Source organism: Pseudomonas putida (assembly GCF_002906855.1).
Taxonomy (GTDB): Bacteria; Pseudomonadota; Gammaproteobacteria; order Pseudomonadales; family Pseudomonadaceae; genus Aquipseudomonas; species Aquipseudomonas putida_N.
In genome coordinates, this window is sequence record NZ_MINI01000028.1 from 1178288 (window position 1) to 1292376 (window position 114089).

Consider the following 114089-nt stretch of genomic DNA (forward strand, 5'->3'; position numbering starts at 1 on the left):
CCCGCTCCTACAGAAATTGCGCAATGTCAGGAATTGCGCGGTTTCTGTAGGAGCGGGCTTGTCCCGCGAAAGGGCCGGCACAGGAGAAATCACTTGGACAGGTAACGCATCCCTTCTTCCAGCCCTTGCAAGGTCAGCGGATACATCTTGTCCTCGATCAGATCCCGCACCAAATGGGTCGAAGCCGTGTAGTCCCAGGCCTGCTTGGGATACGGGTTGATCCAGATGATCTTCCTGAATTTCTCCTTGAAACGCTGCATCCACACATACCCGGCCTCTTCGTTCCAGTGCTCGACGCTACCCCCCGGCTGGGTGATCTCGTACGGCGCCATGGCTGCATCGCCGACGAACACCACCTTGTAGTCGTCGCCGTACTTATGCAGCAGGTCGAAGGTGGAGAAGCGCTCCGAGGTGCGGCGCAGGTTGTTCTTCCACACCGATTCGTACACGAAGTTGTGGAAGTAGTAGTACTCCAGGTGCTTGAACTCGGTCTTGCAGGCCGAGAACAGCTCTTCGCAGACCTTGACGTGGGCGTCCATCGAACCGCCGATGTCGAACAGCAACAGCAGTTTCACCGTGTTGCGCCGTTCCGGGCGCATCTGGATGTTCAGCAGGCCGGCGTCACGCGCGGTGTGGTCGATGGTGCCGTCGATGTCGAGTTCTTCGGCAGCGCCTTCGCGGGCGAACTTGCGCAGCCGGCGCAGAGCCAGCTTGATGTTGCGCGTGCCCAGTTCGACCTGGTCGTCGAGGTTCTTGTATTCGCGCTGGTCCCAGACTTTTACCGCCTTGCCCTGGCGCTTGCCGGCCTCGCCGACGCGGATGCCTTCAGGGTTGAAGCCGCCCGAGCCGAACGGGCTGGTGCCGCCGGTGCCGATCCACTTGTTGCCACCGGCGTGGCGTTCCTTCTGCTCTTCGAGGCGCTTCTTGAATTCCTCGATGAGTTTGTCCAGGCCGCCCAGCGACTGGATCTGCGCGCGTTCCTCGTCGGTGAGCGAACGTTCGAATTCCTTGCGCAGCCATTCATCGGGGATCAGCGCCTCGATGTGCCGGTCGAGGTTTTCCAGGCCCTTGAAGTAGGCGGCGAAGGCGCGGTCGAACTTGTCGAAGTGGCGCTCGTCCTTCACCAGGATGGCGCGGGCGAGGTAGTAGAAGGCGTCCATGTCGGCGAACACCACGCCTTTTTGCAGGGCGTGGTGCAGGTCGAGCAGCTCGCGCACCGAAACCGGCACCTTGGCCGCGCGCATTTCATTGAACAGGTTGAGCAGCATGGCCCGGCTCCTGTCAGCGGTTGCCGCGCCGGCTCATGAAGGCCAGGCGCTCGAGCAGTTGCACGTCCTGCTCGTTCTTCACCAGGGCACCTGCCAGCGGCGGGATGGCTTTGGTCGGGTCGCGTTCGCGCAGCACGGCTTCGCCGATGTTGTCGGCCATCAGCAGCTTGAGCCAGTCGACCAGCTCGGAGGTGGATGGCTTTTTCTTCAGGCCCGGTACCTTGCGCACGTCGAAGAACACGTCCAGCGCCTCGCTGACCAGCGACTGGCTGATGTTCGGGTAGTGCACGTCGACGATCTGCTGCAGGGTGCCGCGGTCGGGGAAGGCGATGTAGTGGAAGAAGCAGCGGCGCAGGAAGGCGTCGGGCAGCTCTTTTTCGTTGTTGGAGGTGATGATGATGATCGGGCGCTGCTTGGCCTTGATGGTCTCGTCGATTTCGTAGACGTAGAACTCCATCTTGTCGAGTTCCTGCAGCAGGTCGTTGGGGAACTCGATGTCGGCCTTGTCGATTTCATCGATCAGCAGAATCACCCGCTCATTGGCTTCGAAGGCTTCCCACAGCTTGCCTTTCTTCAGGTAATTGCGCACGTCGTGGACCTTGTCCACGCCCAGCTGCGAGTCGCGCAGGCGGCTGACCGCGTCGTACTCGTAGAGGCCCTGGTGGGCCTTGGTCGTGGACTTGATGTGCCAGGTGATCAGGCGTGCGCCGAACGAGGCCGCGAGCTGCTCGGCGAGCATGGTCTTGCCGGTGCCGGGCTCGCCCTTGACCAGCAGCGGGCGTTCGAGGGTGATGGCCGCGTTGACCGCCAGTTTCAGGTCGTCTGTGGCGACGTAGTCGCGGGTGCCTTCGAACTTCATGAGTCTGTCCTCTGCGGGGTGCCTATAGTTTGCCAACGACTATAACGCGGGCCCAGGCAGCTGGAAACGCAGACCGGGTATTCAGTCCCTGAATGGCTCGTCACAAAGATTCAGTCAGGCTTGGGTGGAGGCTGTTCATAGCGTGCATTGAACGCCTGGATGAAGCCGTTGCGCAGGATCTGCAGAAACGCCTCTAAGGCACTGATGTCCTGCTTGTGCACGCTGCCACTGAGCTCGACGCGGGTGGCGAACTGGTTTTTCGGCTGGTTCTTCAGGACTGTCTCGCTGGCTCCCACCAGCGCCTCCCAGACCGAGCGGAAGATGTTCTTGTTCTTGTTCTCCACGTCCTGCTGCCAGTCGAACACATCGACGTCGCGCAATAACGGCTTGATGTAACCGTGCAGCCGGCCGTCTTCGGCCTGGGCCTCGATCACCAGGTCGCCGTGCCCGGCATTGAAATCGAACTTGCCGTAGGCGCTGGAGAAATCATTGAGCTTGCGCAGCTCGATGCCGGTGGCACGCAGGCGGAATTCGAAATCGTCAAAATCGCTGAACGGGTCGAAGGTGGCTCGGCTCTCGACCTTGGCATCGCCCAGCAGTAGGGCGTTGGCGTCGAAGCTGGCATCGCGCCGGCCTTTTTCGTCGCGCACATTGGTCAGGTTGCGGATGTTGGCATCGAGTTGCGTGGCCTTGAGGTCGACCGGTGGCTTGGAGTTGAAGTTGCGAAAGGTCAGCGTGCCATTTTCGATCTGCACTTCGTTGAGGGTGATCGGCAACAGTTTTTCCAGCTGCTGGCGCCAGTCGGTCCCCCGGCCTGTCTGCGAGGCCTGCTTGCTGCCGCCATCGACGAAGTTGAGTTCGGGGCGCCTGAAGGTCACCTTGGCAACCACAGCCTTGTCGTAGATCAGCGAATGCCAGCTCACCGACAGGTCGATCAGCGGCGCATTCAGTAACGGCACCGGTACCTTGCCGCTGGTCTTGACGATCTTCAGCCCGTTGATCTGGTAGGCGCCGCGCCACCAGGCCAGGTCGACGTCGGCCACCTGGCCGCGGTACTCGCCCATATGGGCAAGCTTGTCGTTCAGGTAGTCGCGCACCAGGTAGGGCAGGGCCACCTGCAGGGCTACCAGCAGCACGATCAGGCTGGCCAGGCCAATCAGCGGCCAGCGGTAGCGAGCTTTCATCGCAAGGCTCTCCGCAGCGGGTTGCACGGTTGACCGCAGGCAAAGCCTGGGAGTTCGAACAGGCTTTACTGGCCACCGGGGCGGGCTTACCCTTTAAGTCTCTCCTGCTGTTTCTCATGTTCAAGGACCCTGCCATGAGCCGTATCTTTGCAGACAACGCCCACTCCATCGGCAACACGCCGCTGGTGCAGATCAACCGCATCGCCCCGCGCGGGGTGACCATCCTGGCCAAGATCGAAGGGCGCAACCCGGGCTACTCGGTCAAGTGCCGGATTGGCGCGAACATGGTCTGGGACGCCGAGAGCAGCGGCAAACTCAAGCCGGGCATGACCATCGTCGAGCCGACCTCGGGCAACACCGGTATCGGTCTGGCGTTCGTTGCCGCCGCCCGTGGCTACAAGCTGATCCTGACCATGCCGGCGTCCATGAGCCTGGAGCGCCGCAAGGTGCTCAAGGCGCTGGGCGCAGAGCTGGTGCTGACCGAGCCGGCCAAGGGCATGAAGGGCGCCATCGAGAAAGCCAACGAAATCGTTGCCTCCGACCCGGCCCAGTACTTCCTGCCGGGCCAGTTCGAGAACCCGGCCAACCCGGCGATCCATGAGAAGACCACCGGGCCTGAAATCTGGAACGACACCGACGGCGCAGTCGACGTGCTGGTTGCAGGTGTTGGCACCGGCGGCACCATTACCGGCGTGTCGCGCTACATCAAGCACACCCAGGGCAAATCGATCCTGTCGGTGGCGGTCGAACCGGTGGCTTCGCCGCTGATCAGCCAGACCCTGGCCGGCGAAGAACTCAAGCCCAGTCCGCACAAGATCCAGGGCATCGGCGCCGGTTTCGTTCCGAAAAACCTCGACCTGTCGATCGTCGACAAGGTCGAGACCGTGACCGATGAAGAGTCCAAGGCCATGGCCATTCGCCTGATGCAGGAAGAAGGCATACTCTGCGGTATTTCCTGTGGTGCAGCCATGGCCGCAGCCGTGCGCCTGGCCGAGAAACCGGAGATGCAGGGTAAGACCATCGTCGTAATTCTGCCCGACTCGGGCGAGCGTTATCTGTCCAGCATGCTGTTCAGCGACCTGTTCAGCGAGCAGGAAAACCAGCAGTAATCAGCCCGGTCGCTGATCCGGCGCAACATTCGGCGGCCTGGTTTATTGCAAAATCTTCATGAGTGAGATCCCGCCCTGGTTGTTTTTACCGGGGCGGGATGGGTTTATGATGGCCGGATGATTTTTCTGGAAGCAGGCAGCGCTGGCCTGCTTCCACTCCAAGGAGTGATGCATGACCTTTTCCTTCCTCGCCAAGGCAGGTGTGCTGCTGGTGTTCTTCGGCAGCGTGCTGTACGTGCACCTGCGCGGCAAGGCACGCCTGCCGGTACTGCGCCAGTTCGTTAACCATTCGGCGCTGTTTGCACCTTATAACAGCCTGATGTACCTGTTTTCCGGTGTGCCGTCCAAGCCCTACCTGGACCGCCAGCGTTTCCCCGAACTGGACGTGCTCAAGGACAACTGGCAGGTAATCCGCGAGGAGGCCATGCGCCTGTTCGACGAGGGTTACATCCGTGCTGCCGAGAAGGACAACGACGCTGGCTTCGGTTCGTTCTTCAAGAAAGGCTGGAAGCGCTTTTACCTGAAGTGGTACGACAAGCCGCTGCCGTCTGCAGAAGCCCTGTGCCCGAAAACCGTCGAGCTGGTCAGCAGCATTCCCAACGTGAAAGGGGCTATGTTCGCCCTGCTGCCCGGTGGCAGCCACCTGAACCCGCATCGCGACCCGTTTGCCGGCTCCCTGCGCTACCACCTGGGCTTGTCGACCCCCAACTCCGACGCCTGCCGCATCTACGTCGATGGCGAGGAATACGCCTGGCGTGACGGCGAGGACGTGATGTTCGACGAGACTTACGTGCACTGGGTCAAGAACGAAACCGACGTGACCCGGGTGATTCTGTTCTGCGACATCGAGCGCCCGCTGAGCAGCCCGCTGATGACCCGCGTCAACCGCAAGGTCAGCGCCTTCCTCGGCCGCGCCACCGCGCCGCAGAACACCGATGACGAACGTGTGGGCGGGATCAACCAGGCGTACGCCTGGAGCAAGCGCTTCAGCAACAAGATCAGCACCCGCATGAAGCAGTTCAAGCGTGCCAACCCCAAGGCCTACCGCATTCTGCGGCCGGTGCTGGCGGTGGTGGTGGCTTACTTGCTGTACCGCTGGTTGTTCTGATTGCAGGGCCGGCCTCTTCGCGGGACAAGCCCGCGCCTACACAGACTACGCTATCCCTGTAGGAGCGGGCTTGTCCCGCGAAGAGGCCGGAACAGGCTATTGCCCAACCCCGAATTCACCGCTATATTCCGAAACACTTCTCTTCCCTGAAGACCCGATCATGCCAGCCATCCCTTCCACCGCAAGCTTTGCCATCGCGCCAGTCGCGGGCATGGTCGTGTGTGGCAGCCAGCAGCCGGTCATGATCAGTCACTACCCACCACCACCTGTCAGTGGCGTCGTAGGCGGCGTAGCTCCGCCTCCTTGCGTGGTCGTGCTGGGCTGATCGGCTTTTGGCCGCATCCCTTCGCACCCGCAACCTACTGAACACGGTCGGCACCTTCCCTCGCTGAAGTTCACGCCCGCCGTCTGGCTTATTCGCCTTATATCAGGTGGCAATACATGTCTGTCTTCAACAAAGCATCCGTGGCCTCGGCGGCCACCACCAGCCTGTTCGTCCTGCTCTGGAGCAGTGGCGCGATCGTTTCCAAGCTTGGCCTGGCCCATGCCAGCCCCTTCGCCTTCCTGCTGCTGCGCTCGGCGCTGGCCCTGTCCGGCCTGCTGCTGATCGGCCCGTTGCTGGGCCTGCGCTGGCCGCGTACACGCGGGGCGATCCTGCGTGCCCTGGGCACCGGCTGCGTGCTGCTTGGCGCCTATCAGATCTTCTACCTGCTGGCGCTCAACACCCACGTTACCCCTGGCGTGATGGCCACGGTGATGGGGGTGCAACCGATCCTTACCGTGGTGCTGATGGAGCGCCAGCGTTCCTGGAGCCGCTTGTTCGGCCTGGGCCTGGGGCTTGGCGGGCTGGTGATGGTGGTCTATCAGGGCATCAACCTCGGCGGGGTTTCGTTGCTTGGCATGCTGTTCGCCCTGCTGGCGCTGGCCAGCATGACCTTCGGCTCGATCCTGCAGAAGCGCATTACCGACAACCCGATGGGCACACTGCCGTTGCAGTACATCGCCGGCTTTGCCATGTGCGCCGTGTTCGCGCCGCTGCAACCGCTGCACGTGGAATGGACCGGCGGCTTCGTCGGCGCGCTGCTGTGGATGGGGCTGGTGGTGTCACTGCTGGCTACCCTGCTGCTGTACCGGCTGATCGCCAAGGGTAACCTGGTCAATGTCACCAGCCTGTTCTACCTGGTGCCGGCCGTAACCGCGGTGATGGACTTGCTGATCTTCGGCAACCGCCTGGCGCCGTTGAGCCTGCTGGGCATGGGGCTGATCGTGGTCGGCCTGCTGTTCGTGTTCCGCAAGCCGGCGGCGCGGCTGGCTGAGGCGTAAGGCCTAGCGAAACTCTTCGGGGATGGCGTGGCGCAATACGCCTTCCTCGAAGTCCAGGGTGCCGGCTTCGCGCTGGGTCAGCAGGTAGTAGAGCAGGGTGTCGGCCGATTGCCTGGCCGGCACTTCGACTGCCAGCATCCTGACTGCTTTTTCCACCTCGCAGGCGCAGCCGAATTCGGCCAGGGCTGCGTGCACCTGCTCCAGGGTTTCCGGTGGCCTGACGACAACCCGGAACACCGACCCTCCGGCGCTCTGCTGCAAGGCGTCGAACCAGGCCTGGTCACCCTCGTGGCGAATGCTGATGATGTCGCCGGGGGCGATACCGTAGACGTGGAAGGGGATGCTATCGACCCGATAGCCTCCAGCGACCGCCTGTGTCCACAAGCCTTCCACCGAGGCTGGCGGGTAGCCGCTCGCGTCCTGTTCCAGGCGGAACAGCACCTTCTTGAATGTGTCGCTCATGGTCCGCATCGCCTCACGTGCGCGCCGGGCGCAGTACCAGCCACAGCGCCAGGGCAATCAGCACACCGCCATACATATGGGCCATCGACAAGGGCTCGTCGAGCAGCCACGCTCCCCACAATACACCGAACACCGGGATCAGGAAGGTTACGGTGCTGGCCTTGACCGGGCCGATCTCGGCCAGCAGGCGGAAGTACAGGATGTAGGCGAAGGCGGTGCACAGCAGGCCCAGGCCCAGCAGCGACAGCCATACCTGCCAGCCGCCCCAGCTTGCCGGTGGCTGGGTCAGGGCGCTCCAGGCGAACAGCGGGCTCAGCATCAAGGTGGCGCCGAGCATGCTGCCCAGGGCCGACAGGCGGCTGTCCAGGCCGCTGATCCAGCGCCGTGCGAGGAAGCCGGCGAAGCCGTAGCAGGTGGTGGCCGCCAGGCAGGCCAGAGCACCTTGCACCAGGGCCATGTCCAAAGCTACCGGGCCGGCGCCGCTGAGGATGCCGACACCGAACAGGCCGAGGAAAATGCCGCCGAGCTTGGGCAGGGTCATTGCCTCGCGGAAGAACAGCGCGCCGATCAACACGCCCATCAGTGGCGTGGTGGCGTTGAAAATGGCCGAATAGCCGGCGGGTAGTACTTGTGCGGCCACGGAGTAGAAGGTGGCCGGGATGCCCGAGTTGATCATGCCCAGCACCAGGCAGGCGCCGAGCTTGCCGTCGAAATCCCAGCGCACCCGGGTGGCGGCGAGGATGGCGATCAGGCCCAGGCAGGCGATGGATACACGGAAGAACGCCGTAGGAACGGTACCCAGCTCGGGGGCGATGATGCGCATGAACAGGAAACTCGCCCCCCAGACAGCGGCAAGGGTCAGCAGGCGGGCTAGGGCGATGGGGCTCACAACGGTCTCCGGGTACAGGGCAGGGCGCGAGTGTACGTGACTCGCCTGGGCGATTCTTGTGCTTTCTTGCGCTGTAAACCTGTACCGGCCTCTTCGCGGGCTAAGCTCATAGCTCACCCAGCCCCGAGGTGTTGCGCATGACCCAGCATTGGCCCGCCGGCGAGATCGCGCGGATGATCCTCGACGGCTTCGACGACTACCGAGAGCACTTTCGCCGTATCACCCTCGGCGCCCGTGAGCGCTTCGAGCAGGCGCGCTGGCAGGACATCCAGCGGGCGTCGGCAGTGCGGATCAACCTGTACGAACAGAAAGTCGGCGAGGTCAACGCATGGCTGCGCGATGGTTTCGACGAAGAGGTGCTGCTGGATGTGGAACAGTGGCCGCTGGTGAAAAACGCCTACATCCGCCTGATCGATCCACGGCTGGACGACGAGCTGGCGGAGACCTGGTACAACTCGCTGTTCTGCAGCTTGTTCAGCCATGATCAGATCAGCGACGGCTGCATGTTCATCCACACCACCCGGCCTTCGATCCGCACCCATGAGCGCGCTGCGCAGACCCGTACCTACACGCCCGGCGGTAGCCTCAAGGGGTTGTTGCGGGCCATTTTCGCTGACTATGCCTTCGCCTATGGCGATCTCGAAGGCGATGTGGCACGCCTTGAAGAACAACTGAAGGACTGCCTGCCAGACTGGGTGTGCAAGGACCCGGCCCTGGCCGTGGAGCTGTTCGTGCCGGTGTTGTACCGCAACAAGGGTGCCTACCTGGTCGGCCGCTTGTACAACGTTGACGAGCAGTGGCCGCTGGCAATCGCACTGCTGCACCGGGAAGGCCATGGCATCGAGGCCGATGCGCTGATCACCGACGAGGCCGAGGTGTCGATCATCTTCTCGTTCACCCGCTCGTACTTCATGGCCGACGTGCCGGTACCGGCGGAGTTCGTCAACTTCTTGAAACGCATCCTGCCGGGCAAGCACATCGCCGAGTTGTACACCTCGATCGGTTTCTACAAGCAAGGCAAGTCGGAGTTCTATCGCGCCCTGATCAACCACCTGGCCAGCAGTGACGACCGCTTCGTCATGGCCCCCGGGGTGCGCGGCATGGTCATGAGCGTGTTTACCCTGCCGGGCTTCAATACCGTGTTCAAAATCATCAAGGATCGCTTCTCGCCGTCCAAGACCGTCGACCGCGCCACGGTGATCGACAAGTACCGTCTGGTGAAAAGTGTCGATCGGGTGGGGCGCATGGCCGATACCCAGGAGTTCGCCGATTTCCGCTTCCCGCGTGGCAAGTTCGAGCCCGAATGCCTGGCCGAGCTACTGGAAGTGGCGCCCTCGACCGTGGCGCTGGAAGGCGACACAGTGCTGGTCCGCCACTGCTGGACCGAGCGGCGCATGACCCCGCTCAACCTGTACCTGGAGCACGCCAGCGAAGGGCAGGTCCTCGAAGCGCTGGACGACTACGGGCTGGCCATCAAGCAACTGGCGGCGGCGAACATCTTCCCGGGTGACATGCTGCTGAAGAACTTCGGCGTTACCCGGCACGGGCGGGTGGTGTTCTACGACTATGACGAGATCAGCTTCCTGACCGAGGTGAACTTCCGGCACATCCCGCCGCCGCGCTACCCGGAGGATGAGATGTCCGGCGAGCCGTGGTATTCGATCGGGCCGCACGATGTGTTCCCCGAAGAGTTCCCGCCGTTCCTGTTTGCCGATATTGGCCAGCGCCGGTTGTTCAGCAGCTTGCATGGCGAGTTGTATGACGCGGACTACTGGAAGGGACTGCAGGCGGCGATCCGTGAAGGCAAGGTGATCGATGTGTTTCCCTATCGGCGCAAGGGGCGGTGATCGCGGGTTTCCAGGCCCGGCCTGCTACCAACATTCAGCTTTTCAAACACTTCATCTCACTGAAGTCCGTCCTCACCTTGGCCAGCCGCTCCTGAAGGAACTGCCGCTGCGCCGGTGTGCTCAAGTGCACCAGGTCCACAATCAAACTGCGCGCCTGCTGCTCGGTATTCTGATAGGCCGCCCGGTACTCGGGCGTCCACAGGCTTTCCTTGCGTTGCAGCAAGGTCGCCAGGCGCGGCTCGAAGCTGGCGTCGTTGCGCTGGTTCATGGCCAGCATCAGCTGTTGCTGCCAGTGCTGGCGGTTGGCGATCCACTGGCGGTTCTGGTCACCCAGCGCCTGCGACCAGGCCTGCACACGCTGGCGCTGGGCAGGATTGAGCTCGTCGAACCAGTTGATCAGGCGCTTTTCCATGCGCTCGGTGCGGCGTGCAATCTGTTTGGCCACGGGGGTGTCGACATATTCCTTTTGCCGCTGGTTGATATCGTCGCGGAAGGCATCACGCATTTCCGCGACTTGCGCATCGCTCATGCCGCGCAGCAGTTCGGTGGCGGAGGGGGTGATTTCTTCCGCTACCCGGCCAATCGCCTGGCGCGCTTCGACCGTGCGCTGCTGCAGGGCCTGGTCGGTCACCTGGTCCTCGGCGACCATGTCGCGCACCCGGTCGAGCCAGTCGAGGTAGCCTGGCAGCTGGGTCTTGCAGTGCCAGGCCAGGTGCTCCTTGAGCCGTTCGTCGAGCATTGCCTTCTGTTCGCGGTTCATCGCCAGGTACTCGCCCAGCGACCAGGGCACCAGGCGGTCGAGGTTGCGGTACGCGAGGTCGATGCGGCTACAGGCCGCCAAGGCAACGGCGCAGGCGGTGGCGATGAGCAGGGCTTTGGACAGGCGTACAGGCATGTGCAGGTCCTGGCTGTGGCTGGCTGATCGGTAGACGCAAGGGGGGGCGGCGCGGTTCCGCCGCATCAGCGATCAGGCAGCGCAGTGGCTTCAGGTGTAGAATAGCCGCCTTGTCTTGAGGAACATCGGAAATGGCTCTGCTTGGGCGTTACAACAGTTTGCAAATCGTGAAACACGTGGAATTCGGCCTGTACCTGGATGGCGGCTCCGACGGTGAGATCCTGCTGCCAGGGCGTTACATCCCGAAGAACGCCGAAACCGAGATAGACGACTGGCTGAACGTGTTCCTCTATCTGGATAGCGATGACAAGCTCATTGCCACCACCGAGAAGCCCAAGGTGCAGGTTGGCGAGTTCGCCAGCCTCAAGGTCAAGGACATCAACGGGGCCGGTATCTTCCTCGATTGGGGGCTGCCCAAGGACTTGCTGATGCCGTATTCCGAAGAAGCCCGGCAACTGAAAATCGGCGATTACTGCGTCGTGCATGTCTACCTGGACAAACGCACCCGCCGCATCACCGCCACTTCACGTCTGGACCGCTACCTGGACGTTACCCCGGCTCAATACCAGATTGGCCAGCCGGTCGAATTGTTGGTGGCCGGCGAAACGCCGATGGGCTTCAAGGCCATCATCAACAACCGCCACTGGGGCCTGATCCACAAGAACGAGGTGTTCAAATTCCTGCGTTCGGGCATGCACGTGGAAGGTTTCATCAAGGAAGTGCGCCATGACGGCAAGATCGCCCTGAGCCTGCAGCCGGTCGGCAAGGCGCTTGGCGACGACCTGCAGGAGCGCATCATGGCGCGCCTGGAGGCCGAAGGCGGGGTGCTGGCGGTGAGCGACAAGAGCGCCCCGGAAGTGATCAGCCAGATGTTCAACGTCAGCAAGGGCAACTTCAAGAAGGCCATTGGCGGGTTGTTCAAGCAGGGCCGCATCGTCATCCATGACGAGCGCATCGAAAAGGCCTGATCAGGCCTGCACGAAGGTCCGGAAGTCCAGCTGCTCGCCACCCGGACGGGTGTCGCGCAGCAGTGAGTCACGGTCGGCGCTCAGGGCCAGGCTGATGGTCGAGCGGCGCTTGCCGGGGTTGCGCACTTCCATCTGCTCCTGGTGAGCACGGAGGAAGTTGACCGGCACCTTAAGGTGCTGCAGCTCGTCGCTTTCCGGCGTGTGCAGCAACAGGTTGACCCAGTCGGGCTGGCCCTTGCGCAGCAATGCCACCGGCACCTCGAACCACCACAGGTTGCGCTTGCGGTCGAGGATGGCGAACAAGGTGTTGGCGCTGGTCAGCACCGGGTTGGCCAAGGCCTGGTTGCGGCGGGCGATGGCGGCTGGTTTGTCGAGTTTCATGCAGGTTCCTGCGGGTTGACGCTTGATTAGGGCTGCATTGTGAGGGGTGGCAGAGGGCGCGGCAAGGTTTGACGGCCCTTTCGCGGGACAAGCCCGCTCCTACAGGTACAGCGCATGCCTCGGGCTATACGCAATCCCTGTAGGCGCGGGCTTGTCCCGCGAAAGGGCCAGTTGCCTCAACGACTGAGCGGCCTGCTCAACTCTGAAGTAGCCCCATCCGCAGTGGTCACCGTCGCCGTAAAGCTCTTCAGCCCGCCGATATTCTCCAGCACCTGGGCAAACCGCGCCTGCCCTTTGTCATCACTGTTCACCAGTACATCCCCCAGATATTGTTCTGCCTCGGTCCCATCTGCCTGGGCATTGCCAAACACCTCGATGCGCAACAGGCTCGACACCGGCCCCTGCACCTCGCCCCGCAGCACATTGCCGTCCAGCGCGATCAGCCGTGGCGGCTGCTGGTTGTGGTTGGGCAGTGGCTGGCATGGCTTGGGTTCACCCGTGGCATCACAGATGATCGCCTGGTCCTTCTGCGGCAAATCCGCGCCGACGCCACGCGAGCCTACATACAAGGCATGGGCCTGGGCCGGCACGCCGAACACGATGGCGCCGGTCCGCTGGTTCGGCACGCACGAACCACCGGCCTCGCAGCGGCGGATGTCCTGGTTGTTGCCCCAGATGCGGTTGCCGCTCAGGCGCGTGGCGGTGACGTCCGGCTCCGGGCGCAGGGCCACGCCGATGCGGTTGCCGTGGATCAGGTTGCTGTCGAGGATGTTGCCTTCGCCGGTGATGCTGACGCCGATCGAGTTGCCGCTGAAGGTGTTGGCGGCGAGGTAGTTACGCTTGCCCCAGTTGATCTGCAGGCCGTCGGAATAGTTCTCGAAGCGGTTGCGCACCACGCTGTTGTCATTGCCCAGCAGGATCTCGATGCCCTGGGACGGCTCGGGGTTGGCCGGGGTGGAGCGGAACAGGTTGTCGGCCACCAGGTTGAAGGCCGCGCCACGGGTCAGTTCCAGGCCATCGCCGTTGTCGATCAGCTGGTTGCGCAGCACCTTGTTGTTGACCGTGGTGGTGGCGGTCGGATTGCCGGCACCGTCGTCGCCCGTGAGCATGATGCCGGCGCCGCCTTTGTTGGCGACAATGCGGTTGTCTTCGATGACGTTGCCACTGGCGCGGTTGACCAGGATGCCGATGCAGAAGTTACGTACCTCCAGGCCACTCAGGTGCACGCCCTGGGTGTCGCGCAGCACCAGCCCCGGGTGGGTGGTGGTGCGCACGTTGGTGCCGAACTGGCCGGGCAGGGCACCGGGGCAGGTGCGCACGCCTTGGTCCTTGATGTATCCCGCACCGTCGATGGCGATGTACTGGCCGTCACGGGTGAAGGGCAGGCCGGTGATCTGCACCGGGCCCTTGATTTCCGGCAGGGCGCGGGCCGGGCGAATCACATAGGGCGGCTTGCCTACGGCAGCGATCTCGATGCGGTAGTGGCCAGGGTTCTGGTTGCTGGTTTCGATGGCCCAGCGCAGGGTGCCGGGTTGGCCATCGTCGGCATAACGCTCGACTTTCAGGGTTTCGCTGGCCGGTGCGGCGGCCAGGGCAGGTAAGGGCAACAGCGGCAGCAGGGCCGCGAACAGAGGCATCAGACGCATGGTACAAATATCCGGAAACTGTTGTTTTTATACGCAGGTTGGCAGCGATTCTAGGCGAGCCGCCGGGCATTGAGCAGTGCAGTTGGCCCTATTCGGTGCGGTATTCGCCCGCAGATTCGCCGTTCGGCTTGGGCCAGGCAAATTGTTGAAACTCTTTCGCAAGGTCCCCAGTCCACCGACTGTCGACACGGTTCACGTGTCTCCATTTGCAGGAGATTTGCCATGAGCGGCACCAAGGACAAAGCGAAAGGCCTGGCCAACGAAGCGGTCGGTAACGTCAAACAAGGCGTCGGCAAGGTGACCGACAACGACAAGCTGCGGGCCGAGGGCAAGGCCCAGGAACTGAAAGGCGAAGCGCAGCAAATCAAGGGCAATGTGAAGGATGCAGTGAAGAAGCCTTGATCTGAGATGGCCTGTTTCTGCCTCTGTGAGAGGCAGAAACAGGTGTAGGCATTTTCTTCTGGCATGGCTGGGAGCAGTACATCATCGGCGTGGTCTATTAGACTCACCCGTTGTACTCAAGAATCAAGCGGCGAAAGGAGACGCTATGATTTTCCCCGACCTGCGCGGCCTGCCCCTGCACCGCGTGCTGGTACGCACCGTCAAGGAATTCCTCGATGACGAGATGTCGACCTACGCGTCCGCGATGGCCTACCAGATGCTGTTTTCGCTGTTCCCGTTCCTGCTGTTCCTGATCGCCCTGATCGGCTTCCTGCACCTGCCGGACTTTTTTTCCTGGTTGCGCCTGCAATCGGAACTGGTGTTGCCGCCCCAGGCGCTGGAGCAGGTGAACCCGGTCATCGACCAGTTGCAGCAGTCCAAGGGCGGGCTGCTGTCGGTGGGTATCGTCATCGCCCTGTGGACTGCCTCGGCCGGCGTGCGCTTGATGATGAGCGCCATGAACGCTGCCTATGACGTGCCCGAGGGCCGCCCGGTGTGGAAGCGCATTCCGCTGTCGATCGTCTACACCGTCGGCATTGCCGGCATGCTGCTGGCGGCAGCCGCGCTGATGGTGCTGGGGCCGCAGGTGATGGAGTGGATTGCCTCACAGGTCGGCCTGCAGGAAGTGATCGTCACGGTATGGACCGTGCTGCGCTGGCCCGCAATCATCATCCTGATGATGGTCGCGGTGGCATTGATCTATTACGTGATGCCGGACGTGAAGCAGAAGTTTCGCTTCATCACCCCCGGTTCGGTGCTGGCAGTAGTAGTATGGATTATCGCCTCCCTGGGCTTTGCCTACTACGTCAAGACCTTTGCCGACTACAACGCCATGTATGGCAGCATCGGTGCGATCATCGTGCTGTTGCTGTACTTCTACATCTCTGCCGCCGTGCTGTTGCTGGGGGCGGAAATGAATGCGGTGATCGAGCACATGTCGAGCGAGGGCAAGAACCCGGGCGAGAAGGATTTCGAGGGCGCCAAACCTCAGGAAACCATCACCGTGCTCGGCCATGAACACCCGGTCGAGCATCAACCGACCGAGCCGAACCCGCGATGATCCGTGACATTCTCAAGATGGGCGACGAGCGCCTGCTGCGCATCGCGCCCCCGGTGCCTGAGCATCTGATCGGCAGCAGCGAACTGCAGCAGTTGATCGACGACATGTTCGAAACCATGCAGCACGTGGGTGGCGTTGGCCTGGCCGCGCCGCAGATCGGCATCGACCTGCAGCTGGTGATCTTTGGCTTCGAGCGCAGCGAGCGTTACCCGGATGCCGAACCAGTGCCGCAGACCATCCTGCTCAACCCGGTGATCACCCCACTGACCACAGAAGTCGAGGACGGTTGGGAGGGCTGCCTGTCGGTGCCCGGCCTGCGTGGTGTGGTGCCGCGCTTCAAGCACATCAGCTACGAAGGCATCGACCCGCAGGGTAACCCGATCAACCGTTTTGCCGATGGCTTTCATGCGCGGGTGGTGCAGCACGAGTGCGACCACCTGATCGGCCGCTTGTACCCCTCGCGTATTCAGGACTTTGCCAAGTTCGGCTATACCGATGTGCTGTTCCCCGGGCTGGATGACAGCGACGACTGAGCCCGCACCATGGCCAGCAGGGTTTTGCTGCGCTGGTAGCGTTGCAGGCGCGAGGCCAGGGCTTCGGGCAGGTGTGCGGTGATGTTGAAACCCAGGCGCTGGTAGTAAGCCACGAGGTCGGGGTGGCAGAACAGCCAGGTCGGGCCACTGTGCCCGGCCAGGGCCGCCTCGACCAACTGCGTTGCCACGCCACGCTTGCGCTGCTGCGGGGCAACGAACAGCCCGGTGAGCCAGTGGCCGTCGGCGACGGCACTGAGGCAAAGGCCGGCAACGATCCCGTCGCCGCGCGCTACCCACGATTCACCATCATTGGCTGCGCGCATGCGTGAACCATGCTGTTTGTAGAAATGTTCGAGCAATCGACGCTCGGGCCCGATGAGCAGGGCGCAGTGCAGGGCAGTCATGGGGTATACCTGAAACGGTTGGCTCTAGCCCGGTGATTTCAGGCCATCGAGCCGTTGCGCTTTGTCGCAGATTGTTGCAAATCCTGCAAGGGTGAATGTCCGAGTTCAGGGTTCAACTATTCCCGGCCAGGAGTAGAATTTCAACTATTCCCCCTGGCAGTAGACGAAGCGGGAACGGTACTTCGTGTCATCTTCGCAGTCGATGACAACTTCTCCGCGCCATGACGGCATCAGAAGTCACGCGATCAGCTGGATTGCTTTAAAGGCCAAACCCCATGAAACCATTACTGATTCTTGCACTGGTCGGTATGTCCTCGTTCGCCCTCGCCGATGAGGCCAAGCCGGTCTCCAGCGAGCCTGTGGCTCAGCAGTACGACTATTCCATGAACCTTGACATCAAACGGGTGATCAACCTGTCGACCATCCCCAATGTCTGCGAAGTGGTACCTGCGACCATGACCTATGAAGACCATCATGGCCAGGTGCATACCATTCAGTACCGGGCGATGGGCGAAGGTTGCCAGCAGGGTTGATCGTCCTACCGCGGCGGCCTCTTCGCGTTGAGCCGTAGCGAAGAAGCTGCTTGCGTGCCCCGGTTCATCGGCCCGACAGTACCTTGTGTACCACCTCCAGGCCTTGTTTCAGTTCAGCTCGGCTACTTGCCGCCGACAAACTGATGCGCACTGCCTGCACTTCGATCGCGCCAATGGCAAACACACTGGCCGGGACGATTTCCACGGCGTGCTCGCGACATTGCCTGACCACCGTCTCGGCGCCCTGCGGCGTGGCCAGCCACGCGTGGGGCGAAGGTTGCCCGGTATTGTGCAGTCCATCACCCAGCAGTCTGCGTGCCAGGCGCCATCGTTCGGTAATTTCCGTTTTCTGCCAGGCTAGCCGCTGCGCAGCGGTGCCGTCTTCGATCCATTGGCAAGCGATAACCAGGCTCAATGGCGACACCGACCAGTGGCTGGCCTGGGCATGCGGGTCAACCTGTGCCAGCAGCTTCGGGCTGGCCGCAATCCATCCCAATCGCAGGCCAGCGGCCACCGTCTTGGACAGGCTGTTGATGTAGATCCCTTGATCGCCCAGTAGTGGATAGAGCGGCGCTTGGTCACTGAATGCGCCATACACATCATCCTCGATCAGCAACAGCCCCAGGCGTTTGACTACCTCGGCAATTGCCGCTCGGCGAGTATCCGTCATGCAGGCGCCCGTGGGGTTGTGCAGGGTCGGTGTGGTCACCAGCACGCGGGCACCGCTGGCGCGCGCCACACGGTCCAGGTCATCGGGCCGCAGGCCCTGGTCGTCCAGTGCCACACCATGCACGGGCAGGCGCAGTTGCCGACAGGCCGCCTTGATGCCCGGTGCGGTCAGGGCCTCGAGCATGACCGGCTCGCCAGCCTGGCAGAACGACTGCAGCACCAGTGTCAGCGCTTGCTGGGCTGCGCCACACAGCAACATCTCGTCCGCTGAAAGGGCCAGGCCGCGGTTTGCCATCCACTGGGCGCCGCGAATGCGCCCTAGCAGCAATTGCTCGGGGCCCAGGTAATGATCGAGCAAGTTGCTGTCGGGGCGTTTCAGCAGGCTGCGCAAGCAGTCTTGCAAGTCTTGGTTGTGCGGATCGGCTACCGGAACGTTGGTCGACAGGTCGATCAGCGGGCGTTGCCCGTCGTGATGCTTGATGCGGAACAAGGTCGCTTCCTTGCTGCCTGCCAGCACGTAGGTACCGCGGCCCACTTCGCCAGCCACCAGATGGCGCGCGGCAGCTTCGCGGTAGGCCTGCTGGGTGGTACTCGGGTTGAGGCCCAGTTTCCAGGCCAGCCGGCGTTGCGGGGGCAGGCGGTCACCTACCTTGAGGGTGCCGCTTTCGATGGCGTGGGCAATGGCATCGACCAAGGCGAGATATCGGGGTTGGTCATCGTCGACCAGCTGCGGAATCCACACGAAATTGCTACCCATGCAATATAAGGTTGTACCCATACAATGCCCGGCGCTTAGGATCGGATCAACCACCTATCGAAGAGGGATGATCGCCATGTTCGACCTTGTTGCCCTGCGCGAAGCCGCCGATTTCGTACACCAGCACGTTCCGCCGACACCTCAGCGCGCCTGGCCGCTGCTGGCCGAGCGGGTGGGTTGCAAACTGTGGGTCAAGCACGAAAACCACGCCCCCACCGGCGCCTTCAAGGTACGCGGCGGGTTGGTGTATGTGCGGTCGCTGCTGGCCGCCGGCAAGCCACCGCGGGGCCTGGTCACCGCCACCCGCGGCAACCACGGCCAGAGCATGGCGCTGGCCGCGAGCCAGGCCGGCGTGCCGCTGGTGATCGTGGTGCCCGAGGGTAACTCGAAAGAGAAGAACGCCGCCATGCGCGCGCTGGGCGCCGAGCTGGTGGAGCACGGTGTCGACTTCGACGTGGCCCGAGAAGAGGCGGCCCGCCTGGCGGACGAGTTGGGCTACGACATGGTGCCGTCATTCCACCCTGAGCTGGTGCGCGGTGTGGCCACCTATGCTCTGGAGCTTTTCGAAGCCGTGGCCGACCTGGATTGCGTGTACGTGCCGATCGGCATGGGCTCGGGCATCTGCGGGCTGATCCAAGCGCGCAACCTGCTGGGGCTGAAGACCGAAATCGTCGGCGTTGTGTCCAGTGCTGCCGATGCTTATGCGCAGAGTTTCGAGCAGGGCCGCATCGTCACCACAGCCACGGCCGATACCTTTGCCGATGGCATGGCCTGCCGGGTACCACACCCGGATGCGTTTGCTCTGGTTCGCGAGCATGCTGCACGTATCGTGCGGGTCACCGACAGCGAAGTGGCAGCGGCCATGCGCATCTATCACGAAACCACCCACAACACCGCTGAAGGTGCCGGTGCTGCGGCGCTGGCCGCGTTGCTGCAGGAGCGCGAACGCCAGGCCGGCAAGCGCGTGGCCGTGGTGCTGAGCGGGGCCAACGTGGATCGCGAGCGCTATGCGCAGGTGCTGGCAAACAGCAACTGACTTGAGGCGTTGCCCTTCCAATCCCTGGATTACTCGTGGCAGGCTCTACGGCGCCAGTTAGCCTGCCATGAGTAGCCCATGCCATTTTCCAACGGTTTCCTCCTCAGCCTGTCGTTGTGCCTCGATATCGGCGTGGCCAACATCGCCATGATCACCCTGGCCATGCAGCGTGGTTTCTTCCAGGGGTTCTGGCTGGGCCTGGGGACCTGCGTGGGCGACTTGATCTACGCCATTGCGGCGCTTGCCGGCATGACCGTGCTGCTGCAGTTCGACAGCGTGCGCTGGACCTTGTGGATTGGCGGTTCGGCGTTGCTGGTGTGGTTCGCCATCAAGATGCTGCTGGCTGCCTGGCGTGGCGGGCATATGGAGGCCAGCGCGACGGTGGTGGTGGAGTCGGGCTGGCGCGAGTTCCTGCGGGGCATCTTCCTGGCCATGTCGTCGCCCAGCGCCATCCTTTGGTTCGCAGCGGTCGGCGGCGTGCTGATCGCCCGCTCCGGCGCTGGCAGCCTGCTGGACGCAGGGCTGTTTCTTGGGGGCTTCTTCGCTGCCGGAATGGTCTGGTGCATGGGCATTTGTGGCATCGCCAGCCATGGCGGGCGTTTGCTGGGGGACCGCCTGCTGACCTGGTCGTACCTGCTGTCGGCGGCGATTTTCTGCTATTTCGCGGTGTATGTGATTGTTTCCGGTTATCGGGAATTCATAAGCGTTAGCCTCTAGGGCGGCGCTCGATCTCATAGGCGCCCACAGCACTCAAGGGATGCACCTCTGAGGCAAAATTTTCCTGAGCCCTGTCGATTTCTCCGGCTACCGTTCGACCAAAAGCTGAAGACACAGGTACCCCTGTGTCGAACGCTCATGAACGATTGGAGGAACACCCGATGAACACGGCAGCCGAAAATGAAATCCGTCAGCTTATCGAACGCTGGATGCAGGCCGTGCGTGACCGTGACATCCCCGCCATCACCGCGCCCTACGCCGATGACATCGTCGCCTTCGATGCCATCCAGTCACTGCAGTTCAAGGGCAAGGCCGCCTACCAGGCCCATTGGGAAATGTGCATGAGCATGTGTCCTGGGCCCATGGTATTCGAGCTTGCTCAACTCTCCGTGCACGCTGACGGTGACCTGGGTTTGGCTCACTGGCTGAATCGCTGCGGCCCAGGGGATGACGAGAGTCAGTGCGGCTTCATGCGTGCCACCGTCGGTTACCGCAAGGTTGGCGGCCAGTGGCAGGTGATCCACGAACACTGGTCGGCACCCTTCGACATGCAGACCCAGAAAGCACTGTTCGATCTCAAGCCTTGATCGGCTATCGCCAAATGCACGTTGCCAACGCCTGGAGACGACCATGAAATACCTGTGCCTGGTCTATTGTGACGAAGGGCTGCTGCATAGCCTGCCCGACAGCCCGGAAGATGCCGAGTGCATGGCCTACGCCGAATCGCTGCAGAGCTCCGGGCGCATCATCGCGGCCGAGGCGCTGAAAACCGTGCAGGCCGCCACCACCGTGCGCATGCGCGCCGGGCGAATGAGCATCACCGATGGCCCGTTCGCCGAAACCAAAGAGCAGCTCGCCGGCTTTTACCTGGTCGATGCCCGTGACCTCAACGAGGCGCTGAACATCGCCAAGGGCATACCAGCGGCGCGAGTCGGCAGCGTCGAAGTGCGGCCGGTGCGCGAACTGCAACCCTGACAGCGAAGGAGAACAACAACAATGATCCTTGCCCAACCTGCGCCCGCGCAGCACGAGCTGTCCATCAGCCGCTTGATCGATGCCCCGCCTGCCAAGGTGTTCCGCGCCTGGACCGAGCCCGAGTGGCTGATGCAGTGGTGGGGGCCACACGGCATGACCACCCCGGAATGCGAGATGCAGCTGTGGGTCGGCGGCCTTTTGCGCACCCTCATGCGTGCCCCAGATGGCTCCGAGTACCCGACCCAGGGCGTGTTCCTGGAAATTGCCGCCCCACGCCGGCTGGTGTTCACCGATGCCTTCGGGCCAGGTTGGGTGCCGTCGGACAAGGCCTTCATGACGGCGGTGATCAGCTTTGACGAAGAGCAGGGCAAGACCCGCTACACCGCCCGTGCCTGGCACTGGAATGCAGCCGACAGCCGCGCCCATGAAGAAATGGGTTTCCATCAGGGCTGGGGAGAGAGCCTGGACCGCCTGGTGGAGGTCGTGACCCAGCGGATGCCTGACTGATGGCCGAGCTGGCCCAGGTCCGGGCCGAGGTCGAAGCGGTGTACCGGCGGGATTCGCGGCGCATCCTGGCGACGCTGATCCGCCTGCTGGGGGATTTCGACCTGGCAGAGGAGGCCCTGCACGATGCTTTCTTCATCGCTGTCGAGCGCTGGCAGCGTGATGGCATCCCGGACAATCCGCGGGCCTGGCTGGTGTCGACCGGGCGTTTCAAGGCCATCGACGCATTGCGCCGGCGTGCTCGCTTCGACCGCTCCCAGGCCGACCTGATCATGCTGATCGAAGGCCAGGGGCAAGACCCCAGCGATGATGAGCTGCTGGCCGATGACCGGCTGCGGCTGATCTTCACTTGCTGCCACCCGGCCCTGGCGGCCGATGCCCAGGTGCCACTGACCCTGCGCGAAGTCTGCGACCTGACCACCGAGCAGATCGCCCGGGCCTTCCTGCAAAGCCCCGCGACCATCGCCCAGCGCATCGTCCGCGCCAAGGCCAAGATTCGTGATGCCGGCATTCCTTATCAGGTCCCGGAGCTGAATGAGCTACCCGAGCGCCTCGAGAGCGTGCTGCGGGTGATCTACCTGGTGTTCAACGAAGGCTATTCGGCGTCCTCGGGCGAGGCGTTGCTGCAGCAGGAACTCAGTGACGAGGCGATCCGCCTCGGGCGCCTGCTGGTGCAACTGCTGCCAGACGCCGAAGCGGTGGGTTTGCTGGCGCTGATGCTGCTGCAGGCATCGCGGCAACGCGCGCGCAGCGATGCCGAGGGCAACCTGGTGCTGCTGGACCAGCAGGACCGCAGCCTGTGGGACCGTGAGCTGATTGCCGAAGGTTGCCAGCTGGTGCGCCTGGCCTTGGCCACCCGGGCCTTTGGTGCCTACACCGTGCAGGCGGCGATCGCGGCCGTACATGCCGAGGCGGTGACGGCTGAAGAGACTGATTGGGCGGAAATTGTCGGGCTGTACGATGTACTGCAACGGCACTGGCCGTCAGCCGTGGTGGCGCTCAATCGGGCAGTGGCACTGGCCAAGCGCGACGGTGCGCAGGCGGGTCTGGACGCGGTGGAGGCGATTCTGGCAGCGGGGGAGTTGCGCGACTATCACCTGGCTCATGCGGCGCGGGCTGAGCTGCACCAGCAATTGGGGAATGTCGAAGAGGCGCGGGCAGCTTGGCAGCAGGCGCTGGAGTTGACCAGGCAGGAGCCGGAGCGGCGGCATATCGAGCGGCGTTTAGGCGAACTGATGTGAGTGCCTTTCTGGCCTCTTCGCGGGACAAGTCGGATCGCCGCACCGCCGCTCCTACAGGTAAAGCATCCGCGCGGTCGATGTAGGAGCGGGCTTGCCCCGCGAAAAATCCATCACCGATGTCAGCTGGCGACGAAGTTCGGCGGCGACACCAGCTCGACGGTCTGTTGCTTGCGCGGTGCCAGGATCTCGGCCACGCCTTCGACCACCAGTTCATCGTTCTGGTTGTACACGTTGGTGGCGATACGCACTTTGAACTTCGGCAGTTTCTCAAGGATTTCCAGGCGCACGGTCAGGGTGTCGCCGATCTTCACCGGCTTCTGGAAGCTCATCTGCTGGCCCAGGTAGATGGTGCCAGGGCCAGGCAGGGTGCAGGCCACTGCGGCGCTTATCAGGGCACCGCTGAACATGCCGTGGGCGATGCGCTCCTTGAACATGCTCTTGGCGGCGAACTCGGCATCCAGGTGCACCGGGTTGTGGTCACCGGACATGGCGGCAAACAGCTGGATGTCACGTTCTTCGACGGACTTCTCATAGGTGGCCTTCTGGCCGACTTCAAGGGCTTCGTAAGGCGTGTTGGTGACCTGGGTCATTGGGTTTCCTTAAAGGGCGGGCGAGGGCGCCTATCATTCACTGCGGGCAGGGCGGCCAAGGGCCAGCGCTTGCGCTAACCAAGCGAGGATATCAGCGGTGACCTCGTCGCGGTTGAGTTCGTTGAGTACTTCGTGCCGCGCCTCAGGATAGAGGAGCAGCTGTATATGTCGATTGCCGGTCGCGCGCAGGGCGTCGGCCAGATGGGTGAGACGCTTGCCGGCACTCACCGGATCACATTCACCGCCAATCACCAGCATGGGCAGGTTCGGGTCGATCTGCGCGAGGTTGCGCGCCTGGCTGATCTGCGCCAGCCCATGCAGCAGGTCGAGCCACAGCTGGTTGCTGCAGCGAAAGCCGCACAGCGGATCGTTGACGTACTTGTCCACTTCCGCCGGGTCACGGCTGAGCCAGTCGAACGCCGTGCGGGTGGGCTTGAAGGCGTTGTTGAACGAGCCGAACGACAGCCATTCGATCAGTGCGCTCTTGCCCAGTGGCCCCTGGCGCCAGGCTTCCAGCCGCGCAATCAGGCGCGCCGCCCGATACAGTGCAGCGGGCTGGAAGTTGGAGCCGCTGAGGATTGCCCCTTGCAGGCTGCCGCTGTGGTGGGTGAGGTAGGCCTGGACAATATAGCTGCCCATGCTGTGGCCGAACAGGAACAGCGGTGTGCAAGGGAACTGCTGGCCAATATGCTGGGCCAGCAGGCCAAGGTCGTTGACCACGGCATTCCAGCCATGTTGCCGGGCGAACAGGCCGAGGCTGCCCTGCTCGGCGGTGCGCCCGTGGCCGCGCAGGTCCGGTGCCAGCAGGGCGTAGCCGGCATCGCAGAGGGCCTGGCCCAGGCGCTGGTAGCGCCCGCCATGCTCGGCCATGCCATGCGCCAGCAGCACCACAGCCTTGACCGGTGTGGCCGGCAGCCATTGGTGCACGTACAGCTTGCAATGCTCGCTGGCAGGCAGCCAGAAGGCGTCATGGGGCATGGCGAATCCTTTGCGCGATGGTGACCCGGACAGTGTATGCACAACCGGCCGAATTGCAGGAAGGGCACAAATAAGATTCACAATGTTAATGGCGGCACTTGGCGTATATGCCACCTCGGGCATACCTGCTAACGTCGGTTCAACGCCTTTTTGCCATCAGGCAAACGGGGCAAGGAATCCGTACGGGCTCAGGCAGAGGAACAATAATAAATGCAAGCCGACTTCTGGAATGACAAACGCCCCGAGGGCGTGCCTTCCACCATCGACCTTCACGCGTACGCTTCGGTCGTTGAGGTGTTCGAACGCTCCTGCAAGCGCTTTGCCGAGCGCCCGGCGTTCAGCAACCTGGGCTTGACCCTGAGTTACGCCGAGCTCGAACGCCATTCGGCAGCGTTCGCCGCCTGGCTGCAGCAGCACACCGACCTCAAGCCGGGTGACCGCATCGCGGTGCAGATGCCCAACGTCCTGCAGTACCCCATCGCCGTGTTCGGCGCCCTGCGCGCGGGGCTGATCGTGGTCAACACCAACCCGCTGTACACCGAGCGCGAAATGCGTCACCAGTTCAAGGATGCCGGGGCCCGGGCGCTGGTGTACCTGAACATGTTCGGCAAGCGCGTGCAGGAGGTGCTGCCCGATACCGGCATCGAGTACCTGATCGAGGCGAAGATGGGCGACCTGCTGCCCGCAGCCAAGGGCTGGCTGGTCAATACCGTGGTCGACAAGGTGAAGAAGATGGTCCCGGCCTATCATCTGCCCCAGGCCATCCCGTTCAAGCAGGTACTGCGCGAAGGCCGCAGCCTGGTGCACAAGCCGGTGCCGCTGTCGCTCGATGACATCGCCGTGCTGCAGTACACCGGCGGTACCACGGGCCTGGCCAAGGGGGCCATGCTCACGCACGGCAACCTGGTGGCCAACATGCTGCAGGTGCTGGCCTGTTTCTCCCAGCATGGCCCGGACGGGCAGCGGCTGATCAAGGAAGGCCAGGAGGTGATGATTGCACCGCTGCCGCTGTACCACATCTATGCCTTCACCGCGAACTGCATGTGCATGATGGTCACCGGTAACCACAACGTGCTGATCACCAACCCGCGTGATATCCCCGGTTTCATCAAGGAACTGGGCAAGTGGCGTTTTTCGGCGCTCCTGGGGTTGAACACCTTGTTTGTTGCGCTGATGGACCATCCAGGCTTCCGCCAGCTGGACTTTTCGGCACTGAAAGTCACCAACTCCGGTGGCACGGCACTGGTCAAGGCCACTGCCGAGCGTTGGGAAACACTCACCGGCTGCCGTATCGTCGAGGGCTACGGCCTGACCGAAACTTCGCCGGTGGCAAGTACCAACCCATACGGCCAGCTGGCGCGGCTGGGCACGGTGGGCATGCCGGTACCGGGCACGGTGTTCAAGGTCATCGATGATGACGGCAACGAACAGCCACTGGGTGAGCGCGGCGAACTGTGCATCAAGGGCCCGCAAGTGATGAAGGGCTACTGGCAGCAGCCGGAGGCCACGGCGCAGGCGCTGGATGCCGAGGGCTGGTTCAAGACCGGCGATATCGCGGTGATCGACCCGGACGGCTTCACCCGCATCGTCGACCGCAAGAAGGACATGATCATCGTCTCCGGCTTCAATGTTTACCCCAACGAGATCGAGGATGTGGTGATGGGCCATCCGCAGGTGGCCAACTGCGCGGCCATCGGCGTGCCGGACGCGCGTACCGGGGAGGCGGTGAAGCTGTTCGTGGTGGCGCGTGAGGGTGGGGTGAGCGTCGAAGACCTGAAGGCTTACTGCAAGGCCAACTTCACCGGCTACAAGGTGCCCAAGCACATCGTGGTGCGCGAGTCGCTGCCGATGACCCCGGTGGGCAAGATCTTGCGCAGGGAGTTGCGCGACATCGCTTGATACCGGCGTTTGTAAGGTGCTCTGGCATGTACCTTACAGCCCGATTTGCGACATTTTGGTCAATTACTCTAAAAATGACTTGTATCGTTCATTTAGTCACTTTTGTGACTGCGGGGCCGATCTTGGCCCCTAGGCGACCCCAATCAAAGCTGTTACTCTCGGCGCGCTTTCAGATGATTCGGTTTGCAACGAACCGCCATCGCATATCAATAATAAGCGCATCGACGCGCGAATCGAACTTCGCTGTTGCTGAAGGAGTGGGCTTCCATGATCGAAAATTTTTGGAAGGATAAATACCCAGCCGGGATTACGGCGGAAATCAATCCTGACGAATTCCCCAATATCCAGGCGGTACTCAAGCAATCCTGCCAACGCTTTGCCAATAAACCGGCCTTTAGCAACCTGGGCAAGACCATCACCTACGGCGAGCTCTACGCGCTGTCAGGCGCTTTTGCGGCCTGGCTGCAGCAGCACACCGACCTCAAGCCGGGTGACCGCATTGCCGTCCAGCTGCCCAATGTCCTGCAATACCCGGTAGCGGTATTCGGTGCCATGCGCGCCGGCCTGATCGTGGTCAACACCAACCCGCTGTACACAGTGCGGGAAATGGAGCACCAGTTCAACGACTCCGGTGCCAAGGCCCTGGTGTGCCTGGCCAACATGGCGCACCTGGCCGAGAAGGTGGTGCCCAAGACCCAGGTCAAGCACGTCATCGTCACCGAAGTGGCCGACCTGCTGCCTCCGCTCAAGCGCCTGCTGATCAACAGCGTGATCAAGTACGTGAAGAAGATGGTGCCGGCCTACAACCTGCCGGGTGCCGTGCGCTTCAACGATACCCTGGCGCTGGGCAAGGGCCAGCCGGTCACCGAAGCCAACCCGCAAGCCAACGACGTGGCGGTGCTGCAGTATACCGGTGGTACCACTGGCGTGGCCAAGGGCGCGATGCTGACCCACCGCAACCTGGTGGCCAACATGTTGCAGTGCCGGGCGCTGATGGGCTCCAACCTGCAGGAAGGCTGCGAGATCCTCATCACCCCGCTGCCGCTGTACCACATCTATGCCTTTACCTTCCATTGCATGGCGATGATGCTGATCGGCAACCACAACGTGCTGATCAGCAACCCGCGCGACCTGCCGGCAATGGTCAAAGAGCTGGGCAAGTGGAAGTTCAGCGGTTTTGTCGGCCTCAACACGCTGTTCGTGGCGCTGTGCAACAACGAGGCATTCCGCGCCCTGGACTTCTCGGCGCTGAAGATCACCTTGTCCGGGGGCATGGCCCTGCAGCTGAGCGTGGCCGAGCGCTGGAAGAGCGTCACCGGTTGCGCCATCTGCGAAGGCTACGGCATGACCGAGACCAGCCCGGTGGCGGCGGTGAACCCGGCCGAGGCCAACCAGGTGGGCACCATCGGCATCCCGGTGCCATCGACCCTGTGCAAGGTTATCGACGACGCCGGCAACGAACTGCCACTGGGCGAAACCGGCGAGCTGTGCGTCAAGGGCCCGCAGGTCATGAAGGGCTACTGGCAGCGTGAAGACGCCACCACCGAGATCCTCGACAGCGAAGGCTGGCTGAAGACTGGCGACATCGCGCTGATCCAGCCGGATGGCTACATGCGCATCGTCGACCGCAAGAAGGACATGATCCTGGTCTCGGGCTTCAACGTGTACCCCAACGAGCTGGAAGACGTGCTCGCCGCCTTGCCGGGCGTGCTGCAGTGCGCGGCCATCGGTGTGCCGGACGAGAAGTCGGGTGAAGTGATCAAGGTGTTCATCGTGGTCAAGCCGGGCATGACCGTGACCAAGGAGCAGGTGATGGAGCACATGCGCGCCAATGTCACTGGCTACAAGGTGCCGCGCTACATCGAGTTCCGCGATGCGCTGCCGACCACCAACGTCGGCAAGATTCTGCGTCGTGAACTGCGTGATGAAGAACTGAAGAAGCAGGGCTTGAAGAAGATTGCCTGATCTATTTCATTGGCCTCTTCACGGGCTTGTCCCGCGAAGAGGCCGGTGAATTCAGCGCATTTTCTCAAGCATCTGGTAGTACCACATCCCCGCCGCCAGCAGCGGATTGCCCAGCAAGTCCCCCATCGGCACTCGCACGTGCTTGCACTGCGCGAAGGTGTCGAACTTCTCCAGCGTTCCGGTCAGTGCCTCGGCCATGATCTCGCCCATGATGTGGCTGGTGGCGATGCCGTGCCCGGAATAGCCCTGGCAGTACCACACGTTGTCCGACAGCTTGCCCAGTTGTGGGATGCGGTTGACCACGATGCCCATTGCACAGCTCCACTGAAACTCGATCGGCACGCCCTTGAGCGCCGGGAAGGTGCGCTCGATGCACGGGCGCAGCTCGCCTTCGATGTTACGCGAGTCTTTGCCCGAGTAGTTGGCGCCGCCGCCGAACAGCAGACGCTTGTCAGCCGTGAGGCGGTAGTAGTCGAGGACGAAGCGGCAGTCGTACACCGCCAAGTCCTGTGGGTTGATCTGCTCCGCCAGTTCACCCAGCGGAGCGGTGGTGACGATGCCGCCCATGGCCGGGAAGATCTTGCCCTTGAGCTGGCGCTTTTCCAGCTTGTGGTAGACGTCACCGGCGAGCATCACCTGGCGTGCTTCGACCCGACCGTGGGCGGTGACGACCGCCGGGCGCGGGCCATGGACGATGTCCAGTACTTCGGAGTTCTCGAAGATCAACGCGCCCAGGCTGTGGGCGGCGCGGGCTTCGCCCAGGCACAGGTTGAGCGGGTGCAGGTGCAGGTTGCGCAGGTTTTTCAGCGCGCCCAGGTATAGCGGGCTCTGCAGGTGCTCGGCGACACCCTTGCGGTCGAGCAACTGTACCTGGTCGCTCATGCCACGGCGTTCGGCTTCGGCCTGGAAGCTGCGCAACTCCTCCATGTGCGAAGGCTTCATCGCCGCGTGCAGGTGGCCGCGCTTGAGGTCGCAGTCGATGCCGTAACGCTCGACCCGTTGCTCGATCACCTGATGCCCACGCCAGCGCAGGTGCCAGATGAAATCATCGACCTCGGCGCCCAGGTGTTTGCGCATCTGCGTGCGCATGGCCTCGTCACCCGACAGGCTGCCGGTGACCTGGCCGCCATTGCGTCCGCTGGCACCCCAGCCGATCCGGTTGGTCTCGATAATCGCCACCTTCAGGCCGCGCTCGGCCAGCTCCACCGCAGTGGCCACGCCGGTGAAACCACCGCCGATGATCGCCACGTCGACCTGCACCGTGCCCTTGAGCTGCGGGTACTCGGTGTGGTCGTTCAGCGAGGCGCTGTAATAGGACGGCGCGCGCTGGGCCGGGCCGTTGTTCAATGCTGCGTTCATGGGTGTTCCTTGTTCTGAATAGGGTAAGGCTCAGGCCTGGTGCAGGTACCAGCGCCAGTCCTGTTCACTGACTTCTGCCATGAACTGGCGGTACTCGGCGCGCTTGACCTTCAGGTAGACGCCGAGGAACGCCTCGCCAAACGCTTCCCGCGCCCAGTGCGAGCGCTCCAGTGCGTCGAGTGCAGTCAGCCAGTCGGTGGGCAGGTGCTCGGTGGCCTGGGCATAGCCGTTGCCTTCCACCGGCGCACCGGGGTCCAGCTGCTCGCGGATGCCACGATGGCTCGCGGCCAGAATGGCGGCGGCCGCCAGGTACGGGTTGGCATCGGCGCCACAGATGCGGTGCTCGACATGCCGGCTATTGGCCGGGCCGCCGGGCACGCGCAGGCTGACGGTACGGTTGTCGACGCCCCAGGTCGGCGCCAGCGGGGCATAGCTGTTGGCCTGGAAGCGGCGGAACGAGTTGGCGTTGGGGCAGAACAGCAACAGCGAGTCACGCAGGTGGCGGAGCATGCCGGCCACCGCCTGGCGCAGCAGCGGGGTGCCGGCTTTGTCTTCGCTGGCGAACAGGTTGTTGCCGGCGCTGTCGGCCAGGCTCAGGTGCATGTGCATACCGGTGCCGGCCAGTTGCGCGAACGGCTTGGCCATGAAACAAGCCTGCATGCCGTGGGCATGGGCCACGCCCTTGACCAGGCGTTTGTAGCGCACGGCCTGGTCCATTGCTTCCAGGGCATCGCCATGCTCCAGGGTGATTTCCACCTGGCCCGGAGCATATTCCGAGATCGCCGTACGCGCCGGAATGCCTTGGGCCTTGCATGCGGCATACAGGTCGGCGAGGAAAGGTTCGATCTGTTCCAGTTCGCGCAGGCCGTAGACCTGGGTCGTGCGCGGCCGGCCACCGTCGTTGTCCAGTGCCGGTTGTGGGCGGCCCTGGGCATCGCGCTGCTGGTCGAGCAGGTAGAACTCCAGCTCGCAGGCCATTACCGGGTGATAACCGTCAGCCTTGAGCGCTTCGATGGTGCGCAGCAATACATGGCGCGGGTCGGCGACACTGGCTGGCAGGCCTTCGCTCGGGTGCATGCTGACCTGCACGGCGGCAGTCGGCACACGGCGCCAGGGCAGGCGCACCAGGCTGCCTTCCAGCGGGTAGGCGCGGCAGTCGATATCGCCGACATCCCAGACCAGGCCGGAGTTTTCCACGTCATCGCCATTGAGCGTCAGGCCGAGGATGGTGCTGGGCAGTGGCCGGCCGCTCTGATACACCGCCAGCAGTTCCTCGCGGTGCAGCAGCTTGCCGCGTGGTACACCGTTGGCGTCCAGGATGAACAGCTCGAACAGTTCGATATCAGGGTTTTCGGCCAGGAAACGGCTGGCGTGCTCTACAGGTGCAAAGTGCATGATCGATTCGCTCACAGGCGCACGGGACCTGCGCGCAGGCGCGGTCCACTTGAGTCAAACGGCCGGGCTGCGGCCGAGTTGGGTCACAAAGGCGTGAGCGAAGCATCCGGTGGGCGTGCATGGCGGCAATGCCACAGGGCCCAGAAGGCGAGAATGATGTGGACCAGCGGATTTTCACCGGCGCGGGACCGGGCCTTCGCTAGCGAAGGGCGGGACGACGGTGGGGCGATGGTCTGGACGGGAGTCATGCCTTTGATACTCACATGCGGGGTAAGGTTGATTAAAGCAGTGAATGGCAACGTTCACATCGGTACTGGCTAAACATTCGTCCAGCCAGCAGAGCGCCGGCAAATCTGCGACAATCGCGCATCCTTCGAATGCCGATCATGAAAAAGCAGGCCCACCTGCATCACTAAAAAGCCCCATGACTGACCAAGCCATCGACAAACTGCTGCAAAACCTCGACCACGCCATGATCGCCGAGCGCCACCGCCTGCGCCGGCAACTGCATGAGCTGCGCAAGCGCCCCGACGAGGCCAAGCTGGCGCAGTGGGTAGAAAAGGTCCAGGCATCCTGTGCCCAGGTCACCGCACGCCAGAACAGCGTGCCGCAGATCCGCTACGACGACAGCCTGCCGATCGCCGCCAAGCGCGACGAGATCAAGAAAGCCCTGGCGGAGAACCAGGTACTGGTGATCGCCGGCGAAACCGGTTCGGGCAAGACCACCCAGTTGCCGAAGATCTGCCTGGAGCTGGGCCGCGGCAGCCATGGCCTGATCGCCCATACCCAGCCACGGCGAATCGCCGCACGCAGCGTCGCCGCCCGGGTTGCCGAAGAGCTCGGCACGCCGCTGGGCGGGCTGGTTGGCTATCAAGTGCGTTTCGAGGACCAGAGCGATGCCAACACCCTGGTCAAGCTGATGACCGACGGCATCCTGCTTGCCGAAACCCAGCACGACCGTTTTCTCGAACGCTACGACACGATCATCGTCGACGAAGCCCACGAGCGCAGCCTGAACATCGATTTCCTGCTCGGCTACCTGAAGACCTTGCTGCACCGCCGCCCGGATCTGAAGCTGATCATCACCTCGGCGACCATCGACCTGGAGCGCTTTTCCAAGCACTTCGACAATGCGCCGATCATCGAGGTGTCCGGCCGTACCTTCCCGGTGGAAACCTGGTACCGCCCGCTGACCAGCGAGCAGGACGAGGAGGGTAACCAGGTCGAGGATGACCTGACCGTCGACCAGGCGATCCTCGCCTCCCTCGACGAGATCGCCCAGCATGAACGCAGCGTGGGCAAAGGCCCCGGCGATGTGCTGGTGTTCCTCCCGGGTGAGCGGGAAATCCGCGATGCCGCGGAGATCCTGCGCAAGGCGCAACTGCGTCACACCGAGATCCTGCCGCTGTATGCGCGCCTGTCGCCGGCCGAGCAGCAGCGCATCTTCCAGTCGCACACCGGGCGCCGCGTGGTGCTCGCCACCAACGTCGCGGAAACCTCGCTGACCGTACCGGGCATCCGTTATGTGATCGACACCGGTACCGCGCGCATCAGCCGCTACAGCTACCGTGCCAAGGTCCAGCGCCTGCCGATCGAAGCCGTTTCCCAGGCCAGTGCCAACCAGCGCAAGGGCCGCTGCGGCCGGGTAGAGCCGGGTATCTGCATTCGGCTGTACAGCGAAGAAGACTTCAACGGTCGCCCGGCCTTTACCGACCCGGAGATCCTGCGCACCAACCTGGCAGCGGTGATCCTGCAGATGCTGCACTTGCGCCTGGGCTCGATCGACGCCTTCCCGTTCATCGAGCCGCCGGATGGCAAGGCCATCAGCGACGGCTTCAACCTGTTGCAGGAACTTTCGGCGGTCAACCGCGAGAACCAGCTGACGCCGATTGGCCGCCAGCTGGCGCGCCTGCCGATCGACCCGCGGCTGGGCCGCATGCTGCTTGAGGGCGCCCGCCAGGGCAGCCTGCAGGAGGTGCTGATCGTCACCAGTGCGCTGTCGGTGCAGGACCCCCGCGAGCGCCCGCCGGAGCGCCAGCAGGCTGCCGACCAGGCCCATGCGCAGTGGAAGGACGCCGATACCGACTTCGCCGCGCTGGTCAATCTTTGGCGTGGCTTCGAAGAGCAGCGCCAGGCGCTGACGGCCAGCCCGCTGCGCAACTGGTGCCGCAAGAACTTCCTGAACTATCTTCGCCTGCGCGAATGGCGCGATGCCCATCGCCAGTTGTCGCTGATCTGCCGCGAGCTGCAACTGACGGTCAACAAAGAGCCGTCCGATTATCAGAAGGTGCACAAGGCGATCCTCAGCGGCCTGCTCAGCCAGATCGGCCAGAAGACCGAGGAAGGCGATTACCAGGGCGCCCGCCAGCGGCGCTTCTGGGTGCATCCGTCTTCGGGCATCGGCCGCAAGCGCCCGCAGTGGGTGATGGCCGCTGAACTGGTGGAAACTACAAAGCTGTATGCGCGTATGGTCGCCAAGATCGAGCCTGACTGGATCGAGCCGCTGGCGACCCACCTGATCAAGAAGAACCACTTCGAGCCGCACTGGGAGAAGAAGCGCGGGCAAGTAGTGGCTTATGAGCAGATCACCCTGTACGGCTTGATTCTGGTCGGCCGCCGCCCAGTGCACTTTGGCCCGATCGACCCGGTCACCTCGCGTGAACTGTTCATTCGCGAAGGCTTGGTCGGCGGTGAAATCCAGTCGCGGGCCAAGTGCCTGGCCGCGAACAAGCGCCTGCTCGAAGAGCTCGACGAACTGGAGGCCAAGGCCCGTCGGCGCGACATTCTCGCCGATGAAGAAACCCTGTACGCCTTCTACGAAGCACGCTTGCCAGCGGAGATCCATCAGACCGCGACCTTCGATGCCTGGTACCGCATGACCAGCCAGAAGGACCCGAACCTGCTGATCATGCGCGAGGAAGACGTGCTGGCCCGCGAGGCCAGCGAAGTCACCGCCGCGCAGTACCCGGACAGCATGCAGGTGGGTGAGCTGCGCCTGCCGCTGACCTACCACTTCGAGCCCGGCCACCCGCGTGACGGCGTGACCGTGCGGGTGCCGGCGCCGCTGTTGCCGAACCTGCCTGGCGAGCGCCTGGAATGGCTGGTGCCGGGCCTGCTGGAGGCCAAGTGCGTAGCCCTGGTGCGCAACCTGCCGAAGGCACTGCGCAAGAACTTCGTGCCGGTGCCGGACTTCGTCAAGGCCTCGCTGGCGCGCATGACCTTCGGCCAGGGCGCGTTGCCCCAGGCCTTGGGCCAGGAGTTGCTGCGCATGACCGGCGCGCGGGTTTCCGATGAGGCCTGGGCCGAGTCGGTCAACCTGGTCGAAGGCCACCTGCGCATGAACATTGAAGTGGTCGATGGCCAGGGCAAGTTCCTCGGCGAAGGCCGCGACCTGGCCGAGCTGACCGCCCGCTTTGCTGCCGCCAGCCAGGCAGCGTTGGCCGTGCCGCGTACCGAGAAGAGCGAGCAGCCGGTGCAGGCCAAGGCCTTCAGCGAGGTCAAGCAGACCGCCCAGCAGAAGATCGCCGGCCTGTCGATGACCGTGTACCCGGCGCTGGTGGAAGAAAACGGCACCGTGCGCGAAGGGCGTTTCTCGACTCAGGCCGAAGCCGAGTTCCAGCACCGTCGCGCCTTGCAGCGCCTGTTGCTGCAGCAGTTGGCGGAGCCCGCCAAGTTCCTGCGTGGCAAGCTGCCGGGCTTGACCGAGCTGGGCCTGCTGTACCGCGAGCTGGGCCGGATCGAGGCACTGGTCGAGGACATCCTGCTGGCCAGCCTGGACAGCTGCATCCTCGACGGTGAAGCCACGTTGCCGCGTGACGGCGCAGCCTTGGCCGGGCTGGCCGAGCGCAAGCGTGGCAGCTGGGCCGAGCATGCCGAACGCCTGGCCCGCCAGACACTGGAAGTGCTGAAGCTGTGGCACGGTTTGCAGAAGCGCTTCAAGGGCAAGATCGACCTGAGCCAGGCGGTGGCGCTGAACGATATCAAGCAGCAGCTGGCCAACCTGGTCTATCCGGGCTTCGTGCGCGAAACCCCTGCCGTGTGGTTCAAGGAGTTGCCGCGCTACCTCAAGGCGGTAGAACTGCGCCTGGAGAAGCTGGGCGCCCAGGTACAGAAGGACCGTGTGTGGAGCGGCGAGCTGGGCAACCTGTGGGCGCAGTACAAGGCGCGGGCCGACAAGCATGCCCAGGAAGGCAAGCGCGATGAGCAGCTGACCTTGTACCGCTGGTTGCTGGAGGAGTATCGGGTGTCGCTGTTTGCCCAGCAGTTGGGCACCAAGATGCCGATTTCCGACAAGAGATTGAGCAAGCAGTGGAGCCAGGTGGAGGGATAAACTTCCGCAGATGTGGCAATATTGATGCAATTTGGGCCGCTTTGCGGCCCATCGCGAGTAAACCTGCCTCTACAGGTATTGCACACACCTGCAGGAGCGGATTTATCCGCCATCGAGGGCACAGCCCTCGCCGTGAAATTGGTACTAAAGTGCCATTATTCTGTCATATTCCCAGCCAGCGCCCCGTGGCGATGGCCTTTGAGCAGAGGATCGATCGTGCATAACGTCGTGATCAGCGGCACCGGCCTGTATACCCCGGCCCAGAGCATTTCCAACGAAGAACTGGTGGCCTCCTTCAACGCCTGGTCGCAGCAGTACAACCAGGACAACGCCGCCGCCATCGAGCGTGGTGAAATCGAAGCAGCCCCCGTGTCCGACGCCGCCTTCATCGAAAAGGCCTCGGGCATCAAGAGCCGCTTCGTCATGGACAAGGCCGGCATCCTCGACCCGCAGCGGATGAAGCCGCGCCTGCCCGAGCGTTCCAACGACGAGCAGTCGATCCTTTGTGAAATGGGCGTGGCCGCTGCCCGCCAGGCGCTGGAACGCGCCGGTCGTACCCCGGCAGATGTCGACGGGGTGATCGTCGCCTGCTCCAACCTGCAACGCCCTTACCCGGCCATCGCCATCGAAGTGCAGCAGGCGCTGGGCATCGACGGCTTCGCCTTCGACATGAACGTGGCCTGTTCGTCGGCCACCTTCGGCATCCAGACCGCTGCCAACAGCGTGCAACTGGGCCAGGCTCGTGCACTGCTGGTGGTCAGCCCGGAGATCTGCACCGGTCATCTGAACTTCCGCGATCGCGACAGCCACTTCATCTTTGGTGATGCCGCCACGGCGGTACTGGTCGAGCGTGCCGACAAAGCCACTTCGGCGCACCAGTTCGACATCGTGGGCACCAAGTTGCAGACTGCGTTCTCCAACAACATCCGCAACAATTTCGGCTTCCTCAACCGCGCGGCGGAAGAGGGGATCGGCGCGCCGGACAAACTGTTCGTGCAGGAAGGGCGCAAAGTGTTCCGCGAAGTTTGCCCGATGGTCGCCGAGCTGATCGGCAAGCACTTGGGCGAAAACAACCTGCAGCCGTCCGACGTCAAGCGCTTCTGGCTGCACCAGGCCAACCTGAGCATGAACCACCTGATCGTCAAGAAGCTGATGGGGCGCGAGGTGAGCGAGGAGGAGGCACCGGTGATTCTCGATCGTTATGCCAACACCAGTTCGGCAGGGTCGGTGATTGCCTTCCACCTGTACCAGGACGATCTGGCCCAAGGGTCGCTTGGCGTGCTGAGTTCGTTCGGTGCAGGCTATTCGATTGGTAGCGTGATCCTGCGCAAGCGTTGATTGTCGCGTTAGATGCCAGATCGAGGGGGCCGCTTTGCGGTCCCCTCTTTTTTGCAGGCAAAAAAAGGCGGGAAATGCCGGATGGGGTCGGCATTTCCCGCCTCAGAGTGAAGCAGGGGAGTGTGTCGCTTAGAACTTGGCTTCCAGGTCCACCTGCAGGGTGTCTACGCTGGCGTTGCTGTCCGGCAGGTTGGAGTAGTCGGTCTTGGCCATCATGTAGGCCGCGCCGAGGGTGAAGTTCTTGTCGATTTCGTAACCGACCTTGAACTTGTGACCACGGGAACCGGTGAAGCCGTTACCGAAGTCGGAGTCTGTGAACAGGCTGACTACGCCGTTACGCTGCACGTCGCGGTAGTTGTAGTCCAGGCTCCAGGCGCCGATCTTGGACTTCAGGCCTGCCAGCCAGGCAGTGTCCATGCCGTCGGTGCTTTCGGTGTTCTTGACGTACTGGCCGTAAGCCGACAGTGGGATGGCGAAGCCGGTGAAGTCGACTTGGCCGAAACCTTCAACCAGGTTGAACTCGTCGGTGGTGTTACCCAGCGAACGCAGCAGTGCCGAGGCCTTGTCGTTGTCGTAGCCGTAGAGGCTGGCACCGACGGTGACCTTGACGGTGTCAGCTGCGTTGAACTTGGTACCCAGCTGGGCCGCGTACAGCTGTGCGTCGTGCTTGTACTGCACGCCGTCGCCGTCGACGTTGTCCTTCAGGTTGTAGTGGCCGATGCTGCCGAACACTTCGGCCGGGCCGGCGTTGGTTTTGTAGGTGACGGCCACACCTTCCGGGTTGATGTCGCTATCCCAGATGATGTCGCCCATGCTCACCCATGGCTGCAGCATTTTGCCGCCGATCAGGTGCAGGTTCGGGACGGCAGTCGGGTGCCAGTCCAGGTAGGCCAGGTCGACCCACAGGGATTTCTTATCGAAGTAGTTGTCCAGGCTCTGGTTGGTCGAGCGAGCATCAGCGCTGCTGCCGGTGGCCACGCGCACGCCAGCATCAACCTGCGGGTTGATCTCGCTGTAGAAGCCGACGCGGGCACGCACGCGCTCACGGTCCTGGTTAGGGCTGCGGGAGATCGGGTTATCGACGTTGACGTCTTCGTAACGCAGGCGTACATCACCCTTGATCTGGGTCTTGGCGGCCCATGCCACTTTTTGTTCGAAGGAGCTCATCCGGTCGGACTGAGCTTTCTGAGCGGCCTTTTCCTTGGTTTCCTGAGCCAGGTCGCCCTGCAGTTCGTTGTACTGCGCCTGGTTGATCGAACCATTGGCGCGGAGCATTTCGAGCAGCTTGGCGTCGACGGCAGCACTGGCCGGAGTACTCAGAGCCAGCATCATGCCGGTGAGGCTCACTCCGGTAAGTGTAGAAACAAGACGCATAAGGTTCTCCCTACTTAAAAGATTTGGGGAGGCTCAGCGCCCGCCCCCATGTTGGCATGTCTTCGGAAAGGGCCTGACTAGACAGGTTCTAGGGTTCCGGAAAACAGGCGCAAGTATTGCGGGGGCCAATGACAGATTAATGTCTAATTAGTGGCACTGCTGTTAAGTAATTGGGAATGAAAGGCGAAACGGGCCGATCCTCATTTGAGCGACGGGCCTCTGTTCGCCGATACTGATGGCCTTGAACAGCGAGTCGAAAACGTGACCAGTCTCTACAGCCTTGCCCATCTGCGTGACCTGCCAGCGGCGACCTGGGATGCCCTGGTCCCCCCAGGCCAACCGTTCCTGCGCCATGCTTTCCTCAGTGCCATGGAAGACAGCGGCAGTGTTGCCCGCAACACCGGCTGGGCAGCCGAACACCTGGTGCTGGAGCGCGACGGGCAGGTGCGTGCGCTGCTGCCGGCGTATCGCAAATGGCATTCGTATGGCGAGTACGTGTTCGACCACGGTTGGGCCGATGCCTGCGAGCGCGCCGGCATCGCCTACTACCCCAAGCTGCTCGGTGCCGTGCCGTTCAGCCCGGTCAGCGGGCCGCGCCTGCTGGCGGCCGACCCTGCCGATGGCCTGCTGGTGCTGCAGGCGTTGCCCGAGTATCTGGGCAAAGCCGGGCTTTCCGGGGCGCACATCAATTTCACCGATCCACAGCTGGATGCGCAGATGGCGGGTTTGCCGGGGTGGATGGAGCGGCTGGGATGTCAGTTCCACTGGCGCAATCACGGTTATCGCGACTTCCAGGACTTTCTCGACAGCCTCAGTTCACGCAAGCGCAAGCAGATGCGCAAGGAGCGTGAGCAGGTGGCCGGGCAGGGCATCGATTTTCGCTGGTATCGCGGCGATGAGCTGGACGAGGCGCAGTGGGATTTTGTTTTCCTCTGTTATGCCAACACCTATGCGGTGCGCAGACGCTCCCCCTATCTGACCCGAGAGTTCTTCAGCCTGTTGGCCGAGCGCATGCCCGAGGCGGTACGGGTGGTGATGGCGCGCCAAGGCGGGCGCGATGTGGCCATGGCCTTGAGCCTGGTCGGTGGCGACAGCCTGTTTGGCCGCTACTGGGGCTGCCTCGATGAGTTCGACCGGCTGCATTTCGAGACCTGCTTCTACCAGGGCATGGACTTTGCGATTGCCGAAGGGCTGCAGCGTTTCGATGCCGGGGCGCAGGGCGAACACAAGCTGATTCGCGGGTTCGAGCCGGTGCTGACGCGTTCGTGGCATTACCTGCTGCATCCGGGGTTGAGGCGGGCGGTGGCGGATTTTCTGCAGCAGGAGCGGGAAGGGGTGCGGGGGTATGCCGAGGAGGCCAAGGGGATGCTGCCTTACCGCAAAGATTGAGATGTTTCCTGTGCCGGCCTCTTCGCGGGACAAGTCGGATCGCGAAGAGGCCGGAACAGGACTCAGTCGACCCCGACAAAACCCCCAGTCTGGTGATGCCACAAGCGGGCATACAACCCCCGCTGTTCCAGCAGCTCGCTGTGGCTGCCACTCTCGACGATCCGCCCCTTGTCCAGCACCACCAGCCGGTCCATCCGGGCGATGGTGGACAGCCGGTGGGCGATGGCGATCACCGTCTTGCCCTGCATCAAAGTCTCCAGGCTTTCCTGAATGGCTGCCTCGACCTCCGAGTCCAGCGCCGAAGTGGCTTCGTCCATGATCAGGATCGGCGCATTCTTCAGCAGCACCCGGGCAATCGCGATGCGCTGGCGCTGGCCGCCCGACAGCTTCACGCCACGCTCGCCGACATGGGCATCGAAGCCGGTACGGCCCTGGGCATCCGACAACTGCGCAATGAACTCGTCGGCCCGCGCCCGGCGCACGGCTTCGTGCAGCGCCGCGTCACTGGCATCGGGGCGGCCATACAACAGGTTGTCGCGGATCGAACGGTGCAGCAGCGAGGTGTCCTGGGTGATCATGCCGATCTGCGCGCGCAGGCTGGCCTGGCTGACCTCGGCGATGTCCTGGCCGTCGATCAGGATGCGCCCGCCCTGTACGTCGTACAGGCGCAGCAGCAGGTTGACCAGGGTTGACTTACCGGCGCCGGACGGGCCGATCAGGCCGATCTTCTCGCCCGGGCGGATGTCCAGGTTCAGCCCTTCGATCACGTTGGCGGCCTTGCCATAGTGGAAGTCCACGTCGTCAAAACGCACGGCGCCGCGGCTGACCTTGAGGGGCGGCGCCTGGGGTTTGTCGGTGACGGTGACCGGCTGGGCAATGGTCTGCAGCCCGTCCTGGACCATGCCGATGTTCTCGAAGATGCCGTTGACCACCCACATGATCCAGCCCGACATGTTGACGATGCGGATGACCAGGCCGGTGGCCAGGGCGATGGCACCGACGGTGATCAGCGACTGGCTCCACAGCCACAGCGCAAGGCCCGTGGTGGTGACCACCAGCAGACCGTTGAGGGTAGTGATGACCACGTCCATGCTGGTGACCACGCGCGAGGCCAGCTGGGTTTTCTCGGTCTGTTCGCGGATCGCTTCGCGGGCGTACTGCTGTTCATAATCGGTGTGGGCGAATAGCTTGAGGGTGGCGATGTTGGTGTAGCCATCGACGATCCGCCCCATCAGCTTGGAGCGGGCGTCGGAGGAAATCACCGAGCGCTCCTTCACCCGCGGCACGAAATAGTACAACGCGGCGATGTAGCCGACGATCCACACCAGCAACGGCAGCATCAGGCGCCAGTCAGCCTCGGCGAACAGCACCAGCGAGGTGATGGCGTAGATCAGCACATGCCACAGTGCATCCACCGCCTGCACCGCAGAGTCGCGCAGCGAGTTGCCGGTCTGCATGATGCGCTGGGCGATGCGCCCGGCGAAGTCGCTCTGGAAGAAATTCAAGCTTTGCTTGAGCACATAGGTGTGGTTCTGCCAGCGGATCAGGCTGGTCATGCCGGGGTTGATGGTCTGGTGCACCAGCAGGTCGTGCAGGCCGAAGAATACCGGCCGCAGCAGCAGGATCACCACCAGCATCCAGATCAGCTCGCCGCTGTGTTCGCTGAAAAAGTTGACGTTGGGCGTGCCCTGGGCCAGGTCGATGATGCGGCTCAGGTAGCTGAACATCGCCACCTCGATCAGCGAGGCGAACAGGCCCACCACCAGCAGGGCGAGAAAGCTCGGCCAGACCTGGCGCAGGTAGTACAGGTAGAACGGCCAGACCTGGCCGGGCGGCGACTCGCTGGGCGCGTCGCGGAAGATGTCGATCAGTTGCTCGAAACGGCGGTACAGCATGGGTGACAAGACTCCTGTGCTACCCGACCCTGGAAGGTTTCACGTCCCTGTGAAACCGGCGGTCAGTCGATGCGTTTGGCGGACTTGATGTACACCGGGTCGGCCGGGACATCGCGCATGCCTTTTTTCACCGTGGTTGGCGAGTTGACGATCTGGTCGACCACTTCCATACCCTGGGTCACTTTGCCGAACACGGCGTAACCGGCGTCGCGGCCTGGGTTGAGGAAGTCGTTGTCGGCGACGTTGATGAAGAACTGGCTGGTGGCCGAGTTGGGGTTGGAGGTGCGTGCCATCGACAGGGTGCCACGGGTGTTCTGCAGGCCGTTGCTGGCCTCGTTCTTGATCGGCTCCTTGGTGTCTTTCTGCACCATCTGGTCAGTGAAACCGCCGCCCTGGACCATGAAGCCCGGGATCACGCGGTGGAAGATGGTGTTGTTGTAGAAACCGCTGTCGACGTAGGCCAAGAAGTTCTTGGTACTGATCGGCGCTTTTTCTGCATTGAGCTCGATGGTGACCTGGCCGAAGCTGGTGTCCAGCTGAACGTGCGGGGTCTTGTCGGAAGCCATGACGCTGGTGGCGAAGGCGACCGAGCAGGCGGTGAGCAGGAGTTTTTTCAGCATGGGCTCAATGATCCTTGAGAGGTGGAAGCGGCTGCGAGGAACTGCAGCAGGGTCTGGTTGAAGACCTCGGGTTGATCGAGGGGTGTAGCGTGCCGGGAATCGTCGATGACCACCAGCCTGGCGTGGGGCATCAGGGCCACGTAGCGCTCTTTAAGGTGTATCGGGGTGTAATCGTGGTCGGCGGCAATCACCAGCGTGGGACAGCGGATCTGCCCGATGCGTTCCTGCACGCCCCAGTCTACGATGGCGTCGAAGCTCTTGAGGTAGGCGCGTTTGTCGTTGCGTGCCCAGCGTTCGGCCATCTTCTTGCGCAGCTCGGCCTGCCCCGGCTTGGGGAACAACCGCGCGGCCAGGCCCTGGCCGACCGTCTCGACACTGAGGATGCGCGCCAGGCCCCAGCGCTTGAGCCACCATAGCCAGTCGCTGCGGGTGCGGCGCTTGACCTCGGGGGCGCTGTTGACGATGCACAGGCTGCGCAGCCATTGCGGGTGGTCCACGGCGAACTGGAAACCGACCATGCCGCCCATGGACAGGCCGACAAAGTGCACGGGGCCGGTCTGCAGGTGTTCGAGCAGCGCCAGCAGGTCTTCGCTGAAGGTGGCGATCTGGTAACCGTCGCGGGGCTTGTCGGAGCGGCCGTGGCCGCGGATGTCCATGAGGATCACCCGGTAGTAGCGGCTCAGCTCGGGTACCTGCAGCTCCCAGTCCTGGCTGCTGGAGCCCAGGCCGTGCAGCAGCACCAAGGGTTCGCCCTGGCCATATTCCTGATAATGCAGCGAGCATCCTTCATGTTCGAAATAGGCCATGGGCGCGGTCCTCTCAGGCTTGTGGGGGGGCTGCGAAGGGCACGTCCAGTGGCGCGGTGTCGAAATTGCGCAGCAGGTCGATGAGAATCTGCGTGGCCGGGCCCAGGGTCTTCTCTTTGCTCGAATAAAGGTAGAACAGTGGGTGGCGGCTGCCACCCTGATCGAGCGGCAATGGCTTGAGCACGCCGTCGAGCAGCTCACGTTCGATCATGTGCCGTGGCAACCAGGCAAAGCCCAGGCCGCTGCCGACGAAGGTGGCGGCAGTGCCCAGGCTGCCGACCGTCCAGCGCTGTTCGGCGCCGAGCCAGCCGACGTCGCGTGGCTGGGCGCGGCCGGAGTCGCGGATCACCACCTGCAGTTGGCTTTCCAGGTCCTGGAAGGTGATCTCCCGGCCCAGACGATGCAGGCTGTGTTCCGGGTGGGCGACAGCGACGAACTCCACCGAACTGAGCTCGGTACCCAGGTAGCCACCGATGCTGTAGCTGCTGATGGCAAGGTCGGCGATGCCTTCGTGCATCACTTCCTCGACGCCCGACAGCACCTCTTCACGCAGGCGCACCCGGCAACCGCGGCTCTGTGGCATGAACGCAGCCAGGGCGCGCACCAGGCGGGCACTGGGGTAGGCAGCATCGACCACCAGGCGCACCTCGGCCTCCCAGCCTTGCTCCATGTGGTGCGCCAAGTCTTCCAGCTGGCTTGCTTGCTTGACCAGGTGCCGCGAACGGCGCAGCAGCACATTGCCGGCCTCGGTCAGCACGGCCTTGCGGCCATCGATGCGCAGCAACGGCACACCCAGCTGTTCCTGCATGCGTGCCACGGTATAGCTGACCGAAGACTGCGAACGGTGCAAGACTTCGGCGGCCTGGGCAAACCCGCCATGGTCGACCACTGCTTGCAGGGTCCGCCATTGATCCAGGGTCACGCGCGGCGCTTTCATGTTTGGCTCCTGTTGTCCTAAGCTGCGCTCTTTCAAGGAGAGCGCCCCATGAAGAAATGTTGTGCGGCAATTTTGATGTGCCTGCCCCTTGGGGCCATGGCTTACCCCATCGACGTGGAGAAGGAACTGACCGGGGTCAAGCTGGACTACACCACCTACGACACGGCCTACGACATCGGGTCCATTACCCTGAACAACTATGGGCAAGTGCCGGCAGCCTGCAAGGTGACCTTCCGCAACGGGCCCGAGGCACCCCGGGTGCGCCGGGTCAACGTACCGGTTGGAAAGAGTGTCGATGTGACGGCCAATTTCAATCGGCAGATCATCAAGCTGCGCATCGCGCTGGACTGCAAAGCGCAATAAAACGGATTAATCGATAGATTGAACCCACTTTTTACGCTTTTTTATCGATAGGTCAAGCCTTAATCTCACCTCCATCGAATCGCAACCCCTTTTGCCGATGGAGGCACCCCATGTCCCGCGTACTGATCATCGAAAGCAGCGCCCGCCAGCAGGATTCCGTTTCCCGTCAACTGACCCGTGACTTCATCCAGCAGTGGCAGGCCGCGCACCCGGCTGACGAGATCAACGTGCGTGACCTGGCGGTGAACCCGGTGCCACACCTGGATGCCAACCTGCTCGGTGGCTGGATGAAGCCTGAAGAACAGCGCAGCGCCGCCGAACTGGAGGCCCTGGCCCGCTCCAACGAGCTGACCGATGAAGTGCTGGCAGCCGACGTGCTGGTGATGGCCGCGCCGATGTACAACTTCACCATCCCCAGCACCCTCAAGGCCTGGCTGGACCACGTGCTGCGTGCCGGCATCACCTTCAAATACACCCCGACCGGCCCGCAAGGCCTGCTCACCGGCAAGCGCGCCATTGTCCTGACTGCCCGTGGCGGGATCCATGCCGGTGCCACCAGCGACCATCAGGAACCGTACCTGCGCCAGGTGATGGCCTTCATCGGTATTCACGATGTCGACTTCATCCATGCCGAAGGCCTGAACATGAGTGGCGAGTTCCACGAAAAGGGCCTGAACCAGGCCAAGGCCAAGCTGGCCGCGGTGGCCTGAGGTTCAACGAATTCCCATCCCTGACACCTGCTTTTGCTCCTTTGGGTGTACCTGCCCGGCCTGATGGCCGGGCTTTTTTATTTCGGCCCCACATTCCTCATGGTTGAACTGATTCGGCGCAACCCGCTAAGGTCGCGCCCTTGATTACGAGAGGCAACCATGGGCTACCTGATAATCGTCGCGCTGATCCAGGCGTTTTCCTTCAGCCTGATCGGCGAGTACCTGGCCGGGCACGTCGGCAGCTACTTCGCCGTGCTCGCGCGCGTGGTGCTGGCGGGCCTGGTGTTCCTGCCGCTGACCCGCTGGCGCCAGGTCGAGCCGCGGTTCCTGCGCTCGATGCTGCTGATCGGCGCGCTGCAATACGGCATCACCTACGTCTGCCTGTACCTGAGCTTCCGCGTGCTGACCGTGCCCGAGGTACTGCTGTTCACCATTCTCACGCCGTTGCACGTGACCTTGATCGAAGACGCCCTGAACCGGCGCTTCAACCCCTGGGCGCTGGTCGCCGCCCTGGTGGCCGTGACGGGGGCCGGGGTGATCCGCTTCGACAGCATCAGCGGCGACTTCTTCATCGGCTTCCTGCTGCTGCAACTGGCCAACTTCACCTACGCCGCCGGCCAGGTGCTGTACCGCCACCTGGTTGCCCGCCACCCCAGCGACCTGCCGCACTACAAGCGTTTCGGCTACTTCTACCTGGGCGCGCTGATCGTGGTACTGCCGGCGTTCCTGCTGTTCGGCAACGCCCAGCACCTGCCGAGCACCAACGTGCAATGGCTGGTGCTGCTGTTCCTCGGCCTGTGCCCGACGGCGCTGGGGTTGTACTGGTGGAACAAAGGCGCCTGCCTGGTTTCGGGCGCTACGCTGGCGGTGATGAACAACTTGCACGTACCGGTCGGGTTGCTGCTCAATTTGCTGATCTGGAACCAGCACGAGCCGCTGGGGAGGCTGCTCATCGGCGGGGCGGTGATCCTGGCGTCGGTGTGGATGAGCCGCATGGGTAGCCTGACGTTATCAAGCAAGGCATGGCGCAGCTAGCTAAGGCGCGTTCGTTAATGAACCCAAACCCGGCCGGTGCCTACCCGATAATCATGAAAATAAAATCGGGAGACCGGCGTGAAGCTAGAAACGCGAAGTATCGAATTCGTCCCACACGCTGAGCGTTATGGCACGCCTAAACGATTGTTCACCATCTGGTTCAGCTCCAACTTCCAGATAACCGCACTGATGGTCGGCACCCTGGGCGTTGCCTCGGGGCTGAGTTTTGCCTGGACCTTGCTGGGCCTGTTGGTCGGCAACCTGATCGGCACCGTGTTCATGGCCGCGCACTCTGCCCAGGGACCGCACCTGGGCGTGCCACAGATGATCCAGAGCCGCGCCCAGTTCGGTGTCCATGGCGCGGCGCTGCCGTTGCTGGTGATGGTCACGGCCGCTGTACTGTTTCTCGCCGCCAGTGGCGTGCTGATGCGCAATGCCGTTCAGGCACTGGTGCCCATGAGCGACGACCAGGCCATCGTGGTGGTCGGCGTGCTGACCTTCATCATCGGTTTTGTCGGTTACGAACTGATCCACCGCCTGGGGGCGTGGATGAGCCTGCTGTCCACGCTGGTGTTTGCCGGCGCCCTGGTGCTGATCCTGCTGCACCCCGGCGACATGGCAGGCACGACGGCAGTGACGACGGGCTTTTCGTTCACCGCCTTCAACCTGATCGTGGCCCAGGCCGCCTCCTGGACGTTGGGCTATGGCCCCTATGTGGCAGATTATTCGCGCTACCTGCCGGCCAACGTCAACCCGCGCGCCACATTCTGGGCCACCTATTGCGGTTGTGCGCTAGGCTCCTTCGCCATGATGGCGTTGGGTGCGCTGGTGGCCGTGGAACTACCCTCGGCACTGGGGCATGACCCTGCGACGGCGATTGCCGGGTTGTTTGGCCCGTGGGCGCCGTTGGCACTGGCAGTGATTGCGCTGGGGGTGATCCAGTACAACGTCCTGTGCCTGTACAGCGCCTACATGTCGTCGGTCACGATCTTCGGGGCCTTCAAGACCATCAGGCGCGTGACCGCGACTGCCAAGGCGCTGGTGATGGTGGGCCTTACCGCCGCGGCAACGCTGATTGCCATCGCTACCCAATACAATTTCGATACGTTCTTCGCCGACATCCTGATCGGCCAGCTGTACCTGTTGATCCCCTGGAGCGCGATCAACCTGGTGGATTACTACTGGGTGTGCCGGGGCCAGTATGACGTGGGTGCGCTGTACGACGCCAAGGGGCGTTACGGTTGCTTCAATCGTCGAAGCCTGGCGGTGTATGCCGTATCGATCATCGGTACCATCCCGTTCATGAAGCTGTCGTTCTACACGGGCTTCGTGGCCGAGTGGCTGGGGGCGGATATCAGCTGGGCGATGGGCTTGATCCTGGCTGGTGCGCTGTACTGCATGGTCAACGCCCGCGAAAGCAAACCGCTTTTGGCAAGCTAGGCAGATGAAGCGGCTTTGAGAGGGGAAGGGGCTGCAACGCAGCCCCGGCATCTCAAGCCTCACTCACCTCTTCAAGCCGCCGCGATACCGGCTCCACAATCCGCCCAGCCAAACCGACCCGCATGTCATTGCCACTCGGCTGCTGATACAAGCTCAGACCAAACTCCGGCAACACCGCCAGCAGGTAATCGAAGATATCCCCCTGGATCCGCTCGTAATCGGCCCACACCGTGGTGGTGGTGAAGCAGTAGATCTCCAGCGGCACGCCTTCGGCGGTGGTCTGCATCTGCCGGACCATGCAGGTCATGTTCGGATGCACGTTCGGGTGGTTCTTCAGGTAGGCGAGGGCAAACGCGCGGAAGGTGCCGATATTGGTCAGCTTGCGGCGGTTGGCTGAAAGTTCTGGCACTGGCCCCAGCGCCTCGTTCCAGGCCAGCAGCTCCTGGCGCTTGCCGGCCAGGTAGTCGCCCAGCAGGCTCACCTGGCTCAGGCGCTGTTCCTCGTCCGGGGTCAGGAAGCGTACGCCTGCGGCATCGATGAACAGGCTGCGCTTGATCCGCCGCCCGCCCGACTGCTGCATGCCGCGGTAGTTGCGGAACGACTCGCTCATCAGGCGCCAGGTCGGGATCGAGACGATGGTTTTATCGAAGTTCTGCACCTTGACGGTATGCAGGGTGATATCCACCACATCGCCATCGGCGCCGACCTGCGGCATCTCGATCCAGTCGCCCACATGCAGCATGTCGTTGCTGGTCAGCTGCACACTGGCGACGAACGACAGCAGGGTGTCCTTGTACACCAACAGCAGCACCGCCGACATCGCACCCAGGCCCGACAGCAGCAACAGTGGCGAGCGGTCGATCAGGGTGGCGACGATGACGATCGAGGCGAAGATCCACAGCATCATCTTGGCCAGCTGCACGTAGCCCTTGATCGAGCGGGTGCGGGCGTGTTCGGTGCGGGCGTAGATGTCCAGCAGGGCATCGAGCAGGCACGACAGGGCCATGGTCATGAACAGCAGGGTGAAGGCCAGGGCGAGATTGCCGAGGAAGTGCTGGGCGGTGTCGGACAGCTCCGGCACCAGCTTCAGGCCGAACTGGATCACCAGCGACGGGATGGTCTGGGCCAGGCGATGGAAGACTTTGTTGTGGCGCAGGTCGTCGAGCCATCTCAGCGCCGTTTGGCGGGCCAGCAGGCGGGTGCCGTGCAGCACCAGGAAGCGCGCCAGGCGCCCGAGCACCAGTGAAATCAGCAGCAGCACGGCCAGGCCGATCGCGGCGTGGAGCAGTGGATGTTGGTCGAGGGTGCCCCACAAGTCGAGGCTGTCACGCCAGATGCGTTGGATGTCCATAAGCTTGTAACCGGTCTTTTACAGCGAAACGAAGCGCCATTAGAGCGCGGAAGCCGACAAAGTTGCCAAAAGAAATTCGGCTAAGGCTGCAGAAAACGTTACCCTATGCAACTGAATTTCCCGCACTTGCCTGAGGTTACCTCCGTGTTCTCCCAATTCGCCCTGCACGAACGCCTGCTTAAAGCCGTGGCCGAGCTTAAATTTGTCGAGCCAACCCCGGTGCAGGCCGCGGCCATCCCCCTGGCCCTGCAAGGGCGCGACCTGCGTGTGACCGCGCAGACCGGCAGCGGCAAGACCGCCGCGTTCGTCCTGCCGCTGCTCAATCGCCTGGTCGACCTGAAAGGCGGGCGCGTCGAGATCCGCTCGCTGATCCTGCTGCCGACCCGCGAGCTGGCCCAGCAGACCCTCAAGCAAGTGCAGCTGTTCTCGCAGTTCACCTACATCAAGGCGGGCCTGGTCACCGGCGGTGAAGACTTCAAGGAACAGGCCGCCATGCTGCGCAAGGTGCCGGATGTGCTGATCGGCACCCCGGGCCGCCTGCTCGAGCAGCTCAACGCCGGCAACCTCGACCTGTCCCACGTGCAGGTGCTGATCCTCGACGAAGCTGACCGCATGCTCGACATGGGCTTCGCCGAAGACATGGAGCGCCTGTGCAAGGAGTGCGAGAACCGCGAGCAGACCCTGCTGTTCTCCGCCACCACGGGCGGTGCGGCCCTGCGCGACATCATCGGCAAGGTCCTGAAAGACCCTGAGCACTTGATGCTCAACAGCGTCTCGCAGCTGGCCGAAGGCACCCGCCAGCAGGTCATCACCGCCGACCACGACCAGCACAAAGAGCAGATCGTGCAGTGGCTGCTGGCCAACGAGACCTTCGACAAGGCGATCATCTTCACCAACACCCGCGTCCTGGCCGACCGTATCTATGGCCACCTGGTGGCCAAGGACGTAAAGGCCTTCGTGTTGCACGGCGAGAAAGACCAGAAGGACCGCAAGCTGGCCATCGAGCGCTTCAAGCAGGGTAGCTCCAAGGTGCTGGTGGCCACCGACGTGGCGGCCCGTGGCCTGGACATCGACGGCCTGGACCTGGTGATCAACTTCGACATGCCACGCAGCGGTGACGAGTACGTGCACCGTGTGGGCCGTACCGGCCGTGCGGGTGGCGAAGGCCTGGCGATCTCGCTGATCACCCACAATGACTGGAACCTGATGTCCAGCATCGAGCGCTACCTCAAGCAGCAGTTCGAGCGCCGGGTGATCAAGGAAGTGAAGGGCACCTACAGCGGTCCGAAGAAGGTCAAGGCCTCGGGCAAGGCGGTGGGTGCCAAGAAGAAGAAGGTCGACAAGAAGACTGGCGAGAAGAAGGCCGCTGCCAAGCGCAAGCCGACCGCCAAGCCACGGCCGAATGCGCCACTGGCCAGCGCCGATGGCCTGGCGCCGCTGAAGAAGCGCAAGCCGGCGGCTGAGTAAGTCACGTCAAGGGCCTATCGCCGGCTTGCCGGCGATAGGCCCATCAGCCTTCATGGCTCACTCAGATTTTTTCTCTGCTTCCTTCAGTTCCTTGATCCTTTTGTCGATCAGCTGACACTTGTCGGGCAAGTCCTTGCTTGCCGTCCCCAGCTCCATTCCCTGGAGCTCAGCATTGATCTCCTTGGCCTTCTGCGGGTTCTGTTCGGTCAGTTGACTGACCAGCCCGGCCAGCTCTTCACGTTTCTGAGTCGCCTCTTCCGGCGTGCAGGCCCAGGCGGGCAGGGCGCAGCACAGGGCTGTGGCACAGGCGATGCGCAGCAGCTGTTTCATCCTTTCTACCTCCGGCGGTGGTGTTGCCCGGTGGAGGCCTGCCTTCGATGGTTGGTTCAGCACCAACGACCGACGGCTATACAACTGGGTGCCCTCTAGTCTCGCCCTCAAACAGAGGATTGAGCTTTTGTTGAAGCATCAATGGGCCAGATGCGGTTTTGCAGCCATGTCGATACCCAGAGCCTTCATCACTGCCAGAAAAGATTTCAGTGTAGGGTTGCCGTGCTCGCTAAACGAGCGATAAAGCTGTTCTCGTGAAAGGCCAGTCTCTTTTGCCAGCTCGCTCATTCCCTTGGCCCGTGCCACGACTCCGACGGCTTTTGCAACATAGCCAGCATCGCCTGTCTCCAGCGCATCTGTCATGAAATGCGCTATTGCCTCAGGTGTAGTGAGGTAATCCGCTGGATCGAATTCGAAGAATTTCTCAGTCATTTTGCATCCTCCACGAACGCAGAATCTGGTGGGCAGCCCTGATGTCTCTTGGTTGGCTACTCTTGTCGCCGCCACAAAGCAGAATCACCCACGTATCGCCCGATTGGTGAAAATACACGGGGTAACCCGGACCATAATGAATCCTCAGTTCACTGATGCCATGGCCAACGGGCGAGACATCGCCTGGCATGCCTTCCACGAGCCGGTTGATGCGGGAGATGATCCTGAACCTTGCGTTGGCATCTCGAAGCCCGACCACCCATTTTCTGAAACTGCTGGATTCGAATTTTTTCATCGGGCGAATGTAGTTTATAAAATACATTCGTGGGATACAGCAAATAGTTTCTACCTTTTGCCAACTGATACACGATGTGAGCGAGCTTGTTTCAACCCGTTCCAGTTGCGGATTCTGCCGTAGCCCAATTGGGCAAGGTTTGTATCTAGATAACTTTTGGAACACTCCCGCCTGCCAACCGGTCCCAACCTGTGTACCCCTTCGTCCACAGCAGGAGACCCTCTCCATGAGCAGCACCTACGACTGGGACCTGATCGAGCGTTTGCTGCACGAGGTGCAGAACGGCGCCGGTCACAGCTTCACGCCACGCCCCTATGCCGAGCAGCACGCTGCGGCGCTGGCCGCCAAGGGCCAACCGGTGGGTGATCTGGACCACCTGAAAACCCGTGCCTGCGAGTACGAAAAGCTGCTGTTCGAGCGCGGCTTTATCGAGAGCCGTGAGCAGGAGGAGGGCGGCAACGGCGAGAACTTCGTGCTCACCGAGCGCGGTTCGCGTTTGCTCAGCCTGATCGACAGCAGTATCCCTGGCTTCGAACACCCGCGTCAGGTGCTCGATGAGCAGGAGGATGGGCTGGACGAAACCACCTTCGAGCAGGTTTCGGCCAAGGCACAGATCGCTTGAGGTCGTTTTGAGGCTGGCAAGGGCAGGCCAGGAAACCCGATAATCGGTATTCCTTGACCACTGCCGAGCCCTTGCCGATGCCCTCGACCACCCAAAAGGCCCGCCCATGAGCGCGGCCCGCAAGAACCCCGACGCCTTTGCCTTCCAGGTGATGCTGGGCCTGTGCCTGATCTGGGGCTGCCAGCAAGTGCTGATCAAGACGGCGGCGGTGGATATTGCGCCGGTGATGCAGGCCGCCCTGCGCAATTGCATCGCCGCTGTGCTGGTGGGGTTGATGATCTGCTGGCGCGGCGGCTGGGAACAGGTGGGCAACACCTGGCGGGCTGGGCTCGTGGCCGGCGGGTTGTTCGGGCTGGAGTTCCTGTTCATTGCCGAGGGCCTGAAGCTGACCTCGGCGGCGCACATGTCGGTGTTCCTCTACACGGCACCGGTGTTCACTGCACTTGGCTTGCACTTCATGCTCCCCAGCGAGCGGCTGCGGTTGCTGCAGTGGCTGGGGATCTTGCTGGCCTTTGCCGGGATCGCGATGGCATTCGCGGGGGGCATGTCGTTCGCCGAGATGGATGGGCGCATGCTGCTGGGCGATGCCTTCGGCGTGCTCGCCGGGCTGGCCTGGGGCGCGACCACGGTGGTGGTACGTGGCTCGCGCCTTTCGGAGGCACCCGCCACCTTGACCTTGTTCTACCAGTTGGCGGTGGGCTTTGGCGGCTTGCTGCTGATTGCCCTGGTCAGTGGGCAGATCGGCGATGTGACCTTGACGCCGCTGGCGGTGGGCAGCGTGCTGTTCCAGGGGATCGTGGTGTCGTTCGTCAGCTACCTGACCTGGTTCTGGTTGTTGCGCAAGTACCTGGCCTCCAACCTGGCGGTGTTTTCGTTCATCACACCGTTGTTTGGCGTGACCTTTGGCGTAGTCCTGCTGGGCGAGCCGTTGAGTGCGAACTTCGTATTGGGGGCGTTGATGGTGCTGCTGGGGGTAATCCTGGTGAGTGCCGAGCCTTGGGTGAAACAGCAACTGCGCAAGTTTGTGGGTTAAGCGGCGCTCTGCGGCTCAGCCCGGCAACCGTGCAGGCTGCGTCCACGGCTCAGCACCAGCACGCCCGCCACCCCCAGGCCCGCTGCAGCCAGCACCAGCGCCGGCTGCAAACTCCCGCTGTAGTGGTTGCTCAGCGCCGCCAGCAGTGGGCCGCTCAACTGCCCCAGGGCAAAGCATGCGGTCAGCAGCCCGGCATTACGCTGCGTGGCATGCGGCGCCAGTTCCCGCGAGCGCTGCATCACCAGCTGCATGCACGCCAGGAAGGGCCCGCCGCACAGCACCACGCCCAGGGCCAGGCCAACGCCACCACCCATCAGGCAGGCCAGCACCCCCAACCCTTGCAACCACAGGGTGACCGTCAGCCAGGCCGAAGTACGGCCTGCCCGGCGCAGGCTCACCAGTACCACACCCAGCGCCGCCGCGAGGCCGAACGCTGGCCAGAACAGGTCGGCCATCCAGTTGCCGCGAAACTGCTGGTTGGCCATCTGCGACAGGAAGGTAGCCGGCAGGATGTAGCCCACACCGTACAGGGCATAGACCAGGCCCAGGCGACCAATGCCGACGCTACGGCTCGGGCCCTGCTGCGAGGTGGCGGGCGCCACGGCAGGTTGGGCGCGAGGCAGCCAAGGGCGCACGGCCAGCAGCATGACCAGCGCTGCAACGGCATAGACCAGCCAGAGTGCCGCCGAGCCAAGCCCCAACAGATGCGCAGCTAACGCCAGCAAACCCGTCAGCGCGATACCCAGCCCAGGCCCGGCGAACACCAGCGCCCCAAGGCGCTGGCGGTTGTCGGCATTGGCCACTTGCTGGCTGAGGCTGGTGATCATCACCAGCACCCAGGCACTGGCCACGCCGGTCCCGAAGCGCAGCAGCAAATGGCTCCAGAAGCCGTCCGCAACCCAGGAGGCCAAGGTCAGCAGCACGCACAACCACAGGCCACCGTGCAGGCGCAGTTTCACCTGGTTCGGCCGACGGGCGTACATGGCGTCCAAGGCGCCGAGGAAGTAGCCCAGGTAGTTGGCTGCCGCCACCAGCCCGGCGGCGGTCAGGTCGAACTGGCCTTCGGCGATGAGTTGCGGCAGTTGTGGGGTGAGGGCGAAGCGGCCAATGCCCATGGCCATCATCAGGGCCACGGCGCTGGCCAGCAGTTGTGCGAACGGCGACATGAGGACTCTCCTGCGCGAATCAATGCGATGGATGGCAGGTTAGGTCGAGTTGACTTTCAATAAAATTGAATAATGATGATCAAGTTGTTCTGTTTTGGAGAATGTCATGGAGTTCAGCCAACTGCGCATCTTCCAGGCCGTGGCCGAGGAAGGTTCGGTAACCCGCGCCGCCGAGCGCCTGCACCGGGTGCCGTCGAACCTGTCGACGCGCCTGCGCCAGCTCGAAGAGCAACTGGGGGTGGAACTGTTCCTGCGTGAACGCCAGCGCCTGCAACTGTCGCCCGCCGGCAAGGTGCTGCTGGATTACGCCAATCGCCTGGCGGCGCTGCGTGATGAAGCCGTTGCGGCGGTGCAAGGCGGTCAGCCGGCCGGCGATTTCGTGCTGGGCACCATGTACAGCACTGCCGCCATCCACTTGCCGGGGCTGTTGGCGCGCTACCACCAGCAATACCCGGCGGTGAACCTGCAGGTACAGGCCGCTCCAAGCGGCGACCTGCTTGAAGGCCTGCTCAGCCATCGTCTGGATGCGGCACTGGTGGACGGCCCGCCAAGCCTGGCCGGGCTGGATGGTGTGCCGCTGTGCGATGAAGTGCTGGTACTGATTACCAGCCCGGAACACCCGAGGGTGCGCAGTGCCAAGGACGTGGCGGGCAAGGCAGTGTTCACTTTCCGCCAGGGCTGTTCCTACCGGATGCGGCTGGAGGCCTGGTATGCCCATGACCACACGCCGATGGGGCGGGTGATGGAAATCGAGTCGTACCAGAGCATGCTGGCCTGTGTGATCGCTGGGGCGGGGGTGGCCTTGATGGCGCAATCCATGCTCGACAGCCTGCCCGGGCGTGATCGGGTTCGCGCCCATCGCCTGCAGTCGCCCTTCGATCACGCGCAAACCTGGTTGATGTGGCGCCAGGGCATGCACGGGGCGAATTTGCAGGCCTGGATCGACTTGCAACAAAGCGAAACGATTAACCAGTCGTCGGAATGCGCCGTTTCCGCTTGATCCGCGTCAAACTAGCCCATATCTGTAGGAACAAGAGCATGCGTAGTACAGGACATCGGACTATGATCTGTATGAAACATCGCAGGATTGAATTGCCGTGAGGCTGACCCGTCAAGGGGGCATTATGAAAAACCAAATGTTCAACTGGCTCCACGACCTGGCCGTCGCTTTGGGGCTGATTCCACCACCCTTGCAGCCGGTGCCGATCCCGACTGATGAAGAGCAGCGCCAGCGCCAGCCGCGTCGTCGCTGAAACGCAAAAGGCCGCAGCATCTGTCAGATGCTGCGGCCTTTTTGTTTCTGCTATTGTGGCCTGATCAGGCCAGCTTCACTTCACCCACCGGCTTGCGCGACAGCACGCTCACCAGCACGAAGCTCACCAGGCCAACCGCCAGGCTGTAGTAGATCGGCGTGTTGGCATCCAGCCCGTCCTTGAACATGAAGAACAGTGCGGTGGCAAAGCCCAGCGACATGCTGGCAATGGCGCCTGCGGTGGTGGCGCGCTTCCAGAAGATCGCACCGATCAGCGGGATCAGCATGCCGCCAACCAGCAGGTTGTAGGCCAGGGTCAGGGCACTGATCACATCGTTCACCGCCAAGGCGATGCCCAGTACCGCCAGGCCGGTGATCAGGGTGAACAGGCGGCTGACGCCCAGGCTCGACTGCTTGCCGCCACGCAGCTTGGGCAGCAGGTCTTCGGTCAGGGTGGTCGAGGCCGCCAGCAGGCCGGCACTGGCAGTCGACATCATGGCCGCCAGGGCTGCCGCCATCAGCAGGCCACGAATGCCTTCCGGCAGCTGGCCTTTGATCATCTCGGCAAAGGCATTGTTCGGGTTGGCCAGGTCCGGCATCAGTACATGGGCGGACATGCCGATCAGGGCGCACGCCAGGCCGTACAGGACGCAGTACACACCTGCGGTGGTGCCGGCGCGCTGGCAGACTTTTTCGTCACGGGCGGTGAATACCCGCTGCCAGATGTCCTGACCGATCAGGATGCCGAAGAAGTAGATCAGGAAGTAGGTGATGATGGTGTCCCAGCCGATGGTGGTCCAGCTGAAGCTGGCCGCCGGCAGCTTGGCTACCAAGGTGTCCCAGCCACCGGCCTTGTACAGGCACACCGGCAGCAGGATGAACATCAGGCCAACGGTCTTGATGACGAACTGGACAATGTCGGTGAGGGTCAGCGACCACATGCCGCCGATGGTCGAGTAAACCACCACCACACCGCCGCCGAGCAGCAGCGACGCCCAGAACGGCAGGTCGAGCAGCACTTGCAGGACGGTGGCCATGGCCAGGGTCGATGTCACGCCGATCATCAGCGCATAGGCCAGCATGATGGCCGCGCTGGCCTGGCGGGCCATCGGGTTGTAACGACGTTCCAGCACCTGGGTGACGGTGAAGATCTTCAGGCGCAGCAGCGGTTTGGCGAGGAACAGGTTGAGGGCGATGATGCCCAGGCCCAGGGCGGCACAGAGCCAGAAACCGGAGATGCCGTGGACGTAGCCCAGGCGTACGGTGCCGACGGTGGAGGCGCCGCCGAGCACGGTGGTGGCCATGGTGCCCATGTACAGGGTCGGGCCGAGGTTGCGCCCGGCCACCAGGTAGTCTTCCTGAGTTTTCGCGCGCCGCATGCCATACCAGCCCAGCCCTAGCATGCCGACGGTATAGATCATTACAACAATGATGTCCAAGGCCATTGGGGGTCTCCCGATTATCTTTATTATGGCGAGATCGACCGCGCAGGCGTGTTCACGGCGCCCGGCGGTCTTGTCTTGTGTTGGCGGGCCTCTATGGCCCTCCCTCATGGCTCCTGCCGGGGTACTTCAGGCAATGCTGATCAGCGACGCACGACGCCCGGTAGCACGCAGAGCATCTCGAACAGCAGGTTGGCGCCTAGCAGCGAGGTGTTGCCGGTGGTGTCGTAAGGCGGGGAGACTTCAACCAGGTCACAGCCGATCAGGTCCAGGCCGTGGCAGCCGCGAATGATCTCCATCGCCTGGATGGTGGTCAAGCCGCCAATTTCCGGGGTGCCGGTGCCTGGGGCCCAGGCCGGGTCGATGCCGTCGATGTCGAACGACAGGTACACTGGGCCACCACCGACTTTTTCGCGCACTTCTGCCATCAGCGGTTCCAGCGACTTGTGCCAGCACTCTTCGGCCTGCACCACGCGAAAGCCCTGGCGGCGGCTCCAGTTGAAGTCGTCGGCGGTATAACCCTGGGCGCGCAGGCCGATCTGCACCACGCGGTCGCAATCGAGCAGGCCTTCTTCCACGGCGCGGCGGAAAGTGGTGCCGTGGGCGATCTTTTCGCCGAACATGTGGTCGTTGACGTCGGCGTGGGCATCGATGTGCACCAGGCCGATCTTGCCGTGCTTCTTGTGCAGGGCACGCAGGATCGGCAGGGTGATGGTGTGGTCGCCACCCAGAGTCATCGGGATGACATTGTGCTCGACGATCTCGTCGTAGGCTTCTTCGATGATGCGCACGGCGTCGAGCAGGTTGAAGGTGTTGATCGCCACGTCACCGATGTCGGCCACCGACAGCGAGTCAAACGGGGCGGCGCCGGTGGCCATGTTGTACGGGCGGATCATCACCGATTCGGCGCGGATCTGGCGCGGGCCGAAACGGGTGCCGGAGCGCAGCGAGGTGCCGATGTCCAGCGGTACGCCGATGAACGCGGCGTCCAGGCCTTGGGCGCTTTGCAGGTGGGGGAGACGGAGCATGGTGGCGATGCCGCCGAAACGCGGCATTTCGTTGCCGCCCAGTGGTTGGTGGAGAACTTTGTCCACGGTGGGCCTCATCAGTCGGTCGATTGTTTTGTTTGTTCGAACCTGTGCCGCCGCACGCCTTTAAAGTCTGGATCGCTGGCGGGCAGGGACATTTCGGCCAAGTCTGCGCAAGGTAGTGCGTGGGAAGAATCGCTACCGGCAAATACTTACTTCAGGAATTTCTGAACTAAAGGCCGCAGGAGCGGTTAGACTGCGCGCAAATACCCCTGCGGACTCGTTGCACGATGGCCTCGACCTTGCCCGACCTGAAACTGCTGCGCATCTTCGTCAGCGTGGTGCGCCACCAGGGGTTCGCCAATGCCCAGCGCGAGCTCAACCTGTCGACCTCGGCAATCAGTACCTACATGAGCCAGCTCGAAGGCGCCTTGGGTATCGTCTTGTGCCATCGCGGTCGCGGTGGCTTCAGCCTGACCAGCAAGGGCGAGCTGTTTCACCAGGAGACGCTGCGCCTGCTGGCCGAGCTGGATGGCTTTGAACAGTATGCCGCAGCGCTCAAGGGTGAATTGCGCGGCACCCTCAACCTCGGTGTGATCGACTCCACCGTTGGTGATCAGGCGCTGCCTTTGGCCGAGGCCATTGGGGCCTATAGCCAGGAGCACCCGGCAGTGCACCTGCATCTGTCGGTGTCCAGCCCCTACGAGCTGCAGCTTGGTGTGCAGGACAACCGTCTGGACCTGGCCATTGGTGCGTTTTCCTCGCGCATGAGTGGCTTGCTTTATCAGCCGCTGTACCGCGAGCAGCATTGGTTGTATTGCAGTAGCCGCCACCCATTGTTCGCCGAGCGGCGCATCCCCGAGCAGGTTGTGACCCAGCAACGCATGGTGGGGCGGGGCTACTGGAGCCAGGCCGAATTGGCCAGGCATGGCTTCAAGCACAGTGCGGCCACGGTGGAAAGCATGGAGGCGCAACTGATCCTGATTCTCTCGGGCGCCTACATTGGCTACCTGCCCGAGCACTACGCCCAGGCTTGGGTCGACAAGGGTGACCTCAGGGTGCTATCGCCGGCCACCTTCGGTTATCAGGCGCCCTTCTCGCTGATCATCCGCAGGGGGCGTAGTCGTGAGCCGCTGATTCAAACATTCCGAGACCTGCTCAAGAGCCAGTTGAATGTCGGTTGAAGGGTAAAATTTCGTAGGACAATCCGACTGAATGTCCTAAATAAATTTTCAAAATAGCCGCTAACTTCCCCACGCTCTGCTAGATATTTAGTTGCGCTGCCCCCTCATATCCCTCTTCGAAGGACCGTTCAAGATGCGCATGAACTTGCCCGTCACTGAGCACGAAAGAACTTTTACCCGCGAGCAGCGCCTGATCTCCACCACGGACCTCGATAGCCGCATCACCTACTGCAACGACGCTTTCGTCGCGATCAGCGGTTTTACCTACGACGAACTGGTCGGCCAGACGCACAACCTGGTGCGTCACCCAGACATGCCCCCCGCCGTATTCGGCCATATGTGGGAGACCATCAAGCAAGGCAAACCCTGGATGGGAGTGGTCAAGAACCGCGCCAAGAACGGCGATCACTATTGGGTGAGCGCCTATGTCACGGCGATCTACGAGAACGGCCGCATCAGTGGCTACGAGTCGGTGCGTTCGGTACCGACCCGCGAGCAGATCCGCCGTGCCGAAGCCCTGTACGCACGGCTGCGCGCAGGCAAGTCGCCGACGCCCTGGGCAGCCCGGTTCGGGCACGGCCTGGCCGGCGGCGGGCCACTGATCGGCGCTGGCCTGCTGTCGGCGGCCGGCTACCTCTGGTTGCCACCTTATCTGGCGCTGGGTGTGCTGATGACCAGCTTGCTGGTGGCCTGGTACCTGATCGAACGTCAGCAAGACCAACCGATTCGTCGCACGCTTGCTGAACACCCGAAGGCGTTCACCAGCCCCCTGGTGGCTCTGACCTACAGTGATAACCCTGGCCTGATGGGCCAGCTCGACCTCGCCATCATCAGTGAAGAAGCGCGCCTGCAAACCGCGCTTACCCGCCTGGTGGATGCTGGCGTTGGAGTAAAGTCTCGCGCCGCGCAATCGGCGGACCTGTCCGATGCCCAGGCACAGATGCTCGACCGTCAGCGCAGCGAGACCGACCAGTCGGCCACGGCCATCGCGCAGATGGCCGCGACCATCCAGGAGGTCACTCATAACGTACAAAGCACCGCCCATGCTGCGGGTGACGCCGACCAACTGGCCCAGCACGGCAGCGAGCTGGCACAGCAGAGCCTGAAGGCCATGGGCAGCATGAGCGAGGCGGTCAGCGACATCGGCCAGGCGGTGAATGCCCTGGCCGAGCAGACCCAGTCGATCGGCAGTGTGGTCGATGTGATCACTTCGATTGCCGAGCAGACCAACCTGCTGGCGCTCAACGCCGCTATCGAGGCGGCCCGGGCCGGCGAACAGGGCAGGGGCTTTGCCGTGGTCGCCGACGAGGTGCGGTCGCTGGCTCAGCGCACACGCTCTTCCACCGACGAGATCCACCAGATCATCGCCTCGCTGCGTGCCGGCGCCGAGCGGGCGGTGAGCACCGCCAGCCGCGGCGAGCAGATTTCGCGGGACAGCGTGCATAGTGTCGAGGCGGTGCAGGCGGCGTTGGCCGGGATCGCCCAGGCGGTCAGCCGCATTACTGGCATGAGCCAGCAGATGGCCACGGCGTCGGAGCAACAGAGCCATGTGGCCGAGGACATCAACCAGCAGATCGTGCGGATTGCCCAGCTGTGCGACCAGAGCGCAGGGCAGGCCAAGCAGGGGGCCGAGATCAGCCAGGACCTAGAACGCATGGCCGAGTACCTGCATAGCCTGGCGGAACGGTTTAACCGATAGATTCACGTTTGCAGGCCCATTCGCGGGGCAAGCCCGCTTCTACAGGCACCTCACATGGCTTGGATAATGTGCAACCCCTGTAGGAGCGGGCTTGACCCGCGAATGGCCCGCAAAGCGGGCCCAAAATTTCAGCCTGTGGCAAAATCCCTCCGCCAACGGAGACCCCCATGCCCAGACCCCGCTGCGAACGCTGCCAGCGCCCGCTCGACCATTGCCTTTGCCCGCTGATTCCCAGCCTCGACAGCCGCACCCGGGTGGTCCTGCTGCAGCACCCCAGTGAAACCAGCCACGCGCTGAACACCGCCCGCCTGGCCGCCCTGGGCCTGGTCAATGCCGAATTGCGGGTCGGCGAAGTCTTCGCTGATCTTGCCGAATTGTTGGCGACCCCAGGCTACCGGCCCGTGCTGCTGTTCCCCGGCGAGCAGGCGCAAGCGCTGACAGGCTACGGCGAAACGGACGACAAGCCATACATGTTGATCGTCCCCGACGGCACCTGGCGCAAGGCACGCAAGCTGCTGTACCTGAACCCGCTGCTGGAGGCGCTGCCCAAGGTGACACTGGCGCAAGTGACGCCTTCACGTTACCGCCTGCGCAAGGCGCCGGAGCCGGGAGCGGTGTCGACCATCGAGGCAGTGGTGCAAGCGTTGAACGTGATGGAGCAGCCATCGAACTTCGATGATTTGCTGAAGCCGTTCGAGGTATTGATCGAAGGGCAGATCAAGGCCATGGGCGCCGAGACCTTCAACCGAAATCATGGTAAAGGCTGAGGCCAGCACAGGACTCACCTTTCCCGCAGCGCCTCGGTCCGGGCCTTGAGCACCGGCTTGAGCAGATAATCCAGCACACTCTTCTGCCCGGTGATGATATCCACCGTGGCCACCATCCCGGGGATGATCAGCAGTGGCTTGTTGTCCCCACCCAGGTGGTTCTTCTCGGTTCGCACCTGGATCAGGTAGAACGCATTGCCCTTGTCGTCGGTGACGGTGTCGGCGCTGATCAGTTCCAGCTTGGCCTTGAGCCCGCCGTAGATGGTGTAGTCATAGGCACTGAACTTGACCATCGCCGGTTGCCCCGGGTGCAGGAAGGCCACATCCTGCGGGCGCACCTTGGCCTCGATCAGCAGGTTGTCCTCGATCGGCACGATCTCCACCAGGTCGCTGCCTGGCTGTACCACGCCGCCGATGGTGTTGACCTTCAGCAGCTTGACGATGCCGCGCACTGGCGAGACCACGGTGGTGCGGTTGACCCGGTCATCAATGGCGATGCTGGTGGCGGTGATCTTGGACAGCTCGGTGCGCTTGTCATTCAGCTCCTTGGCCGCGTCCGAGCGGAAGCTGGCGTCGGACTCTTCGATCTTGCTCTTGATCTCGGCGATCGCCGCCTCGGCGCGGGGGATGGCCAGGCTGGTGGCATTGAGCTGGCCGCGGGCTTCAACGGTGCGTTGCTTGAGGCGCAGGATCTCCACCGGGGAAATGGCGCCCTTGCTCACCAGCGGCGCCGACATGTCTGTCTCCTGTTGCAACAACGCCACGGCCGAGCGGTACTGATCGACCTTGGAGCGGAACTCGGCCAGCTCCTGGTTCTTCTGCCGCAGCTGTTCGTTGAGGGTCTGTTTTTCGCTGGCCAGGCGGCGTTGGCGGGAGGTGTACAGGGCTATTTCGTCTTCGGCGACCTGGGGCGCCTTGGCGCGCACTTCGTCCGAGAGCGTGAACGGGCGGCCTTCGGCTTCCGCCGACAGGCGCTCGACCTGGGCGGTCAGGGCATAACGGTCAGCCTCGCTTTCGCCTTTGTTGGACTTGAACCGGGTGTCGTCCAGGCGTAGCAGGGTGGCGCCTTTCTCGACCATCTGCCCTTCGCGCACGAAGATCTCGGTGACGATACCGCCTTCGAGGTTCTGCACCACCTGTACCTTGCTCGACGGGATCGCCTTGCCTTCGCCGACCGTTACTTCGTCGAGCACTGCCAGGCTGGCCCAGACCAGCGCTACCAGCAACAGCGCTGCGGCCAGCAACACGGTCAGGCGCGATAGGCGTGGCGAGTCCTGCAGAGTGGCGCCGGCCAGTTCCGGCATGTAGTCGCGTTCGGCCCGTTTGTCGGCGCCATGGCTACTGCGTACGCTTTGCATGAGAGGCATGGTGAGCTCCTACAGGGCCGAGCCGATACGGCCCTTGCGCAGGGCGTCGACGACCGAATCCTTCGGGCCGTCGGCGACGATCTTGCCGTTGTCGAGCACCACCAGCCGATCGACCAGGCTGAGCATCGAGGTGCGGTGGGTGACCAGCAGCACGGTCTTGCCCGGCACCCAGCTCAGCAGGCGCTGGCGCAGTTGCTCCTCGCTGCTGTTGTCCATGTGGCTGGTGGGTTCGTCAAGGATCAGGATCGGCGGCTCCAGTAGCAGTGCACGGGCCAGCAGCACCGCCTGGCGCTGGCCACCGGAGAGCAGCTGGCCGCGCTCGCCCACCGGGCGGTCGAAGCCGTTCGGGTGTTGCCGGGCCAGCTCGCTGACGCCGGTCAATTCGGCCACTTCGAGCATGCGCGCATCGCTGATGTGGCGCGCCCCGAGGGTCAGGTTGTCGCGCAGGCTGCCGGCCAGCAGCGGCAGGTCGTGGGCCACGTAGCCGATCTGGCTGCGCAGGTCGGCGATGTCCAGCTGGCGCAGGTCGAGGTTGTCCAGCAGCACCTGGCCTTCGTCGGGGTGATGGAAGCCCATCAGCTGGCGCCCGAGGGTGCTCTTGCCCGAACCGCTGCGGCCGATGATGCCGATGCGCTCGCCGGGGGTGATGGTCAGGTTCACGTCGTGCAGTGCCGGGCTCACTTGCCCTGGATAACGGAAGGTGATGTGGCTCAGCGCCAGGCCACCCTTGAGCGTGGTGTGCTCCAGGGCCTGCTGGTCGAGCTGACGTTCCTGGGGCAGGGCCATCAACGCATCGGTGCTGCGCATGGTCAACTGCGCCTGCTGGTAGCGGGTGATCAGCCCGGCGATCTGGCCGAGCGGGGCGAGCACCCGGCTGCCGAGCATGTAGCTGGCGACCAGGGCGCCGACGCTGAGGTTGCCGGCAATGATGCTGTACACCCCGGCAACGATGGTCGCCATGCCGCAGAACTGCTGGATGAACAGCGTGCCGTTGCTGGCCAGCGACGACAGGTTGCGCGCATGAGCGTCGAGGCGGGCGATGGCGGCGTTGGTGTGCTCCCACTGGTACTGGCGTTCGCTTTCGGCGCCGCAGGCTTTGAGGGTTTCCAGGCCGCCCAGGGTTTCGATCAGCAGGGCCTGGCGCACGGCGCCGAGGCTCAGGCTTTTCTGCACGGTATCGCGCAGGCGGGCCTGGATGATCAGGGCAAAGCCCACTGCCAGCGGGAAGGCGATCAGCGGGATCAGTACCAGCCAGCCACCGAGCAGGCCGATTACCAGCAGCATCAGGGCCACGAAGGGCAGGTCGATGATGCTGGTCAGGGTGACCGCGGTGAGAAATTCACGCAGGCCCTGGAAGTCATGGATGCTCTGGGCGAAACCACCGATGGTGGCGGGCTTGGCCTTCATGGCCATGCCGGTGATGCGCTCGAACAGGGTGGCGGAGAGGATCAGGTCGGTCTTCTTGCCGGCCTGGTCCAGCAGGTGGGCGCGGACCATGCGCAATACCAGCTCGAAGGCGGTGCCGATGAACAGGCCGGCAACCAGCACCCACAAGGTCGACAGCGCCTGGTTGGGCACCACGCGGTCGTAGGTCTGCATGACGAACAGCGGCACCATCAGGCCGAGCAGGTTGATCAGCAGGCTGGCCAGCAGGGCGTCGCTGTACAGCCAGCGGGAATGGCGCAGGGTGTCGCGGAACCAGGCGTTGACCCGCGGCAGCAGCGGTGAACGCACGTCTTCCAGGGTATGGCGTGGGCGGGCGAACAGGGCGTGGCCGCTGTAGGCCTGCTGCAGTGCTTCACGTTCGACCCATTGCTCGCCGCCTTCAGCTTCGCAGGGCAGGATCAGCGCGCGGCCGTCATCGCCCCAGCGCTGCAACACCGCGCTGCGGCCATTGTCGAGCAATAGCAGCAGGGGCAGGTTGAGAGCTGAGATGTCATCAAGCGCTCGTTCCAGCACCCGCGCTTGCAGGCCGGCACGCGCCGCAGCCCGCGGCAGCAAGTCTACGCCCAGGCGCTGCTGGGCCAGGGGCAGGCCGCTGCACAGGCTGGCACGGCTGGCCGGGCGACCGTGCAGCCGGCACAGGATCAGCAGGCCATCGAGCAGTGGGTCATCGACATCCGGACGCGGTTGCGCGCTTTGCATACTGGTCACGATGGCCTACTCCCGCCAGGGTGGATGGGTTGCTGTGCAGGCGATCCGTGCCAGTGCGTGCGACGCTCAGCGCATGTCGGGCAATCTGGCTTCGGTCCGGACCTCGTTGTTGGCGATAGCCTCAGGTGGCAGTGAAATGCGTTGCTTGCTCAGCAGTTCACCCATGGTCGCCAGTACCCGGTACATCGAAAACTCTTCGGTGTAACGCACTTCGGTGTAGCGACGGTTGGCGTTGTACAGCTCGTTTTCGCTATCGAGCACGTCGAGCAGGGTGCGCTGGCCCAGGCCGAACTGGTCCTGATAGGCGGCGCGCACGCGCTGGGTGGTCTCGGCGTATTCACGTGCGGTCGGGGTCTGCTTGCGGGCGTTGTTCATGGCATTCCAGGACAGGCTGAGGTTTTCGGTCAGCTCGCGCAGGGCATTGTTGCGGATGTCCAGGGCCTGGTTGATCTTGTGCGCGTCGGATTGCAGCCGGGCTTTGTCGCTGCCGCCACGGAACAGGTTGTAACTGAGCTCGACGCCCGCCTGCCAGTCATTGTTGGCATGGCCCTGCTCGCCGCCGATGTTGTTGTTGGCACCGGTGGCCAGCACCGCGTCCAGGCGTGGGTAGAACGGCGACTTGGCCACTTCGTATTGCTGTTCGGCGGCATTGACGTCGGCCTGGGCCGACTTGAGGTACGGGTTGTTCTGGCGCATGCCTTCGCGCGCCTGGTCGAGCGTGGCGGGTATTTCCACCTTGATCGACCGTGTGCCTTCCAGTTCGTCAGGCACGCGGCCGACCACGCTGTAGAAGTTGGCTTCGGCATCGGCGAGGTCGACTTCGGCGGTGTCCAGGTTGTTTTCTGCCAGGGCGCGACGGGCGCGGGACTGGTCGAGGTCGGCAGTGCTGCCAACGCCGCGCTCGCTGCGCAGGCCGATCTGGTCGTTGACGCGCAAGTGCGCCTGCAGGTTGTTCTTGGCCAAGTCCACCAACTCTCGACGCTTGAGTACCTCCAGATACACCTCGACGGTACGCAAGGCCACGTCCTGGGCAATGGCCTGGGTGTAGTAGGCCCGAGAAGTCGCAACTGCCTCGGTGCGGCCCACTTCGTTGGCGGTGTTGAAACCGTCGAAGATCATCTGCCGCAGGCGCAGTTCCGACTGTGTGTAGTTCAGGGTTTCCTTGTTGTGGTTGGTCGTGCCGTTCGGGTTGAGACCGCGGGTGTTGAGGTTGTCAGAGCGCTGGCGCCCATAACCTGCCACCAGATCTACGGTTGGGTAGTAGCCGCCACGGGCAAATTTGACATCCTCATCGGCCGAAAGCTTGCTGTTGCGGTTCGAGCTGATCTGCGGGTGGTAATCCACGGCACTCTGGATGGCTTCGTTGAGGGACATCGCTTCGACGTTCGTGCATGCCATGGCCACCAGCATTGCGCTGGCGAGGGGGGTTAGAACGCGCATGGGCTACTTCTCCCTGGTCACAAAAAAGATCCCGCTTTTCGCCAATAAAATGACGATTTTTATAGTTCAAACCGTTTCATGTTTGTAACAACAGAGCTAAGAACATTTAACGCGCGAGCTAAGAAGATTTTTTCATAACACCTATGCGAAAAAAAACTTATGCGGTCTATGCAAAGCAAGACATTGTTTCATCCAAGTGAATTCGCGAACCGTTGCAAGGCGCGACTTACAAGCACTTCAGCAAGTTTCAGGTTTTTTCCAGCTAAGGACGCGGAACGGATAGGTGAAAGAAGTATTTGGCGACAAAAAATTGGCATGAAATGATGGCCAACTTACATTATTACTATCGCCAAAGTAGTGCCTGAGAGAACGATTCTCGCCGTTGAGATTTTTCGGACTCCATGCCCACACCTGCCTGCCCTGAATTCATAGAATAAGCGCAACGCTTGAAACGAGAGGCAGAGAGCCAGCCACCGGTAGAATCCAGGCTCTCACACCGAAGGATTCAAGCGCAGATGACATGTGCTGTACAACGATGTGGTCGGTGCCGACGTGCGCAGCGATGGCAACTACGTGGTCGGCGTGCGCGCCGGCAGCGATACCAGCACCTCGGCCATCGGCCAACTGAACACCCAGGTGAACGGTCAATACGGCTACCTGACCATCGACGAGAAGGGCAACGCGGTCTACCACTCCAACCCGGACGTGGTGTCGCCGCGAGATGCCGTTGACACCTTCGTCTACACCATCCGCGATGCCGACGGTGACGAGAGCACCACGACGATCACCATCAACGTGCATGACCCGCGCATCGAAGTGTGCATGGACGGCGAAGCAACGGTGTTCGAGAAAGCCCTGGATTTGAGCAAGGATGGCAGCGATCTGGCCGCCGGAACGGTCACCGGCAGTGATCCGACATCGCCCCTCGAAACCGCCTCTGGCAGCCTGGCCGGCTTGGCCAGTGGTGGCATCGGCGCCTTGTCCTACAGCCTGGTCAGCAATGCCGTTGGCCAATACGGCCAGATTCACCTGAATGCCGACGGCAGCTACACCTATACCCTGACCTCACCGGCAAGCTCACCGACCCATGCCAACGATGGCGCCAACACCGTCACTGAATCCTTCACCTATCAAGTTCAGGACGCCTACGGCCATTCGGCCACCAGCACCATCGTCATCAGCATTGTCGACGACGTGCCCCAGGCCCATTGCGATTTCGTCAGCGTCTACAAGGGCGACGAGGTGCGCGGCAATGTGCTGTACAACGATGTGGTCGGTGCCGACGTGCGCAGCGATGGCAACTACGTGGTCGGCGTGCGTGCCGGCAGCGACACATCCACTTCGGCCATCGGCCAGCTGAACAGCCAGGTGGACGGCCAGTATGGCTACCTGACCATCGACGAGAAGGGCAACGCGGTCTACCACTCCAACCCCGACGTGGAGTCGCCGCGGGATGCCGTCGACCGCTTCGTCTACACCATCCGCGATGCCGATGGCGACGAAAGCACCACGACCCTTACCGTCAACGTGCACGACGCAAGGCTCATGGCCTGCGAGGACCGCGATATCACGGTGTTCGAGAAAGCCCTGGACCTGCACAAGGATGGCAACGACCTGGCGGCAGGCAGTGCCATTGGCAGTGATCCAAGCTCGACCGGCGAAACGGCGTCCGGCTCGTTGGTGGGTTCGGTGTCCGGTGGTGTAGGGGCAATTACCTACAGCCTGGTGGGCAACGCGGTCGGCCAGTATGGGCAGATCAGCATCAACCCTGACGGCAGCTATACCTACACGCTGACCTCGCCCGCCAATACACCGGGTGCCGATTCTACGGTCGAGAATTTCTCTTACAAGGCCACCGATTCGCTGGGCCACAGCATCACCAGCAACATTGCCATCACCATCGTCGACGATGTACCCAATGCGGTCTGCGCCGAGCGCAGCATCACGCCAGGCCAGGTGGACTCCAACATCCTGCTGGTGATTGATGTGTCGGGCAGCATGGACTTTGCTTCAGGCATACCCGGCCTGACCCGCCTGGAGGCGGCCAAGCAGGCCATCGCTGCGCTGCTCGACAAGTACGACGACATGGGTGACATCAAGGTGCAGATCGTCACCTTCAGCGGTGGCGCGCAGATCCAGTCGGCCGAGTGGGTCAGCATTGACGCCGCCAAGTCGATCGTCAACGGCCTGCACGCGGGTGGTTCGACCTATTACGACAGCGCGGCCACAGCTGCCCAGACGGCCTTCTCCCAAAATGGCAAGCTGGCCGACGCGCAGAACGTCAGCTACTTCTTCTCCGATGGCGAACCCAGCTCCGGGCATGCCATCACCGCTTCGGGCGAAACCACCTGGGAAACATTCCTCGACAACAATGGCATCAAGTCGTACGCCATTGGCCTGGGCAAAGATATCAATGCGGGCAACCTGAACCCGTTGGCCTACGACGGCAGCAGCCATACCGATACCAACTCGGTCATCGTCACCGACTTCAACCAGCTCCATGGCGTGCTGTCAGGTACCGTGCAGGGCTCGCCGATCACCGGCAGCCTGCTCAACGATGGCACCTTTGGTGCCGATGGCGGCTTCATCAAGGCACTGCTGGTGGACGGCACTACCTACACGTACGACCCGAAAGCCAACGCCGGGCAGGGCGGATACCTGGCCAGCGGTGGCGCGGACAACGCCAGCTTCGATACCACCGGCAATACGCTCACCATCAAGACCAGCCTGGGTGGCAGCCTGCTGGTGAACATGGACAGCGGCGAGTTCACCTATACGCCGCCCAAGGGCGCTGACTACTTGCAGTTCGAACGCTTTGGTTTCATGGTCAGTGACAATGACGGCGATACCAGCAGCGCCGACTTGCTGGTGCTGATCAATGGCAATCATGCGCCGGTGGCAGGCGCGGACCATGTGATTACCAATATTACCGGTGCCAGTATCACCGTGCCGTCCGAAGCGCTGCTGGCCAACGACAGCGACGCCGACCACGACCGTCTGAGTGCGGCGCCGATCACCGTTGACACGAACTTTGCCAGCAAGGGGGCAGGCTTCACCCTCGGCAACAGTGTTGCGAGCATCTCCTTCGATGGTCATTGCAATACGCTCGACAACCAGTTCAAAGCCCTGGAACGCAGCGCCTTCACCACAGCGGCCGGCAGCATGACCGCGGCGCTGGTGGTACTCGGCTACCTTGGCAGCATCACCAACAGCAATGCCAACAGCGAGGATGTGATCACCGTCAGCCTGCGCAAGGGCGAGACCCTGCAACTGGACCATGATCGCCCAGACGGCAATGTGAGCCTGGAGTGGAAGGATGCCAACGGCAGCTACCAGCCCATTGCCGATGGCGGCAGCTTCACCGCCAGCCACGACGGTGTGTACAGCATCCATGTGGTCAACCAGATCAACCCGTCGGACCACAGCAATGCTGCCGAGAGCTACAAGCTGAGCCTGCTGGTGGATTACAGCAACGCCGTGAACGAAGTGCATCAGGCGAGCTACACGGTCACCGATGGTCATGGCGGCGGTGCTACCGGTGCGGTGGATATCACCTACCAGGCCGGCACTACCCTGAACGGCACGGCCGGCAATGATGTGTTGATGGCAAGCAACGCCGACACCATTCTCAATGGTGGTGACGGCCATGATGTGCTGGTGGGGGGGGCAGGGAACGATCAACTGTACGGCGGCAATGGCGATGATCTGCTGATCGGAGGCGCCGGCAACGATCTGCTCGACGGCGGGGCCGGCAACGACATCGCCAGCTATGCCTCGGCCACCAGCGCGGTCACGGTAGACCTCAGCCTGGGCGGCCCGCAGAACACCCACGGCGCCGGCATCGACACCCTGGTCAGTATCGAGAACCTGATCGGCTCCGACTACAACGACACCTTGATCGGCAATGCCGGTGACAACGTGCTCGATGGCGGCCTGGGCAACGACGTGCTGAAGGGTGGTGACGGCAACGACACCCTCATCGGCGGGCCGGGCGATGACATCATGACCGGCGGCAATGGCAACGACACCTTCGTCTGGCAGAAGGGCGACACCGGGCATGACACGGTCACCGACTTCTCCCCGGGCAGCGATCACCTGGACCTGTCGCAGCTGCTGCAGGGCGAGAATGCCACGGCGGCTTCGCTGGATGACTACCTGCACTTCAAGGTCAGCGGCAGCGGCAGCAATGTGGTCTCGACCATCGAAGTCAGCAGCGTGGCGGGGGCGGCGCCGACCCAGACCATCGACCTGGCGGGGGTCGATCTGGCCCAGCATTACGGGGGGGTGATTTCGGCGGGGCATGATACGGCGACCATCATCAACGGGATGATCAATGACCATTCGTTGAAGGTGGATACCGTCTGATTTGCCTGTTCCTCTTCGCGGGGCAAGCCCGCGAAGAGGCCTGAACAGGAGACAGCAGCATTCAACCGGACCGGCGCAAGGTCTTCTGCCTGAGGATGTACAGGCTGACCAGTACCGCACTGGTGAGCATGAAGGCCCTGGCCCAGAACAACGGCACCAGGTAGCAGGACAAGCCGATGCTCGCCCACATCAGCCCGATGGCATAGACCTTGCCCTTGAGCGGAATGCCCTCGCCACTCAGGTAGTCACGGACCCACGGCCCAAGCTTGGGATGGTTGACCAGCCAATCGTGAAAGCGCGGAGAGCTGCGGGCGAAGCAGGCTGCCGCCAGCAGCAGAAACGGGGTGGTGGGCAACACCGGCAGGAAGATCCCCAGCACCCCCAGCGCAACACTGAGCCAGCCGATGGCCAGCAGCAGGTAGCGCACGACCGACTCAGTGGTGGCGTGGCTTGAGCAGTGCCGGCTTCTCGTCTGGAGCGTGCAGCAGCAGGAACAGCGCGCTCAGCGCTTCCGGGATCTGCACGATCATGTCGTCCTGCAGGTTGGCGTTGCTGGCGATGTCGGCGAACTCGGGCTGTTCGTCGAACAGGCCGGAGCCGACCATGATCGGCAGCAGCATCTCGCTGACTTCTTCCTCGGCGTTCTCGAACCACGCCTCTTCACGCAGGAACACGCCTTCCATGAAGCCGATGCACCAGCCGCGCAGGTCGGAATCGTCCGGCTCGTCGGTCAGGTCCAAGTCGCATGGCAGGTCGAATTCCTCGTCGCTGGCCAGCTGGCGGGCGATGTGGCCTTTGAGGGCCACCAGCGTCGCTTCGATCTCGGTGCGCTGGGCATCGCTGGCGTAATGGGGTTCTTCGGCGAACAGCGCGTCGATCCATTCACGCTCGGGGACGTCCTCGGAGCAGATCGACAGCGCGGTCAGGTAGCCATGTGCGGCGACGTAGTCCAGCGCTTCTTCGTGCAGCTCGTCGGCGTCGAGGAAGGCTTGCAGGCGGGTCAGTTGCTCGGCGAAGGACATTACAGGGCTACCTTGGGGAATAAACGATAGTGAATTCTAGCACCTTGCGGCGGCAGCGGGGCAAAGGGAACGTCTGTCACCGGGCATCCTGTGCGGGCCGTCACTACGGTATACTCCGCCGTTTTTCATCCAGGGGCGGGTTTTCCCGACCCTCTGGCAAAAGCCGCTTACGCTTTTGGCGTGTGCGGGGCGGGTTTTTCGTCCAGCCTGTGTCCAGGATGGTACGGCGATTTGTGGAGTTGCACATGCTCGAACAGGCTCAGCGCGTTCTCAAGGATATCTTCGGTTACGACAGTTTCCGTGGGCGCCAGGCAGCGATCATCGAATGCGTGGCCAATGGCGGCGATGCCTTGGTGCTGATGCCTACCGGTGGCGGCAAGTCCCTGTGCTTCCAGGTGCCTGGCTTGTTGCGCCCGGGCCTGACGGTGGTGGTGTCGCCGCTGATCGCGCTGATGGACGATCAGGTCGCCACCCTCGACGAGCTCGGCGTCGCCGCAGCGGCGCTGAATTCCACCCTGAGCCCGGAGCAGCAGCGTGACCTGGCCGGGCGCCTGCGCCGGGGCGAGGTGAAGATGCTCTACCTGGCGCCTGAGCGCCTGGTGCAACCGCGCATGCTGGACTTCCTGCGTGACCTCGACATCTCGCTGTTCGCCATCGACGAAGCCCACTGTGTCTCGCAATGGGGCCATGACTTCCGCCCCGAGTACCTGCAGCTGGGGCAACTGGCCGAGCTGTTTCCCCATGTGCCGCGGATCGCCCTGACTGCCACCGCCGACATGCGAACTCGCGAGGAGATCGTCCAGCGCCTGCACTTGCAGGGGGCCGAGCGCTTCCTGTCGAGTTTTGACCGGCCGAACATCTTCTACCGCATCGTGCCCAAGGAGGCACCACGCAAGCAGCTGATGGCCTTTCTTGGCGAGCGCCGCGGCAATGCCGGCATCGTCTACTGCCTGTCGCGCAAGAAGGTCGATGAAACCGCTGCGTTCCTCTGCGAGCAAGGTTTCCCGGCCTTGCCCTACCACGCCGGCCTGGCCGCCGAGACGCGCGCCGCCAACCAGCACCGCTTCCTCAACGAGGAAGGGCTGATCATGGTCGCCACCATTGCCTTCGGCATGGGCATCGACAAGCCCAACGTGCGCTTCGTTGCCCACCTCGACCTGCCCAAGTCGCTCGAGGCCTATTACCAGGAAACCGGCCGTGCCGGCCGTGACGGCCTGCCGTCGGATGCCTGGATGGCCTACGGCCTGCAGGACATGGTGATGCTCAAGCAGATGCTGCAGAACTCCGAAGGTGACGAGCGCCACAAGCGTATCGAGCAGCACAAGCTTGATGCCATGCTGGCCCTGTGCGAAGAAACCCGCTGCCGCCGTCAGTCGCTGCTGGCCTATTTCGACGAAATCCTCGAACAACCCTGCGGCCACTGCGACAACTGCGTCGACCAGATCCAGACCTGGGACGCCACCGAGCCGGCCCGCCAGGCCTTGTCGGCTGTGTTCCGCACCGGCCAGCGCTACGGCGTCGGCCACCTGGTCGACGTGCTGCTGGGCAAGGACACCGAGAAGGTGCGCAACTTCGGCCACGAGAAACTTTCGGTGTTCGGCGTCGGCAAGGGCCTGGCCGAGGCCGAGTGGCGTTCGCTGTTCCGCCAGCTGGTGGCGCGCGGCCTGGTCGATATCGACCTGGAAGGTTATGGCGGCCTGCGCCTGTCCGACAGCTGCCGGCCGCTGCTGCGCGGTGAGGTGAACCTGCAGCTGCGCCGTGACCTCAAGCCACAGACCGTGGCCAAGACGTCCTCCAGCGGCGGCAGCCCGGCCAGCCAGTTGGTACGGGCCGAGGAGCGCGAGCTTTGGGAGGCGCTGCGCACCTTGCGACGCAAGCTGGCCGAAGAGCACAGCGTGCCGCCCTACGTCATCTTCCCCGATTCTACCCTGCTGGAAATGCTCCGCAGCCAGCCAACCAGCCTCAGCGACATGGCCCTGGTCAGCGGCGTGGGTGCGCGCAAGCTGGAACGCTATGGCCAAGCCTTCCTCGAAGTGCTCAATGGCGCCGGTGGCACCGAGGAGGCGCCGAAGGTGGTGCTCGACCTGCGCCACGAGCTGGTCAGCCTGGCCCGCGCCGGCATGACCCCGGCGCAGATCGCCGGGCAGCTCAACTGCAGCGAGAAGAACGTCTACAGCCTGCTGGCAGAAGCCCTTGGCCGCCAGGAACTGAGCCTGGAGCAGGCGCTGGACCTGCCGGAAGACCTGATGATGGAAGTGCAGGATGCCTTCCTCGACGGCGAGGGCGAGTTGCCGCCGGTGTCGGCGATTGCCCCGTTGTTCGGCGCACGGGTGCCGGAAGGCGTGTTGTACTGCGTGCGTGCGGCGCTGGCGGCGGAGTTCCAGCTCTGATGGGCGGCATTTCCGTCAACTGCTGATGTTTGTCATCCTTTTTGACGATTATCGGACGTTTCCGGGGCGGGTAGCCTTGCCTGATGCCCCGGAGCATGGTTAGCTGACTAATAATTAGTTCTAGTCTATGAGTTGCTTATGCCCCTGACCGACAACCAACACCGCTTCGGCATGCAGCTGGCGCAGATGTCCCGTGGCTGGCGTGCCGAGCTGGATCGCCGCCTGGCCGGGCTCAATCTGTCCCAGGCGCGCTGGTTGGTGTTGTTGCACCTGGCCCGCTTCGAAGAAGCGCCCACCCAGCGCGAGCTGGCGCAGAGCGTGGGCGTTGAAGGCCCGACCCTGGCGCGGCTGCTCGACAGCCTGGAAGGCCAGGGGCTGGTGCGTCGCCAGGCGGTGATGGAAGACCGGCGGGCGAAGAAGATCCAGCTGTGCCCACCGGCCAAGCCGCTGATCGAGCAGATCGAGACCATCGCCAATGCTCTGCGCCTGGAACTGTTCACCGGCGTGGACGAGGCCGATCTGGAAGTGTGCATGCGGGTGCATGCCAAGATCCTCGCCAACCTCGAAAAATCCTGAATCTTCTGGGGCCGCAAAGCGGCCCCGGCCATCTAGAAGGTATGTCCCAGGTTCAGGTACACCGCCTGCTCATTCGCAGTGTTGGCGCCATAACTCAGGTTCAATGGCCCCAACGGCGTCTCCAGCCCCAAAAAGATGCTCGCCGCATTGATGTAGCCACTGTCAAACGCGTTGTCGTTGTTCCACGCCCGCCCCCGCTCCAGCGACCCACCGAAGTACAGCGGGAAGTCCAACGGCAGATAGGCCCGCGGCGTCAGGCGCCGGTAGTACACCATCCGCAGCAGGCTGACGTTCTGCCCTGACACCGAGTCCTGACGGAAGCCCGACAGCTCCCTCGCGCCACCCAGCACGAAGCTCGACGTCACCACCTCCGTTGGGTCTAGCGTGCGTCCATAGCGCCCACCCAGCACAAAGGTGTTCGAGCCGACGCTGAATGCCTTGTCCAGGTTCAGCAGCCACTGCCGGTAGTCTTCGTCCGAATCCAGCGACTTGTCGTACTTGCGGAAGGTCAGGCCGATGTCCTCGCCACGGTGCGGGAAGTACACGTTGTCGAGGGTGTCGAACGAGTACTTCAGCTCGTAAAAGCCTTCGTTGAAGCTGACGCTGGGCAGGTCCTGATCGCCAATACGCACGTCAGCCTCGCCCCAGGCCTTGCCTACGCCCAGGCGCACCTCGCCGGAAGTGCCGATCTGGCGGCCGACGTTGAGGCCAAAGCCATAACGCTCCAGCCTGTACTCGGCGATCGGGTCGTTGTCCAGGGTCGCTTCGATGTTCTGCGAACCGAAGTCCAGATAGGGCGCGACGAAGTAGCGCGAACCCACATCCAGCGGCTGGTAAAACTCGCTGTACAACTCCTGCTGGTCACCAATCTGGGCACGGGTCAGCCATTCCGCGCCCAGTCGGTTGATGCCGTTTATGCGGTAGCTGGCGCCCAGGTTGAAGGCGCTGTCGCCGCGCAGGTCGTCCGACAGGTTCAGGCCCAGGCGCAGGTAGTCGGTACCGCCGCGTTTGCCGCGGGCATTGATCACCAGGATGTTGTCGTCGCCCTTATGCACCACGCGGTACTGAACCCGGTCGAAGTAGTCCAGGCCATACAGGGTGCCCATGTCGGTCTGCAGGCGGTCGAGCGCCAGTGGTTCGCCAATCGGCTGGCGAATGTAGTAGCGGATCACGTCGTCGCTGACCTTGGAATCGTTCTCTATCCTGATCGCGGTAATCACCGGCGTACGCTGGCCTGGCGAGCGCGCCACTGCGAGGCTGGCGTCGCTCTCTGGTTGGCGCAGCGCGGCTAGGCGCGTGTCGAGCAGGCGGGTGGCGCGATAGCCGGCGTCGATCATGTCCTGGGCACGGCCGAAGTCGGTGACGCCGAAGGCGGCCAACTGTGGCTGGATCAGGATGTCGTCGCGGTGCAGGCTGGCCAGCTGCTCCTCGGAGTTGCGTCGGGTCATCAGGGTGATTGACTGGTTGAGCACGTCGACTACCGTGGCCAGTTGCTTGCGGTCGCGCAGCGGAGTGCCGATGTCGACCACGATGGCCAGGTCGACGCCCATCTCCCGGGCGACGTCGAGCGGGATGTTGTCGGTCATCCCGCCGTCTACCAGCAGGCGGCCATCCAGCTCGACCGGGGCGAACACCGCCGGGATCGACATGCTGGCGCGAATCACCTGCGGCAGGTGGCCACGGCTGAACACCACCTTCTCGCCGCTGGCGATGTCGGTGGCGACGGCGCGGAAGGGGATCGGCAGTTTGTCGAAGTCGCGGATGTCAGCGGTGTGGGCCAGCTTGCTTTCCAGCAGTAGCGCCAGGTTCTGGCCCTGGATCACCCCCAGTGGCAGGCCGAGGCTGCCGTCGTCGCGGAAGCTCAGCTTCTGTTTGACCAGGAAGTCGCGATCATCCTGCTTGCGCCGGAATGGCACGTCCTCCCGTGGCGGTGCATCGGACAGCGCCTGCTGCCAGTCCAGTGTGGTGGCGAGTTTTTCCAGCTCCTCGATACTGTAGCCGGAGGCATACAACCCGCCCACCACGGCGCCCATGCTGGTGCCGGCGATGGCATCGATGTGCACGCCTTGTTCTTCCAGAGCCTTGAGCACACCGATATGGGCCAGGCCACGGGCGGCACCGCCAGACAACACCAGGCCGACCTTGGGGCGGGCAGGCTCGGCGGCGAATACGGTGAGGGCAGTGAGCGTCAGCAAAAGGCATAACAGCAGGCGGCGCATCGTGAGTCTCAAACCGAAGGATAAAGACCGCTAGTATAAGCGGCCCCTCACCTGGAGATGCCTCAGCATGGCCGACAACAAGCCGGAAATCGTCATCACATATTGCACGCAGTGCCAATGGCTGCTGCGCGCCGCTTGGCTGGCCCAGGAGCTGCTCAGCACGTTCACCGACGACCTTGCCCGGGTGGCGTTGGAGCCGGGCTCCGGCGGCATCTTCCGCGTCACCTGCGATGGCGTGCAGATCTGGGAGCGCAAGGCCGACGGTGGCTTCCCCGAAGCCAAGGTGCTCAAGCAGCGCGTGCGCGACCAGATCGACCCGCAGCGCGACCTGGGCCACAACGATCGCTGATCAGGCGCCCTCGGCCACGGCCTTGTGCCGGGGTGGCTGTTCGGCGGCCATGCGGCTCGACAGCACGATGGCGAAGATGATCAGCACGCCGCCCAGCAGCATGCGCAGGGTTGGCGTTTCGGCAAACACCGCCCAGGCCACGGCGATGCCGTAGACCGGTTCCATGGCAAACACCACGGCGGCGGTGCGCGCCTTGATCACCGCCAGGCTGGCCACGAACAGGCTGTGGGCGACGCCAGTGCAGAAGACCCCGAGCAAGGCGATCCACAACCAGTCGATGCGGGCGACCTGGGTCAGTCCCGGGCCGGCGAAGGGCAGCAAGCACAAGCCGACCACCAGGTTCTGCCACAACGCCGCCTGCACGGCGGGCAAGCGCCCCGAGCCGGCACGGTTGGTCAGCGACAGCAACGAGAACAGCAAACCGGAGAGCAAGGCCCAGAGCAGGCCACCGGTGGCCTGGCTGGCCAGGTCGAATGCCGGGGTGACCAGGATCAGGCCGATGCTGACTAGCACCACCAGCACGCCTTCGTTGCGACGAATGCGCTCGCGGAACAGCAGGCCTTCGAGGATCACCGTGAAGGCCGGGAAGCTGGCAAAGCCCAGGGTGGCGATGGCTACGCCGCCAACCTTCACGGCGATGAAGAAACTGACCCAATGGCCGGCCAGCAGCACGCCGCCGAGCAGCAGGCGGCGAATGTCCTGGCCGCTCAGGCGCCGCCAGCCGGGGCCGGTGAGGCTGGCGAACAGTGCCAGGGCCAGCACGGCGAAGGCGGCACGGCCGAAGACGATGATTGCCGGGCTGGCGCTGGCGGCCAGTTTGCCGAAGACGCCGGTCAGGCCGAAGAACAACGCGCCAATGTGCAGGGCGCCGAGGGCAGTTCGGTGGTTCATGGTGGGTCCTTTGAATCTTTATATGGCAGGACCGGCCTTTTCGCGGGGCAAGCCCGCTCCTACAGGGATCGTACAGTTCTCAAGGGCTATGTAATACCTGTGGGAGCGGGCTTGCCCCGCGAAAGGGCCAGCACAGGCAAAGTGTAAAGCCACTGGCCGATACGTTCTGTCGCCATCCTGGCATCAGTTGTCGACAGACTCTCGCCGCATGGCCAGCGGCGAGCAACCAAACGCCCGTAGCATCGCCGCCGAAAACGCACTCTGTGAGCTGTACCCCACTTGCACCGCAATCTCCCCCATGGGTAGAAAGGTCTGCGTGACCAGCCGCTTTGCCTTGAGCAGGCGCCGCTGGCGGATATAGTCCATTGGTGTCATGCCGCACTCGGCGGTAAATCGTGCATGCAGCCGGGCACTGGACAAACCCGCGATGCGCGCCAGGTCTGCCACCTGCAAGGGGTATGCTGCATGCTGTTCGATATGCGCATCGAACGCGGCATAGGGCAGGCGGTGGCTGGGCGTGACCCTGGCCGAGGCACTGGGGTTGAGGCTGGCCAGCAATAGCACCGCGCCTTGCCGGGCGATCAGCGGGTCGTCCATGGGGCTCGTCGCCAGCCAGTCCACCAGTTGCTGCTGGCGATCATCCAGCCCCAGGGCGCCAGGCTGGTCGAGCAGGTGCCGGCTGGTATCGGCATGCGCCCCCAGTTGCTCGTGCAACCAGTGCTCACCGGGCACATCCAGCACCAGGCAATCGCTGCCGACGTCGCTGGCGCATGTGTGATGGGCGCCAGCGGGCACCACCATCAGCCCCTGGCGAGCAATCCTGGCGCCATGGCCCTGCACCTCGAAATCCAGGCGGCCGTGCAGGCCGAACACCAATTGCGGGTGCTCGTGACTGTGAGCGATGAGCTCATCGCGGTAGTGGCGCAAGGAAAGTATCGGGCCGGCCATGGGGCATCCTCGTGGGGCTGTCAGCCATTGTGCCGCATTCGTGGCAGACCATCACTCGTCACATCCCTGCCACCAACCTGTCATCTGTGCCTGCCAGTCTCCAGCAAACAGCGCCGGAGCCTGCCCATGACCCATGTCGAACTCTCTCGCCCGTCACGCAAGCAGCGTGTGCGCACATTGTGGATATCTGACGTGCATCTGGGCACACGTGACTGCCAGGCCGAACACCTGTCGCAGTTCCTCAAGGGCTACCAGGCCGACCGCGTCTACCTGGTCGGCGATATCATCGATGGCTGGAAGCTGCGCAGCGGCATCTACTGGCCGCAGGCCCACACCAATGTGATCCGCCGCTTGCTGACCATGAGCAAGCGCGGCACCGAGGTGATCTACGTCACCGGCAATCATGACGAATTCCTGCGGCGATACTCGAAGCTGATACTGGGAAACATCCAGCTGGTGGACGAGGCCGAGCACCTGACCGCCGATGGCCGTCGCCTGCTGGTGATCCATGGCGACCAGTTCGACGTGATTACCCGCTATCACCGCTGGCTGGCCTTCCTCGGCGACCGTGCCTACGAGTTCACCCTGGTGCTCAACCGCTGGCTCAACCATTGGCGTGCGCGCTACGGGTATGGCTACTGGTCGCTGTCGGCGTACCTCAAGCACAAGGTCAAAGGTGCGGTGAACTTCATCAGCGATTTCGAGGATGCGATTGCCCATGAATGCACCCGTCGCGGCTTTCATGGCGTGGTCTGCGGGCACATCCACCATGCCGAGATTCGCCAGGTGGGGGAGGTGGAATACCTCAATTGCGGCGATTGGGTGGAGTCGTGTACGGCGCTGATCGAGCACTGGGATGGCAGCATCGAGCTGTATCGGCTGGCCGACGCGCAGGCCCGCCAGGCCGAAGCCGCGACGGCCCTGCGCGAGCCGGCCTAGAGGCTGATCCTGCCGAGCAGGATGTCGCGGAACATGGCGAAGTCGCCGATCAGGCTGTACCACGGGTGCTTGAACGTCGCTGGCTTGTTTCGCTCATAGAAGAAATGCCCGACCCAAGCGAAGCCGTACCCGCAAAACGGTACGGCCAGTAGTAGCCACCACTTGCCACTGCCGACGGTATAGGCAAGCAAGGCAATCACAAGGCTGGTGCCGACGAAGTGCAGGCGTCGGCAGGTCGGGTTGCTGTGTTCCCCCAGGTAATACGGATAGAACTCGGCGAAACTGCGAAACTGCGCGGTGCTGGTCATGGGCAGTGCTCCGGGATTATCACTTTTGGACAGGATACACGGCGTGGAGCCTGAATCGAGTCTAGAGTCATTGGCGGTGCCGGCCAGTGACAATAGGTGCCAAATGAGTATCCTTGGGGTTCACCGCATGAAGCGGTCAGTATAAGAAGCCTGCCATGAGTGAAAGAACCACGTCAGCCAGCTGGGCATCAGGGATTGTCAAGGCGCTGGAGCTGGAAGGGCTCGACTGCCCGGCCATGTTCAAGCAGCTGGGGCTGGATTTCGCTGCACTCGACGACCCGGATGCACGCTTCCCGCAGGACGCCATGACCCGCCTCTGGCAGCTGGCGGTCGAACTCTCGGGCAACGAGGCCATCGGCCTGAACATGGCGCGGGTGGTGCGCCCGGCTTCATTCCATGTGGTGGGCTATGCGTTGATGTCCAGCCGCACCCTGGCCGAAGGTTTCGAGCGGTTGGTGCGCTACCAGCGCATCATTGCCGAAAGCTCGGACCTGAGCTTCATCCTCGGCCCTGAAGGCTATTCGCTGATTCTGACCGTGCATGGCGATCACCTGCCACCCACCCGGCACAGCGCCGAAGCGTCGTTGGCCTGCGCGCTGGCCTTGTGCAAATGGCTCAGTGGCCGGCCGGTGCAGCCGCGGCGGGTGCTGGTGCAAGGGCCGCAGCCGAAGGATATCGAGCCATACAAGGTGGCGTTCCATTCCCCGCTGATATTCGGTGCTCCGCACGATGCACTGGTGTTCGAGCGGGCCGACATGGAAGCGCCATTGCCCACTGCCAACGAAGCCATGGCCATCCTGCATGACCGCTTTGCCGGCGAATACCTCGCGCGTTTTTCGGAAAGCCGCGTGACTCACCGGGTGCGCCAGGTGCTGTGCCGCATTCTGCCGCAAGGGGAGCCCAAGCGCGAAACCCTGGCCCAGGCCCTGCACCTGTCCCAGCGCACCTTGCAGCGCCGCTTGCAGGAAGAGGGCACCAGCTTCCAGACGTTGCTCGACGACACCCGCCGCGAGCTGGCCGAGCAGTATCTGGCCCAACCAGGCATGACCCTGCTGGAAACCGCCTATCTGCTGGGCTTTGCCGACCCGAGCAACTTCTATCGGGCGTTTCGCCGCTGGTTCGATGTGACCCCCAGCGAGTACCGTGCCCGGCTGGGGGCGGAGCCTGCCGAAGTCAGTGACGCCAGAACGCCGGCATACACAACACCAGCACCGTGATGATCTCCAGGCGGCCGAGCAGCATGCCGGTCGACAGCACCCATTTGGCGGCATCCGGCAGCGTCGAGTAGTTGCCCGAAGGGCCGACCACTTCACCCAGGCCCGGGCCCACGCCCGACACGGTGCCGGCAGCACCAGTCAGTGCGGTCATCCAGTCAACGCCCAGCAGTGACAGCAGCAGGGCCATCACGCAGATGGTGATGGCGAAGAAGAACGAGAAGGTCAGGATCGAGCGGACGATTTCTTCGTCCAGTCGATGGCCGTTGTACTTCTGCTTGATCACCGCGCGCGGGTGGATCAGCTGGTTGAGGCTGGCCTTGAGCAGGATGTAGGCCACCTGGAAGCGGAAGATCTTGATACCGCCGGCGGTGGAGCCGGAGCAGCCGCCGACAAAGCCCAGGTAGAAGAACAGCATCAGCGAGAAGTTGCCCCACAGGCTGTAGTCGCCCAGGGCGAAGCCGGTGGTGGTGACCACCGAGGTCACGTTCAGCGCCACGTGGCGCAGGGCGTCGAGCCAGTGCAGGTTGGTGGTGTACCAGTACCAGGTGCCGAGCACGATCCAGGTCACTACCAGCATGCCCAGCAAACCTTGAACCTGCTGGTCGCGGATAAGGGCTTTGCGGTTGCCGCGCAAGGTCGCCACGTACAGCGTGAAGGGCAGGCTGCCCATGATCATCACCACCACCGCGACCCAGTGCACGGCAGGGATGTCCCATTTGGCCAGTGACTGGTCAGAGGTGGAGAAACCGCCGGTGGAGATCGCCGACATGGCGTGGTTGATGGCATCGAACGGGCTCATGCCCGCCCACCAGAAGGCCAGTGCGCCAAAGATCGAGAAGCCGACGTATACGCCGACGATCGACTTGGCGACCATGTGCGAGCGCGGCATGACCTTTTCCGAGCGGTCCGACGACTCGGTCTGGAACAGGCGCATGCCACCGATGCGCAGCAGCGGCAGGATTGCTACCGCCATGGCGATGAAGCCGATGCCGCCGAGCCAGTGCAGCATCGAGCGCCACATCAGGATGCCCGGCGACATCGTGTCGAGCCCGCTGAGCACCGTGGCGCCGGTGGCGGTGATGCCAGACATGCTTTCGAAGAAGGCGTCGGTGTAGCTGATGTGCTGGGTCAGCAGGAAGGGCAGGGCGGCGAATATGCACACCACCACCCAGCTGCTGACGGTCAGCAGGTACATGTCGCGCGGGCGCAAGTGTACGTGCTCGGGGCGGCCCTGCAGGACCATGGCCAGGCCGGCGATGAAGGTGATCAGGCTGGACCAGAGGAACGACGGCAGGTCGCCGGTGCGCTCGAAGATCACCAGGGTGGCCATGGGCACGACCATGCTGACCGCCAGGGTGATCAGGAAGATGCCGATGATGAAACCAATGATCCTTAAGGTCGGCAACGCCATGTGATCTGCTCTGACTCGAAACGGAAGGGCGCCATTCTACCTATGGGTCTGGTGATGTAAACGCTAGAATGGCCGCACATTCACCTGCCAGGAGGGTAGCCGATGGAGGCTCTCGACGCATTGCTCAACCGTGTATCCGTGCCGCGCCTGACCGAACCTGCGCCCAACGAGGCCCAGCGCGAGGCGCTGTTCCAGGCCGCCTTGCGCGCACCGGACCACGGCCAGCTGCGGCCATGGCGCTTCCTGACCATCGAGGGGCAGGGCCGCGACAAGCTCGGTCAGCTGTTTGCCGAAGCGGTGCAGCACAAGGGCGACGCCAGCCAGGCTGCGTTGGACAAGGCACGCGCGATGCCGCTGCGTGCGCCGTTGCTGATCGTGGTGATCGCCAAGCTGCAGGACCACTTCAAGGTGCCCAAGTCCGAGCAGCGCCTGGCGGCGGGTTGCGCGGCCCATGGCATCCTGATTGCAGCGCATGCACAAGGGATAGGCGCGGTGTGGCGCACCGGTGAGATGGCGTTCGATGCCCATGTGCACAAAGGGCTGGGCCTGGCCGAGAATGAGGAGTTGATTGGCTACCTGTATGTCGGTACGCCGATGGCCGAACCGCGTACGGCGCCGATTCTGGAAACTGCCGATTACGTCAGCGTCTGGGGCGAATAGCGCGCTGGATTCTTCGCGGGGCAAGCCCGCTCCTACAGAAATTACGCAAGGGCCGAGGGCTGTGCAGTATCTGTAGGAGCGGGCTTGCCCCGCGAAAGGGCCAGTGGGCCCTACATCACTTCAACTGCCTGTTGCCACAGCCAGCGGCAACTCCAACCGAGCCACGAACCCACCCTGCGGGTGATTCTCCAGCACCAGACTCCCGCCATGCCGCTCGGCCGCCTTGCGCGCAATCGCCAGCCCCAGCCCATGCCCCGCCGCTTCCTGCCCCGGCGCGCGGAAGAATGGCTCACCCAACTGCGCCAGATGCTCCGGCGCCGCACCTGGCCCATGATCGCGCACGCTCAGGACGATCTTGTCCTGCTCGCGCTGCGCACTGATCTCGATCGGTTGCCCCTCCGGGTTGAAGCGCAGGGCATTGCGCACCAGGTTGTCCACGGCACGCTCGATCAGCGTCGGCCAGCCTTGTAGCGTCAGCCCCGGCTGCGCTTCCAGCTTCACTTCCTGCTCCGGCGCACTGAGCTGGGCGTCCTTGCGCACGCTGCCGAGCAGCGCGTTGAGATCGACAGGCTCGGCGTGGGCCTGCTCGGCATCGACCCGGGCCAACGTCAGGATTTCGCTGATCAGGTCTTCCAGGCGGTCGCATTCCCGGGTCAGGCGTGGCCACAGGGCCTGGCGCTGTTCGGTTTCGGCGCGCTCTGCCAGGGCCAGGGCAATGCGCAGGCGAGCCAGTGGCGAGCGCAGCTCGTGGGACACATCGCGCAGCAGCTGGCGCTGGCTGCCGATCAGGCTCTGCAGGCGTGCCCCCATCTTGTTGAAGTCCTTGGCCAGCACGCCGAACTCGTCACGCCGGGCCGCCAGGCGGGCCAGGCTGTTCTGTTGGTAGCTGGCCTGGCCAAGGTCGTGCACCGCGCCGCGCAGGCGGCTGAGCGGGCGGGTGATCGACAGGGTCACCAGCAGGCTGAACAAGGTCAGCACCACCAGCGCGATACCCAGGGCACTCAACGGCCAGAGCAGGCTCTCGCGGTGCCAGGCGTCCAGCTCCGGGTGCGGGATGCGGTAGATCAACAGGTAGGTGTTGCCGCTGTCGGGGCTGGTGTATTCCTCGGTCAGGCGGCGCCACGGCAGGCGGCGCTCGTCATTGTGCTGGCGCGCCTCGAACGCCGCCGCGCGGCGCGGGAAAGTACCAGGCACCACGGCATCGCCGCTGTCGTCGAGCACCTGCACATCGATCTTGTAGCGCTCCTTGCGTCGCTCCAGGAAGGCTTGGGCAGACTCCAGGCCCTCCTGCTCGTAATGCTTGGCCCAGTGGCTGGCCATGGTCTTGAGGCCCGGGTGGCGGCTGAGGATCCAGGCGTCCTGGTTGAGCATGTGGCCCAGCAGGATCGACAGGCCCGCGACCAGGGTGATAGCCAGCCAGAAACTGGCCAGGATGCGCCAGAACAGAGAACGCAAGAGCACCTCCTGAAAACGGGAAAAGCCCGGCCCGCTTGAGGGCGGGCCGGGCATTGGGGTGACAGCTTACTGGGCCTTGCCAGCTTTTTCAGCTTTCCAGGCCTGGAACTCCTTCCATTCAGCCTTGCGAGCTTCGCGTTCCTTCTGCAGTTCGTCGAACTTCTTCTGCTGGTCAGGCTTGAGCAGCGCGCGGACCTGGCTGTCGGTCTTGTCGTGGCTGGCCTTGAGCTCGTCTTTCATGGCCTTCTGGTCAGCTGCTGGCAGCTTGTTCAGGTAGCGCTCGGTGATTTCGCGGCGGTGCTGCATTTGCTCGCCCATCAGCTTGCCGATCTGCTGGCGCTGGTCGCGGCTCAGGTCCAGTTGGGCGAAAGGCGCATCACCGCGATGATGCGGGCCGTCGTGACGCGGGCCGCCTTCAGGCATGGCCATGGCGACGGTTGGCAGGGCGGCGGCGAACATCAGGGCGATAAGGGTCTTGCGCATGGTGTTTCTCCTGTCATGGGCCGGTGTTTACCGGATGAGCTCAGTCTAGGGAGATCAAGGTCAAGCGCAGTCAGCGGACGGTAAAGGCAGGGTAAAGATGGGGCGCAGGCGGCCCCATGCAGGTTTACAGGCTGTAGTAGTAACCGCGGCTACGCAGTGCCACGATCCGCGGCCGCCCATCGGGGTGTGGGCCGACTTTCTTGCGCAGGTTGCTGACGTGCATGTCCAGGCTGCGGTCATACAGGGTCAGCTTGCGCCCCAAGGCGATCTGCGCCAGTTCCTGTTTGTCCAGCGGCTCGCCCGGCTGGCGCAGCAGCGCTTCGAGGATGCGGCTTTCGGACAGCGTCAGGCTCATGTCGCGGCCATCGATGCTGACCACGCCACGCACCGGGCTGAACGCCAGGTCGCCGATCTCCAGCTGGGTGGTGGTGGCGGTGGGGTGGCTGCGGCGCAGCACGGCGCGCAGGCGGGCGGTGAGCTCACGAGGGTCGCAGGGCTTGGCCAGGTAATCGTCGGCGCCCAGTTCCAGGCCGAGGATGCGGTCCAGGGGTTCGCCGCGCGCCGACAGCATCAGCACCGGCAGCTCGGCGTGTTCGTTGCGCAGCTGCTTGAGCAGCTCCAGGCCGCTGCCGTCGGGCAGCATCACATCCAGCACCACGGCCGCCGGGGCCTGCTCGGCCAACGCCTGTCGCGCGCTCTGGCCATCGTGGCAGGCGCGTACCGCAAACCCTTCCTGGGTCAGCCAGCTGCCGAGCAGCTCGCAGAGTTCCTGGTCATCATCAATCAGTAACAGCTCGCTCATGACTCACTCAATTCAAATCGACGGCGTCTGACGCGCTCGCCAGTGGCAAAGATACCGCAGACTGGGGGCGACTGTGCAATTTGAGCGTGCAATTAGAACGGGGCAGGCCGCGTCGCCTGCGTGATCGGCGACGCGGTGGGCGGTCAGGGCAAGACTTGCTTGAACGGCTTGACGATGACCTTGTCGTACACGCCCGCGGCGATGTACGGGTCGGCATCGGCCCAGGCCTGGGCGGCGGCCAGGGAGTCGAACTCGGCGACGATCAGGCTGCCGCTGAAGCCGGCTTCACCTGGGTCGTTGCTGTCGATGGCCGGGTGCGGGCCGGCCAGCACCACGCGGCCTTCGGCCTTGAGCTGTTGCAGGCGCTCGATGTGCGCCGGGCGTGCGGCCAGGCGTTTTTCCAGGGAGTTCGCGACGTCGCTGGCGATGATGGCGTAGAGCATGTCAATCCTTGGGTTTGGAGGTGGAAGGGTCGTCGTGCAGGTGACGCGACAGGTACACACCCTGCGCCACCAGGAAGATCACGGTCATGCCCAGGCTGCCGAACACCTTGAAGTCGACCCAGAAGTCCTGGAAGGTGAAGGCCACGAACAGGTTGGCGGCGCCGCAGAACACGAAGAAGGCGATCCAGGCCACGTTCAGGCGCGACCAGATGGCATCGGGCAGGGTTAGCGCGTGGCCCATGATGCGCTTGATCAGCACCCGGTCGCCGATGAAGTGGCTACCGGCGAAGCCCAGGGCGAACAGCCAGTTGACCACCGGCGCCTTCCACTTGAGGAAGGTCTCGCTGTGGAAGGTCAGGGTCAGTCCACCGAACACCAGGCAGGCGACCAAGGTCAGCCACTGGCCCTTTTCCAGCTTGCGCTGGCGCAGGAACAGCGCGCCGTACACCACCAGCGAGCTGATGATCAGCATCGCCGTGGCACTGTAGATGCCGCCGAACTCGAAGCTGTGGCCAGCGACTTCCATGGGTCGTGGGTCGAGCTTGTAGACGATGAAGAACAGCAGCAGCGGGATGAAATCGATGAATTGTTTCACAATGGCAGCCAGAATCGGGATGTGACGGCATAATAACAAACATCGATTCCAGCGAAAGCGCTCCTCCATGAATGTTGATCTGCACTGTCACAGCACGGCCTCCGACGGCGCCCTGTCGCCCACGGACCTGGTCGCCCGGGCCCATGAGCACGGGGTGCAAACGCTGGCACTGACCGACCACGACACCCTCGAAGGGCTACCCGAAGCTCGCCAGGCCTGCCACACGCGTGGCATGCGCTGGGTCAGCGGGGTAGAGCTGTCGTGCACCTGGGGCGGCGCGACCATCCACGTGCTGGGCTACAACTTCCCGCTCGATGCACCGCCCTTGCTCCGGGCCATCGAGGCCCTGCACCGTGGCCGCTGGTTGCGCGCCGAGGAAATCGACAAACGGTTGGCGGCCAAGGGTATGCCGGGCGCCCTCGACGGTGCGCGGGCCGTACAACAGGAACTGGGGGACAGCGGCAACGCCCCGGCGCGGCCGCACTTTGCCGAATTCATGGTCCGCGCCGGCCATGTCAAGGACCGCGGCGAGGCCTTCCGCAAGTGGCTGGGGGCCGGCAAACTGGGCGACGTCAAGCAGCACTGGCCGACGCTCGAGGAAACTGTCGCGACCCTGCGCGAGTCAAACGCTTGGGTGAGCCTTGCGCATCCCATGCACTACGATCTGACCCGCAGCAAGCGCAGGCGGCTGATTGCCGACTATATTCAGGCAGGCGGGCAGGCACTTGAAGTGGTCAACGGGATGATGCCGGCCGAACAGGTGGGCACGATGTCCATCCTCACCCGTGAGTTTGGCCTGCTGGCAAGCGCTGGCAGCGATTTCCACGGCCCCGGCACCTGGGGCGAGATCGGTGCCTACCGGCCATTGCCTGAGGACTTGCCACCTCTGTGGCGTCGATTCAGCCATGAACAGCCTATGGCGCTATGAACAGGAAGACTTCGTGAGCCAATTTTTCCAGATTCATCCGGAGAACCCTCAGCCGCGCCTGATCCGCCAGGCGGTGGAGATCATCCGCAAGGGCGGCGTGGTGGTCTACCCGACCGACTCGGCCTATGCCCTGGGTTGCCAGATCGGCGACAAGGCGGCGATCGAGCGGGTGCGCCGCCTGCGCGGCCTGGACAAGACCCACAACTTCACCCTGATGTGCTGCGACATGTCGCAACTGGGGCTGTACGCCAAGGTCGACACCGGTATCTTCCGTCTGCTCAAGGCCCATGTACCCGGGCCCTATACCTTCATCCTCAACGGTACCCGCGAAGTGCCGCGCCTGCTGCTGCATGAAAAGCGCCGCACCATCGGCCTGCGCGTGCCGGACCACGCTATTACCTTGGCGCTGCTGGCCGAACTGGGCGAGCCGCTGATGAGCGTGAGCCTGATCCTGCCGGGCGACACCGAGCCGATGACCGACCCCTACGAGATTCGCGAGCGCCTGGAGCACCATGTCGACCTGGTCATCGACGGTGGCTTCGGCGACCTCAAGGCTTCGACCATCATCGACCTGTCCGGCGACGAGCCTGAACTGATCCGCGAAGGCTGCGGCGACCCTACGCCGTTCATGGTCAACGCGTGAGTCAGGTGGAAGTACCCGAGGCGCCGGCCGAACAGATCGAGCCGCCGCCACAGCAGTTGCAGCTGGCGCTGGTCTACGGCGAAGCGCTGACCGAAATGCCGGTGGACCTGTACATTCCGCCGGACGCCCTGGAAGTCATCCTCGAAGCCTTCGAGGGCCCGCTGGACCTGCTGCTGTACCTGATCCGCAAGCAGAACATCGACATCCTCGACATCCCGGTGGCGGAAATCACCCGCCAGTACATGGGCTACGTCGAATTGATGAAGAGCGTGCGCCTGGAACTGGCCGCCGAGTACCTGGTGATGGCCGCCATGCTCGCCGAGATCAAGTCGCGCATGCTGCTGCCGCGTTCGGCCGAGGTCGAGGAAGAGGAGGGCGACCCGCGCGCCGAGCTGATCCGCCGTCTGCAGGAGTACGAGCGCTTCAAGGCCGCCGCCGAGGGCATCGACGAGCTGCCGCGGGTGGGCCGCGAGATCGTCGTGCCGCGTCTTGAGGCGCCACAGGCCAAGGTGCGCAAGCTGCTGCCGCAGGTCAGCCTGGAGGAGCTGCTGGTGTCCATGGCCGAGGTCATGCGCCGTAACGACCTGTTCGAGAGCCACCAGATCACCCGCGAGACGCTGTCTACCCGCGAGCGCATGAGCGACGTGCTGGAGCGCCTCAAGGGCGGCGCCTTCGTGCCGTTCGTCGAGCTGTTCACGCCCGAGGAGGGTAAGCTCGGCGTGGTGGTGACCTTCATGGCGATCCTCGAGCTGGTGAAGGAATCGCTGGTCGAACTGGTGCAGAATGAGCCGTTTGCGCCGATCCATGTGCGGCTGCGCCCCGAGTCTGTCGAAGAACCTGATGAATCTGAATGAACCCCGCGACCTGGCGTCGCTGATCGAAGCGTTCCTGCTCGCCTCGGGCAAGCCGCAGTCCCTCGAACGCCTCTACGAGCTGTTCGAAGAGGCCGAGCGCCCCGAGCCGAAAGTCTTCAAGAAAGCCCTGGAAGTGCTCGCCAAGTCCTGCACGGGGCGGGCTTTCGAGCTCAAGGAAGTGGCCTCCGGTTACCGCTTGCAGATTCGTGAAGATTTCGCGCCCTGGGTTGGCCGGCTGTGGGAGGAGCGCCCGCAGCGTTATTCCCGGGCCTTGCTCGAAACCATGGCGCTGATCGCCTACCGCCAGCCCATTACCCGTGGCGAGATCGAGGACGTGCGCGGCGTGGCGGTCAACAGCAACATCATCAAGACGTTGATGGAGCGCGAGTGGATTCGCGTGGTCGGCTATCGCGAGGTGCCCGGGCGCCCGGCGATGTTTGCTACCACCAAGGCGTTTCTCGATCACTTCAACCTCAAAAGCCTGGACGAACTGCCAGCGCTGGCCGAACTGCGCGAGTTGGAGCCGGAGCCGCTGCTCGACCCGGATGATGCGCCGGTCCCGGCGCACATACAGGCCTTGGCCGATGCCAGCCTGGGCGAAGAGGAAGCCGTCGGCGAGCCGAAGGAAGAGACCAGCTTCCGCAGCTTGCTGGTTGAGCTGGACCAAATGGAAGAAGGCCTGAAGACCGATTTCGATGACCTGCGCGAGGAAGAGCCCGAGGCTTCGGTGGAGGAAGAGGGCAAGTCCGAACCCTGACTCTTCTGCTGCCTGTTCCGGCCTCTTCGCGGGACAAGCCCGCTCCTACAGGTTTTGAGCTTTCCCGGCGGATGGAGATCTCCTGAACTGCGCCCCATTTGTTGGACAGTCTGTGATTAGGCTGCTGCAGCCTGACTCCTGTATGCCACGGGAGTCAGGCCGCCCAGCCCCATCTTGATTCGATCACCTCCACCCCACCCAGTCTTGCCCAAACCCCCGTACCACGGTGATATAGCGCTCATTGCCGAGTGCAAAAGCCCGGCCGCAGAGCCGGGCCAACAGAACAACAAATGGAGGCGCCATGTACGCCGATCACTTCGCCTTTTCAGGCCCCTACCACAGGATCGCTGCGTTTTTTCCCGAGGAAACAATGCAACGCGTTGACGCCTGCGCGTTTGCAGAGGTATACAGTGCGCCGCGTTTTACCTGTGACCCTCTTGCGTACCGCGCACTCTTGCCCACACCTGGCTGATCCGCCCCGGCGGCATCCGTTGGCAAGAAACCCAAGGTAACCACCTTGCCCATTCCGCTGCGCCACGAGCGCGGTGGGTCCGATTCCGTCACAGATAAAAACAATGCAGGTGACTTCGTTCATGAGTGGACAAAACATGCATTCAGGCGAGCTCAAGCGGGGCCTGAAGAACCGCCACATCCAGTTGATCGCGCTCGGCGGAGCAATTGGTACCGGCCTGTTCCTCGGCTCGGCAGGCGTGATGAAATCCGCTGGCCCGTCGATGATCCTTGGCTACGCCATCTGCGGCTTCATCGCCTTCATGATCATGCGCCAACTTGGCGAAATGATCGTCGAAGAGCCGGTGGCCGGCTCGTTCAGCCACTTCGCCCACTCCTACTGGGGCGGTTTCGCCGGCTTCCTGTCGGGCTGGAACTGTTGGGTGTTGTACATCCTGGTGGGCATGTCGGAGCTGTCGGCGGTCGGCAAGTATGTTCACTACTGGTGGCCGGAGATCCCCACCTGGGTTACGGCAGCGGCGTTCTTCCTGCTGATCAACGCCATCAACCTGATGAACGTGAAGTTCTTCGGTGAGGCCGAATTCTGGTTCGCCATCATCAAGGTTGTGGCCATTGTCAGCATGATCGGCCTGGGTGCCTACCTGCTTACCAGTGGCAGCGGCGGCCCTGACGCCTCCATCACCAATCTGTGGTCGCACGGAGGCTTCTTCCCGAATGGCGTCAGCGGCCTGGTCATGGCCCTGGCCTTCATCATGTTCTCCTTTGGTGGCCTGGAAATGCTCGGGTTCACGGCAGCCGAGGCCGACAAGCCGAGGACCGTAATCCCCAAGGCCATCAACCAGGTCATCTACCGCATTCTGATCTTCTATGTAGGCGCCTTGGTGGTGCTGTTGTCGCTGACGCCGTGGGACAACCTGGTTGCCAGTATCGACGCTTCGGGTGGAAGCTATGGCAGCAGCCCGTTCGTGCAGGTGTTCTCGCTGCTGGGCAGTGATGTGGCCGCCAATCTGCTCAACTTCGTGGTACTGACTGCGGCGTTGTCGGTGTACAACAGTGGCACCTACTGCAATGCCCGCATGCTGTTGGGCATGGCCGAGCAGGGCGATGCCCCGGCATCGTTGGCCAAGGTTGACAAGCGCGGCGTGCCGGTGCGTTCGATCCTGGTGTCGGCTGCGGTTACCTTTGTTGCCGTGCTGCTCAACTACCTGATGCCGCAAAACGCCCTGGAACTGCTGATGTCGCTGGTGGTGGCCACCCTGGTGATCAACTGGGCGATGATCAGCTACTCGCACCTGAAGTTCCGCCAGCACCTCGACCGTACTGGCCAGAAGCCGCTGTTCAAGGCGCTGTGGTACCCGTACGGCAACTATGTGGTGCTGGCCTTCGTGGTACTGATCCTCGGCATCATGCTGATGATTCCGGGTATCCAGGTTTCGGTGTATGCAATCCCTGTCTGGCTGTTTGCCATGTTCGTGGTGTACATGGTCAAGCCGCGTCGTCAGGCGCAGGCGGGTCGGGCTGCTGGTCACGCGGCCAAGTAAGCCGCTAGAGCTACTCGTAAAACCCGAAGCCAGGTGACTGGCTTCGGGTTTTTTTTTGCCTTGTCCCAAAGCCCTGCAGAGGATGCCGGGTAGTAGCCGAATAGTGCCTGGCGCTGCCTCCCTTAGCCAATGCTGCAGGTACTTACAAGCAGGGTCTCAGGCACACATGACTACCGACAATCCTCACTCCACACCGTTTGATGGAAGTGCGCAACTGCGCAGCTTTCAGGATGGCTTTATCGCCAGACGCCTACCTGGCTGGTTGAAAAAACTCGACCCTGCGCGGTTTGCCTTGTTGAGCGAGGCGTTGCACGCCGGGCTTGCAACGCGTCGGCAACTCTCTGCAATTTTTTCCAGAGTGCAAAACATCGATGAGTTCGCCAAGCAACGAATTGTCGATCGGTTTGGGCTGAGTAGGGCACCCGATAAGCTGTTTCTGCGGCAGTGGTACACCTATGCATCGCCAACCGTGCATTGGGCTACCAGTCGGCTACCGATACAGGACCGCGACTGGTACGACATTTCGTTGTTATGGGCGGCTTTACAGAACTTCAGCAATGACCACATCACGATGAAAGGGGATTGCGTGGTCGACATGGTCGGCAACAAAGTTGCGCAGCTTTCAGCCACGGCATTTGTCCAGGCATGCCGCAGTCTTGATATTGGCGGTCAATACCAGAAGCACTTGCAATCTGTACTGCAGTCGCCAGTGGTGAGCGGCGCTAACGGGCAGGGCTTTGCTGAATTGCTGCAAAGTCAGATTCGTTCGATGATGCTGGTCGATGCACTCAAGGCGCACTCGGATGGCGTACTCAGTGAGGTGCAACTGGAGTGGGTGATCGACGTTTATCGTCAAGGCCGCCCTGGCCGACTGGCGGGCGCGCCCGTGGTTGCCAGAAAGCTGCAGATACTGGGTTGCGAGCTTCAGCAGATTGTTGTGTTCGATGTGATCGATGAAGGGTTTTTCCGTAATACCAGCAAAGCGGTGCTGGTTTACATACCTGCAGATCCACATGGCCCCTGGAGCGTGAGCAACGATCTCGAGGCGTTTGCCCGCAGTGTGCTGGGACGTCGCTTGCGCGATGACCAGTATCGTAAGTTTTTCAGTCGCTTTGTGCGCAGGCGCGACAGCCAGCATTTTTTTACTGAAGTGCAGAAACGATTGGGCGATATCGCAGACTTTGCTACCCGAGACCTGGATCAACACATGACGCGTGATCTGGATTCGCTATTCCAAGGGCTGGCGATTGGGCGGATCAACCAGATCAAGGATGACGCTGCGATGATTGCGGTGCCTGTGGCTCAGATCGACACTGCTGTGCAGGCGGAGCATGACCGGCGCATGGTCGCCGAGGGATGGGCGGGATTGACGCTTGCGAGCCTGTTTGTGCCGCAATTGGGCGTGATCTTGCTGGCGGTGATGGCCTGGGACCTGCTGGACGAGACATTTCAAGCTGCGGCGGGGTGGCGCGAGGGCGACGACGCTGCAGCGCTGGACCACCTGCTCAACGTGGGCAAGACCCTGGCGATCGTGGCAGCGGCGGGTGTTGGAGGTGTTGCCGTGCGACATGCGTGGCAACGAGCGGTAATGGTCGATGACATGGTGCCTGCTGTATTGGAGGACGGCAGTGAAAAGCTGTGGAACCAGGATCTTGCGCCTTATGTAAGTCAGCCACCACCGGTGACTGCGGTGGTTGATGCGCAGGGGATCTACCGTCAGGACGCGCAAAGCTGGATTGAGATGGATGGGGCTTACTACCAGGTAACTGAGCGCGTTGACGGGGAATGTTACCTTCGTCCGCACGCGAATCATTCGCCTCAATTGGAGCACAATGGCGCCGGGGCATGGCGGCTCTGGAGCGACCGGCCAGAGCAGTGGAATGATACTCAAAGGATGTTCAGCCGACTGGGCGGCCAATGCGCTCGGCTTCCGCGCAGCTTGGTTGACCATGTGATTGCCGTGCATGGCCTCAGCGACCTGCACCTGAGGGCTTTGCACGTTTTTGGCAAGGCGCCCGAGGTTGAGCTGATTGATACGGTAAACCGGTTTCTGATTGCCGAGCGCGTGGCTGATCTGCAGCGATGCTTGCGTTCCGGTGAGCAGATCGCGGACCAGCCTTTATTGCTCAAAGCGCATGAGCTCCCCGGTGCCGCCGGGTTGGCGGATGAAGGCTTGGCGCAAGTCGTTGCCGATCATCGACGGCAGCTGTTCCAGATGCTCTATGAGCCTTTGGACGTCATGGATGAAACCACTCGCCCTTTGCGGCGGGCTTTTGCCAGCCTGCACCAGCTGGCTGCGCAGCAGATGCTGGCCGAAGCGAGTGAGGCCCAGCGCACCCAGATGGCCGAATCGGGGCGTGTGCCGCTGGCCATGGCGCTGGCTGCGCGGGAGCGGGTTTTGCGCATAAGGGTGACGCGAGTGGGGGAAGGCTTGTGGATCGACGTGCCGCAGACGTTCGATTTTGCCAGGGCTATCCTCAAGCTTGTGCAGGGGCTGCCTGGCGTGCCGGCTGACAAAAGCTGGCACTTGATAGATGCGCAAGGCCGCTTGGCATTCCCCGCGCCAAGTAGCCAGTCCACTGCATCAAGCTTGCTTTACCAGGACGGCGCATTCTGGTTGCGAGATGCGCAGGGCAACGATGAAAGTACACCCGGAGAATTGTTTGAAACCCTGGCCGATGCATTCAGCACAGCAGAGCGTGCTGCCATGGGGATTGCAGAGCCCTTTGCCGTCAACCTTCGGCAAGCAGTGGCAAGGCAGTGGATGACAGGCCGGCAGGACATCGAGAGCCTGTTCGGAGGTGATCACCCTTCGGCGCCCTTCTTGCTGCCCAGACGTCTGGATGATGGCAGGATAGGTTATCCACTTTCAGGCGGTGGCCGGTTGTTCGGCAGTCGCCCGCCCGCCGCGCTACCAGCCCGGCTACGAATGTTGTGTGCCGGCGCCAGTGACGCGCAGATCGAGGCGTGGCTCAGTGCCGCGGGGCCTGAGAATGCCGAGACGGCAATACGTGAATTTGAGAGCCAGCTTAAAATATTGAAAACCAGCTTGACGCGTTGGCAGCGGCTCGGTGCGTTCAAGCTTGAATGGTTGGCGCGTTATGGTTTTCGCAAAACACTGATTGCGCGGTGGCGTGTTGCGATACTCGGAAAATTTCTGGATGTCAAGGTGCCAAACGCGCTATGGGATATCGGGATGGGGTTTCAGCAACTTCCTGAGCTCCCGGAGTCCATCGTCTTCCCACACGTTACCCAGTTCGCGCTGAGAGACTCCGAATTGACGGAAATTTCTGAAAACTTTCTTCGTGCGTTCCCGAACTTGCAGGAGCTAGACCTGACCAATGGTGAGATTCGCAAAATTTCCTTGCCCCCCTTTCTTCGTGGCCAGTTGACGTCGTTGGATTTGTCAGGGAACAGAATAAAACTGGACGCCCGGCAGGTGGAGATACTGGAGAGTTGCACGGCGCTGTTGTACCTAAACTTGTCGAATAACCCGCTGAACGTAGGCTTTTCAATCAGCGGGATGCCGGAGTTGAGATCATTGTTGCTTTGTTCTACCCGGCTCCCGAGCATGCCGCGGGGAGTGTTGAGACACCAGAAATTGTCAAGGTTTGAACTGACGGACAGTACGATCACTTCATTCGATCCGGATTTTTGGGCGTCACCCATCGTGCGCAGGGGAAGGTTTCGGGTAGGAATGCGCGGTGAAACAGAGAGGCGGTGGTATGACCCAGAGAATATTCTGAATCCTGTGCCTCAGCGTTATCAGTGGGAGGACGCTATGGATCCGGAGTTCAGGGACGAGCTAGCATCGTTGTGGCAGAGTATTGAAGAGCTGCCCGGCTCGCATAATTTTTTCGACCTCCTCAAACGCTTGAGTACATCTGCAGAGTTCGCCTCTGATAACGGTGCGAATGAGCTTGCTTATCGGGTACAGGAGATGATGGAGGCGATCAAAGAAGCCGGTGATTCGCTTGTGATCACAGAGGATGAACTTGCCACGATCGTTGAGGACAAGCTGGCGCAGGAAGCTGGGGCGAATGCAGGCAGGGAAAAACTGATGGCCGACACCCGGGAGCATTACAGCTTCAGGGCTGATTTCTTTAGGGAGTCGGAGGTCAATGCCTGTGGTGATGATGCGCTCTCTCATTTTATCGATCTTGAGATGAAGATCCAGACGTGGGGGCTTATCCGAAATCCTGAAGCTCACTCGGAGGCAGAGTTGTTGAGGGTCGGTGGTCAATTTTGGCGGATGCAAAAGCTGGATGAGTTTTCTTCGATGCATGCTTTTGATTTGGGAATGGCTGCGAAGTCGGTCGATGTGCAGTTGATGTATCGAATCGAGCTGTACGATGACCTGCAACTTCCCATTCGCCGTCCTGTTATGCGTTTTACCGGTGAGTTTGACCGAAGAGCTGTAGACCGTCCTGGGGTGTTGAGGGACATCCGGGAACATCAAGTGGTTGCCGAAATGGCTCCATGGTTTTGTGAGCAAGCGTACTGGCGAAAATACCTTGAGCGGACGTGGCCTGCACGCTTCAAGTTACCAGCACAGCGAATCATAGAAAAGAATCGGTTACATGAGGCAGATGATGCAGAGGGCATGGAGGCATTTAACCAATGGGAGGCGGACTGGTTGCGTGATCAGCGTATGGCGTTGACCGAGGCGGCCATGCAGCGCGCGGCATATATGTGGAATGTTAACATCCCCGAATGAATGATAGGGGGCAGGCGCAATTCCAGGAATGCTTACTCCCTATATCTGCCCCAGCAGCCAGCCACGAAAAGCTTTCAGCGACGGCAGCGCTTCATTTCGCGAAGGATAGACAAGGTAATAGCTACGCTGGCTGGCAATGGCGCTGCCTGGGCTAAATAACTCGCCTTTGCCCAATTCCTCGTCAACCAGGATTCTCGGCACCAGGCCGATCCCGATCCCGGCCCGTACCGCCTGGATCAGGTGCGAGGTCAATTCGAAACTTGGCCCCAACCGCATCGCCCGGTGCGGCAGGCCATGGTGCGAGAACCATTCGCCCCAGGCATGCGGGTTGTTGGCCACGTTGAGCAGCACTTCCTGGCTGATGCGCGCCGGGCACCAGCCTTGGGTATCTGTGCCTGCTTCCGGTGGCAGGATAACCACCAGTTCCTCGGCGTGAAGGCGATGGCAGATCAGCCCTGGCAAGTCATGGCTGGCTACGCCGATAGCCGCATCGATCTCGCTGGTGTCGAAGTTGATGGCTTCGATCCGTGAATGAATATGCACCAGCATCCCTGGGTGTGCGCTGTAGAACGCATGCAGCCTCGGCAACAACCACTTCGAGCCGAAGGTCGGCAGGGTGGCCAGGCGCAAGGTGCCCACGCCCGACTGATACGCCAGCGCCTGCAATGTGGCGCTGCGGATGCGCCCCAGCGCCTCGCTGAGCTCGCGCTGGTACAGACGGCCGACATCGGTCAGCTGCACTTGGCGCCCTTCACGGCGGAACAGGGTCAGGCCCAGTTGTTGCTCCAGTGCCTGTACCTGGCGGCTGACTGCGCTCTGGGTCAGCGACAGTTCGGCGGCGGCGCGGGTGTAGCTTTCATGCCGGGCGGCGGCCTCGAAAGCCAGCAGGAGTGACATGGACGGTGTCAGGTGGCGGTAATTCATTCATAAAAGTCATTGATAGCGGCAGGATTATCCGTTTGCCCCTGAAGCCAAACTACAGGAACATTGGGCTATACGTCATCCCTGCATGCGGTCACCCATGCCGGAACGACAGGAATCCCGTGAATCAGCCCATATCAAGAGGCCATCCTTCGATGATCGCCCCGCTTTCGACCGTTGCTCCCGGCGCCAACTACCCCGAATTCCTCGAAGCCCTGCGCAACAGTGGTTTCCGTGGCCAGATCAGCGCCGACTACGGCACCCGTACGGTGCTGGCCACCGACAACTCGATCTACCAGCGCCTGCCCCAGGCGGCGGTGTTCCCGCTGGACACCGACGACGTGGCGCGGGTTGCTGCACTGATGGGAGAAGCGCGCTTCCAGGACGTCAAGCTGACCCCGCGTGGCGGCGGTACGGGCACCAACGGCCAGTCTTTGACCGACGGCATCGTCGTCGATCTTTCGCGGCACATGAACCAGATTCTTGAAATCAATGTCGAGGAGCGCTGGGTGCGGGTCCAGGCCGGTACCGTCAAGGACCAGCTCAATGCTGCGCTCAAGCCGCACGGTCTATTCTTCGCCCCTGAGCTGTCCACTTCCAACCGCGCCACCGTCGGCGGCATGATCAACACCGACGCCAGCGGGCAGGGCAGCTGCACCTACGGCAAGACCCGCGACCACGTGCTCGAACTGCACAGCGTGCTGCTGGGCGGCGAGCGCCTGCACAGCCTGCCGATCGACGACGCTGCGCTGGCGCAGGCCTGTGCCGCGCCCGGCCGTGTCGGCGAGGTGTACCGCATGGCCCGGGAGATCCACGAAACCCAGGCCGATCTGATCGAAAGCACCTTCCCCAAGCTCAACCGCTGCCTGACCGGCTATGACCTCGCGCACCTGCGTGACGAGCAGGGCCGTTTCAACCTCAACAGCGTGCTGTGCGGCGCCGAGGGTTCGCTCGGTTATGTGGTCGAAGCCAAGCTCAATGTGCTGCCGATCCCGAAATATGCCGTGCTGGTCAACGTGCGCTACACCAGCTTCATGGACGCCCTGCGCGACGCCAATGCACTGATGGCGCTCAAGCCGCTGTCGATCGAAACGGTCGACTCCAAGGTGCTGATGCTGGCGATGAAGGACATCGTCTGGCACAGCGTCGCCGAATACTTCCCGGCCGACCCCGAGCGCCCGACCCTGGGCATCAACCTGGTGGAGTTCTGTGGCGACGAGCCGGCCGAGGTCAATGCTCGGGTCCAGGCGTTCATCGACCACCTGCAGAGCGACACCAGCGTCGAGCGCCTGGGCCACACGTTGGCCGAGGGCGCCGAGGCGGTGACCCGCGTCTACACCATGCGCAAGCGCTCGGTGGGCCTGCTCGGCAACGTCGAGGGCGAAGTGCGCCCGCAGCCGTTCGTGGAAGACACGGCCGTGCCGCCGGAGCAGCTGGCCGACTACATCGCCGACTTCCGCGCGCTGCTCGATGGCTACGGCCTGGCCTACGGCATGTTCGGCCACGTCGATGCCGGCGTGCTGCACGTGCGCCCGGCCCTGGACATGAAAGACCCGGCCCAGGCCGCCCTGGTCAAGCCAATCTCCGACGCCGTGGCGGCGCTGACCAAAAGCTATGGCGGCCTGCTGTGGGGCGAGCACGGCAAGGGCCTGCGTTCGGAATACGTGCCGGAGTACTTCGGCGAACTGTACCCGGCGCTGCAGCGTCTGAAGGGCGCCTTCGACCCGCACAACCAGCTCAATCCGGGCAAGATCTGCACGCCACCGGGCAGCGCCGAGGGCCTGACCAAGGTCGACGGCGTGACCCTGCGTGGCGACCTTGACCGCACCATCGACGAGCGCGTGTGGCAGGACTTCCCCAGCGCCGTGCACTGCAACGGCAACGGCGCCTGCTACAACTACGACCGCAACGACGCCATGTGCCCGTCGTGGAAGGCCACCCGCGAACGCCAGCATTCTCCCAAGGGCCGTGCCTCGCTGATGCGTGAATGGCTGCGCCTGCAGGGCGAGGCCAACATCGACGTACTGGCGGCGGCGCGCAACAAGGTGTCGTGGCTCAAGGGCCTGCCGGCGAGGCTGCGCAACAACCGCGCCCGCAACCAGGGCCAGGAAGACTTTTCCCATGAAGTGTACGACGCCATGGCCGGTTGCCTGGCGTGCAAATCGTGCGCTGGGCAGTGCCCGATCAAGGTCAACGTGCCAGACTTCCGCTCGCGCTTTCTCGAGCTGTACCACGGCCGCTACCAGCGCCCGCTGCGTGACTACCTGATCGGCTCGCTGGAATTCACCATCCCGTACCTGGCCCATGCATCAGGCCTGTACAACGCAGTGATGGGCTCGAAGTGGGTAAGCAAGCTGCTGGCGGACAAGGTCGGTATGGTCGACAGCCCGCTGATCAGCCGCTTCAACTTCCAGTCGACCCTGACCCGCTGCCGTGTCGGCGTGGCCAGTGTGCCAGCCCTGCGCGAACTGACCCCGGCCCAGCGTGAGCGCAGCATCGTGCTGGTACAGGATGCCTTCACCCGCTACTTCGAGACGCCGCTGCTGGCCGCGTTCATCGAGCTGGCCCATCGCCTTGGCCACCGGGTGTTCCTGGCGCCCTACAGCGCCAACGGCAAGCCGCTGCACGTGCAGGGCTTCCTCGGTGCCTTCGCCAAGGCGGCTATCCGCAATGCGACCCAGCTCAAGGCCCTGGCTGATTGCGGCGTGCCGCTGGTGGGCCTGGACCCGGCGATGACCCTGGTCTACCGCCAGGAGTACCAGAAGGTCCCGGGCCTCGAAGCCTGCCCGCAGGTGCAGCTGCCGCAGGAGTGGCTGATGGATGTGCTGCCGGAGCAGGCACCGACCGCGCCGGGCAACTTCCGCCTGATGGCGCACTGCACCGAGAAGACCAATGTGCCGGCCAGCACCAAGCAGTGGGAACAGGTGTTTGCCCGTTTGGGTCTGAAGCTGGTGACCGAGGCGACCGGCTGCTGCGGCATGTCCGGTACCTACGGGCATGAGGCGCGCAATCAGGAGACTTCGCGGACCATCTTCGAGCAGTCGTGGGCGACCAAGCTGGACAAGGAAGGTGAAGCACTGGCCACCGGCTATTCGTGCCGCAGCCAGGTCAAGCGCATGACCGAGCGGCAGATGCGCCACCCGCTGGAAGTGGTGTTGCAGTACGCCAAGCGCTGAGTTTCAGGGACCTGGGGCTGCTTCGCAGCCCCAGCTTTATTGGCCGCGCTCCAGCCGAGCCTGGCGATACAGATAAAGGCTCAACACCAGCCCACAGCACGCTGCCGCCGCTGCAAACAGAAACATCGAGGCAAACCCGAATCCCGATGCCACCGCACCCACCAGCGGCCCGGTAATCCCCAGCGAAAGATCGATGAACAGCGAATACGCCCCCACTGCCGCCCCGCGGTTGGCTGCCGACACCTGATTCACCGCTTCCACGCCCAGCGCCGGGAACACCAGCGAGAATCCGAAGCCACTCAGCGCTGCCCCTGCCAGTGCCATCTCGGCATTGGGCGCCATCCACAGCATCAACAGCCCAAGTGTTTCCACCGAAAGGCAAACGATTGCCACCCTGAACCCACCGATCCGGTTGATCAGGTTGCCGAACAGCAGCCGCGCGCAGATGAAGCTGGCACCGAACAGGCTCAGGGTCAGCGCCGCATTGGCCCAGCCGCGGCTGGCGTAATACAAGGTGATGAAGGTGGCGATGGTGCCGAAGCCGATCGAGCCCAGAGCCAGCCCTGAACCGTGCGGGAACACCTTGCCCAGCACCTGCATGAACGGCAGGCGCTTGCCACTGACCACAGGCGCTGCGCGCTTCGGCCAGGCCAGCAGCAGGCCCAGGGCGCACAGCAGGAGGATGCTCACCCCCATGCTCCATAGCCCCAGGCCCTTGACCATCAGCACGCCCAATGGCGCACCGATGGCCAGCGCGCCATAGCTGGCGATGCCGTTCCAGGAAATGACCTTGGCCGTGTGCTCGGCACCGACCCGGCCGATACCCCAGCCGATCGAGCCAGAGCCCACCAGGCTTTCTGCGCTGCCCAGCACCAGGCGGCCGAACAGCAGGCACGCCAGGCTGACCCAGGGCAGCTCGGTAAGGAAGGCGCAGGCGAGCATGAATACACCGCTCAGGCCGCAACCGGCGAGGCCGATCATGACCGCTTTCTTGCTGCCGTGGTTATCGATTATGCGGCTGGCGGTGGGGCGGCTGAGCAGGGTGGCGAGGTACTGCACGCTGATCACAAGGCCGGCGATCACGGCACTGAAGCCGAGTTCGTTATGTACGTAGCCTGGCAGCACGGCAAGGGGGATGCCGATGTTTAGGTAGCCGATGAAGGTGAAGAGGACGATGGATACGACTTGCAGGGTGACCGCAAGAGGGCGCGGTGAGTCAGGCATGGGGGTCTTCGTGGCAGAGGTTCGTGACGGTGTGAAAACGTGATGACGGGGGAGCCCGCAGGTCAGCCGTTTTCACACAGTCGCAGGGATGCGCAGTTTATTCCTGGTCAGCGCTGGATTGGTCGTCACCATCCTGATCGACGGCAGGCGTCGGTTCGGCGTGGACGGTAACGGATGGCTCTTCTGGGTTCAGGCTTGGGAAGGGAAGATTCGGGATTTCATGCATCTCGTCGTTCCTCGCAAGTGTGAGTGAAAAGTCTGCGCCAGGCGCGTTCGGAGCTTCGTAAAGCTGGGGCAGGATACACAAGTCTGGATGACAGTTTGTAATTTTTCCCGGACGCTTGTCGGTTTTGCGGGCGGATACCGGACAGATTTCGACTAAATTGCGGGTAAAAAAACAGGGCCCTGAGGCCCTGTTCGTGGTGTTTACTTACGGCCTTCAGCCGTCTCGGCGACCTTGTCGGTGCGCGCGCACATGATGAAGTCATTGCGGTGCAGGCCTTTGATCGAGTGGCTCCACCAAGTTACGGTGACCTTTCCCCATTCGGTCATCAGGCCAGGGTGGTGGCCTTCGGCTTCGGCGATCTCGCCCACGGCATTGGTGAAGGCCAGGGCCTGCTTGAAGTTCTTGAACAGGAACACGCGCTCCAGTTCCATGTGGCCGTCGCGGACTTCGATGTTCCAGTCCGGGATCTCGCGGATCAGTTCCGCCAGTTCCTCGTCGGTGACCTTGGGTGCGTCAGCGCGGCAGGCTTCGCAGTGGGCTTGGTTCAAGGCATTCATGGGTGTGTTTTCCGCTTCGAGTTGTTATCGGCAAGGCGCTCAGGCAGCGACCTTGGGTGGAAATTTCGGTGCGTGCAGCCCCAGCTGCATGGCTTGCTGGACCATCGCCATGATGTCTTCGTGGGCCAGGTCGAACAGGCGCTTCATGTTCGGCAGCACGAAGTACAGCGGCTGCAGGATGTCGATACGGTACGGCGTGCGCATGCACTCGATCGGGTCGAAGGCCTGGTGTTCAGGCTCGCCAGAAAGACTGTAGACGGTCTCTTTCGGTGAGGAGAGGATGCCGCCGCCATAGATCTTGCGGCCCTTCGCGGTCTCCATCAGGCCGAACTCGATGGTCATCCAGTACAGGCGCGCCAGGTACACGCGTTGTTCCTTGGTTGCGGCCAGGCCGAGCTTGCCGTAGGTGTGGGTGAATTCGGCGAAGAACGGGTTGGTCAGCAGCGGGCAGTGGCCGAAGATCTCGTGGAAGATGTCCGGTTCCTGCAGGTAGTCCAGTTCTTCCGGGGTGCGGATGAAGGTGGCGACCGGGAAGCGCTTGCTCGCCAGCAGCTCGAAGAAGGTCTGGAAGGGAATCAGCGCCGGCACGCGGGCAACCTGCCAGCCGGTGGTGGCGCCCAGCACCTTGTTGATCTCGCCCAGCTGCGGAATGCGGTCATGGGGCAGCTTGAGCTGGTCGATGCCGTCCAGGTACTCCTGGCACGCGCGGCCTTCGATGACTTTCAGCTGGCGGGTGATCAGGGTGTTCCATACCGCATGCTCTTGCTGCGGGTAATCGATAAAACCGTGCGCATCGGGCTCGCGTGCCACGTATTGCGTCTGTTTCATGTGGCTCTCCTGGTGAGGGCTTTCTTGTTATGTCCACGACATGACTTAGGAATATCCCTTCACCGGATGATTTGCACGGGGGCTGGCCCTGCTGGCGGGCGCCCTTTGATCTGTCTTGCGTAACGATAATTTTACAAAATACACGACATGCCGGAAAATCCGGGTTATCAAGCTGCCTTTTATGGGTTTTTTGTCAGCTTATCTTTACGAATTTCCCGTGCGAGGTTGAAAAACTTCGCCGCTTCGAGAGCATTCATGCGTATCAAAGTGCATTGCCAGAACCGCATCGGCATCCTTCGCGACATCCTCAACCTGCTGGTGGAGTACGGCATCAACGTGCTGCGCGGCGAGGTGGGGGGAGACCATGGCAACGCCATCTACCTGCACTGCCCGAACCTGATCAATCTGCAGTTTCAGGCCTTGCGGCCCAAGTTCGAGTCGATTGCTGGCGTATTCGGGGTCAAGCGCGTTGGCCTGATGCCCAGTGAGCGCCGGCACATGGAGCTTAATGCGTTGCTCGGTGCGCTGGACTTCCCGGTGCTGTCTATAGACATGGGGGGCAGCATCGTCGCCGCCAACCGCACGGCGGCGCAGTTGCTCGGGGTGCGCGTCGACGAAGTGCCGGGTATGCCGCTGGCGCGTTATGTCGAGGATTTCGACCTGCCTGAGCTGGTGCGTGCCAACAAGTCGCGCATCAATGGGCTGCGCATCAAGGTCAAGGGCGATGTGTTCCTGGCCGATATTGCGCCGTTGCAGTCCGAGCACGATGATAGCGAGGCCCTGGCCGGTGCCGTGTTGACCCTGCATCGGGCCGACCGCATCGGTGAACGCATCTATAACGTGCGCAAGCAGGAGTTGCGCGGTTTCGACAGCATCTTCCAGAGTTCGCGGGTGATGGCGGCAGTGGTGCGTGAGGCGCGGCGCATGGCGCCGCTGGATGCGCCGTTGCTGATCGAAGGCGAGACCGGCACCGGCAAGGAATTGCTGGCCCGTGCTTGCCACCTGGCCAGCCCGCGTGGCCAGGCGCCATTGATGGCGCTCAACTGTGCCGGCCTGCCAGAGTCGATGGCCGAAACCGAGTTGTTCGGTTATGGCCCCGGGGCATTCGAAGGGGCGCGTGCCGAGGGCAAGCTGGGACTGCTGGAGTTGACCGCCGGCGGTACCTTGTTCCTCGATGGCGTGGGGGAGATGAGTCCGCGCTTGCAGGTCAAGCTGCTGCGCTTCCTGCAGGATGGTTGCTTCCGCCGTGTGGGCAGCGACGAAGAGGTGTACCTGGATGTGCGGGTGATCTGTGCCACCCAGGTTGACCTTTCCGAGCTGTGCGCCCGTGGCGAGTTCCGCCAGGACCTTTATCACCGGCTCAACGTGCTGTCGCTGCACATTCCGCCGCTACGCGAGTGCATGGACGGGCTGGAAGGCCTGGTACAGCACTTTCTCGACCAGGCCAGCCGGCAGATCGGCTGTGCCATGCCGCGCCTGGCGCCGGCGGCCATGGACAAGCTCAGCCAGTATCACTGGCCGGGTAACGTGCGGCAGCTGGAGAACGTGTTGTTCCAGGCGGTTTCGCTATGCGAGGGCGGGGTGGTGAAAGGGGAGCATATTCGTTTGCCGGATTACGGCGTGCGGCAACCATTGGGCGAGTTTTCGCTGGATGGGGATCTTGCGCAGATTGTCGGACGATTTGAAAAGGCCGTACTGGAAAGTCTGATGGGTGAGTTTCCAAGTAGCCGGGCATTGGGTAAACGCCTGGGGGTTTCCCATACGACGATTGCCAACAAGTTGCGGGATTATTCCCTGGGCAAGTCGGCAGATTAAATAACGGTTATTTAATGGCCCGTTAACTTTCACAGCGGAGCGGAAGTTACGTGCGGGCAAAACGCGAACGGGGCCCACAAGGGCCCCGATTCAAGGTATCAGCCGTTGGAGCAGCCGTTCCCCATCACGCGGTATTCGAGAATGTGCTTCTGGCCCTTGGAGTCCTCGTAGGTCATGCGGGCGGGCACGACTTCACACACGTTGGGCACTTCGCTCATGGAGATGACGCGGGCAATGTCCAGGTGCTGCGAGTAACTGTACTGTTCAACCGGGATCTGCTCGACATTGTTTGCTTCGCCGGCCATCGCCGCGCCGCAAAGACCGCCAAGTACCAATACCAGTAAAGCTTTCATTTTCATTTTACCTGTCTAAGGTCGTGAGGGGGCACGCGGCGCTTGTGGCGCCGCGAGTACTGCCAAAGTTCAACTATCAGAATGAGAGGGGGATTAACTGATTGCCTTCGTGGGGGCTGTTTCCAGTAGTTAATCGCCTTGCCGTTGCTGGCGAGGTGAATCTTATGCCTGGGCAACTAAGGGAAACAGATGGCGTTTTGATAAAGTTTTTTTGCCTTTTTCCAGAATCTGTAACAATCCCCCGGCAGGCGCTATCTCATTTTTCCCTGGCCGGGCCGGCGGCTGCGGGCTAGAGCCTTCCGCGCTATTCGCATGAAGATTTTCCCGTCGCGCTACTACCATCGTCGTATGGTTTTTCCCGCTCTGGTACAGTTACAAACGATTCCATACAAAAACAACTATTACACCGAGGTAACACAGATGAGTGCGGCTCCACTGTATCCCGTTCGTCCCGAGGTTGCGGCCACTACCCTGACCGACGAGGCCACCTACAAGGCCATGTACCAGCAATCGGTGATCAACCCGGACGGCTTCTGGCGTGAGCAGGCCCAGCGTCTGGACTGGATCAAGCCGTTCACCAAGGTCAAGCAGACCTCGTTCGACGACCACCATGTCGATATCAAGTGGTTCGCCGACGGCACTCTGAACGTTTCCTCCAACTGCCTGGACCGCCACCTCGAAGAGCGCGGCGACCAGCTGGCAATCATCTGGGAAGGCGACGACCCTTCCGAACACCGCAACATCACCTACCGCGAGCTGCACGAGCAGGTCTGCAAGTTCGCCAACGCCCTGCGCGGCCAGGACGTGCACCGTGGCGATGTGGTGACCATCTACATGCCGATGATCCCCGAAGCCGTGGTGGCCATGCTGGCCTGCGCCCGCATCGGCGCCATCCACTCGGTGGTGTTCGGCGGCTTCTCGCCGGAAGCGCTGGCCGGCCGGATCATCGACTGCAAGTCCAAGGTGGTGATCACCGCCGACGAAGGCTTGCGTGGCGGCCGTCGTACCCCGCTCAAGGCCAACGTCGACCTGGCACTGACCAACCCGGAAACCAGCAGCGTGCAGAAGATCATCGTGTGCAAGCGCACCGGTGGCGACATCGCCTGGCACCAGCACCGCGACATCTGGTTCGAAGACCTGATGAAAGTGGCCTCCAGCCACTGCGCACCCAAGGAAATGGGCGCCGAGGAGCCGCTGTTCATCCTTTATACCTCCGGCTCCACCGGCAAGCCGAAGGGTGTGCTGCACACCACCGGGGGTTACCTGGTGTATGCCGCGCTGACCCATGAGCGCGTGTTCGACTACCGCCCTGGCGAAGTCTACTGGTGCACCGCCGACGTCGGCTGGGTCACCGGCCACAGCTACATCGTCTACGGCCCGCTGGCCAACGGCGCCACCACGCTGCTGTTCGAAGGCGTGCCGAACTACCCGGACATCACCCGCGTGTCGAAGATCGTCGACAAGCACAAGGTCAACATCCTCTACACCGCCCCGACCGCCATTCGCGCCATGATGGCCGAAGGGCAGGCCGCGGTTGCCGGCGCCGACGGTTCCAGCCTGCGCCTGCTGGGTTCGGTGGGCGAGCCGATCAATCCCGAGGCCTGGAACTGGTACTACAAGACCGTGGGCAAGGAGCGTTGCCCGATCGTCGACACCTGGTGGCAGACCGAGACCGGTGGCGTGCTGATCAGCCCACTGCCGGGTGCCACGGCGCTCAAGCCGGGTTCGGCGACCCGCCCGTTCTTCGGCGTGGTGCCGGCACTGGTGGATAATCTGGGCAACCTGATTGAAGGGGCTGCCGAAGGCAACCTGGTGATCCTCGATTCCTGGCCGGGCCAGTCGCGTTCGCTGTACGGCGACCACGACCGCTTCGTCGACACCTACTTCAAGACCTTCCGCGGCATGTACTTCACCGGCGACGGCGCGCGCCGTGACGAGGATGGCTACTACTGGATCACCGGCCGCGTGGACGACGTGCTCAATGTCTCCGGCCACCGCATGGGTACCGCCGAGATCGAAAGCGCCATGGTTGCCCACGCCAAGGTGGCGGAGGCGGCGGTGGTCGGCGTGCCGCACGACATCAAGGGGCAAGGCATCTATGTCTATGTCACCCTCAATGCCGGTATCGAGCCGAGCGAGCAGCTGCGCCTGGAGCTGAAGAACTGGGTGCGCAAGGAGATCGGCCCGATTGCCTCGCCGGATGTGATCCAGTGGGCGCCGGGGCTGCCTAAGACCCGTTCGGGCAAGATCATGCGGCGTATCCTGCGCAAGATCGCCACCGCCGAATACGATGCCCTGGGTGACATCTCGACCCTGGCCGACCCGGGCGTGGTGCAACACCTGATCGATACCCACAAGGCGATGAACCTGGCTTCGGCCTGATAAGCCCGATTTGACGATAACGCAAACCCCGCCAGGGCAACCGGCGGGGTTTTTGCTTTACTGTTACCCGACAATCATCGGTAACTCTTCTGTCACCGATTTCGCACAGGATCGGGGCGCACGGAAACAGATCCGTGCCATTTCGGTGCGGTTGCGTGACCGTTCTCAACAAGGTGAAACGCTGCACTTGCCGTATTGCAAGGGTTTGCCAATAATAGGCCCGGTAATTGCTTGGCTTACAGGTTATTTCTCTCGAGCTCTTGCATGTTTTGCAAAAGCTGTCAACATCGCCCGCCGCGATTTCAAGCGCTTCTGTAAGTAGTTGTCGCTTTGAAGAAATATCGACTACCGGGCTGTCGTTAAAATGCCACTCACTCGCTCGTGGTCTGCGACCTTGGTCGAACCCTGCGCGGCTCGCGTTGTACCCATTCGCATATCGGGCAGTTGTTACCCCCTGCCTCGTATTGCCCCGTACCGATGGAGTTACCTGATGAAGAAGCTCGCACTGCTTGGCGCCCTGGCGCTTTCCGTGTTTTCCCTGGTATCGCAGGCCGATGAAAAACCGTTGAAGATCGGCATCGAGGCCGCCTACCCACCGTTCGCCTTCAAGCAGCCGGACGGCAGCATCGCCGGTTTCGACTACGACATCGGCAACGCCCTGTGTGAAGAGATGAAGGCCAAGTGCACCTGGGTCGAGCAAGAGTTCGACGGCCTGATCCCGGCGCTCAAAGTGCGCAAGATCGACGCCATCCTTTCGTCCATGTCGATCACCGATGATCGCAAGAAGTCGGTCGACTTCACCAAGCGCTACTACCTGACCCCAGCGCGCCTGGTCATGAAGGACGGCACCACCGTCAGCGACAGCCTCGACGAACTCAAGGGCAAGAAGATCGGCGTGCAGCGCGGCTCGATCCACGACCGCTTCGCCAAGGAAGTGCTGGCTCCGAAGGGCGCTACCGTCGTTCCATACGGCACCCAGAACGAAATCTACCTCGACGTTGCCGCCGGCCGCCTGGACGGTACCGTGGCCGATGCCACCCTGCTCGAAGACGGCTTCCTGAAAACCGACGCCGGCAAGGGCTTTGCTTTCGTCGGCCCATCGTTCACCGACGTGAAGTACTTCGGTGACGGCGTCGGTATCGCCGTGCGCAAGGGCGACGACGCCAACCGCGAGCGCATAAACAAGGCCATCGATGCCATCCGCGCCAACGGCAAGTACAAAGAAATCGAGAAGAAGTACTTCAACTTCGACATCTACGGTCCAGACTCGAACTAAGACGTCGGGTTTCACCTGTGTAATGGTGCAAACAGCAGAGGCTCTGAGGTTTGCACCATTTTTCATTCCCAAGCCCTGAGGAATCCCAATCATGTTGAAAGGCTATGGGGCAGTCATCCTCGACGGGGCGTGGCTGACGCTACAGCTCGCCCTGTCGTCGATGGCCCTGGCCATCGTCCTAGGCCTGATCGGCGTGGCGCTGCGTTTGTCGCCGGTGCGCTGGCTGGCCTGGCTGGGGGATCTGTATTCCACGGTGATCCGTGGCATCCCCGACCTGGTCCTGATCCTGCTGATCTTCTACGGCGGCCAGGACATCATCAACCGGGTGGCGCCGCTGCTCGGCTATGACGACTACATCGACCTGAATCCGCTGGTAGCCGGTATCGGCACGCTGGGCTTCATTTTCGGTGCGTACCTGTCGGAAACCTTCCGTGGTGCGTTCCTCGGTATCCCCAAGGGCCAGGCCGAAGCCGGCGTGGCCTATGGCATGAGCGCGCGCCAGGTGTTCTTCCGCATCCAGGTGCCGCAGATGATCCGCCTTGCCATCCCGGGCTTCACCAACAACTGGCTGGTGTTGACCAAGGCCACGGCGCTGATTTCGGTGGTCGGCCTGCAGGACATGATGTTCAAGGCCAAGCAGGCGGCCGACGCCACCCGCGAGCCTTTCACCTTCTTCCTGGCCGTGGCCGCGCTGTACCTGGTGATCACCAGTATTTCGCTGCTGGCGCTGAAGTATCTGGAGCGCCGCTACTCGGTAGGCGTCAAGGTGGCTGAACTATGATTTTCGACTACAACGTCGTCTGGGAAGCCATGCCGCTGTACCTCGGCGGCCTGCTGACCACCCTCAAGCTGCTGGCGCTGTCGCTGCTGTTCGGCCTGCTGGCGGCGATTCCGCTGGGCCTGATGCGCGTCTCCAAGCAGCCGCTGGTGAACATGGGCGCCTGGCTGTACACCTACGTGATCCGCGGCACGCCGATGCTGGTGCAGTTGTTCCTGATCTACTACGGCCTGGCCCAGTTCGAGGCGGTACGCGAGAGCATCTTCTGGCCGTGGCTGTCCAGCGCGACCTTCTGCGCCTGCCTGGCCTTCGCCATCAACACCAGCGCCTACACCGCAGAAATCATCGCCGGCAGCCTCAAGGCCACGCCCCATGGCGAGATCGAGGCGGCCAAGGCCATGGGCATGTCGCGCATGAAGATGTACCGACGCATCCTGCTGCCATCGGCCCTGCGCCGGGCGCTGCCGCAGTACAGCAACGAAGTCATCATGATGCTGCAGACCACCAGCCTGGCGTCGATCGTCACCCTGATCGACATCACCGGTGCCGCACGCACGGTCAATGCCCAGTATTACCTGCCTTTCGAGGCCTACATCACGGCGGGCGTGTTCTACCTGTGCCTGACCTTCATCCTCGTGCGCCTGTTCAAGATGGCCGAACGCCGCTGGCTCGGCTACCTGGCGCCGCGCAAGCACTGAACGCTCTGTGAGAACCGACAGCATGTACAAACTCGAAGTCCAAGACCTGCACAAGCGCTATGGCAGCCATGAAGTGCTCAAGGGCGTGTCCCTGGCGGCCAAGGCAGGCGACGTGATCAGCATCATCGGCTCAAGCGGTTCGGGCAAGTCGACCTTCCTGCGCTGCATCAACCTGCTCGAGCAACCCCATGCAGGCAAGATCCTGCTCAACAACGAAGAGCTCAAGCTGGTACCGGGCAAGGATGGCGCACTCAAGGCCTCCGACCCGCGTCAGCTGCAGCGCATGCGCTCGCGCCTGTCGATGGTGTTCCAGCATTTCAACCTGTGGTCGCACATGACTGCGCTGGAGAACATCATCGAAGCTCCGGTGCATGTGCTGGGGATGAACAAGAAGGAAGCCCTGGAGAAGGCCGAGCACTACCTGGCCAAGGTTGGTGTGGCGCACCGCAAGGATGCTTTCCCAGGCCACATGTCCGGTGGCGAGCAACAACGTGTGGCAATTGCCCGGGCCCTGGCCATGGAGCCAGAGGTTATGCTCTTCGACGAACCGACTTCGGCGCTCGACCCCGAGCTGGTAGGGGATGTGCTCAAGGTCATGCAGGCCCTGGCCCAGGAAGGCCGCACCATGGTGGTGGTGACTCACGAAATGGGCTTTGCCCGCGAAGTGTCGAACCAGCTGGTGTTCCTGCACAAAGGCCTGGTCGAAGAAACCGGCTGCCCGCGTGAAGTGCTGGCCAATCCGCAATCGGAGCGGCTCAAGCAGTTCCTCTCCGGCAGCTTGAAGTAAAACGCTGCACCTTTGCACCAGAATAGGGCATGCTGCGCAGCGAGCGCAGCCTGACCCGGCGCCACAGACTCGAACGAACCCAGGTTTCGGACCGTACCCTATGACCACCCAGCGAATCGGTTTTCTCATCTGGCCAAGCACCAAGCCTTTGACCCTGGCGCTGGCGGAGGAAGTGTTGCGGGTGGCCCAGCGGGTGCATCCGGAAGTGGTCTACGAGATCGTCTTCCTCCAGGTAGAGCCTGCCGAGGAGGGCGCCTGGCGCCTGCCGGGCGAGCCGTGGAACGGGCGCCTGGAAGGTTGCCACAAGCTTTTCCTGCTGGCTGACGATCTGCCCCAGGCGGTGGGCTCGGCGCTTTCGACGGCGCTCAAGCAACTGGCGCGCAGTGGTTGCATGATCGGTGGCCTGTCCGCCGGGGTGTACCCGCTGGCCATGCTCGGGCTGCTCGACGGTTATCGAGCTGCGGTGCATTGGCGCTGGCAGGACGACTTTGCCGAGCGCTTCCCCAAGGTGATTGCCACCAGCCACTTGTTCGACTGGGATCGTGACCGCCTGACCGCCTGTGGTGGCATGGCCGTTACCGACCTGCTGCTGGCGGTGCTGGCCCGCGATCATGGGGCGGAGCTTGCCGGGGCGGTGTCCGAGGAGCTGGTGGTCGAGCGCATCCGCGAAGGAGGCGAGCGCCAGCGCATTCCGTTGCAGAACCGCCTTGGCTCAAGTCATCCGAAGCTGACCCAGGCTGTGCTGTTGATGGAAGCCAACATCGAAGAGCCGCTGACCACCGACGAAATCGCCCAGCATGTCTGCGTATCGCGCCGCCAGCTGGAGCGGATCTTCAAGCAGTACCTTAACCGCGTGCCGAGCCAGTATTACCTGGAGCTGCGGCTGAACAAGGCGCGGCAGATGCTGATGCAGACCAGCAAGTCGATCATCCAGATCGGCTTGTCCTGTGGCTTCTCCTCGGGGCCGCATTTCTCCAGCGCCTATCGCAACTTCTTCGGCGCCACGCCGCGGGAAGACCGCAACCAGCGGCGCAGCAGCAGCCCGTTCGAACTGAGCTCGGCGCCCGCCGAAAAAGGCTGAGGTTTTTGTGGGGGCTGGGGTGTATGCCTTGGGTCTGGCAGTGGCGCTGAAATCGAGCGCCGCCCGCGCGGCGCTCGATTTCAGCCACAACACAACAACAGCGACGTGCACCTGCTGCTCCGCCCCGAATTGCCTGTGCACACCCGTTCACCCAGCCCCCTCTCTCCCGTACACTGCGCGATTGCGACAGTGTTTGTCGCATTGCCGAAAGCCTTGGTAAAACTGGGTTTTGCGCTGTAACAAGTTGTCGCTTGGCCGCAAGGACAGGCGCGGATCAGTCCTTACAATCCCCCCATCGCTCGCCACTTCCAGGCCAGCGTTCCTCTTCAGGAGACTCAGATGTCCGTTGAGCAAGCCCCGGTGCAACGTGCCGATTTCGACCAGGTCATGGTTCCCAACTATTCTCCGGCGGCCTTCATTCCTGTGCGAGGCGAGGGTTCCCGCGTCTGGGACCAGTCGGGTCGCGAGCTCATCGACTTTGCCGGCGGCATTGCGGTGAACGCCCTGGGCCACTGCCACCCGGCACTGGTCAAGGCCCTGACCGAACAGGCCAACACCCTCTGGCACGTCTCCAACGTCTTCACCAATGAGCCGGCCCTGCGCCTGGCGCACAAGCTGGTCGATGCCACCTTTGCCGACCGTGCGTTCTTCTGCAACTCCGGCGCCGAGTCCAACGAGGCCGCCTTCAAGCTGGCCCGCCGCGTTGCCCACGACCGCTTCGGCCCTGAGAAGCACGAGATCA

General features: G+C 62.7%; 102 protein-coding genes and 1 pseudogene (1 of these 103 cut by a window edge). 55 read left to right on the plus strand and 48 right to left on the minus strand.

What is annotated here, in order from left to right; all coding sequences use genetic code 11:
- Nucleotides 1–89: 89 nt before the first annotated feature.
- The 3 genes from BGP85_RS05935 to BGP85_RS05945 form a co-directional block, all read right to left on the minus strand.
- Nucleotides 90–1268, minus strand: a complete 1179-nt coding sequence (locus BGP85_RS05935) for a vWA domain-containing protein (RefSeq protein ID WP_103446348.1) — start codon at nt 1266–1268, stop codon at nt 90–92.
- A gap of 13 nt (nt 1269–1281) precedes the next feature.
- Complete coding sequence (locus BGP85_RS05940) at nt 1282–2127, minus strand: AAA family ATPase (protein ID WP_103446349.1); 846 nt, start codon at nt 2125–2127, stop codon at nt 1282–1284.
- 110 nt (nt 2128–2237) lie between these two features.
- Entirely contained in the window at nt 2238–3311 is a 1074-nt protein-coding gene (locus BGP85_RS05945; RefSeq protein ID WP_103446350.1) for a DUF748 domain-containing protein, read from the minus strand.
- Nucleotides 3312–3445: 134 nt separating this feature from the next.
- Between BGP85_RS05945 and cysK the strand changes: the two genes are divergently transcribed.
- Complete coding sequence (gene cysK, locus BGP85_RS05950; RefSeq protein ID WP_103446351.1) at nt 3446–4420, plus strand: cysteine synthase A; 975 nt, start codon at nt 3446–3448, stop codon at nt 4418–4420.
- 42 nt (nt 4421–4462) lie between these two features.
- On the opposite strand, the gene BGP85_RS29175 is transcribed toward cysK, so the two are convergent.
- Entirely contained in the window at nt 4463–4594 is a 132-nt protein-coding gene (locus BGP85_RS29175; RefSeq protein WP_258035844.1) for a hypothetical protein, read from the minus strand.
- On the opposite strand from BGP85_RS29175, the gene BGP85_RS05955 reads away from it, so the two are divergent.
- The 3 genes from BGP85_RS05955 (at nt 4593) to BGP85_RS05960 (ending at nt 6851) form a co-directional block, all read left to right on the plus strand.
- On the plus strand, nt 4593–5528 hold the full coding sequence (locus tag BGP85_RS05955) for an aspartyl/asparaginyl beta-hydroxylase domain-containing protein (RefSeq protein WP_103446352.1): 936 nt from the start codon (nt 4593–4595) through the stop codon (nt 5526–5528). The genes BGP85_RS29175 and BGP85_RS05955 overlap by 2 nt on opposite strands.
- Nucleotides 5529–5688: 160 nt before the next feature.
- Nucleotides 5689–5853: a hypothetical protein gene (locus BGP85_RS29180; RefSeq protein ID WP_181004458.1), complete on the plus strand. Its 165-nt coding sequence runs from the start codon at nt 5689–5691 to the stop codon at nt 5851–5853.
- A gap of 116 nt (nt 5854–5969) precedes the next feature.
- Entirely contained in the window at nt 5970–6851 is an 882-nt protein-coding gene (locus BGP85_RS05960; protein ID WP_103446353.1) for a DMT family transporter, read from the plus strand.
- Nucleotides 6852–6854: 3 nt separating this feature from the next.
- Here the strand turns inward: BGP85_RS05960 and BGP85_RS05965 are convergent, their stop codons facing one another.
- Both BGP85_RS05965 and BGP85_RS05970 read right to left on the minus strand, forming a co-directional pair.
- Nucleotides 6855–7313: a DUF4265 domain-containing protein gene (locus tag BGP85_RS05965; protein ID WP_103446354.1), complete on the minus strand. Its 459-nt coding sequence runs from the start codon at nt 7311–7313 to the stop codon at nt 6855–6857.
- Between the two features lie 13 nt (nt 7314–7326).
- Nucleotides 7327–8202 carry a DMT family transporter gene (locus BGP85_RS05970; protein ID WP_103446355.1) on the minus strand — a complete coding sequence of 292 codons (876 nt, stop codon included), beginning with the start codon at nt 8200–8202 and terminating at the stop codon, nt 7327–7329.
- A 137-nt stretch (nt 8203–8339) separates the two neighbouring features.
- On the opposite strand from BGP85_RS05970, the gene aceK reads away from it, so the two are divergent.
- Nucleotides 8340–10049, plus strand: coding sequence for a bifunctional isocitrate dehydrogenase kinase/phosphatase (aceK, locus tag BGP85_RS05975; protein ID WP_103446356.1), 1710 nt, complete (start codon nt 8340–8342; stop codon nt 10047–10049).
- 34 nt (nt 10050–10083) lie between these two features.
- Here aceK and BGP85_RS05980 read toward each other — a convergent pair whose 3' ends face one another.
- Nucleotides 10084–10944: a DUF6279 family lipoprotein gene (locus BGP85_RS05980; RefSeq protein ID WP_103446357.1), complete on the minus strand. Its 861-nt coding sequence runs from the start codon at nt 10942–10944 to the stop codon at nt 10084–10086.
- A 131-nt stretch (nt 10945–11075) separates the two neighbouring features.
- On the opposite strand from BGP85_RS05980, the gene BGP85_RS05985 reads away from it, so the two are divergent.
- A complete protein-coding gene (locus BGP85_RS05985; RefSeq protein WP_103446358.1) occupies nt 11076–11912 on the plus strand; it encodes a CvfB family protein in 837 nt (278 codons plus the stop codon).
- Here the strand turns inward: BGP85_RS05985 and BGP85_RS05990 are convergent, their stop codons facing one another.
- Nucleotides 11913–12293 (minus strand): hypothetical protein, encoded by a 381-nt coding sequence (locus BGP85_RS05990; protein ID WP_060510375.1) that lies wholly within the window; start codon nt 12291–12293, stop codon nt 11913–11915.
- 176 nt (nt 12294–12469) lie between these two features.
- Nucleotides 12470–13939: a right-handed parallel beta-helix repeat-containing protein gene (locus BGP85_RS05995; protein WP_103446359.1), complete on the minus strand. Its 1470-nt coding sequence runs from the start codon at nt 13937–13939 to the stop codon at nt 12470–12472.
- A 222-nt stretch (nt 13940–14161) separates the two neighbouring features.
- On the opposite strand from BGP85_RS05995, the gene BGP85_RS06000 reads away from it, so the two are divergent.
- From BGP85_RS06000 to def, 3 genes are all read left to right on the plus strand, one after another.
- Nucleotides 14162–14341 carry a CsbD family protein gene (locus tag BGP85_RS06000; protein WP_060510377.1) on the plus strand — a complete coding sequence of 60 codons (180 nt, stop codon included), beginning with the start codon at nt 14162–14164 and terminating at the stop codon, nt 14339–14341.
- A 145-nt stretch (nt 14342–14486) separates the two neighbouring features.
- Nucleotides 14487–15440 carry a YihY/virulence factor BrkB family protein gene (locus tag BGP85_RS06005; protein WP_103446360.1) on the plus strand — a complete coding sequence of 318 codons (954 nt, stop codon included), beginning with the start codon at nt 14487–14489 and terminating at the stop codon, nt 15438–15440.
- Entirely contained in the window at nt 15437–15973 is a 537-nt protein-coding gene (gene def, locus BGP85_RS06010; protein ID WP_103446361.1) for a peptide deformylase, read from the plus strand. The genes BGP85_RS06005 and def overlap by 4 nt, the downstream gene beginning before the upstream one ends.
- Here def and BGP85_RS06015 read toward each other — a convergent pair.
- A complete protein-coding gene (locus BGP85_RS06015) occupies nt 15928–16377 on the minus strand; it encodes a GNAT family N-acetyltransferase (RefSeq protein WP_181004459.1) in 450 nt (149 codons plus the stop codon). The genes def and BGP85_RS06015 overlap by 46 nt on opposite strands.
- A gap of 275 nt (nt 16378–16652) precedes the next feature.
- Here BGP85_RS06015 and BGP85_RS06020 point away from each other — a divergent pair, with 275 nt between their 5' ends.
- Nucleotides 16653–16910 carry a DUF2790 domain-containing protein gene (locus BGP85_RS06020; protein WP_054885703.1) on the plus strand — a complete coding sequence of 86 codons (258 nt, stop codon included), beginning with the start codon at nt 16653–16655 and terminating at the stop codon, nt 16908–16910.
- Nucleotides 16911–16974: 64 nt separating this feature from the next.
- On the opposite strand, the gene BGP85_RS06025 is transcribed toward BGP85_RS06020, so the two are convergent.
- The gene (locus tag BGP85_RS06025) at nt 16975–18336 is read right to left on the minus strand and encodes an aminotransferase-like domain-containing protein (RefSeq protein WP_103446362.1); all 1362 of its coding nucleotides are present in this window, start codon (nt 18334–18336) and stop codon (nt 16975–16977) included.
- A 76-nt stretch (nt 18337–18412) separates the two neighbouring features.
- On the opposite strand from BGP85_RS06025, the gene BGP85_RS06030 reads away from it, so the two are divergent.
- From BGP85_RS06030 to BGP85_RS06055, 6 genes are all read left to right on the plus strand, one after another.
- Nucleotides 18413–19372 carry a threonine dehydratase gene (locus tag BGP85_RS06030; protein ID WP_103448211.1) on the plus strand — a complete coding sequence of 320 codons (960 nt, stop codon included), beginning with the start codon at nt 18413–18415 and terminating at the stop codon, nt 19370–19372.
- Between the two features lie 78 nt (nt 19373–19450).
- Entirely contained in the window at nt 19451–20089 is a 639-nt protein-coding gene (locus BGP85_RS06035; RefSeq protein ID WP_103446363.1) for a LysE family translocator, read from the plus strand.
- A 161-nt stretch (nt 20090–20250) separates the two neighbouring features.
- A complete protein-coding gene (locus tag BGP85_RS06040; protein WP_103446364.1) occupies nt 20251–20676 on the plus strand; it encodes a YybH family protein in 426 nt (141 codons plus the stop codon).
- A 43-nt stretch (nt 20677–20719) separates the two neighbouring features.
- On the plus strand, nt 20720–21064 hold the full coding sequence (locus tag BGP85_RS06045) for a YciI family protein (protein WP_103446365.1): 345 nt from the start codon (nt 20720–20722) through the stop codon (nt 21062–21064).
- A gap of 21 nt (nt 21065–21085) precedes the next feature.
- Nucleotides 21086–21571: an SRPBCC family protein gene (locus BGP85_RS06050; RefSeq protein WP_103446366.1), complete on the plus strand. Its 486-nt coding sequence runs from the start codon at nt 21086–21088 to the stop codon at nt 21569–21571.
- The gene (locus BGP85_RS06055) at nt 21571–22809 is read left to right on the plus strand and encodes an RNA polymerase sigma factor (RefSeq protein WP_103446367.1); all 1239 of its coding nucleotides are present in this window, start codon (nt 21571–21573) and stop codon (nt 22807–22809) included. The genes BGP85_RS06050 and BGP85_RS06055 overlap by 1 nt, the downstream gene beginning before the upstream one ends.
- A 119-nt stretch (nt 22810–22928) precedes the next feature.
- Here BGP85_RS06055 and BGP85_RS06060 read toward each other — a convergent pair whose 3' ends face one another.
- Nucleotides 22929–23399, minus strand: coding sequence for a MaoC family dehydratase (locus tag BGP85_RS06060; RefSeq protein WP_054885695.1), 471 nt, complete (start codon nt 23397–23399; stop codon nt 22929–22931).
- 33 nt (nt 23400–23432) lie between these two features.
- Nucleotides 23433–24377 carry an alpha/beta hydrolase gene (locus BGP85_RS06065; protein WP_103446368.1) on the minus strand — a complete coding sequence of 315 codons (945 nt, stop codon included), beginning with the start codon at nt 24375–24377 and terminating at the stop codon, nt 23433–23435.
- A 210-nt stretch (nt 24378–24587) separates the two neighbouring features.
- Here BGP85_RS06065 and fadD2 point away from each other — a divergent pair, with 210 nt between their 5' ends.
- Both fadD2 and fadD1 read left to right on the plus strand, forming a co-directional pair.
- The gene (fadD2, locus tag BGP85_RS06070) at nt 24588–26276 is read left to right on the plus strand and encodes a long-chain-fatty-acid--CoA ligase FadD2 (RefSeq protein WP_103446369.1); all 1689 of its coding nucleotides are present in this window, start codon (nt 24588–24590) and stop codon (nt 26274–26276) included.
- A gap of 267 nt (nt 26277–26543) precedes the next feature.
- Complete coding sequence (gene fadD1 / locus BGP85_RS06075) at nt 26544–28241, plus strand: long-chain-fatty-acid--CoA ligase FadD1 (RefSeq protein WP_103446370.1); 1698 nt, start codon at nt 26544–26546, stop codon at nt 28239–28241.
- A gap of 51 nt (nt 28242–28292) precedes the next feature.
- On the opposite strand, the gene BGP85_RS06080 is transcribed toward fadD1, so the two are convergent.
- The gene (locus tag BGP85_RS06080; RefSeq protein ID WP_103446371.1) at nt 28293–29600 is read right to left on the minus strand and encodes an NAD(P)/FAD-dependent oxidoreductase; all 1308 of its coding nucleotides are present in this window, start codon (nt 29598–29600) and stop codon (nt 28293–28295) included.
- Nucleotides 29601–29630: 30 nt separating this feature from the next.
- Nucleotides 29631–30995, minus strand: coding sequence for a glutamine synthetase family protein (locus BGP85_RS06085; protein WP_103448212.1), 1365 nt, complete (start codon nt 30993–30995; stop codon nt 29631–29633).
- Nucleotides 30996–31419: 424 nt separating this feature from the next.
- Here BGP85_RS06085 and hrpA point away from each other — a divergent pair, with 424 nt between their 5' ends.
- Nucleotides 31420–35325 (plus strand): ATP-dependent RNA helicase HrpA, encoded by a 3906-nt coding sequence (gene hrpA / locus BGP85_RS06090; protein ID WP_103446372.1) that lies wholly within the window; start codon nt 31420–31422, stop codon nt 35323–35325.
- 216 nt (nt 35326–35541) lie between these two features.
- Nucleotides 35542–36663 (plus strand): beta-ketoacyl-ACP synthase III, encoded by a 1122-nt coding sequence (locus BGP85_RS06095; protein WP_103446373.1) that lies wholly within the window; start codon nt 35542–35544, stop codon nt 36661–36663.
- A gap of 129 nt (nt 36664–36792) precedes the next feature.
- On the opposite strand, the gene BGP85_RS06100 is transcribed toward BGP85_RS06095, so the two are convergent.
- Nucleotides 36793–38037 (minus strand): putative porin, encoded by a 1245-nt coding sequence (locus BGP85_RS06100; protein WP_103446374.1) that lies wholly within the window; start codon nt 38035–38037, stop codon nt 36793–36795.
- A gap of 261 nt (nt 38038–38298) precedes the next feature.
- Between BGP85_RS06100 and BGP85_RS06105 the strand changes: the two genes are divergently transcribed.
- Complete coding sequence (locus BGP85_RS06105; protein WP_103448213.1) at nt 38299–39426, plus strand: GNAT family N-acetyltransferase; 1128 nt, start codon at nt 38299–38301, stop codon at nt 39424–39426.
- 62 nt (nt 39427–39488) lie between these two features.
- Here BGP85_RS06105 and BGP85_RS06110 read toward each other — a convergent pair whose 3' ends face one another.
- From BGP85_RS06110 to BGP85_RS06125, 4 genes are all read right to left on the minus strand, one after another.
- Nucleotides 39489–41321: an ABC transporter ATP-binding protein gene (locus BGP85_RS06110; protein ID WP_103446375.1), complete on the minus strand. Its 1833-nt coding sequence runs from the start codon at nt 41319–41321 to the stop codon at nt 39489–39491.
- Nucleotides 41322–41383: 62 nt separating this feature from the next.
- Entirely contained in the window at nt 41384–41941 is a 558-nt protein-coding gene (locus BGP85_RS06115) for a peptidylprolyl isomerase (protein ID WP_103446376.1), read from the minus strand.
- Nucleotides 41935–42747, minus strand: coding sequence for an alpha/beta fold hydrolase (locus BGP85_RS06120; protein ID WP_103446377.1), 813 nt, complete (start codon nt 42745–42747; stop codon nt 41935–41937). Before BGP85_RS06120 ends, BGP85_RS06115 begins: the two co-directional genes overlap by 7 nt.
- A 13-nt stretch (nt 42748–42760) precedes the next feature.
- A complete protein-coding gene (locus tag BGP85_RS06125) occupies nt 42761–43684 on the minus strand; it encodes a LysR family transcriptional regulator (RefSeq protein ID WP_103446378.1) in 924 nt (307 codons plus the stop codon).
- A 48-nt stretch (nt 43685–43732) separates the two neighbouring features.
- Between BGP85_RS06125 and BGP85_RS06130 the strand changes: the two genes are divergently transcribed.
- From BGP85_RS06130 to BGP85_RS06145, 4 genes are all read left to right on the plus strand, one after another.
- Nucleotides 43733–44047 carry a 3-phosphoglycerate kinase gene (locus BGP85_RS06130; protein WP_103446379.1) on the plus strand — a complete coding sequence of 105 codons (315 nt, stop codon included), beginning with the start codon at nt 43733–43735 and terminating at the stop codon, nt 44045–44047.
- 110 nt (nt 44048–44157) lie between these two features.
- Nucleotides 44158–44757 (plus strand): FMN-dependent NADH-azoreductase, encoded by a 600-nt coding sequence (locus BGP85_RS06135; protein ID WP_103446380.1) that lies wholly within the window; start codon nt 44158–44160, stop codon nt 44755–44757.
- 159 nt (nt 44758–44916) lie between these two features.
- Nucleotides 44917–45792 carry a carboxylate/amino acid/amine transporter gene (locus tag BGP85_RS06140; protein WP_103446381.1) on the plus strand — a complete coding sequence of 292 codons (876 nt, stop codon included), beginning with the start codon at nt 44917–44919 and terminating at the stop codon, nt 45790–45792.
- Nucleotides 45793–45870: 78 nt separating this feature from the next.
- Nucleotides 45871–47232: a purine-cytosine permease family protein gene (locus BGP85_RS06145; RefSeq protein ID WP_103446382.1), complete on the plus strand. Its 1362-nt coding sequence runs from the start codon at nt 45871–45873 to the stop codon at nt 47230–47232.
- 52 nt (nt 47233–47284) lie between these two features.
- On the opposite strand, the gene BGP85_RS06150 is transcribed toward BGP85_RS06145, so the two are convergent.
- Nucleotides 47285–48583 (minus strand): mechanosensitive ion channel family protein, encoded by a 1299-nt coding sequence (locus tag BGP85_RS06150; RefSeq protein WP_103446383.1) that lies wholly within the window; start codon nt 48581–48583, stop codon nt 47285–47287.
- Between the two features lie 105 nt (nt 48584–48688).
- Between BGP85_RS06150 and BGP85_RS06155 the strand changes: the two genes are divergently transcribed.
- Complete coding sequence (locus tag BGP85_RS06155; RefSeq protein WP_103446384.1) at nt 48689–50050, plus strand: DEAD/DEAH box helicase; 1362 nt, start codon at nt 48689–48691, stop codon at nt 50048–50050.
- Between the two features lie 57 nt (nt 50051–50107).
- Here the strand turns inward: BGP85_RS06155 and BGP85_RS06160 are convergent, their stop codons facing one another.
- The 3 genes from BGP85_RS06160 to BGP85_RS06170 form a co-directional block, all read right to left on the minus strand.
- Nucleotides 50108–50380, minus strand: a complete 273-nt coding sequence (locus BGP85_RS06160; protein WP_103446385.1) for a hypothetical protein — start codon at nt 50378–50380, stop codon at nt 50108–50110.
- 138 nt (nt 50381–50518) lie between these two features.
- Nucleotides 50519–50812 carry an addiction module antidote protein gene (locus BGP85_RS06165; RefSeq protein ID WP_085675807.1) on the minus strand — a complete coding sequence of 98 codons (294 nt, stop codon included), beginning with the start codon at nt 50810–50812 and terminating at the stop codon, nt 50519–50521.
- Nucleotides 50805–51107 carry a type II toxin-antitoxin system RelE/ParE family toxin gene (locus BGP85_RS06170; protein ID WP_103448214.1) on the minus strand — a complete coding sequence of 101 codons (303 nt, stop codon included), beginning with the start codon at nt 51105–51107 and terminating at the stop codon, nt 50805–50807. The genes BGP85_RS06165 and BGP85_RS06170 overlap by 8 nt, the downstream gene beginning before the upstream one ends.
- A 226-nt stretch (nt 51108–51333) precedes the next feature.
- On the opposite strand from BGP85_RS06170, the gene BGP85_RS06175 reads away from it, so the two are divergent.
- Together BGP85_RS06175 and BGP85_RS06180 are read left to right on the plus strand one after the other, a co-directional pair.
- On the plus strand, nt 51334–51729 hold the full coding sequence (locus tag BGP85_RS06175) for a transcriptional regulator (protein ID WP_103446386.1): 396 nt from the start codon (nt 51334–51336) through the stop codon (nt 51727–51729).
- 106 nt (nt 51730–51835) lie between these two features.
- Complete coding sequence (locus BGP85_RS06180; protein ID WP_103446387.1) at nt 51836–52762, plus strand: DMT family transporter; 927 nt, start codon at nt 51836–51838, stop codon at nt 52760–52762.
- On the opposite strand, the gene BGP85_RS06185 is transcribed toward BGP85_RS06180, so the two are convergent.
- Nucleotides 52759–53928: an MFS transporter gene (locus tag BGP85_RS06185; RefSeq protein ID WP_103446388.1), complete on the minus strand. Its 1170-nt coding sequence runs from the start codon at nt 53926–53928 to the stop codon at nt 52759–52761. The two genes, BGP85_RS06180 and BGP85_RS06185, sit on opposite strands and share 4 nt — an antisense overlap.
- A 106-nt stretch (nt 53929–54034) precedes the next feature.
- On the opposite strand from BGP85_RS06185, the gene ptrR reads away from it, so the two are divergent.
- Nucleotides 54035–54928, plus strand: a complete 894-nt coding sequence (ptrR, locus tag BGP85_RS06190; RefSeq protein WP_103446389.1) for a putrescine utilization regulator PtrR — start codon at nt 54035–54037, stop codon at nt 54926–54928.
- Nucleotides 54929–55052: 124 nt separating this feature from the next.
- A complete protein-coding gene (locus tag BGP85_RS29440; protein ID WP_308451135.1) occupies nt 55053–55181 on the plus strand; it encodes a PA1414 family protein in 129 nt (42 codons plus the stop codon).
- 64 nt (nt 55182–55245) lie between these two features.
- Here BGP85_RS29440 and BGP85_RS06195 read toward each other — a convergent pair whose 3' ends face one another.
- Nucleotides 55246–56625 (minus strand): sodium:solute symporter, encoded by a 1380-nt coding sequence (locus BGP85_RS06195; RefSeq protein ID WP_103446390.1) that lies wholly within the window; start codon nt 56623–56625, stop codon nt 55246–55248.
- Between the two features lie 140 nt (nt 56626–56765).
- Nucleotides 56766–57716, minus strand: a complete 951-nt coding sequence (gene speB, locus BGP85_RS06200; RefSeq protein ID WP_008090804.1) for an agmatinase — start codon at nt 57714–57716, stop codon at nt 56766–56768.
- 224 nt (nt 57717–57940) lie between these two features.
- On the opposite strand from speB, the gene BGP85_RS06205 reads away from it, so the two are divergent.
- From BGP85_RS06205 to BGP85_RS06215, 3 genes are all read left to right on the plus strand, one after another.
- Nucleotides 57941–58834, plus strand: a complete 894-nt coding sequence (locus tag BGP85_RS06205) for a LysR family transcriptional regulator (RefSeq protein WP_103446391.1) — start codon at nt 57941–57943, stop codon at nt 58832–58834.
- Nucleotides 58835–58967: 133 nt separating this feature from the next.
- On the plus strand, nt 58968–60533 hold the full coding sequence (locus BGP85_RS06210) for a methyl-accepting chemotaxis protein (RefSeq protein ID WP_103446392.1): 1566 nt from the start codon (nt 58968–58970) through the stop codon (nt 60531–60533).
- Between the two features lie 167 nt (nt 60534–60700).
- Nucleotides 60701–61300, plus strand: coding sequence for a tRNA-uridine aminocarboxypropyltransferase (locus BGP85_RS06215; protein WP_103446393.1), 600 nt, complete (start codon nt 60701–60703; stop codon nt 61298–61300).
- A 14-nt stretch (nt 61301–61314) separates the two neighbouring features.
- Here the strand turns inward: BGP85_RS06215 and BGP85_RS06220 are convergent, their stop codons facing one another.
- From BGP85_RS06220 to BGP85_RS06230, 3 genes are all read right to left on the minus strand, one after another.
- Nucleotides 61315–62667, minus strand: a complete 1353-nt coding sequence (locus BGP85_RS06220) for an HlyD family type I secretion periplasmic adaptor subunit (protein WP_258035845.1) — start codon at nt 62665–62667, stop codon at nt 61315–61317.
- Nucleotides 62668–62676: 9 nt separating this feature from the next.
- Complete coding sequence (locus BGP85_RS06225) at nt 62677–64812, minus strand: type I secretion system permease/ATPase (RefSeq protein ID WP_103446394.1); 2136 nt, start codon at nt 64810–64812, stop codon at nt 62677–62679.
- Between the two features lie 75 nt (nt 64813–64887).
- Nucleotides 64888–66261, minus strand: coding sequence for a TolC family outer membrane protein (locus tag BGP85_RS06230; protein WP_103446395.1), 1374 nt, complete (start codon nt 66259–66261; stop codon nt 64888–64890).
- A gap of 519 nt (nt 66262–66780) precedes the next feature.
- Here BGP85_RS06230 and BGP85_RS06235 point away from each other — a divergent pair.
- A pseudogene (locus tag BGP85_RS06235) lies at nt 66781–70626 on the plus strand (Ig-like domain-containing protein); the annotation flags it as partial.
- A 61-nt stretch (nt 70627–70687) separates the two neighbouring features.
- On the opposite strand, the gene BGP85_RS06240 reads toward BGP85_RS06235, so the two are convergent.
- On the minus strand, nt 70688–71053 hold the full coding sequence (locus BGP85_RS06240; protein ID WP_103446396.1) for a YbaN family protein: 366 nt from the start codon (nt 71051–71053) through the stop codon (nt 70688–70690).
- Nucleotides 71054–71060: 7 nt separating this feature from the next.
- Complete coding sequence (locus BGP85_RS06245; protein WP_012315632.1) at nt 71061–71648, minus strand: YecA/YgfB family protein; 588 nt, start codon at nt 71646–71648, stop codon at nt 71061–71063.
- Nucleotides 71649–71893: 245 nt separating this feature from the next.
- Between BGP85_RS06245 and recQ the strand changes: the two genes are divergently transcribed.
- Both recQ and BGP85_RS06260 read left to right on the plus strand, forming a co-directional pair.
- Complete coding sequence (gene recQ, locus BGP85_RS06255) at nt 71894–74038, plus strand: DNA helicase RecQ (protein ID WP_103446398.1); 2145 nt, start codon at nt 71894–71896, stop codon at nt 74036–74038.
- A gap of 138 nt (nt 74039–74176) precedes the next feature.
- On the plus strand, nt 74177–74614 hold the full coding sequence (locus BGP85_RS06260; RefSeq protein WP_103446399.1) for a MarR family transcriptional regulator: 438 nt from the start codon (nt 74177–74179) through the stop codon (nt 74612–74614).
- Nucleotides 74615–74646: 32 nt separating this feature from the next.
- Here BGP85_RS06260 and BGP85_RS06265 read toward each other — a convergent pair whose 3' ends face one another.
- Nucleotides 74647–76833 carry a patatin-like phospholipase family protein gene (locus BGP85_RS06265; RefSeq protein WP_103446400.1) on the minus strand — a complete coding sequence of 729 codons (2187 nt, stop codon included), beginning with the start codon at nt 76831–76833 and terminating at the stop codon, nt 74647–74649.
- Nucleotides 76834–76900: 67 nt separating this feature from the next.
- Between BGP85_RS06265 and BGP85_RS06270 the strand changes: the two genes are divergently transcribed.
- Nucleotides 76901–77182 carry a SelT/SelW/SelH family protein gene (locus BGP85_RS06270; RefSeq protein WP_103446401.1) on the plus strand — a complete coding sequence of 94 codons (282 nt, stop codon included), beginning with the start codon at nt 76901–76903 and terminating at the stop codon, nt 77180–77182.
- Here the strand turns inward: BGP85_RS06270 and BGP85_RS06275 are convergent, their stop codons facing one another.
- The gene (locus tag BGP85_RS06275; protein WP_103446402.1) at nt 77183–78073 is read right to left on the minus strand and encodes a DMT family transporter; all 891 of its coding nucleotides are present in this window, start codon (nt 78071–78073) and stop codon (nt 77183–77185) included. It lies immediately after the preceding gene.
- A 183-nt stretch (nt 78074–78256) separates the two neighbouring features.
- Nucleotides 78257–79021, minus strand: coding sequence for a helix-turn-helix domain-containing protein (locus tag BGP85_RS06280; protein ID WP_103446403.1), 765 nt, complete (start codon nt 79019–79021; stop codon nt 78257–78259).
- Between the two features lie 126 nt (nt 79022–79147).
- Between BGP85_RS06280 and BGP85_RS06285 the strand changes: the two genes are divergently transcribed.
- Nucleotides 79148–79960, plus strand: a complete 813-nt coding sequence (locus BGP85_RS06285; protein ID WP_103446404.1) for a UDP-2,3-diacylglucosamine diphosphatase — start codon at nt 79148–79150, stop codon at nt 79958–79960.
- On the opposite strand, the gene BGP85_RS06290 is transcribed toward BGP85_RS06285, so the two are convergent.
- A complete protein-coding gene (locus BGP85_RS06290) occupies nt 79957–80268 on the minus strand; it encodes a DUF962 domain-containing protein (RefSeq protein ID WP_103446405.1) in 312 nt (103 codons plus the stop codon). The two genes, BGP85_RS06285 and BGP85_RS06290, sit on opposite strands and share 4 nt — an antisense overlap.
- 155 nt (nt 80269–80423) lie before the next feature.
- Here BGP85_RS06290 and BGP85_RS06295 point away from each other — a divergent pair, with 155 nt between their 5' ends.
- Nucleotides 80424–81485 carry an AraC family transcriptional regulator gene (locus tag BGP85_RS06295; RefSeq protein ID WP_103446406.1) on the plus strand — a complete coding sequence of 354 codons (1062 nt, stop codon included), beginning with the start codon at nt 80424–80426 and terminating at the stop codon, nt 81483–81485.
- On the opposite strand, the gene BGP85_RS06300 is transcribed toward BGP85_RS06295, so the two are convergent.
- Nucleotides 81442–82896: a TrkH family potassium uptake protein gene (locus tag BGP85_RS06300; protein WP_103446407.1), complete on the minus strand. Its 1455-nt coding sequence runs from the start codon at nt 82894–82896 to the stop codon at nt 81442–81444. The two genes, BGP85_RS06295 and BGP85_RS06300, sit on opposite strands and share 44 nt — an antisense overlap.
- A 102-nt stretch (nt 82897–82998) precedes the next feature.
- Between BGP85_RS06300 and BGP85_RS06305 the strand changes: the two genes are divergently transcribed.
- Nucleotides 82999–83556: an NAD(P)H nitroreductase gene (locus BGP85_RS06305; RefSeq protein WP_103446408.1), complete on the plus strand. Its 558-nt coding sequence runs from the start codon at nt 82999–83001 to the stop codon at nt 83554–83556.
- Between the two features lie 120 nt (nt 83557–83676).
- Here BGP85_RS06305 and BGP85_RS06310 read toward each other — a convergent pair whose 3' ends face one another.
- The 5 genes from BGP85_RS06310 to BGP85_RS06330 form a co-directional block, all read right to left on the minus strand.
- A complete protein-coding gene (locus BGP85_RS06310) occupies nt 83677–85017 on the minus strand; it encodes a sensor histidine kinase (protein ID WP_103446409.1) in 1341 nt (446 codons plus the stop codon).
- Nucleotides 85018–85077: 60 nt separating this feature from the next.
- Entirely contained in the window at nt 85078–85494 is a 417-nt protein-coding gene (locus BGP85_RS06315) for a Spy/CpxP family protein refolding chaperone (protein ID WP_103446410.1), read from the minus strand.
- A gap of 124 nt (nt 85495–85618) precedes the next feature.
- Nucleotides 85619–86296 (minus strand): response regulator transcription factor, encoded by a 678-nt coding sequence (locus BGP85_RS06320; protein ID WP_103446411.1) that lies wholly within the window; start codon nt 86294–86296, stop codon nt 85619–85621.
- Between the two features lie 143 nt (nt 86297–86439).
- Complete coding sequence (locus BGP85_RS06325) at nt 86440–86739, minus strand: YciI family protein (protein WP_008091826.1); 300 nt, start codon at nt 86737–86739, stop codon at nt 86440–86442.
- Nucleotide 86740: 1 nt separating this feature from the next.
- Entirely contained in the window at nt 86741–87334 is a 594-nt protein-coding gene (locus BGP85_RS06330) for a septation protein A (protein ID WP_103446412.1), read from the minus strand.
- 67 nt (nt 87335–87401) lie between these two features.
- Between BGP85_RS06330 and BGP85_RS06335 the strand changes: the two genes are divergently transcribed.
- The 6 genes from BGP85_RS06335 to BGP85_RS06360 all read left to right on the plus strand — a co-directional run bounded on the left by BGP85_RS06335 (nt 87402) and on the right by BGP85_RS06360 (nt 97245).
- Nucleotides 87402–88262: a PHP domain-containing protein gene (locus BGP85_RS06335; protein ID WP_103446413.1), complete on the plus strand. Its 861-nt coding sequence runs from the start codon at nt 87402–87404 to the stop codon at nt 88260–88262.
- 13 nt (nt 88263–88275) lie between these two features.
- On the plus strand, nt 88276–88905 hold the full coding sequence (locus BGP85_RS06340; protein WP_085675920.1) for an L-threonylcarbamoyladenylate synthase: 630 nt from the start codon (nt 88276–88278) through the stop codon (nt 88903–88905).
- Nucleotides 88906–89033: 128 nt separating this feature from the next.
- A complete protein-coding gene (locus BGP85_RS06345) occupies nt 89034–89759 on the plus strand; it encodes a segregation and condensation protein A (protein WP_181004511.1) in 726 nt (241 codons plus the stop codon).
- Nucleotides 89746–90516, plus strand: a complete 771-nt coding sequence (gene scpB, locus BGP85_RS06350) for an SMC-Scp complex subunit ScpB (RefSeq protein ID WP_103446415.1) — start codon at nt 89746–89748, stop codon at nt 90514–90516. Before BGP85_RS06345 ends, scpB begins: the two co-directional genes overlap by 14 nt.
- 593 nt (nt 90517–91109) lie before the next feature.
- Complete coding sequence (locus BGP85_RS06355) at nt 91110–92528, plus strand: amino acid permease (protein WP_181004462.1); 1419 nt, start codon at nt 91110–91112, stop codon at nt 92526–92528.
- A gap of 166 nt (nt 92529–92694) precedes the next feature.
- The gene (locus tag BGP85_RS06360; RefSeq protein ID WP_181004463.1) at nt 92695–97245 is read left to right on the plus strand and encodes a dermonecrotic toxin domain-containing protein; all 4551 of its coding nucleotides are present in this window, start codon (nt 92695–92697) and stop codon (nt 97243–97245) included.
- A gap of 39 nt (nt 97246–97284) precedes the next feature.
- Here BGP85_RS06360 and BGP85_RS06365 read toward each other — a convergent pair whose 3' ends face one another.
- The gene (locus BGP85_RS06365) at nt 97285–98169 is read right to left on the minus strand and encodes a LysR substrate-binding domain-containing protein (RefSeq protein WP_103446418.1); all 885 of its coding nucleotides are present in this window, start codon (nt 98167–98169) and stop codon (nt 97285–97287) included.
- Nucleotides 98170–98321: 152 nt separating this feature from the next.
- Between BGP85_RS06365 and ydiJ the strand changes: the two genes are divergently transcribed.
- Nucleotides 98322–101342, plus strand: coding sequence for a D-2-hydroxyglutarate dehydrogenase YdiJ (gene ydiJ, locus BGP85_RS06370; RefSeq protein WP_103446419.1), 3021 nt, complete (start codon nt 98322–98324; stop codon nt 101340–101342).
- A gap of 36 nt (nt 101343–101378) precedes the next feature.
- Here the strand turns inward: ydiJ and BGP85_RS06375 are convergent, their stop codons facing one another.
- The 4 genes from BGP85_RS06375 to phhA form a co-directional block, all read right to left on the minus strand.
- Nucleotides 101379–102566, minus strand: a complete 1188-nt coding sequence (locus tag BGP85_RS06375) for an MFS transporter (RefSeq protein ID WP_103446420.1) — start codon at nt 102564–102566, stop codon at nt 101379–101381.
- A gap of 97 nt (nt 102567–102663) precedes the next feature.
- Nucleotides 102664–102792 (minus strand): hypothetical protein, encoded by a 129-nt coding sequence (locus tag BGP85_RS29185; protein ID WP_256587427.1) that lies wholly within the window; start codon nt 102790–102792, stop codon nt 102664–102666.
- Between the two features lie 200 nt (nt 102793–102992).
- A complete protein-coding gene (locus BGP85_RS06380) occupies nt 102993–103349 on the minus strand; it encodes a 4a-hydroxytetrahydrobiopterin dehydratase (protein ID WP_060508389.1) in 357 nt (118 codons plus the stop codon).
- A 39-nt stretch (nt 103350–103388) separates the two neighbouring features.
- Entirely contained in the window at nt 103389–104177 is a 789-nt protein-coding gene (gene phhA / locus BGP85_RS06385) for a phenylalanine 4-monooxygenase (protein ID WP_103446421.1), read from the minus strand.
- A gap of 255 nt (nt 104178–104432) precedes the next feature.
- Between phhA and BGP85_RS06395 the strand changes: the two genes are divergently transcribed.
- Complete coding sequence (locus BGP85_RS06395; RefSeq protein WP_103446422.1) at nt 104433–105992, plus strand: sigma-54-dependent transcriptional regulator; 1560 nt, start codon at nt 104433–104435, stop codon at nt 105990–105992.
- Between the two features lie 98 nt (nt 105993–106090).
- Here BGP85_RS06395 and BGP85_RS06400 read toward each other — a convergent pair whose 3' ends face one another.
- On the minus strand, nt 106091–106345 hold the full coding sequence (locus tag BGP85_RS06400; RefSeq protein ID WP_085675843.1) for a DUF2790 domain-containing protein: 255 nt from the start codon (nt 106343–106345) through the stop codon (nt 106091–106093).
- A gap of 420 nt (nt 106346–106765) precedes the next feature.
- Here BGP85_RS06400 and acs point away from each other — a divergent pair, with 420 nt between their 5' ends.
- The 7 genes from acs to BGP85_RS06435 form a co-directional block, all read left to right on the plus strand.
- Nucleotides 106766–108727: an acetate--CoA ligase gene (gene acs, locus BGP85_RS06405; RefSeq protein ID WP_103446423.1), complete on the plus strand. Its 1962-nt coding sequence runs from the start codon at nt 106766–106768 to the stop codon at nt 108725–108727.
- A 490-nt stretch (nt 108728–109217) separates the two neighbouring features.
- On the plus strand, nt 109218–110003 hold the full coding sequence (locus tag BGP85_RS06410) for an ABC transporter substrate-binding protein (RefSeq protein ID WP_103446424.1): 786 nt from the start codon (nt 109218–109220) through the stop codon (nt 110001–110003).
- A 91-nt stretch (nt 110004–110094) separates the two neighbouring features.
- Nucleotides 110095–110784 carry an ABC transporter permease gene (locus tag BGP85_RS06415; RefSeq protein WP_027921088.1) on the plus strand — a complete coding sequence of 230 codons (690 nt, stop codon included), beginning with the start codon at nt 110095–110097 and terminating at the stop codon, nt 110782–110784.
- Entirely contained in the window at nt 110781–111479 is a 699-nt protein-coding gene (locus tag BGP85_RS06420; protein WP_027921089.1) for an ABC transporter permease, read from the plus strand. Before BGP85_RS06415 ends, BGP85_RS06420 begins: the two co-directional genes overlap by 4 nt.
- Nucleotides 111480–111501: 22 nt before the next feature.
- Nucleotides 111502–112266 carry an ABC transporter ATP-binding protein gene (locus BGP85_RS06425; RefSeq protein WP_103446425.1) on the plus strand — a complete coding sequence of 255 codons (765 nt, stop codon included), beginning with the start codon at nt 111502–111504 and terminating at the stop codon, nt 112264–112266.
- A gap of 100 nt (nt 112267–112366) precedes the next feature.
- Nucleotides 112367–113347: a transcriptional regulator ArgR gene (argR, locus tag BGP85_RS06430; protein ID WP_103446426.1), complete on the plus strand. Its 981-nt coding sequence runs from the start codon at nt 112367–112369 to the stop codon at nt 113345–113347.
- 339 nt (nt 113348–113686) lie between these two features.
- Nucleotides 113687–114089, plus strand: the 5' portion of a protein-coding gene (locus BGP85_RS06435; protein WP_103446427.1) for an aspartate aminotransferase family protein. Its footprint extends 818 nt past the window's final position; 403 of the gene's 1221 nt are visible here — the first part of the coding sequence; the start codon lies at nt 113687–113689; its stop codon lies beyond the right edge, outside the window.

What these genes read in the sequence shown, in the direction of transcription:
- BGP85_RS06285 (WP_103446404.1), top strand. Translation starts at nt 79,148, where the DNA reads ATGACCCATGTCGAACTCTCTCGCCCGTCACGCAAGCAGCGTGTGCGC.
- BGP85_RS06165 (WP_085675807.1), bottom strand. Translation starts at nt 50,812, where the DNA reads ATGACTGAGAAATTCTTCGAATTCGATCCAGCGGATTACCTCACTACA.
- phhA (WP_103446421.1), bottom strand. Translation starts at nt 104,177, where the DNA reads ATGAAACAGACGCAATACGTGGCACGCGAGCCCGATGCGCACGGTTTT.
- BGP85_RS06365 (WP_103446418.1), bottom strand. Translation starts at nt 98,169, where the DNA reads ATGAATTACCGCCACCTGACACCGTCCATGTCACTCCTGCTGGCTTTC.
- fadD1 (WP_103446370.1), top strand. Translation starts at nt 26,544, where the DNA reads ATGATCGAAAATTTTTGGAAGGATAAATACCCAGCCGGGATTACGGCG.
- BGP85_RS06205 (WP_103446391.1), top strand. Translation starts at nt 57,941, where the DNA reads ATGGCCTCGACCTTGCCCGACCTGAAACTGCTGCGCATCTTCGTCAGC.
- BGP85_RS06355 (WP_181004462.1), top strand. Translation starts at nt 91,110, where the DNA reads ATGAGTGGACAAAACATGCATTCAGGCGAGCTCAAGCGGGGCCTGAAG.
- hrpA (WP_103446372.1), top strand. Translation starts at nt 31,420, where the DNA reads ATGACTGACCAAGCCATCGACAAACTGCTGCAAAACCTCGACCACGCC.
- BGP85_RS06115 (WP_103446376.1), bottom strand. Translation starts at nt 41,941, where the DNA reads ATGCTGAAAAAACTCCTGCTCACCGCCTGCTCGGTCGCCTTCGCCACC.
- BGP85_RS05990 (WP_060510375.1), bottom strand. Translation starts at nt 12,293, where the DNA reads ATGAAACTCGACAAACCAGCCGCCATCGCCCGCCGCAACCAGGCCTTG.
- BGP85_RS06040 (WP_103446364.1), top strand. Translation starts at nt 20,251, where the DNA reads ATGAACACGGCAGCCGAAAATGAAATCCGTCAGCTTATCGAACGCTGG.
- BGP85_RS06375 (WP_103446420.1), bottom strand. Translation starts at nt 102,566, where the DNA reads ATGCCTGACTCACCGCGCCCTCTTGCGGTCACCCTGCAAGTCGTATCC.
- BGP85_RS06325 (WP_008091826.1), bottom strand. Translation starts at nt 86,739, where the DNA reads ATGCTCTACGCCATCATCGCCAGCGACGTCGCGAACTCCCTGGAAAAA.
- BGP85_RS05945 (WP_103446350.1), bottom strand. Translation starts at nt 3,311, where the DNA reads ATGAAAGCTCGCTACCGCTGGCCGCTGATTGGCCTGGCCAGCCTGATC.
- BGP85_RS06170 (WP_103448214.1), bottom strand. Translation starts at nt 51,107, where the DNA reads ATGAAAAAATTCGAATCCAGCAGTTTCAGAAAATGGGTGGTCGGGCTT.
- BGP85_RS05935 (WP_103446348.1), bottom strand. Translation starts at nt 1,268, where the DNA reads ATGCTGCTCAACCTGTTCAATGAAATGCGCGCGGCCAAGGTGCCGGTT.
- BGP85_RS06295 (WP_103446406.1), top strand. Translation starts at nt 80,424, where the DNA reads ATGAGTGAAAGAACCACGTCAGCCAGCTGGGCATCAGGGATTGTCAAG.
- BGP85_RS06270 (WP_103446401.1), top strand. Translation starts at nt 76,901, where the DNA reads ATGGCCGACAACAAGCCGGAAATCGTCATCACATATTGCACGCAGTGC.
- acs (WP_103446423.1), top strand. Translation starts at nt 106,766, where the DNA reads ATGAGTGCGGCTCCACTGTATCCCGTTCGTCCCGAGGTTGCGGCCACT.
- BGP85_RS06030 (WP_103448211.1), top strand. Translation starts at nt 18,413, where the DNA reads ATGTTCGACCTTGTTGCCCTGCGCGAAGCCGCCGATTTCGTACACCAG.
- BGP85_RS05985 (WP_103446358.1), top strand. Translation starts at nt 11,076, where the DNA reads ATGGCTCTGCTTGGGCGTTACAACAGTTTGCAAATCGTGAAACACGTG.
- BGP85_RS06085 (WP_103448212.1), bottom strand. Translation starts at nt 30,995, where the DNA reads ATGCACTTTGCACCTGTAGAGCACGCCAGCCGTTTCCTGGCCGAAAAC.
- BGP85_RS05955 (WP_103446352.1), top strand. Translation starts at nt 4,593, where the DNA reads ATGACCTTTTCCTTCCTCGCCAAGGCAGGTGTGCTGCTGGTGTTCTTC.
- BGP85_RS06425 (WP_103446425.1), top strand. Translation starts at nt 111,502, where the DNA reads ATGTACAAACTCGAAGTCCAAGACCTGCACAAGCGCTATGGCAGCCAT.
- fadD2 (WP_103446369.1), top strand. Translation starts at nt 24,588, where the DNA reads ATGCAAGCCGACTTCTGGAATGACAAACGCCCCGAGGGCGTGCCTTCC.
- ptrR (WP_103446389.1), top strand. Translation starts at nt 54,035, where the DNA reads ATGGAGTTCAGCCAACTGCGCATCTTCCAGGCCGTGGCCGAGGAAGGT.
- BGP85_RS06045 (WP_103446365.1), top strand. Translation starts at nt 20,720, where the DNA reads ATGAAATACCTGTGCCTGGTCTATTGTGACGAAGGGCTGCTGCATAGC.
- BGP85_RS06130 (WP_103446379.1), top strand. Translation starts at nt 43,733, where the DNA reads ATGAAGAAATGTTGTGCGGCAATTTTGATGTGCCTGCCCCTTGGGGCC.
- BGP85_RS06175 (WP_103446386.1), top strand. Translation starts at nt 51,334, where the DNA reads ATGAGCAGCACCTACGACTGGGACCTGATCGAGCGTTTGCTGCACGAG.
- BGP85_RS06160 (WP_103446385.1), bottom strand. Translation starts at nt 50,380, where the DNA reads ATGAAACAGCTGCTGCGCATCGCCTGTGCCACAGCCCTGTGCTGCGCC.
- ydiJ (WP_103446419.1), top strand. Translation starts at nt 98,322, where the DNA reads ATGATCGCCCCGCTTTCGACCGTTGCTCCCGGCGCCAACTACCCCGAA.
- BGP85_RS06120 (WP_103446377.1), bottom strand. Translation starts at nt 42,747, where the DNA reads ATGGCCTATTTCGAACATGAAGGATGCTCGCTGCATTATCAGGAATAT.
- BGP85_RS06005 (WP_103446360.1), top strand. Translation starts at nt 14,487, where the DNA reads ATGATTTTCCCCGACCTGCGCGGCCTGCCCCTGCACCGCGTGCTGGTA.
- BGP85_RS06220 (WP_258035845.1), bottom strand. Translation starts at nt 62,667, where the DNA reads ATGCCTCTCATGCAAAGCGTACGCAGTAGCCATGGCGCCGACAAACGG.
- aceK (WP_103446356.1), top strand. Translation starts at nt 8,340, where the DNA reads ATGACCCAGCATTGGCCCGCCGGCGAGATCGCGCGGATGATCCTCGAC.
- BGP85_RS06100 (WP_103446374.1), bottom strand. Translation starts at nt 38,037, where the DNA reads ATGCGTCTTGTTTCTACACTTACCGGAGTGAGCCTCACCGGCATGATG.
- BGP85_RS29440 (WP_308451135.1), top strand. Translation starts at nt 55,053, where the DNA reads ATGAAAAACCAAATGTTCAACTGGCTCCACGACCTGGCCGTCGCTTTG.
- BGP85_RS06225 (WP_103446394.1), bottom strand. Translation starts at nt 64,812, where the DNA reads ATGCAAAGCGCGCAACCGCGTCCGGATGTCGATGACCCACTGCTCGAT.
- BGP85_RS06400 (WP_085675843.1), bottom strand. Translation starts at nt 106,345, where the DNA reads ATGAAAGCTTTACTGGTATTGGTACTTGGCGGTCTTTGCGGCGCGGCG.
- BGP85_RS05965 (WP_103446354.1), bottom strand. Translation starts at nt 7,313, where the DNA reads ATGAGCGACACATTCAAGAAGGTGCTGTTCCGCCTGGAACAGGACGCG.
- BGP85_RS06080 (WP_103446371.1), bottom strand. Translation starts at nt 29,600, where the DNA reads ATGAACGCAGCATTGAACAACGGCCCGGCCCAGCGCGCGCCGTCCTAT.
- BGP85_RS06140 (WP_103446381.1), top strand. Translation starts at nt 44,917, where the DNA reads ATGGGCTACCTGATAATCGTCGCGCTGATCCAGGCGTTTTCCTTCAGC.
- cysK (WP_103446351.1), top strand. Translation starts at nt 3,446, where the DNA reads ATGAGCCGTATCTTTGCAGACAACGCCCACTCCATCGGCAACACGCCG.
- BGP85_RS06420 (WP_027921089.1), top strand. Translation starts at nt 110,781, where the DNA reads ATGATTTTCGACTACAACGTCGTCTGGGAAGCCATGCCGCTGTACCTC.
- BGP85_RS06415 (WP_027921088.1), top strand. Translation starts at nt 110,095, where the DNA reads ATGTTGAAAGGCTATGGGGCAGTCATCCTCGACGGGGCGTGGCTGACG.
- BGP85_RS06060 (WP_054885695.1), bottom strand. Translation starts at nt 23,399, where the DNA reads ATGACCCAGGTCACCAACACGCCTTACGAAGCCCTTGAAGTCGGCCAG.
- BGP85_RS06035 (WP_103446363.1), top strand. Translation starts at nt 19,451, where the DNA reads ATGCCATTTTCCAACGGTTTCCTCCTCAGCCTGTCGTTGTGCCTCGAT.
- BGP85_RS06290 (WP_103446405.1), bottom strand. Translation starts at nt 80,268, where the DNA reads ATGACCAGCACCGCGCAGTTTCGCAGTTTCGCCGAGTTCTATCCGTAT.
- BGP85_RS29185 (WP_256587427.1), bottom strand. Translation starts at nt 102,792, where the DNA reads ATGCATGAAATCCCGAATCTTCCCTTCCCAAGCCTGAACCCAGAAGAG.
- BGP85_RS06360 (WP_181004463.1), top strand. Translation starts at nt 92,695, where the DNA reads ATGACTACCGACAATCCTCACTCCACACCGTTTGATGGAAGTGCGCAA.
- BGP85_RS06245 (WP_012315632.1), bottom strand. Translation starts at nt 71,648, where the DNA reads ATGTCCTTCGCCGAGCAACTGACCCGCCTGCAAGCCTTCCTCGACGCC.
- BGP85_RS06125 (WP_103446378.1), bottom strand. Translation starts at nt 43,684, where the DNA reads ATGAAAGCGCCGCGCGTGACCCTGGATCAATGGCGGACCCTGCAAGCA.
- BGP85_RS06055 (WP_103446367.1), top strand. Translation starts at nt 21,571, where the DNA reads ATGGCCGAGCTGGCCCAGGTCCGGGCCGAGGTCGAAGCGGTGTACCGG.
- BGP85_RS05995 (WP_103446359.1), bottom strand. Translation starts at nt 13,939, where the DNA reads ATGCGTCTGATGCCTCTGTTCGCGGCCCTGCTGCCGCTGTTGCCCTTA.
- BGP85_RS29180 (WP_181004458.1), top strand. Translation starts at nt 5,689, where the DNA reads ATGCCAGCCATCCCTTCCACCGCAAGCTTTGCCATCGCGCCAGTCGCG.
- BGP85_RS06135 (WP_103446380.1), top strand. Translation starts at nt 44,158, where the DNA reads ATGTCCCGCGTACTGATCATCGAAAGCAGCGCCCGCCAGCAGGATTCC.
- BGP85_RS05960 (WP_103446353.1), top strand. Translation starts at nt 5,970, where the DNA reads ATGTCTGTCTTCAACAAAGCATCCGTGGCCTCGGCGGCCACCACCAGC.
- BGP85_RS06260 (WP_103446399.1), top strand. Translation starts at nt 74,177, where the DNA reads ATGCCCCTGACCGACAACCAACACCGCTTCGGCATGCAGCTGGCGCAG.
- BGP85_RS06155 (WP_103446384.1), top strand. Translation starts at nt 48,689, where the DNA reads ATGCAACTGAATTTCCCGCACTTGCCTGAGGTTACCTCCGTGTTCTCC.
- BGP85_RS06050 (WP_103446366.1), top strand. Translation starts at nt 21,086, where the DNA reads ATGATCCTTGCCCAACCTGCGCCCGCGCAGCACGAGCTGTCCATCAGC.
- BGP85_RS06065 (WP_103446368.1), bottom strand. Translation starts at nt 24,377, where the DNA reads ATGCCCCATGACGCCTTCTGGCTGCCTGCCAGCGAGCATTGCAAGCTG.
- BGP85_RS06265 (WP_103446400.1), bottom strand. Translation starts at nt 76,833, where the DNA reads ATGCGCCGCCTGCTGTTATGCCTTTTGCTGACGCTCACTGCCCTCACC.
- BGP85_RS06335 (WP_103446413.1), top strand. Translation starts at nt 87,402, where the DNA reads ATGAATGTTGATCTGCACTGTCACAGCACGGCCTCCGACGGCGCCCTG.
- BGP85_RS06015 (WP_181004459.1), bottom strand. Translation starts at nt 16,377, where the DNA reads ATGACTGCCCTGCACTGCGCCCTGCTCATCGGGCCCGAGCGTCGATTG.
- argR (WP_103446426.1), top strand. Translation starts at nt 112,367, where the DNA reads ATGACCACCCAGCGAATCGGTTTTCTCATCTGGCCAAGCACCAAGCCT.
- BGP85_RS06410 (WP_103446424.1), top strand. Translation starts at nt 109,218, where the DNA reads ATGAAGAAGCTCGCACTGCTTGGCGCCCTGGCGCTTTCCGTGTTTTCC.
- BGP85_RS06000 (WP_060510377.1), top strand. Translation starts at nt 14,162, where the DNA reads ATGAGCGGCACCAAGGACAAAGCGAAAGGCCTGGCCAACGAAGCGGTC.
- BGP85_RS06315 (WP_103446410.1), bottom strand. Translation starts at nt 85,494, where the DNA reads ATGCGCAAGACCCTTATCGCCCTGATGTTCGCCGCCGCCCTGCCAACC.
- BGP85_RS06320 (WP_103446411.1), bottom strand. Translation starts at nt 86,296, where the DNA reads ATGAGCGAGCTGTTACTGATTGATGATGACCAGGAACTCTGCGAGCTG.
- BGP85_RS06110 (WP_103446375.1), bottom strand. Translation starts at nt 41,321, where the DNA reads ATGCTGTACCGCCGTTTCGAGCAACTGATCGACATCTTCCGCGACGCG.
- BGP85_RS06230 (WP_103446395.1), bottom strand. Translation starts at nt 66,261, where the DNA reads ATGCGCGTTCTAACCCCCCTCGCCAGCGCAATGCTGGTGGCCATGGCA.
- BGP85_RS05980 (WP_103446357.1), bottom strand. Translation starts at nt 10,944, where the DNA reads ATGCCTGTACGCCTGTCCAAAGCCCTGCTCATCGCCACCGCCTGCGCC.
- scpB (WP_103446415.1), top strand. Translation starts at nt 89,746, where the DNA reads ATGAATCTGAATGAACCCCGCGACCTGGCGTCGCTGATCGAAGCGTTC.
- BGP85_RS06185 (WP_103446388.1), bottom strand. Translation starts at nt 53,928, where the DNA reads ATGTCGCCGTTCGCACAACTGCTGGCCAGCGCCGTGGCCCTGATGATG.
- BGP85_RS06180 (WP_103446387.1), top strand. Translation starts at nt 51,836, where the DNA reads ATGAGCGCGGCCCGCAAGAACCCCGACGCCTTTGCCTTCCAGGTGATG.
- BGP85_RS06300 (WP_103446407.1), bottom strand. Translation starts at nt 82,896, where the DNA reads ATGGCGTTGCCGACCTTAAGGATCATTGGTTTCATCATCGGCATCTTC.
- BGP85_RS05940 (WP_103446349.1), bottom strand. Translation starts at nt 2,127, where the DNA reads ATGAAGTTCGAAGGCACCCGCGACTACGTCGCCACAGACGACCTGAAA.
- BGP85_RS06020 (WP_054885703.1), top strand. Translation starts at nt 16,653, where the DNA reads ATGAAACCATTACTGATTCTTGCACTGGTCGGTATGTCCTCGTTCGCC.
- BGP85_RS06195 (WP_103446390.1), bottom strand. Translation starts at nt 56,625, where the DNA reads ATGGCCTTGGACATCATTGTTGTAATGATCTATACCGTCGGCATGCTA.
- BGP85_RS06280 (WP_103446403.1), bottom strand. Translation starts at nt 79,021, where the DNA reads ATGGCCGGCCCGATACTTTCCTTGCGCCACTACCGCGATGAGCTCATC.
- BGP85_RS06305 (WP_103446408.1), top strand. Translation starts at nt 82,999, where the DNA reads ATGGAGGCTCTCGACGCATTGCTCAACCGTGTATCCGTGCCGCGCCTG.
- BGP85_RS29175 (WP_258035844.1), bottom strand. Translation starts at nt 4,594, where the DNA reads ATGCATCACTCCTTGGAGTGGAAGCAGGCCAGCGCTGCCTGCTTCCAG.
- BGP85_RS06275 (WP_103446402.1), bottom strand. Translation starts at nt 78,073, where the DNA reads ATGAACCACCGAACTGCCCTCGGCGCCCTGCACATTGGCGCGTTGTTC.
- BGP85_RS06380 (WP_060508389.1), bottom strand. Translation starts at nt 103,349, where the DNA reads ATGAATGCCTTGAACCAAGCCCACTGCGAAGCCTGCCGCGCTGACGCA.
- BGP85_RS06215 (WP_103446393.1), top strand. Translation starts at nt 60,701, where the DNA reads ATGCCCAGACCCCGCTGCGAACGCTGCCAGCGCCCGCTCGACCATTGC.
- def (WP_103446361.1), top strand. Translation starts at nt 15,437, where the DNA reads ATGATCCGTGACATTCTCAAGATGGGCGACGAGCGCCTGCTGCGCATC.
- BGP85_RS06150 (WP_103446383.1), bottom strand. Translation starts at nt 48,583, where the DNA reads ATGGACATCCAACGCATCTGGCGTGACAGCCTCGACTTGTGGGGCACC.
- BGP85_RS06210 (WP_103446392.1), top strand. Translation starts at nt 58,968, where the DNA reads ATGCGCATGAACTTGCCCGTCACTGAGCACGAAAGAACTTTTACCCGC.
- BGP85_RS06025 (WP_103446362.1), bottom strand. Translation starts at nt 18,336, where the DNA reads ATGGGTAGCAATTTCGTGTGGATTCCGCAGCTGGTCGACGATGACCAA.
- BGP85_RS06395 (WP_103446422.1), top strand. Translation starts at nt 104,433, where the DNA reads ATGCGTATCAAAGTGCATTGCCAGAACCGCATCGGCATCCTTCGCGAC.
- recQ (WP_103446398.1), top strand. Translation starts at nt 71,894, where the DNA reads ATGCTCGAACAGGCTCAGCGCGTTCTCAAGGATATCTTCGGTTACGAC.